The 110,189-nt window shown below is 75.1% G+C and carries 106 protein-coding genes, 3 pseudogenes and 1 riboswitch (1 of these 110 running past the window's edge); of the genes and pseudogenes, 56 read left to right on the forward strand and 53 right to left on the reverse strand.

What is annotated here, in order from left to right; translation table 11 throughout:
- The first annotated feature begins 267 nt into the window (after positions 1-267).
- The 4 genes from AB0442_RS07375 (at position 268) to AB0442_RS07390 (ending at position 3,918) form a co-directional block, all read left to right on the forward strand.
- Positions 268-942: a transcriptional regulator gene (locus AB0442_RS07375; RefSeq protein WP_366161311.1), complete on the forward strand. Its 675-nt coding sequence runs from the start codon at positions 268-270 to the stop codon at positions 940-942.
- Positions 943-987: 45 nt separating this feature from the next.
- On the forward strand, positions 988-1,668 hold the full coding sequence (locus tag AB0442_RS07380; protein WP_366161313.1) for a DUF6629 family protein: 681 nt from the start codon (positions 988-990) through the stop codon (positions 1,666-1,668).
- Between the two features lie 17 nt (positions 1,669-1,685).
- Complete coding sequence (gene hemC, locus AB0442_RS07385; protein WP_366161315.1) at positions 1,686-2,615, forward strand: hydroxymethylbilane synthase; 930 nt, start codon at positions 1,686-1,688, stop codon at positions 2,613-2,615.
- Between the two features lie 88 nt (positions 2,616-2,703).
- Positions 2,704-3,918 (forward strand): saccharopine dehydrogenase NADP-binding domain-containing protein, encoded by a 1,215-nt coding sequence (locus AB0442_RS07390; protein ID WP_366161317.1) that lies wholly within the window; start codon positions 2,704-2,706, stop codon positions 3,916-3,918.
- Positions 3,919-3,982: 64 nt separating this feature from the next.
- Here AB0442_RS07390 and AB0442_RS07395 read toward each other — a convergent pair whose 3' ends face one another.
- On the reverse strand, positions 3,983-5,350 hold the full coding sequence (locus AB0442_RS07395; RefSeq protein WP_366161319.1) for a histidine-type phosphatase: 1,368 nt from the start codon (positions 5,348-5,350) through the stop codon (positions 3,983-3,985).
- Between the two features lie 195 nt (positions 5,351-5,545).
- Positions 5,546-6,037 (reverse strand): DUF1877 family protein, encoded by a 492-nt coding sequence (locus AB0442_RS07400; RefSeq protein ID WP_366161321.1) that lies wholly within the window; start codon positions 6,035-6,037, stop codon positions 5,546-5,548.
- A 290-nt stretch (positions 6,038-6,327) separates the two neighbouring features.
- On the opposite strand from AB0442_RS07400, the gene AB0442_RS07405 reads away from it, so the two are divergent.
- Complete coding sequence (locus AB0442_RS07405) at positions 6,328-7,254, forward strand: ABC transporter substrate-binding protein (RefSeq protein ID WP_366161323.1); 927 nt, start codon at positions 6,328-6,330, stop codon at positions 7,252-7,254.
- An 80-nt stretch (positions 7,255-7,334) separates the two neighbouring features.
- Here the strand turns inward: AB0442_RS07405 and AB0442_RS07410 are convergent, their stop codons facing one another.
- From AB0442_RS07410 to AB0442_RS07420, 3 genes are read right to left on the reverse strand one after another with little or no spacing between them, the layout of a single operon-like run.
- Complete coding sequence (locus AB0442_RS07410; RefSeq protein ID WP_366161325.1) at positions 7,335-8,366, reverse strand: hypothetical protein; 1,032 nt, start codon at positions 8,364-8,366, stop codon at positions 7,335-7,337.
- A 7-nt stretch (positions 8,367-8,373) separates the two neighbouring features.
- Positions 8,374-9,327, reverse strand: coding sequence for a PfkB family carbohydrate kinase (locus AB0442_RS07415; RefSeq protein WP_366161327.1), 954 nt, complete (start codon positions 9,325-9,327; stop codon positions 8,374-8,376).
- On the reverse strand, positions 9,324-10,271 hold the full coding sequence (locus tag AB0442_RS07420; RefSeq protein ID WP_366161329.1) for a pseudouridine-5'-phosphate glycosidase: 948 nt from the start codon (positions 10,269-10,271) through the stop codon (positions 9,324-9,326). Before AB0442_RS07420 ends, AB0442_RS07415 begins: the two co-directional genes overlap by 4 nt.
- A gap of 112 nt (positions 10,272-10,383) precedes the next feature.
- Between AB0442_RS07420 and AB0442_RS07425 the strand changes: the two genes are divergently transcribed.
- The 4 genes from AB0442_RS07425 (at position 10,384) to AB0442_RS07440 (ending at position 13,560) form a co-directional block, all read left to right on the forward strand.
- Positions 10,384-11,025 (forward strand): alpha-ketoglutarate-dependent dioxygenase AlkB, encoded by a 642-nt coding sequence (locus AB0442_RS07425; protein ID WP_366161331.1) that lies wholly within the window; start codon positions 10,384-10,386, stop codon positions 11,023-11,025.
- Between the two features lie 58 nt (positions 11,026-11,083).
- Positions 11,084-11,494: a gamma-glutamylcyclotransferase family protein gene (locus AB0442_RS07430; protein WP_366161333.1), complete on the forward strand. Its 411-nt coding sequence runs from the start codon at positions 11,084-11,086 to the stop codon at positions 11,492-11,494.
- Between the two features lie 466 nt (positions 11,495-11,960).
- Positions 11,961-12,578, forward strand: a complete 618-nt coding sequence (locus tag AB0442_RS07435) for a GNAT family N-acetyltransferase (RefSeq protein ID WP_366161335.1) — start codon at positions 11,961-11,963, stop codon at positions 12,576-12,578.
- Between the two features lie 199 nt (positions 12,579-12,777).
- Positions 12,778-13,560 (forward strand): helix-turn-helix transcriptional regulator, encoded by a 783-nt coding sequence (locus tag AB0442_RS07440; protein ID WP_344626666.1) that lies wholly within the window; start codon positions 12,778-12,780, stop codon positions 13,558-13,560.
- A gap of 23 nt (positions 13,561-13,583) precedes the next feature.
- Here the strand turns inward: AB0442_RS07440 and AB0442_RS07445 are convergent, their stop codons facing one another.
- The gene (locus AB0442_RS07445; protein WP_366161337.1) at positions 13,584-13,886 is read right to left on the reverse strand and encodes a hypothetical protein; all 303 of its coding nucleotides are present in this window, start codon (positions 13,884-13,886) and stop codon (positions 13,584-13,586) included.
- On the opposite strand from AB0442_RS07445, the gene AB0442_RS07450 reads away from it, so the two are divergent.
- The 7 genes from AB0442_RS07450 to AB0442_RS07480 all read left to right on the forward strand — a co-directional run bounded on the left by AB0442_RS07450 (position 13,873) and on the right by AB0442_RS07480 (position 23,205).
- Complete coding sequence (locus AB0442_RS07450; RefSeq protein WP_366161339.1) at positions 13,873-14,688, forward strand: 3-hydroxybutyryl-CoA dehydrogenase; 816 nt, start codon at positions 13,873-13,875, stop codon at positions 14,686-14,688. The two genes, AB0442_RS07445 and AB0442_RS07450, sit on opposite strands and share 14 nt — an antisense overlap.
- Before the next feature lie 84 nt (positions 14,689-14,772).
- Positions 14,773-15,984: an aminotransferase class I/II-fold pyridoxal phosphate-dependent enzyme gene (locus AB0442_RS07455; protein ID WP_366161340.1), complete on the forward strand. Its 1,212-nt coding sequence runs from the start codon at positions 14,773-14,775 to the stop codon at positions 15,982-15,984.
- Positions 15,977-17,218 carry an MFS transporter gene (locus tag AB0442_RS07460; RefSeq protein WP_366161342.1) on the forward strand — a complete coding sequence of 414 codons (1,242 nt, stop codon included), beginning with the start codon at positions 15,977-15,979 and terminating at the stop codon, positions 17,216-17,218. The genes AB0442_RS07455 and AB0442_RS07460 overlap by 8 nt, the downstream gene beginning before the upstream one ends.
- A gap of 55 nt (positions 17,219-17,273) precedes the next feature.
- Positions 17,274-18,878, forward strand: coding sequence for a carboxyl transferase domain-containing protein (locus tag AB0442_RS07465; protein WP_366161344.1), 1,605 nt, complete (start codon positions 17,274-17,276; stop codon positions 18,876-18,878).
- Between the two features lie 5 nt (positions 18,879-18,883).
- Positions 18,884-20,848 (forward strand): biotin carboxylase N-terminal domain-containing protein, encoded by a 1,965-nt coding sequence (locus AB0442_RS07470; protein WP_366161346.1) that lies wholly within the window; start codon positions 18,884-18,886, stop codon positions 20,846-20,848.
- A gap of 282 nt (positions 20,849-21,130) precedes the next feature.
- Positions 21,131-22,537, forward strand: a complete 1,407-nt coding sequence (locus tag AB0442_RS07475; protein ID WP_366161348.1) for an ABC transporter substrate-binding protein — start codon at positions 21,131-21,133, stop codon at positions 22,535-22,537.
- Positions 22,538-22,707: 170 nt separating this feature from the next.
- Positions 22,708-23,205 (forward strand): hypothetical protein, encoded by a 498-nt coding sequence (locus AB0442_RS07480; protein ID WP_366161350.1) that lies wholly within the window; start codon positions 22,708-22,710, stop codon positions 23,203-23,205.
- 69 nt (positions 23,206-23,274) lie between these two features.
- Here the strand turns inward: AB0442_RS07480 and AB0442_RS07485 are convergent, their stop codons facing one another.
- The gene (locus tag AB0442_RS07485; RefSeq protein ID WP_366161352.1) at positions 23,275-23,784 is read right to left on the reverse strand and encodes a MarR family transcriptional regulator; all 510 of its coding nucleotides are present in this window, start codon (positions 23,782-23,784) and stop codon (positions 23,275-23,277) included.
- A gap of 179 nt (positions 23,785-23,963) precedes the next feature.
- Between AB0442_RS07485 and AB0442_RS07490 the strand changes: the two genes are divergently transcribed.
- Entirely contained in the window at positions 23,964-25,226 is a 1,263-nt protein-coding gene (locus tag AB0442_RS07490) for a multidrug effflux MFS transporter (protein ID WP_366161354.1), read from the forward strand.
- Between the two features lie 135 nt (positions 25,227-25,361).
- The gene (locus tag AB0442_RS07495; RefSeq protein WP_344626674.1) at positions 25,362-25,799 is read left to right on the forward strand and encodes an SRPBCC family protein; all 438 of its coding nucleotides are present in this window, start codon (positions 25,362-25,364) and stop codon (positions 25,797-25,799) included.
- 21 nt (positions 25,800-25,820) lie between these two features.
- On the opposite strand, the gene AB0442_RS07500 is transcribed toward AB0442_RS07495, so the two are convergent.
- Together AB0442_RS07500 and AB0442_RS07505 are read right to left on the reverse strand one after the other, a co-directional pair.
- On the reverse strand, positions 25,821-28,430 hold the full coding sequence (locus AB0442_RS07500; RefSeq protein WP_366161356.1) for a SpoIIE family protein phosphatase: 2,610 nt from the start codon (positions 28,428-28,430) through the stop codon (positions 25,821-25,823).
- A gap of 305 nt (positions 28,431-28,735) precedes the next feature.
- On the reverse strand, positions 28,736-28,999 hold the full coding sequence (locus AB0442_RS07505; RefSeq protein ID WP_263102292.1) for a DUF1876 domain-containing protein: 264 nt from the start codon (positions 28,997-28,999) through the stop codon (positions 28,736-28,738).
- A gap of 178 nt (positions 29,000-29,177) precedes the next feature.
- Here AB0442_RS07505 and AB0442_RS07510 point away from each other — a divergent pair, with 178 nt between their 5' ends.
- Together AB0442_RS07510 and AB0442_RS07515 are read left to right on the forward strand one after the other, a co-directional pair.
- Positions 29,178-29,540, forward strand: a complete 363-nt coding sequence (locus tag AB0442_RS07510) for a tetratricopeptide repeat protein (RefSeq protein WP_363538554.1) — start codon at positions 29,178-29,180, stop codon at positions 29,538-29,540.
- 248 nt (positions 29,541-29,788) lie between these two features.
- On the forward strand, positions 29,789-31,276 hold the full coding sequence (locus AB0442_RS07515) for a M1 family metallopeptidase (protein WP_366161359.1): 1,488 nt from the start codon (positions 29,789-29,791) through the stop codon (positions 31,274-31,276).
- Positions 31,277-31,368: 92 nt separating this feature from the next.
- Here AB0442_RS07515 and AB0442_RS07520 read toward each other — a convergent pair whose 3' ends face one another.
- Positions 31,369-32,958, reverse strand: coding sequence for a phospholipase (locus AB0442_RS07520; protein WP_366161361.1), 1,590 nt, complete (start codon positions 32,956-32,958; stop codon positions 31,369-31,371).
- Between the two features lie 148 nt (positions 32,959-33,106).
- Positions 33,107-36,166: an EAL domain-containing protein gene (locus tag AB0442_RS07525; protein ID WP_366161363.1), complete on the reverse strand. Its 3,060-nt coding sequence runs from the start codon at positions 36,164-36,166 to the stop codon at positions 33,107-33,109.
- A 252-nt stretch (positions 36,167-36,418) separates the two neighbouring features.
- Between AB0442_RS07525 and AB0442_RS07530 the strand changes: the two are divergent.
- The 3 genes and pseudogenes from AB0442_RS07530 to AB0442_RS07540 all read left to right on the forward strand — a co-directional run.
- Positions 36,419-36,562: pseudogene (locus AB0442_RS07530) on the forward strand (MbtH family NRPS accessory protein); the annotation flags it as partial.
- A gap of 72 nt (positions 36,563-36,634) precedes the next feature.
- Entirely contained in the window at positions 36,635-39,640 is a 3,006-nt protein-coding gene (locus tag AB0442_RS07535) for an amino acid adenylation domain-containing protein (RefSeq protein ID WP_366161472.1), read from the forward strand.
- On the forward strand, positions 39,637-40,407 hold the full coding sequence (locus AB0442_RS07540) for a GNAT family N-acetyltransferase (protein ID WP_366161364.1): 771 nt from the start codon (positions 39,637-39,639) through the stop codon (positions 40,405-40,407). The genes AB0442_RS07535 and AB0442_RS07540 overlap by 4 nt, the downstream gene beginning before the upstream one ends.
- Before the next feature lie 27 nt (positions 40,408-40,434).
- Here AB0442_RS07540 and AB0442_RS07545 read toward each other — a convergent pair.
- The 3 genes and pseudogenes from AB0442_RS07545 to AB0442_RS07555 form a co-directional block, all read right to left on the reverse strand.
- Positions 40,435-41,152, reverse strand: a pseudogene (locus AB0442_RS07545) (helix-turn-helix domain-containing protein).
- A gap of 84 nt (positions 41,153-41,236) precedes the next feature.
- A complete protein-coding gene (locus tag AB0442_RS07550; protein ID WP_366161366.1) occupies positions 41,237-42,466 on the reverse strand; it encodes an MFS transporter in 1,230 nt (409 codons plus the stop codon).
- A 134-nt stretch (positions 42,467-42,600) separates the two neighbouring features.
- Positions 42,601-43,866, reverse strand: a complete 1,266-nt coding sequence (locus tag AB0442_RS07555; RefSeq protein WP_366161368.1) for a metallophosphoesterase — start codon at positions 43,864-43,866, stop codon at positions 42,601-42,603.
- A 660-nt stretch (positions 43,867-44,526) separates the two neighbouring features.
- Here AB0442_RS07555 and AB0442_RS07560 point away from each other — a divergent pair.
- Both AB0442_RS07560 and AB0442_RS07565 read left to right on the forward strand, forming a co-directional pair.
- Entirely contained in the window at positions 44,527-45,234 is a 708-nt protein-coding gene (locus tag AB0442_RS07560; protein ID WP_366161370.1) for a lytic transglycosylase domain-containing protein, read from the forward strand.
- Between the two features lie 253 nt (positions 45,235-45,487).
- Positions 45,488-46,477 (forward strand): glycosyltransferase family A protein, encoded by a 990-nt coding sequence (locus tag AB0442_RS07565; RefSeq protein WP_366161372.1) that lies wholly within the window; start codon positions 45,488-45,490, stop codon positions 46,475-46,477.
- Between the two features lie 198 nt (positions 46,478-46,675).
- On the opposite strand, the gene AB0442_RS07570 is transcribed toward AB0442_RS07565, so the two are convergent.
- Positions 46,676-47,281: a hypothetical protein gene (locus AB0442_RS07570; RefSeq protein WP_366161374.1), complete on the reverse strand. Its 606-nt coding sequence runs from the start codon at positions 47,279-47,281 to the stop codon at positions 46,676-46,678.
- Positions 47,282-47,363: 82 nt separating this feature from the next.
- On the opposite strand from AB0442_RS07570, the gene AB0442_RS07575 reads away from it, so the two are divergent.
- The 3 genes from AB0442_RS07575 (at position 47,364) to AB0442_RS07585 (ending at position 51,661) form a co-directional block, all read left to right on the forward strand.
- Positions 47,364-50,207, forward strand: coding sequence for an FAD-binding and (Fe-S)-binding domain-containing protein (locus AB0442_RS07575; protein WP_366161376.1), 2,844 nt, complete (start codon positions 47,364-47,366; stop codon positions 50,205-50,207).
- A 63-nt stretch (positions 50,208-50,270) separates the two neighbouring features.
- Complete coding sequence (locus AB0442_RS07580) at positions 50,271-50,684, forward strand: PaaI family thioesterase (protein ID WP_363538531.1); 414 nt, start codon at positions 50,271-50,273, stop codon at positions 50,682-50,684.
- Positions 50,685-50,773: 89 nt separating this feature from the next.
- The gene (locus tag AB0442_RS07585; protein ID WP_366161378.1) at positions 50,774-51,661 is read left to right on the forward strand and encodes an SGNH/GDSL hydrolase family protein; all 888 of its coding nucleotides are present in this window, start codon (positions 50,774-50,776) and stop codon (positions 51,659-51,661) included.
- Positions 51,662-51,799: 138 nt separating this feature from the next.
- Here the strand turns inward: AB0442_RS07585 and AB0442_RS07590 are convergent, their stop codons facing one another.
- On the reverse strand, positions 51,800-52,234 hold the full coding sequence (locus tag AB0442_RS07590; protein ID WP_344628190.1) for a CBS domain-containing protein: 435 nt from the start codon (positions 52,232-52,234) through the stop codon (positions 51,800-51,802).
- A 21-nt stretch (positions 52,235-52,255) separates the two neighbouring features.
- Positions 52,256-53,209: an SPFH domain-containing protein gene (locus tag AB0442_RS07595; protein WP_366161381.1), complete on the reverse strand. Its 954-nt coding sequence runs from the start codon at positions 53,207-53,209 to the stop codon at positions 52,256-52,258.
- A 109-nt stretch (positions 53,210-53,318) separates the two neighbouring features.
- Here AB0442_RS07595 and AB0442_RS07600 point away from each other — a divergent pair, with 109 nt between their 5' ends.
- Complete coding sequence (locus tag AB0442_RS07600; RefSeq protein WP_366161383.1) at positions 53,319-54,137, forward strand: uracil-DNA glycosylase; 819 nt, start codon at positions 53,319-53,321, stop codon at positions 54,135-54,137.
- 39 nt (positions 54,138-54,176) lie between these two features.
- Here the strand turns inward: AB0442_RS07600 and AB0442_RS07605 are convergent, their stop codons facing one another.
- Positions 54,177-55,040 (reverse strand): CHAD domain-containing protein, encoded by an 864-nt coding sequence (locus AB0442_RS07605; protein ID WP_366161385.1) that lies wholly within the window; start codon positions 55,038-55,040, stop codon positions 54,177-54,179.
- A gap of 127 nt (positions 55,041-55,167) precedes the next feature.
- On the opposite strand from AB0442_RS07605, the gene AB0442_RS07610 reads away from it, so the two are divergent.
- From AB0442_RS07610 to AB0442_RS07625, 4 genes and pseudogenes are all read left to right on the forward strand, one after another.
- Positions 55,168-55,821, forward strand: coding sequence for a hypothetical protein (locus AB0442_RS07610; protein WP_366161387.1), 654 nt, complete (start codon positions 55,168-55,170; stop codon positions 55,819-55,821).
- Positions 55,822-55,936: 115 nt separating this feature from the next.
- Complete coding sequence (locus tag AB0442_RS07615; protein ID WP_366161389.1) at positions 55,937-56,734, forward strand: thioredoxin domain-containing protein; 798 nt, start codon at positions 55,937-55,939, stop codon at positions 56,732-56,734.
- A 1-nt stretch (position 56,735) separates the two neighbouring features.
- Positions 56,736-57,329 (forward strand): vitamin K epoxide reductase family protein, encoded by a 594-nt coding sequence (locus AB0442_RS07620; RefSeq protein WP_363538519.1) that lies wholly within the window; start codon positions 56,736-56,738, stop codon positions 57,327-57,329.
- A gap of 77 nt (positions 57,330-57,406) precedes the next feature.
- A pseudogene (locus tag AB0442_RS07625) lies at positions 57,407-57,625 on the forward strand (ABC transporter ATP-binding protein); the annotation flags it as partial.
- 187 nt (positions 57,626-57,812) lie between these two features.
- On the opposite strand, the gene AB0442_RS07630 reads toward AB0442_RS07625, so the two are convergent.
- From AB0442_RS07630 to AB0442_RS07640, 3 genes are all read right to left on the reverse strand, one after another.
- Positions 57,813-58,595, reverse strand: coding sequence for a nucleotidyltransferase domain-containing protein (locus AB0442_RS07630; RefSeq protein WP_366161474.1), 783 nt, complete (start codon positions 58,593-58,595; stop codon positions 57,813-57,815).
- Positions 58,596-58,680: 85 nt separating this feature from the next.
- On the reverse strand, positions 58,681-59,184 hold the full coding sequence (locus AB0442_RS07635) for a GNAT family N-acetyltransferase (protein ID WP_363541637.1): 504 nt from the start codon (positions 59,182-59,184) through the stop codon (positions 58,681-58,683).
- A 24-nt stretch (positions 59,185-59,208) separates the two neighbouring features.
- On the reverse strand, positions 59,209-59,613 hold the full coding sequence (locus AB0442_RS07640) for an ankyrin repeat domain-containing protein (protein WP_344626538.1): 405 nt from the start codon (positions 59,611-59,613) through the stop codon (positions 59,209-59,211).
- Between the two features lie 308 nt (positions 59,614-59,921).
- Between AB0442_RS07640 and AB0442_RS07645 the strand changes: the two genes are divergently transcribed.
- From AB0442_RS07645 to AB0442_RS07655, 3 genes are all read left to right on the forward strand, one after another.
- The gene (locus tag AB0442_RS07645) at positions 59,922-60,116 is read left to right on the forward strand and encodes a hypothetical protein (protein ID WP_095871811.1); all 195 of its coding nucleotides are present in this window, start codon (positions 59,922-59,924) and stop codon (positions 60,114-60,116) included.
- A 136-nt stretch (positions 60,117-60,252) separates the two neighbouring features.
- Positions 60,253-61,866: an FtsK/SpoIIIE domain-containing protein gene (locus AB0442_RS07650; protein ID WP_366161393.1), complete on the forward strand. Its 1,614-nt coding sequence runs from the start codon at positions 60,253-60,255 to the stop codon at positions 61,864-61,866.
- Positions 61,867-62,151: 285 nt separating this feature from the next.
- Entirely contained in the window at positions 62,152-62,526 is a 375-nt protein-coding gene (locus AB0442_RS07655; protein ID WP_030276069.1) for an RNA polymerase-binding protein RbpA, read from the forward strand.
- A gap of 162 nt (positions 62,527-62,688) precedes the next feature.
- On the opposite strand, the gene fxsA is transcribed toward AB0442_RS07655, so the two are convergent.
- From fxsA to AB0442_RS07685, 6 genes are all read right to left on the reverse strand, one after another.
- Positions 62,689-63,255, reverse strand: coding sequence for an FxsA family membrane protein (fxsA, locus tag AB0442_RS07660; RefSeq protein ID WP_366161395.1), 567 nt, complete (start codon positions 63,253-63,255; stop codon positions 62,689-62,691).
- A gap of 54 nt (positions 63,256-63,309) precedes the next feature.
- A complete protein-coding gene (gene lnt / locus AB0442_RS07665) occupies positions 63,310-64,965 on the reverse strand; it encodes an apolipoprotein N-acyltransferase (RefSeq protein ID WP_366161396.1) in 1,656 nt (551 codons plus the stop codon).
- A 137-nt stretch (positions 64,966-65,102) separates the two neighbouring features.
- Positions 65,103-65,927: a phosphatase PAP2 family protein gene (locus AB0442_RS07670; protein ID WP_366161398.1), complete on the reverse strand. Its 825-nt coding sequence runs from the start codon at positions 65,925-65,927 to the stop codon at positions 65,103-65,105.
- A 23-nt stretch (positions 65,928-65,950) separates the two neighbouring features.
- Positions 65,951-66,544 carry a TetR/AcrR family transcriptional regulator gene (locus tag AB0442_RS07675; RefSeq protein ID WP_366161400.1) on the reverse strand — a complete coding sequence of 198 codons (594 nt, stop codon included), beginning with the start codon at positions 66,542-66,544 and terminating at the stop codon, positions 65,951-65,953.
- A gap of 151 nt (positions 66,545-66,695) precedes the next feature.
- On the reverse strand, positions 66,696-68,309 hold the full coding sequence (locus AB0442_RS07680) for an amidohydrolase (protein WP_366161402.1): 1,614 nt from the start codon (positions 68,307-68,309) through the stop codon (positions 66,696-66,698).
- A gap of 63 nt (positions 68,310-68,372) precedes the next feature.
- The gene (locus AB0442_RS07685) at positions 68,373-68,813 is read right to left on the reverse strand and encodes an Lrp/AsnC family transcriptional regulator (RefSeq protein WP_344626544.1); all 441 of its coding nucleotides are present in this window, start codon (positions 68,811-68,813) and stop codon (positions 68,373-68,375) included.
- A 250-nt stretch (positions 68,814-69,063) separates the two neighbouring features.
- Between AB0442_RS07685 and AB0442_RS07690 the strand changes: the two genes are divergently transcribed.
- The 4 genes from AB0442_RS07690 to AB0442_RS07705 all read left to right on the forward strand — a co-directional run bounded on the left by AB0442_RS07690 (position 69,064) and on the right by AB0442_RS07705 (position 73,603).
- Positions 69,064-69,471 carry a hypothetical protein gene (locus AB0442_RS07690; RefSeq protein ID WP_344626545.1) on the forward strand — a complete coding sequence of 136 codons (408 nt, stop codon included), beginning with the start codon at positions 69,064-69,066 and terminating at the stop codon, positions 69,469-69,471.
- Between the two features lie 466 nt (positions 69,472-69,937).
- Complete coding sequence (locus tag AB0442_RS07695) at positions 69,938-70,525, forward strand: hypothetical protein (protein ID WP_366161404.1); 588 nt, start codon at positions 69,938-69,940, stop codon at positions 70,523-70,525.
- 390 nt (positions 70,526-70,915) lie between these two features.
- Entirely contained in the window at positions 70,916-72,820 is a 1,905-nt protein-coding gene (locus tag AB0442_RS07700) for an AAA family ATPase (protein WP_366161406.1), read from the forward strand.
- A 93-nt stretch (positions 72,821-72,913) separates the two neighbouring features.
- On the forward strand, positions 72,914-73,603 hold the full coding sequence (locus tag AB0442_RS07705) for a YoaK family protein (protein WP_366161408.1): 690 nt from the start codon (positions 72,914-72,916) through the stop codon (positions 73,601-73,603).
- Between the two features lie 30 nt (positions 73,604-73,633).
- Here AB0442_RS07705 and AB0442_RS07710 read toward each other — a convergent pair whose 3' ends face one another.
- The 9 genes from AB0442_RS07710 to AB0442_RS07750 all read right to left on the reverse strand — a co-directional run bounded on the left by AB0442_RS07710 (position 73,634) and on the right by AB0442_RS07750 (position 81,078).
- The gene (locus AB0442_RS07710; RefSeq protein WP_366161410.1) at positions 73,634-74,674 is read right to left on the reverse strand and encodes a hemolysin family protein; all 1,041 of its coding nucleotides are present in this window, start codon (positions 74,672-74,674) and stop codon (positions 73,634-73,636) included.
- A complete protein-coding gene (locus tag AB0442_RS07715) occupies positions 74,671-76,020 on the reverse strand; it encodes a hemolysin family protein (protein ID WP_366161412.1) in 1,350 nt (449 codons plus the stop codon). The genes AB0442_RS07710 and AB0442_RS07715 overlap by 4 nt, the downstream gene beginning before the upstream one ends.
- A gap of 187 nt (positions 76,021-76,207) precedes the next feature.
- Positions 76,208-76,654 (reverse strand): PH domain-containing protein, encoded by a 447-nt coding sequence (locus AB0442_RS07720; RefSeq protein ID WP_363541651.1) that lies wholly within the window; start codon positions 76,652-76,654, stop codon positions 76,208-76,210.
- A 60-nt stretch (positions 76,655-76,714) separates the two neighbouring features.
- Positions 76,715-77,563 carry an ATP phosphoribosyltransferase gene (gene hisG, locus AB0442_RS07725; protein WP_366161414.1) on the reverse strand — a complete coding sequence of 283 codons (849 nt, stop codon included), beginning with the start codon at positions 77,561-77,563 and terminating at the stop codon, positions 76,715-76,717.
- Positions 77,564-77,609: 46 nt separating this feature from the next.
- A complete protein-coding gene (locus AB0442_RS07730; RefSeq protein ID WP_100887339.1) occupies positions 77,610-77,882 on the reverse strand; it encodes a phosphoribosyl-ATP diphosphatase in 273 nt (90 codons plus the stop codon).
- An 83-nt stretch (positions 77,883-77,965) separates the two neighbouring features.
- On the reverse strand, positions 77,966-78,451 hold the full coding sequence (gene ribH, locus AB0442_RS07735; RefSeq protein ID WP_344626553.1) for a 6,7-dimethyl-8-ribityllumazine synthase: 486 nt from the start codon (positions 78,449-78,451) through the stop codon (positions 77,966-77,968).
- A gap of 64 nt (positions 78,452-78,515) precedes the next feature.
- Positions 78,516-79,775 carry a bifunctional 3,4-dihydroxy-2-butanone-4-phosphate synthase/GTP cyclohydrolase II gene (locus AB0442_RS07740; RefSeq protein ID WP_366161416.1) on the reverse strand — a complete coding sequence of 420 codons (1,260 nt, stop codon included), beginning with the start codon at positions 79,773-79,775 and terminating at the stop codon, positions 78,516-78,518.
- The gene (locus tag AB0442_RS07745) at positions 79,772-80,419 is read right to left on the reverse strand and encodes a nicotinamide mononucleotide transporter family protein (RefSeq protein ID WP_366161418.1); all 648 of its coding nucleotides are present in this window, start codon (positions 80,417-80,419) and stop codon (positions 79,772-79,774) included. Before AB0442_RS07745 ends, AB0442_RS07740 begins: the two co-directional genes overlap by 4 nt.
- The gene (locus tag AB0442_RS07750) at positions 80,416-81,078 is read right to left on the reverse strand and encodes a riboflavin synthase (protein WP_366161419.1); all 663 of its coding nucleotides are present in this window, start codon (positions 81,076-81,078) and stop codon (positions 80,416-80,418) included. The genes AB0442_RS07745 and AB0442_RS07750 overlap by 4 nt, the downstream gene beginning before the upstream one ends.
- Positions 81,079-81,239: 161 nt before the next feature.
- A riboswitch (FMN riboswitch) is annotated at positions 81,240-81,367 on the reverse strand.
- Between the two features lie 444 nt (positions 81,368-81,811).
- Here AB0442_RS07750 and AB0442_RS07755 point away from each other — a divergent pair.
- The 3 genes from AB0442_RS07755 to AB0442_RS07765 all read left to right on the forward strand — a co-directional run bounded on the left by AB0442_RS07755 (position 81,812) and on the right by AB0442_RS07765 (position 83,936).
- A complete protein-coding gene (locus AB0442_RS07755; protein ID WP_366161421.1) occupies positions 81,812-82,849 on the forward strand; it encodes a M4 family metallopeptidase in 1,038 nt (345 codons plus the stop codon).
- Positions 82,850-82,928: 79 nt separating this feature from the next.
- Positions 82,929-83,255, forward strand: a complete 327-nt coding sequence (gene cutA / locus AB0442_RS07760) for a divalent-cation tolerance protein CutA (protein WP_366161423.1) — start codon at positions 82,929-82,931, stop codon at positions 83,253-83,255.
- A 111-nt stretch (positions 83,256-83,366) separates the two neighbouring features.
- Positions 83,367-83,936 (forward strand): dihydrofolate reductase family protein, encoded by a 570-nt coding sequence (locus tag AB0442_RS07765; RefSeq protein WP_366161425.1) that lies wholly within the window; start codon positions 83,367-83,369, stop codon positions 83,934-83,936.
- On the opposite strand, the gene AB0442_RS07770 is transcribed toward AB0442_RS07765, so the two are convergent.
- Genes AB0442_RS07770 through AB0442_RS07780 form a run of 3 tightly spaced genes read right to left on the reverse strand, consistent with a single transcriptional unit; the run spans position 83,912 to position 85,595 of the window.
- Complete coding sequence (locus AB0442_RS07770) at positions 83,912-84,565, reverse strand: HAD-IA family hydrolase (protein ID WP_366161426.1); 654 nt, start codon at positions 84,563-84,565, stop codon at positions 83,912-83,914. The genes AB0442_RS07765 and AB0442_RS07770 overlap by 25 nt on opposite strands.
- Positions 84,562-84,768 carry a DUF397 domain-containing protein gene (locus AB0442_RS07775; protein ID WP_344628146.1) on the reverse strand — a complete coding sequence of 69 codons (207 nt, stop codon included), beginning with the start codon at positions 84,766-84,768 and terminating at the stop codon, positions 84,562-84,564. The genes AB0442_RS07770 and AB0442_RS07775 overlap by 4 nt, the downstream gene beginning before the upstream one ends.
- Positions 84,765-85,595, reverse strand: coding sequence for a helix-turn-helix transcriptional regulator (locus AB0442_RS07780; RefSeq protein ID WP_363541659.1), 831 nt, complete (start codon positions 85,593-85,595; stop codon positions 84,765-84,767). The genes AB0442_RS07775 and AB0442_RS07780 overlap by 4 nt, the downstream gene beginning before the upstream one ends.
- Before the next feature lie 125 nt (positions 85,596-85,720).
- Between AB0442_RS07780 and AB0442_RS07785 the strand changes: the two genes are divergently transcribed.
- Both AB0442_RS07785 and AB0442_RS07790 read left to right on the forward strand, forming a co-directional pair.
- The gene (locus AB0442_RS07785) at positions 85,721-86,236 is read left to right on the forward strand and encodes an ATP-binding protein (RefSeq protein ID WP_366161427.1); all 516 of its coding nucleotides are present in this window, start codon (positions 85,721-85,723) and stop codon (positions 86,234-86,236) included.
- Positions 86,237-86,304: 68 nt separating this feature from the next.
- On the forward strand, positions 86,305-86,970 hold the full coding sequence (locus AB0442_RS07790; RefSeq protein WP_366161429.1) for an MSMEG_1061 family FMN-dependent PPOX-type flavoprotein: 666 nt from the start codon (positions 86,305-86,307) through the stop codon (positions 86,968-86,970).
- A 25-nt stretch (positions 86,971-86,995) separates the two neighbouring features.
- Here AB0442_RS07790 and AB0442_RS07795 read toward each other — a convergent pair whose 3' ends face one another.
- Together AB0442_RS07795 and AB0442_RS07800 are read right to left on the reverse strand one after the other, a co-directional pair.
- Positions 86,996-87,706, reverse strand: a complete 711-nt coding sequence (locus tag AB0442_RS07795) for a hypothetical protein (RefSeq protein WP_366161431.1) — start codon at positions 87,704-87,706, stop codon at positions 86,996-86,998.
- Between the two features lie 116 nt (positions 87,707-87,822).
- Positions 87,823-88,245: a MarR family transcriptional regulator gene (locus tag AB0442_RS07800; RefSeq protein ID WP_359981335.1), complete on the reverse strand. Its 423-nt coding sequence runs from the start codon at positions 88,243-88,245 to the stop codon at positions 87,823-87,825.
- Positions 88,246-88,398: 153 nt separating this feature from the next.
- Between AB0442_RS07800 and AB0442_RS07805 the strand changes: the two genes are divergently transcribed.
- Entirely contained in the window at positions 88,399-89,223 is an 825-nt protein-coding gene (locus AB0442_RS07805; RefSeq protein WP_366161433.1) for an alpha/beta hydrolase, read from the forward strand.
- 5 nt (positions 89,224-89,228) lie between these two features.
- Here AB0442_RS07805 and AB0442_RS07810 read toward each other — a convergent pair whose 3' ends face one another.
- Entirely contained in the window at positions 89,229-89,432 is a 204-nt protein-coding gene (locus tag AB0442_RS07810) for a hypothetical protein (RefSeq protein ID WP_366161434.1), read from the reverse strand.
- 247 nt (positions 89,433-89,679) lie between these two features.
- On the opposite strand from AB0442_RS07810, the gene AB0442_RS07815 reads away from it, so the two are divergent.
- Positions 89,680-90,549, forward strand: coding sequence for a universal stress protein (locus tag AB0442_RS07815; RefSeq protein WP_366161435.1), 870 nt, complete (start codon positions 89,680-89,682; stop codon positions 90,547-90,549).
- Between the two features lie 30 nt (positions 90,550-90,579).
- On the opposite strand, the gene AB0442_RS07820 is transcribed toward AB0442_RS07815, so the two are convergent.
- The 4 genes from AB0442_RS07820 to AB0442_RS07835 all read right to left on the reverse strand — a co-directional run bounded on the left by AB0442_RS07820 (position 90,580) and on the right by AB0442_RS07835 (position 94,670).
- Complete coding sequence (locus tag AB0442_RS07820; RefSeq protein ID WP_366161436.1) at positions 90,580-91,782, reverse strand: hypothetical protein; 1,203 nt, start codon at positions 91,780-91,782, stop codon at positions 90,580-90,582.
- 83 nt (positions 91,783-91,865) lie between these two features.
- Positions 91,866-92,930, reverse strand: a complete 1,065-nt coding sequence (locus AB0442_RS07825; protein WP_366161437.1) for an S-adenosylmethionine:tRNA ribosyltransferase-isomerase — start codon at positions 92,928-92,930, stop codon at positions 91,866-91,868.
- A 1-nt stretch (position 92,931) separates the two neighbouring features.
- On the reverse strand, positions 92,932-93,753 hold the full coding sequence (locus AB0442_RS07830) for an SDR family oxidoreductase (RefSeq protein ID WP_366161439.1): 822 nt from the start codon (positions 93,751-93,753) through the stop codon (positions 92,932-92,934).
- A 326-nt stretch (positions 93,754-94,079) separates the two neighbouring features.
- Positions 94,080-94,670: a dihydrofolate reductase family protein gene (locus tag AB0442_RS07835; protein ID WP_366161440.1), complete on the reverse strand. Its 591-nt coding sequence runs from the start codon at positions 94,668-94,670 to the stop codon at positions 94,080-94,082.
- Positions 94,671-94,907: 237 nt separating this feature from the next.
- On the opposite strand from AB0442_RS07835, the gene AB0442_RS07840 reads away from it, so the two are divergent.
- Positions 94,908-95,585 carry a DUF5995 family protein gene (locus tag AB0442_RS07840; RefSeq protein WP_366161441.1) on the forward strand — a complete coding sequence of 226 codons (678 nt, stop codon included), beginning with the start codon at positions 94,908-94,910 and terminating at the stop codon, positions 95,583-95,585.
- Between the two features lie 46 nt (positions 95,586-95,631).
- Here the strand turns inward: AB0442_RS07840 and AB0442_RS07845 are convergent, their stop codons facing one another.
- Complete coding sequence (locus tag AB0442_RS07845) at positions 95,632-97,071, reverse strand: GuaB1 family IMP dehydrogenase-related protein (RefSeq protein ID WP_366161443.1); 1,440 nt, start codon at positions 97,069-97,071, stop codon at positions 95,632-95,634.
- A gap of 327 nt (positions 97,072-97,398) precedes the next feature.
- Between AB0442_RS07845 and AB0442_RS07850 the strand changes: the two genes are divergently transcribed.
- From AB0442_RS07850 to AB0442_RS07870, 5 genes are read left to right on the forward strand one after another with little or no spacing between them, the layout of a single operon-like run.
- The gene (locus tag AB0442_RS07850) at positions 97,399-97,806 is read left to right on the forward strand and encodes a DoxX-like family protein (RefSeq protein ID WP_363541671.1); all 408 of its coding nucleotides are present in this window, start codon (positions 97,399-97,401) and stop codon (positions 97,804-97,806) included.
- On the forward strand, positions 97,803-98,759 hold the full coding sequence (locus AB0442_RS07855; protein ID WP_366161445.1) for a DUF3419 family protein: 957 nt from the start codon (positions 97,803-97,805) through the stop codon (positions 98,757-98,759). The genes AB0442_RS07850 and AB0442_RS07855 overlap by 4 nt, the downstream gene beginning before the upstream one ends.
- Positions 98,756-99,538 carry a DUF2071 domain-containing protein gene (locus AB0442_RS07860; protein WP_366161447.1) on the forward strand — a complete coding sequence of 261 codons (783 nt, stop codon included), beginning with the start codon at positions 98,756-98,758 and terminating at the stop codon, positions 99,536-99,538. Before AB0442_RS07855 ends, AB0442_RS07860 begins: the two co-directional genes overlap by 4 nt.
- On the forward strand, positions 99,535-100,338 hold the full coding sequence (locus AB0442_RS07865) for a methyltransferase domain-containing protein (protein WP_366161449.1): 804 nt from the start codon (positions 99,535-99,537) through the stop codon (positions 100,336-100,338). The genes AB0442_RS07860 and AB0442_RS07865 overlap by 4 nt, the downstream gene beginning before the upstream one ends.
- The gene (locus tag AB0442_RS07870; protein WP_359985573.1) at positions 100,335-100,763 is read left to right on the forward strand and encodes a hypothetical protein; all 429 of its coding nucleotides are present in this window, start codon (positions 100,335-100,337) and stop codon (positions 100,761-100,763) included. Before AB0442_RS07865 ends, AB0442_RS07870 begins: the two co-directional genes overlap by 4 nt.
- A gap of 56 nt (positions 100,764-100,819) precedes the next feature.
- Here the strand turns inward: AB0442_RS07870 and AB0442_RS07875 are convergent, their stop codons facing one another.
- Positions 100,820-101,530 (reverse strand): CBS domain-containing protein, encoded by a 711-nt coding sequence (locus tag AB0442_RS07875; protein WP_366161450.1) that lies wholly within the window; start codon positions 101,528-101,530, stop codon positions 100,820-100,822.
- Between the two features lie 165 nt (positions 101,531-101,695).
- Positions 101,696-102,730: a zinc-dependent alcohol dehydrogenase family protein gene (locus tag AB0442_RS07880; RefSeq protein ID WP_363541676.1), complete on the reverse strand. Its 1,035-nt coding sequence runs from the start codon at positions 102,728-102,730 to the stop codon at positions 101,696-101,698.
- Between the two features lie 317 nt (positions 102,731-103,047).
- Between AB0442_RS07880 and AB0442_RS07885 the strand changes: the two genes are divergently transcribed.
- Complete coding sequence (locus AB0442_RS07885; protein ID WP_366161451.1) at positions 103,048-103,701, forward strand: hypothetical protein; 654 nt, start codon at positions 103,048-103,050, stop codon at positions 103,699-103,701.
- An 83-nt stretch (positions 103,702-103,784) separates the two neighbouring features.
- Here the strand turns inward: AB0442_RS07885 and AB0442_RS07890 are convergent, their stop codons facing one another.
- Complete coding sequence (locus tag AB0442_RS07890) at positions 103,785-104,480, reverse strand: Tat pathway signal sequence domain protein (protein ID WP_366161452.1); 696 nt, start codon at positions 104,478-104,480, stop codon at positions 103,785-103,787.
- Positions 104,481-104,775: 295 nt separating this feature from the next.
- On the opposite strand from AB0442_RS07890, the gene AB0442_RS07895 reads away from it, so the two are divergent.
- Both AB0442_RS07895 and AB0442_RS07900 read left to right on the forward strand, forming a co-directional pair.
- The gene (locus AB0442_RS07895; RefSeq protein WP_366161454.1) at positions 104,776-106,278 is read left to right on the forward strand and encodes a hypothetical protein; all 1,503 of its coding nucleotides are present in this window, start codon (positions 104,776-104,778) and stop codon (positions 106,276-106,278) included.
- Entirely contained in the window at positions 106,275-107,456 is a 1,182-nt protein-coding gene (locus AB0442_RS07900) for a hypothetical protein (RefSeq protein ID WP_366161455.1), read from the forward strand. Before AB0442_RS07895 ends, AB0442_RS07900 begins: the two co-directional genes overlap by 4 nt.
- Here the strand turns inward: AB0442_RS07900 and AB0442_RS07905 are convergent.
- From AB0442_RS07905 to AB0442_RS07915, 3 genes are all read right to left on the reverse strand, one after another.
- A complete protein-coding gene (locus tag AB0442_RS07905; protein WP_363541682.1) occupies positions 107,420-108,043 on the reverse strand; it encodes a hypothetical protein in 624 nt (207 codons plus the stop codon). The genes AB0442_RS07900 and AB0442_RS07905 overlap by 37 nt on opposite strands.
- A gap of 163 nt (positions 108,044-108,206) precedes the next feature.
- On the reverse strand, positions 108,207-108,776 hold the full coding sequence (locus tag AB0442_RS07910) for a hypothetical protein (RefSeq protein ID WP_366161456.1): 570 nt from the start codon (positions 108,774-108,776) through the stop codon (positions 108,207-108,209).
- A gap of 106 nt (positions 108,777-108,882) precedes the next feature.
- Positions 108,883-110,189 carry the 3' portion of an RICIN domain-containing protein gene (locus AB0442_RS07915; protein ID WP_366161457.1) on the reverse strand. It continues 757 nt past the right edge of the window, so only the last 1,307 of its 2,064 coding nucleotides appear in the window; the start codon falls outside the window, past its right edge; it ends in the stop codon at positions 108,883-108,885.

The raw sequence follows: 110,189 nt of genomic DNA on the forward strand, positions 1-110,189 counted from the left end.
CCTTCGGCTGGAAACGGTGGCCTGACCTGTACGACTAATGAAGGATCGCAGGATGATCGACTGCCCATCCTGGGAGCGCTCCCAGGATTCGCGGGCTACGCCGACCGGTGCCCCGGTGCCGCCACGCCGGGCCGGGAACCCGCCCGATCGGGCCCGGGCTGCCTACGCTGGCCGGGGCGACCGGTCCGCGGACGTCCGTGTGGGGCGCGGCGGCCCGGGCAGACGGGAGCGCGTCGGGCAGGCCGACGACAGTGGAGGAGGCCGAGCATGAGCCGCAAACCGCGCCAGGTGCTGGAGGACGTCCGCAGGGAGCTCGCCCCGGGGGAACGGGAGAACCGCCTCGTCCCCGAGATCGCGGCGGGCACCGCCCCGCTGACCGTCCTGGCGGAGCTCGCCGCCCAGCAGTACCGGATCATCGGGAGCGACCGGCGGAGCCTGCTGGTGCTGGCCGCCCGCTGCGCGGACGACCCCGGCGGCGCGTACTTCGCCGGCCTGGCCGACGGCGAGGGCGAGGCGCTGCGGATGCTCGAGGCCTTCGCCGCCCGCTGCGGGCTGTCGCCGCGCGAGGCCGCGGCCCGCAAGCCGTTGCCGGGCTGCCAGGCGTACCCCGCCTACCTGGCCTGGCTCGCGCTGAACGGCGACCCGGCCGGGGTGGTGCTCGCCCTCACCGCCAACTTCGCCGCCTGGGGCGGCTACTGCGCGGCCGTGGCGACGGGCCTGCGCCGCCACTACGGCTTCGACGACACCGACTGCGCCTTCTTCGACTTCTTCGCCCGCCCGGCACCGGCCGCGGAGGACGCGGCGGTGGCGGTGCTGGAGGCCCTGTCCCCGGACGGGGGACGGATCGGCGCGGGCCGCGAGTACGGGCAGGTGCTGCAGGCGTACGAGCTGATGTTCTGGAACACCCTCGCGGACGCCCCGGCCCGTCGGCACGGACGCTGAGCCCCGCCCTCGGCGACCCTCGGCGGCCCTTCCCGAGGAGGCCGGATGTGCTGGAGTGCGGAGGCGGACGCGGCCGCCGGGGCGGTGGTCGCCGGGCTCGGCACGGTCTGCCTGCTGCGGGTGCGCGATCCGCGGCGGGTGCCGCTGGCCGCACTGCCGCTGCTGCTCGGGGTGCACCAGCTGGTGGAGGCGGCGGTCTGGCTCGGCGAGGACGGCCGGATCGGGCCCGGACCGGCCCTGGCCGCCCGCACGGTGTGGGCCCTGATCGCGCTGCCGCTGCTGCCGCTGCTGGTGCCCTTCGGGGTGTGGTGCGCGGCGGGGCCGGGCCACCCGCGGCGGCGGACGCCGGGCGCGCTCGCCGTGCTGGGCGCGGTGGTCGCCGTCCCGCTCGCGGTGGCGGTGCTGCGCCGCCAGGTGTCGGCCGAAGTCCGCCACCACACGCTGGCGTACGCGGTCGGCGTGCCCGCGGCTCCGCTGCTGACCGCCGGATACCTGCTGGCCACCGTCGGTGCGCTGCTGCTGAGCGGGGACGCCGCGCTGCGGCGGCTCGGCCTCGCCCTGGGCGCGGGCGCGGTGGTGTGCGCCCTGGTGTGGCGCCTCGCCTTCGCCTCGACCTGGTGCGCGCTGGCCGCCGTCGCGGCCGTCCTGCTGCTGGGCTGGGCGGGCGGAACGGGCCCGCCGGTGCCGGCCGGTGCGGCGGGCCGCGGTCCGGGCGGGGATGAGTGACGGCCTATCATCTCCCCATGGCCGAACCGCTGCGCATCGTCACCCGTTCGTCACCGATGGCCCTCGCCCAGGTCGAGCGCGTCCGCGCCGAACTCGCCGTGCTGCACCCGGGGGTCCGGACGGAGGTCGTGCCGGTCACCACCTCCGGCGACCGCTGGACGGGCGACCTGGCCGCGCTCGGCGGCAAGGGCGCCTTCACCAAGGAGGTCGACGCCGCGCTGCTGGCCGGCGAGGCGGACCTGGCGGTGCACTGCCTGAAGGACGTCCCGGCCGACCGGCCGCTGCCGGCGGGCACGGTGTTCGCCGCGCACCTGGCGCGCGACGACATCCGCGACGCCCTGGTGCACCCGGGCGGACTGACGCTGGACGAGCTCCCGGCCGGCACCCGGATCGGCACCTCCTCGGTGCGCCGGGTCGCCCAGCTGGCCGCCTCGCACCCGCACCTGGTGTGCGTGCCGATGCGCGGCAACGCCAACAGCCGGCTGGCGAAGCTGGACGCCGGTGAGGCGGACGCGCTGCTGCTGGCCGTCTCTGGCCTGGAGCGGATCGGCCTCGCCGACCGGATCAGCGAGGTGCTGGACGTGGCGGCGATGTGCCCGCCGATCGGCGCCGGCATCCTCGTCCTGCAGTGCCGCGAGGACGACACCGCCACGGTCGACACCGTGACCGGTCTCAACGACCCGCGGACGTGGCGCGAGGCGGCCGCGGAGCGGATGTTCCTGCACGTGCTGCAGGGCCACTGCAACGCGCCGATCGCCGGCTACGCGCGGGCCGAGGACGACGGGCGGCTCTCCATGCGCGGCCGGGTGTTCTCGCCGGACGGCAAGCGGGTGCTGGACGCCCACGAGTGGGCCGGCGCACTCGGCCCGGAGGACCTCGGCACCTCGACCGCCCTCGCCCTGAAGCGGCAGGGCGCCCAGGAGCTCATCGACGGCATCGCGCACTGAGCGCGCGGCCGCCGCGTCCCGATCGTTGACAGTGCCACGACGGACTCCTAGCGTGGCGCAGTCGATTACCCGCGAGTAGGGACTGTTGATGGCCGCGCCGCGCCCGTACGACCTCGTCCTGTTCGGTGCCACCGGGTTCACCGGCGGGCTCACCGCCGAGTACCTGGCCCGGGCCGCGCCCCGGGACTGCCGCTGGGCGCTCGCCGGGCGGGACGAGCGCAGGCTCGCCGCCGTCCGGACGCGACTGGCGGAGGTCGATCCGCGCTGCGCGGACCTCCCGCTGCTGGTCGCGGATGCCGCGGACCGCGCGGCGCTGCGCGAGGTGGCCGCCTCCGCCCGGGTGGTGGTCTCCACGGTCGGCCCGTACCTGCGGTACGGCGAGCCGCTGGTGGCGGCCTGCGCCGAGCACGGCACGGACTACGTGGACCTCACCGGCGAGCCGGAGTTCGTCGACCGGATGTACCTGCGGCACCACGAGCGGGCGGTGGCCAGCGGGGCGCGGCTGGTGCACGCCTGCGGCTTCGACTCGGTGCCGCACGACCTCGGTGTGCTGTTCACCGTCGAGGAGCTGCTGCGCCGCGGCGGCCCGGCGGCCCGGCTCTCGGTGGAGGGCTTCGTCCGCGCCGGCGGCACCATCTCCGGCGGCACCTTCGCCTCGGCGATGACGGCCTTCTCCCGGCCGCGGGCGATGGCGCGGGCCGCCCGGGCGCGCCGCGCGGTCGAGCCGCGGCCGAAGGGACGGCTGGTGCGCACGCCGGTCGGCCGGCCGCACCGGTCGCGGGCCGCGCGGGCCTGGGCGGTGCCGATGCCCGCGATCGACCCGCAGGTGGTGGCCCGCTCGGCCGCCGCGCTGGACGAGTACGGCCCGGACTTCGGCTACGCGCACTACGCGGCGGTGCGGCGGCTGCCGATCGCCCTCGGCGGGGTCGCCGCGGTGGCGGCGGTCGCCGTGGCCGCCCAGCTGCCGGTGCTGCGCCGGGCGCTGGGTCGGCTGCGCGGCCCGGGCGAGGGGCCGAGCGCGGAGCAGCGGGCGCGGTCCTGGTTCGCCGTCCGGTTCGTGGCGCGCGCGGAGGGCGGCCGGACGGTCTTCACCGAGGTGTCGGGCGGCGACCCGGGCTACCAGGAGACGGCGAAGATGCTCGCCGAGTCGGCGCTCTGCCTGGCGTACGACGACCTGCCGCCGGTGGCGGGGCAGCTGACCACGGCGGTGGCGATGGGCCGGCCGCTGATCGACCGGCTGGTCGCCGCGGGCATCTCCTTCCGGGTGCTGGACGGGCCGCCGACGAGCGCCCCGGGCCGCTGAGCGACCGCACGGCCCGCCCCCGCTCCGTGCTGCCGGAGCGGGGGCGGGTCGGCGGATCCGTCCGTCAGGCGCGGCCGAAACAGCGCTCCAGCTCGCCGAGCTCGTAGAAGTGGCTGCCCTTGGCGACGGGCTTGCAGAACGCCGGGAAGGCGGTCTCCTTCTCGTTGTAGAACATCCGGACGAGGTGGCTCGGGGCGCCCCCGGCCGTGGTGCCCGCGTACAGGTCCCACTGGATGTTGGCGGCCATCGGCGAGACCTCGGCGCCCCGCCAGGGGTTGTTCCGGTAGCTGTAGGGCTCGTCGGCCTCGGCGGGCTCGGTGCTGCCGGGCAGGCCGAGCAGGACGGCGAGCGGCTCGATCTCCTCGGCGTGGGTGAAGCGCAGCACGGCGCCGTTGCGGCCGGTGCCGGCGGCCCTGGCCTCGGCCTGCGCGAACAGGTCGGCGAGCAGGACGCCGGCCATCCGATAGGTGACGGTGCGGCCGCTGAAGGCGGGGCCCTTCTGGTAGAACTCCTCGGCGTCGTCGAGGTAGCCGAACCACCGGGCGTCGCGGTCGGCCAGGAACGGGTCGAGGTCGACGTCCGGCGCCTCCACGGCGAGGTCCGGCGCGGCGCTGTACAGGGCGTACAGCGAGCGGGCGAAGGCGATCTGCCGGTCGGCGGTCAACGTGGCGGCGAAGTCGGCGCGGAAGAGGCGGCCGACGGTGTGCCGGGCGGCCTCGGCGGTGCGCGGCATGCCGTCGACGGCCGCGAGCACGGCGGCGAGGTCCTGGTCCTTCGCCAGGTACGCCTGGTAGTCGGCGTTCTGCGGCTGCTTGTGGAAGTAGAGCAGGTCCTTGTCGGTGACGGGTGCTCCGATCAGGCCGGCCAGTTCGGGCCGGCCGGCCGTCAGGCCCGCGGTGAAGGCGTTGGCGCTGGCGGTCGCGCGGGCCACTCCGGAGGTCTCCACCACGATCGGCTCGCCCGTGGCGGCGATGGTGTCGAACAGCCCGGGCAGCCGCTGCTCCAGCCGCAGGGCGGTCTGCCGGTGCTCCTGCACGCCCAGGCCGGACAGGTTGCCGTAGCCGATCCCGGCGGCGGCGGCCAGCAGCGACCGGACCTGCGGGGTGAGCCTGCGGCCGAGGTCGGTCAGGCCGCCGCGGTCCTGGGCCTCGGCCAGCACCGCGAGCACCGCGTCGCCGTCCTTCCCGTCGGTCATGGCCCGGGAGCCGTGCCGGGCGACGTTCTCGGTGAACACCGCGGTGTAGCCCTCGGGCACCGGCTGGTAGCGGCCCGGCCGCCCCTGCGGGAGGTACGGCGCCTTGGTCCCGTAGGAGTCCCGTTCGGCGCGTGGGCCGCCCGACCGGTCGTGCGCGGAGGCCGTGCCCCCGGTCAGCACCATGGCGGCGGCCAGCGAGGTGGCGGTGACGGCCGTGAACCGGGCGGTGCGCTTCACAACAGACCTTTCGGCAGGGGTACCGGTCCGTCGACCGAGAACCTCCGTACTCTCGCGCCCGGGCCGGAACTGCGCCCCACCACGTGGCATGGCCCGGATGATCACCGGGTGAACGCCGGCCGACCGCCCTCCCTCACCATGACCCGCCACCCGTCGGCGCGCCAACGAGCGGCGCGCGGTGGTCCCGCGGGCCGGTCACTGGCTGACGGTGAACACCGCGCCCCGCCCGTCGGCGGCGGCGCGTGCGAAGAAGGCGCGCAGTTCGCCGAACCAGTGGCGGGTGTAGCCGAAGTCCTCCTCGTCGCGGGCACCGTCGTAGTCCTCCGGGTCGAGCGCGAAGAAGCGCTCGCGCAGCCGGGACTCGTCGATCCCGGCGAGGGCCGCGGCGATGTCGGCGACCTCCTGCGGGGTGGTGAGGACGACGACGTAGTCGTCGCCGCCGTACAGCGGCAGGCCGCCGAGGACGGCGTGCGAGAGCGGGTAGTCGCCGCCGTCGTACGACAGCGTGCCGTCGGCGAGGCAGCGGTGGATGGCGTCCCACGCCTTGTCGGTCTCGGCGAGGTGGTCGGTGTCCCAGGCCTCCTCGATCCCGGCGACCTCGGCGAGCACCGCCTCGTCGTCCGCGGCGGCGAGCAGCCGTGCGGCCTGCTCCTCGGTCAGCGCGAAGTGCACTCCTCGGCAGCCCATCGATGCTCCCCTCTCCGGCTTCGGCGTCGGTGCGGGACGCTATCGCGGGCCGCCGACAGCAGAGCACGGCCTACCACCGGGTAGGGACCCCGGGGGCCGCGGCGGTGTCCGGGGTGGAAGGATGGGCGGTCCGCCCCCGGTGGCGTACCTCGGTCGACCAGGCCGCCTGCCCATCCTGCGGCGGCCTCCGGTGACGGGACCAGGTCCGCGCCGCGTAACCCTGCGGCCTCGGCGGCGTGAGTGCCATCAGTCTTCCTCCGCTCTTCCCTCCCTCAGGAAGCTCCCTCACCATGCACCAGTCACCCCTGCCCCGGCGCGCCCGCGTGCCCGGGCGCACCCTCGCGGCCGCCGGTGCGGCCGGCCTGCTGCTGTCCGGCTGTGCGAGTGCGGCCTCGCCGGCCGCGGACGGCTCGTCCGACCTGCGCGACCGGGTGCCGAAGGCCGTCCGCAAGGCCGGTGTGCTGCGGATCGGCTCGTACCTCAACTACGCCCCGGTGGACTACAAGGAGGCCGACGGGCGGCCGGCCGGCCTCGACCCGGACCTGGCCGCGGCGATCGGCAAGCTGCTCGGGCTGCGGATCGAGTTCGTCGACATGCCCTTCGACCGGCTGATCCCGGCCGTGCAGTCCGAGGACGTCGACCTGGCGATGTCCGCGGTGATCGACACCACCGACCGGCAGAACGGCATCGACGACGCGGGCCGCACCTCCGGGCCGGGCGTCGACTTCGTGGACTACTTCTTCACCAGCACCTCGATCCTGGTGAAGGCCGGCAATCCGGAGCGGATCAACGGCCTGGACAGCCTGTGCGGGCACGCCGTCGCGGTGCAGAAGGGCACCGTGCAGGCGGAGATCGCGATCCGCCAGGCGGGCGCCTGCAGCCGGTACGACAAGAAGCTGGACGTGCACCAGCTGGCCGACGACGAGCTGGCGCTGGCGGAGGTGGCGGCCGGGACGGCGGTGGCGGACCTCAACGACTACCCGGTGGCCCGGTTCAACACCTCGGCGGTGCGCGGCGGCCGGTTCGAGCTGACGGGCGACCACATCCAGTCCAGCCCGTACGCGATCACGGTGAACAAGGCGGAGCCCGAGCTGCGCACGGCCGTCGCGAAGGCGCTGGACCGGCTGATCCGCAACGGCGAGTACGACCGGATCCTGGAGCGGTGGAACCTGCACACGGGAGCGGTCTCCAGTGCGGTGGTGAACGGCGGCCGCTGAGCACCCGCCGCGGTGCGGGGGCGCCGGGCGGCCCGGCCCGAACCGGCCCGCCCGGCGCCCTCCGGCTGTCCGACGGATCGTCAGTTCCCCTTCTTCCGGCCGGACCGGAGCTTGGCGAGGCCGATCGCCGCGGCCACCGCGATCAGGGCGGCGAGCGCGTGGTCGGTGCCGCCGCCCGAGCCGGATCCGGAGCCGGCGGCCCGGCCGGAGGACGTCTGTGCGCCGCCCGAGGGGGCGGCGGCCGGGCTGCCGGACGGTGCGGGTGCGGCGTCCTGGGTGAGGCGCAGCCGCCAGACGTCGCTGTCGCCGCCCTCGCTGCCGTAGAGGACGGCGGTGCCGTCCGCGGAGAAGGTCACCGACTCGCCCTGGCGCTGGAAGGGCACGTCCAGCGGGCGGAGCTTCTTCGGGGTGCCGTCCCAGGCGTACAGGTCCGAGCCGAAGTAGCCGCGCAGCACCAGTCGGCGGCCGTCCGGCGAGAAGGCGCCGTCGGTCACCCAGGGCACGTCGGCGATCCGCTTGAAGGTGTTGACGCCGGTCGGCGAGAGCGCCTCCGGGCCCTGGTAGAGGCCGCCGCCGGACTGCTTCTTGCTGGCGATGTAGGCGCGGCCGGTGACCGGGTGCACCATCAGCGCCTCGGCGTCGCGCGGGCCGTCCTCGTAGCGGACCTTGTACCGGACGGCGGTGACCGTCTGGTCGTGGAGTTCGGCGGGCTCGGGGAAGGCGTAGATCCACACCTCGGGCCAGGTGCCGTCGAGGTTGTCGCCGATGTCGCCGACGTACAGCCGGCCGTCGGGGCCGAGCGAGATCGCCTCCACGTCGCGCGGCTCGATGCCGCGCAGGGTGACGGTCGCGACGGTGCGGCCCTCGCCGTCGACGGCGTAGACGTACGGGCCGTCGTCGCTGTCGTTGTGCGTCCAGTACACGCCGGGGTGGGCCCGGCTCGCGGCGAGGCCGCTGGACTCGGTGATCCGCTTGTCGTGGACGGTGAAGAGGCGCTCCGGCCGCTCGTCGGCGGCGGCCGGCAGCGCGGCCGGGCCCAGCAGGATCAGCAGTGCCCCGGCGGCGGCCGCACCGCTGCGCGTCCGTCGCCGGCCCCTCGTCGCTCGCTCCACCGGGCGATCATCGCACGGCGGCCCGACCGGTCGGCGCGGAACGGTCGGGTACGTCCCGACGCGGGCGGGCGGCCGGCGGACGGGCGCCGACCAGGGCGACCGCGGCCGCCCCGGACCGGCAGCCGGCGCGGGCCGCCTCCACCGGGTCCGCGCCGGCCAGCCGGGCGGCCAGCAGCCCGCCGGTGAAGGCGTCGCCGGCGCCGGTGGAGTCGATCGCGGCGACGCCGGGCACCCCGGGCACCCGGGCCAGCACCCGGCCGCCCGCGGCCACCAGCGCCCCCTGGGCGCCGAGCTTGACCACGGCCTCGCCGTGCAGCGCGCTGAGCCGTTCGGCGGCGGTGACCGGGTCACCGGTGCCGGCCAGCAGGTGGGCCTCGGCCCGGTTGGGCAGCAGCAGGCCGATGCCGCCGAAGGCCTCGCGGACGGCGGCCGGGCCGCTGCGCTGCAGGAAGCCGGTGGAGGCCGGGTCGGCGCTGACCGGCAGTCCGGCGGCGCGGGCGGCGGGCACCGCGAGGGCGGCCAGGGCGCGGCCGGGTCCGGAGAGCAGTTGGTAGCCGGAGAGGTGCAGCCGGGCGGCGCCGTCCAGGAGGTCGTCCGACCAGTCCTCGGGGCCGAGGCGGACGGCGGCGCCGCCGTCGGTGACGAGGGTCCGTTCGGCGCGCCCGTCGACCAGGCTGATCACCACGGCGGTGGGCGCCTGCGGGTCGACGGCGAGGTGGGCGGTGACGCCGGCGGCGGCGAGTTCGGCCCGGTGCCAGTCGGCGGAGTCGGCGCCGGCCCGGGCGAGCAGCCGCACCCGCGCTCCGCCGGCGGCGGCCCAGGCGGCCGCGTTCGCCCCGGCGCCGCCCGGCCGGACGGCGATCCGGGCGGCCGTGTCGGTGTGCGGGGCGAGCGGGCCCTCGTGCAGGGCGACCACGTCGGTGACGACCTCGCCGACGACGAGCAGCGCGCCCGCGGTCATCCCCGCCGCCCCGCCTGCTCGGCGGCCCGGGCGACGGCGATGCCGGCGGCCAGCCGGACGTTGCCGCGCACCGCCGCGAGGTTGGCCTCCAGCGAGGCGCCGCCGGTGTGCTCGGTGAGGTGGGCGAGCAGGAACGGGGTGATGGCCTGTCCGGTGACCCCGGCGGCCCGGGCGGCGGCCAGGGCCTCGCCGAGCACCCGGTCGTGCAGCTCCGGGTCGAGCTGCTCGGCGGCCGGGACGGGGTTGGCGACCACCAGGGCGGACTCCGCGCCGCCGAGCTCGTCCTGGGCCCGCATCACCGCGGCCACCTGGGCCGGGTCGTCGAGCGTCCAGTCCAGCGGCAGGCCGGAGCCGGTGAGGTAGAAGCCGGGGAACTCGGCGGTGCGGTAGCCGAGGACGGCGACGCCGAGGGTCTCCAGCCGCTCCAGGGTGGCCGGTACGTCGAGGATCGACTTCACACCGGCGCAGACCACGGTGATCCGGGTGCGGGCGAGCAGCCCGAGGTCGGCGGACTCGTCCTGGTTGGTGGTCCAGTCGCGGTGGACGCCGCCGAGGCCGCCGGTGGCGAACACCCGGATGCCGGCCCGGGCGGCGAGGAAGGCCGTGCCGGAGACGGTGGTCGCGCCGCTGGCGCCGGTGGCGACGGCGGGAGCGAGCTCGCGGAAGCCCAGCTTGCGCAGCGACCCGTCGGTGGCGATCCGTTCCAGCGCGTCCTTGTCGAGGCCGATGTGCGGGACGCCGTCGAGGACGGCGATCGTCGCGGGGACGGCGCCGCCGGCCCGGACGAGGTCCTCGAGTTCGACGGCGACCGCGAGGTTGCGGGGGCGCGGCAGGCCGTGGGCGATGATCGTCGACTCCAGGGCGACCACGGGGGTGCCGGCGGCGAGGGCGGTGGCCACCTCGTCGGAGAGTCGCAGCGGGGCGGAGGGCGAGGGTCGGTCCATCCCCGTTTCCTGGCGCCGGTGCGCCGGGTTCAAACCTCGTCCGCTCGGTGGACCGGTCGACACACCTCCGCATTATTCGTACAGATGTTCCCATAGGGCGTAGGCCGGCCGCATGCCCCACCTCCAGGGTTCGCCGTTCGACGACGTCGAGGAGATCGGCACCGGCCCGCTGGACGGTGTCCGCCGGACGGTACTGGGCGACGGCGCCCGGATCGACGAACAGCCGGGCCGGTTGCGCGGCGCCGGCGTGCTGTTCGAACGGCTCGCCGCCGAGGTCTCCTGGCAGGCCGAACGCCGGACCATGGACGAACGGGTGGTCGACGTCCCCCGACTGCTCGCCTTCTACGGCGAGGACGACTTCGCCGCCGGGCCGGACGCCCTGCCGCACCCGGTGCCGGCCGCCGCCCGCACCGCGCTCGGCGCCCACTACGCCGACGAACTCGGCGAGCCCTTCGCCACCGCCGGCCTGTGCCACTACCGCGACGGCCGGGACGGCGTCGCCCGGCACGGCGACCGGCTCGGCCGCGGCGACCGCCGGGACACCACGATCGCCATCGTCCCGGTCGGCGAGCCGCGCCCGCCGCTGCTGCGCCCGTGCGGCGGCGGCCCGACCGTCCGGCGGCTGCCCGGCCACGGCGACCTGCTGGTCATGGGCGGCAGCTGCCGGCGCACCCGGGAGCACGCCGCGCCCAGGACCACCCACCCGGTGGGGCCGCGGATCAGCATCCAGTACCGGCCGCACGGGGTCCGCTGACACCGGGCGCACCCCGACGGGTACGGTGCTGCGACCCCCGACTCCCCAGGAGGGCCGTGTGCCGCCCCAGCTGCCGTTCTTCGTCTACGGGACGCTCCGTCCCGGCCACCGCAACCACCAGCGCCACCTGGCCGGGCGCTGCACCGAGGTGCGCGGCGCCGTCCTCGACGGCGCCGCCCTGCACCACGGCCCGGGCTACCCGTACGTGGTGCCCTGCCCGGGGCAGCGGGTCCGCGGCGAGCTGGTGAGCGTGCCGCCGACGCTGTACCCGCGGGTGCTCGCCGACCTGGACCGGCTGGAGGACTGCACGCCCGACGGCCTCGGCGAGTACGTGCGCGAGCGCCTCGCCGTCCGGCTCGCCGACGGCACCGAGACCGACGCCTGGGTCTACCTCGCCGGCCCCCGGGTCGCCGCCGCGCTGCTCTCCGCCCCCGCCCCCGTCGCCTCCGGCGACTGGACGGACGCCTGATGCCCCCAGGGGCGCGTGGGGGCACCTCCCGGCCCCGGACATGACGATCCCCGGCGGTCGGTGCGTCGTTCGCGTGCGTGGACCGTCGTCTCCTGCACGTGTCGCCCACCGACCCGCCGGGGGTCTCGCCAGAGCCTGGATCAGGGTCACTCGGACGGCCGTCGGACGTCTCCGTCGGCGGTGCGGCTCTGTCCGGTATTCCGGTGTATTCACCAGTTTCCTCCGTATTCACCCCAGGTCAAGGGCGTCCAGCGAACTCCCAGGAATCCCCCCGGTCGAAAGGTCAAGGGGCGGCAAAGTCCGATTCCGTTGACGCCGCATCAGCTGCGCCCGGACGACCGCGGGCCGGGCTGCCCGCAACGGTGCGGAGCGGCGGCCGAAGGGGGGCGGCGTGCCGGACGAACACGCCGCCGGGGCGGCGCCTGGTCGCCGCCGACCCGCACGGATCGTGGTTCGCCACGCCCGAATGGGTGCTCTCCTGGTGGGAGACGCTCGGGGCGGACGGCCCGGCGGCGGACCGGGCCGAGGTCGCCGTCCGGCGCGGCCCGGAGGGCGGCGTCGAGGCCGTCCTCCCGCTGCTGCGCACCCGGCTCCGCCTCCACCCGCGGCTGCCGTTCACCGCCCGCTGCCTCACCCTGCTCGGCTCCGGCCCGGGCGCGGCCGACCACTGCGGGCCGGCGGCGACGGCCCCGCCTTCTGCCTCGCCGAGCACGACGGCCGCACCGTCGGCGCGCTGTACGGCTTCCGTTGGAACGGATCCTTCGTCTATTACCAGATCGGCAGGGACGTGGGCTGGGCGCCGCTGCGGCTGGGCACCGTGCTGATCTCCGAGGCCGTCCGCGCCTGCGCCGAGCAGGGCCTGCACACCTTCGACTTCCTGCGCGGCACCGAGCCCTACAAGTACCGGTTCGGCGCGGTGGACCGCCACGACACCACCCTGCTGCTGCCGCACGGCCCCACCGGCCCCCTGCTCGCCCTCAAGCACCGCCTCAAGGGTTGCGGCGGGCGGCCCGCGGGGCCGGCGGGAAACGCGGAATCGGTGCCGCGTTCGCGGGCAGCCGGTAGCCCGGATCGACCGGGGTAGAATCCCGGAAAGGCGTGACGTGCACATCCGTCCCGGGGGGATTTTCGGGATCCGCGACGACCGCTCCCGGGCCCGGGAGTCGGCCGGGTCTCCGGCGTTCTCGAATTCAACCGTCCGAATGTGGCGCAAGCCACAGCTGCGGGCGCGGGCGAGGGGCCGGTGCGCCGGAACATCGGACCGAGACCGGAGAAATACCCAGATGCCGCCCGAGGAATCCGCCGCCCGCCGTGCCGAGGCCCTGCCCGGACTGAACGTGCTGCTGCGCAGCTGGCGCAGCAGGGCCGGCACCAGACTCGGGCTCGGCAAGCCCCTGCCGCAGGTCGACGTGGCGGGGCGGGTCGGCATGAGCGAGCGCTGGTACCGGGATCTGGAGCGCGGCACCCTGCCGCGCCTGGACCCCCGGGTGCTGGCCGGCCTGGCGGACGTGCTCGTCCTGGACGCCGACGAGCGCGCCACGCTCTACCTGTACGCCCTCGGCGGCACCCCGTACGTCGCCCCGCCCGTCCCGGGCCGGGCTCCCGACCTGCACGCGCTGCAGGAGCTGCTGGACCGTCAGATGCCCAGGCCCGCCTACCTGACCGACAGCTCGTGGAACGTCATCGGCCACAACCGGGCGATGGCCGAGTGGTTCCCCTGGGTCCTCGCCCCGGACGCCAACCTGATCCGCTGGGGGCTGACGTCCGACGAAGCGCGCGAGCAGATGCTCGACTGGCCGCAGCACGCCCGGATGTACCTGGCCATGGTCCGCTTCGCGATGGCGCAGCACCCGGACGACCCCGGGCTGGCCGCCCTGCTCACGGACGTCCTGCGGGACCCGACGTGCCGCCGGTTCTGGCAGGAGCGGACGTGCGTGGTCGCCAACCGGGACGGCCACCTCTTCCGGCTGCGGCTGCCGCACGTGTCCCCCGATGTGATCGATGCGGTGACCCAGGTCCTGATTCCGGCGGGGCACCAGGGCCTGCGTTTCGTCGTCGTCAACTGAATACAGGGGGATCCGGGCAGGATTCAACGGGCGGCGACCGGCAAATATTTTCCGGTTCGCCGCCCTGTGTGCTTTTGTCCGGATCGGCGAATCGGCAAATAATTGCCGGTTGACAGTGCGAGCAACGCGTTGGAAGTCTTTTCGACCGCCGGGTCGGACACGATCCGACCCGGCGAGTTCCATTCGAAGAACCCGGAGAACGTGGTGCACGCATTCAGCTCGGCCAGGCGGAAGAATTCGGCGGCGGAGGGCATTTCGCAGGACGACGGCGTCCACCGCGTCGAGCGGGTCGGCGTGGTCGGCTCGGGCGCGATGGGCTCCGGCATCGCCGAGGTGTGCGCCGTCGCCGGGGTGGACGTCAGGGTGGCGGTCTCCCGTGAGTCCTCGCTGCGATCCGCACCGGCGCGGATCGCCGCCGCGCTGGACCGGCGGGTCGCCAAGGAGAGGCTGACCGCCGAGGAGCGGGACGCGGCGACGGCCCGGATCTCCTTCACCACGGACCTCGGCGACCTCGCCGACCGGCAGCTGGTGGTCGAGGCGGTTCCCGAGGACGAGGCGCTCAAGACCGAGCTGTTCCGCACCCTCGACAAGGTGGTGGAGGACGACGCCGTGCTCGCCTCCACCACCTCGGCGATCACCATCACCCGGCTGGCCCGGGCCACCACCCGCCCGCAGCGCGTCATCGGTGTCCACTTCTTCAACCCCGTCGCGGCGATGCCGCTGGTCGAGGTGGTACCCACGCTGCTCACCGACGACGCGGTCCGGCGGCGGGTCGAGGCCTTCCTGACCGACCGGTTGGGCAAGGTGTCGATCCCGTCCGGCGACCGCAGCGGGTTCGTGGTGAACGCCCTGCTCGTTCCGTACCTGGTCGCGGCCGTCCGGATGGTCGAGTCCGGATTCGCCTCCGCCGAGGACGTCGACCAGGGCATGCAGCTGGGCTGCGGCCACCCGATGGGTCCGCTCCGCCTGTGCGACATGGTCGGCCTCGACGTGGTCGCGGCCGCCGCCGACGCCCTCTACCGCGAGTTCCGCGAGCCGTTGTACGCCCCGTCCCCGCTGCTGTCGCGCATGGTCGAGTCCGGCCTGCTCGGGCGCAAGGCGGGCCGGGGCTTCTACGAGTACGCCTGAGCCCGCCGCCGGAGGCCTCCGGGCCTCCTACCGGTCCTGCCCCGGCCGCCCCTTCCCCCCGTCACCTCCCCACGGAGCACCACCATGCACGCGTTCATGAACATCAAGAAGTCGGCGAGGATCAGCCACGACTTCTGGGAGACCACCACCGAGGCCGGCATGTTCGACATCGTCGCCGCCGGTCTGGGTGACGGCCGGCACCGGTCGCTCGCCGACGGCCACGAGTTCGTCAACATGTCCTCGTACTCCTACCTGGGCCTCGACACCCACCCGAAGCTCGTCCGCGCCGCGGCCGACGCGGTGCTCGCCGAGGGCTCGCTCAACACCTCGACCTCCCGGATGCGCATCCGCTTCGCCGCCCTCAGGGACGCCGAGGACGCGCTGTCCGAGCTGTTCGACGTGGAGGCCGTCACGGTGGCCTCCTGCGCGGCCGCCGCCTGGGCCGCCCTGCCGCTGCTCGCCTCCGGGCTGCTCACCGGCGGGACGCCGCCGCTGATGGTGTTCGACAAGAACGCCCACTTCTGCCTCAACGCGATGAAGGCCAACGTCGCCGACGAGACGCAGGTCGTCACCGTCGCCCACGACGACCTGGACGCGCTGGAGGACCTCTGCCGCAAGCACCCCCGGGTCGCGTACGTCGCCGACGGCGTCTACAGCACGGGCGGCAGGGCGCCGGTCGCGGACCTGTTGCGGCTGCAGGAGAAGTACGGCCTGTTCCTGTTCTTCGACGAGGCCCACGGCATCTCCACGGTCGGGGCCAACGGCCGCGGCGTCGTGCTGGAGACGATGGGCGCGATCAACGACCGGACGCTGATCATCACCTCGCTGAACAAGGGCTTCGGCGCCTCCGGCGGCGCGATCTTCCTGGGCCCCCGGGGCTCGCGGGAGCGCCGCGACGTCGCGCTGCGCAACGGCGGGCCGCTGATGTGGTCCCAGCGGATCAACACGGCCGGCCTGGGCGCCGTGATGGCCTCGGCCGAGCTGCACCGCTCCGACGAACTCGGCCTGCTGCAGAAGCGGTTGCAGCAGAACGTCGACCTGTTCGACAGCCTGCTGCCGACGGCGCGGGCCGGTGACGGGCTGCCCATCCGGTTCGTCGACATCGGCTCCGAGGACGCCACCGTGGCCCTCGGCCGGGCCCTCCTGGAGCAGGGCTACTACGCCTCGCCGATCTTCTTCCCGGTGATCGCCCGCGGCAAGGCCGGCCTGCGGCTGATGCTGCGCGCCAACATGAGTACGGCGGAGATCGAGGACTTCTGCCACCGGCTCCGGCAGCTGCGGGCGAGCCATGTCTGACGGGTCGCCGCGGGCGGTGCTCCGGGCGCAGCCGCCCGCGGCGGCGGCGCCCCGGCCTGAGCGGCGCACCCTGCTGGTGGCGTGCGTGCTGGTGTTCACGGCCCAGATGGCCACCACCGTCTACCTGCCGTCGCTGCCGGCCGTCGAGCGGGCCCTGGGCGTCTCGCGCAGCCTCGCCGCGCTGTCCGTGTCGCTGTTCGTGGTCGGCGCGGCAGCCCCCGTGGTGCTCTGGGGGCGGGCCGCCGACCGGTACGGCCGGCGGGCGGCGGTGCTCGCCTCGCTGGCCCTCTTCACCGGCTCCAGTGCGCTGCTCGCGGCCGCCGGCTCGGTCACCGCGCTGCTGGTGCTGCGCGCAGTGCAGGGCGTCGGTGCGGGTGGCGCCGCCATCATCGCCCGGATCTTCGTCCGGGACCTCGGCGGCGGCGACGCGCTCGCCCGCCGGCTGTCGGTGCTGTCCGTCGCGTTCGTCTCGGCGCTCGGCGGCGGCCAGTTCCTGGGCGGCCTGATCGGCCGGTACGCGGACTGGCGGGCCGGTTTCGCCGTCCTGGCCGCCGTCGGTGCGGCGGGTGCGGTCGGTGTGCTCACGCTCCCGCTGGAGCCGGGCCGCGGCCGGCAGGAGCAGGCCGGCATGGTCCGGATCTACCTGGGCATCCTGGGTGTCCGGCAGTTCCTGCTGCCCACCGTCGCGGGCGGTCTCGGGTTCGCCACCATCGTCCTGCTCCAGGAGGTGGCGCCCTTCGTGACCCAGCAGCACTTCGGCCTGACCGCCGGCGAGTACGGCGACCTGGGGCTGCTGTTCGGCCTGGCGTACCTGGCCGGGGCGCTGCTGGTGAACCGGCTGGTCGCCACGGTGGGATCGTCCTGGCTGATGCGCCTGGGCGCCCTGGTGATGACCGGCTCGGGGCTGCTGACGGTCGCGCTCTGGCTGGTGCCGGGGCTCGGGACGACGGCGGCGCTGGTGGTGTTCGTGGCGCTCTACTGCGCCACCACCTTCGGCCAGGCGGCGCTGTTCCCCAGCAGCATGGCGGTCGCGGTGAGCGCCGTGACCGAGCACGGCGCCTACGCGGTGGCCCTGTGCGGCTTCCTCGCGCAGTCCATCGCCGGGGTCGCCGCCACCGCCGCCGTCCTGCTGCACGCGGACCTCGCCTGGTCGGCCGTCGCGACCGGCCTCAGCGCCGCGGCCCTGCTGCTGGTCGGCCGGCGCGGCCCGCGCCCCGCACACCCACGTACCTGATCCCCGCCCACCCCGGCCGCAAGCCCCCGTACTCCACAGCGATCAGCAAGGTCCCATGACGACACTCCGTTCCCACATCGACACCACGTCGGAGACGTTCCGCCGCAACGCCGCGGCCTTCGACGACAAGCGCCGCATCATCGCGCAGGCCCGGGCCGCCGCGCTGGCCGGCGGCGACGCGAAGGCCCACCGCCGGCACGCCGAACGCGGCAAGCTCACCGCCCGCGAGCGCGTGATGCGCCTGCTGGACCCCGGGACCCCGTTCCTGGAGGTCGGGCAGCTGGTCGCGCACGACGTGTACGACGAACCCGTCCCGTCCGCCGCCCTGGTCACCGGGGTCGGCACGGTCGGCGGCCGGCCGACGATGGTCTTCGCCAACGACGCGACCGTCAAGGGCGGGACGTACTTCCCGCTGACCGTGCAGAAGCACCTGCGGGCCCAGAAGGTGGCCCGGCAGAACGGCCTGCCCTGCATCTACCTGGTCGACTCCGGCGGCATCTACCTGCCGCTCCAGGAGGACCTCTTCCCCGACGAGTACCACCTGGGCCGGATGTTCCGGAACATCGCCGAGATGTCCGCCCTCGGACTGCCGCAGATCGCCGCGGTGATGGGGTCGTGCACGGCGGGCGGGGCCTACATCCCGGCCATGTGCGACGAGGCGGTGATCGTCCGGGGCAACGGCACGATCTTCCTCGGCGGGCCGCAGCTGGTGCGCGCGGCGACCGGCGAGGTCGTCGATGCGGAGACGCTCGGCGGCGCCGACCTGCACACCCGGGTGACCGGGGTCGCGGACCACATCGCCGAGAACGACGAGCACGCGCTGGAACTCGTCCGGGAGATCGCCGTCCGCAACAGCCGCAGGGCCGTGTCGGGGCCGCCGCGCGAGCCGCGCCCGCCGCTGTACGACCCGGCCGAACTGCCCGGCATCGTCAGCGCCGGCCTGCGCGAGCACATCCCGGCCCGCGAGGTGCTGGCCCGGCTGCTCGACGGCAGCGAGTTCACCGAGTACCGCAGCCGCTACGGGCCGACGATCGTCTGCGGCACCGGACACGTCGGCGGCTACCCCGTCGGTGTGGTCGTCAACGACGGCGTGCTGTTCCCCGAGAGCGCCCAGAAGGCCGCCAACTTCATCGAGTTGTGCGTCCAGCGGGACCTCCCGCTGCTGTTCCTGCACAACATCAACGGCTTCATGGTGGGCGCCGAGTACGAGGCGGCCGGCATCGCCAAGCACGGCGCCAAGCTGGTCAACGCGGTCTCCTGCGCGAGGGTGCCGAAGTTCAGCCTGGTGATCGGCGGCAGCTTCGGCGCCGGCAACTTCGCCATGTGCGGCCGCTCGATGGGCCCGCGGATGATGGCGATGTGGCCGAGCGCCAAGTCGACGGCGGTGGGCGGGGAGCAGACCGCGACCGTGATGGCGCTGATCCGCGGCGACCAGCTCGCCAAGGAGGGCCGGACCCTCTCCGCCGAGGAGGAGGAGTCCATCAAGCGGCCGATCATCGACACCTACGAGCGCCAGTCGCACCCGCTGTACTACGCGGCCCGGATGTGGGTGGACGCCGTGGTGGACCCGACCGACACCCGCGAGTGGCTGACGCTGTGCCTGGCGATGGCCGCCGACGGTCCCCAGCAGGAGACGCGCTTCGGCGTGTTCAGGATGTGATGACGATGCTGAAACGAGTTCTGATCGCCAACCGCGGCGAGATCGCCCGCCGGATCGCCCGGACCTGCCGCCGCCTCGACGTGGAGTACGTCGCCGTCCACTCCGACGCCGACCGCTCGGCCGCCCACCTGGAGGGCGCGGTCGACACCGTCCGGCTCGGCCCCGGCCCCGCCGCCGACAGCTACCTGCGGATCGAGGCGCTGGTCGACGCGGCGCTGCGCACCGGCTGCGACTCCGTGCACCCCGGCTACGGGTTCCTCTCCGAGAGCCCGGCGTTCGCGGCGGCCGTCGCCGGGGCGGGCCTGGTCCTGATCGGTCCGGACGCCCGGATGATCGCCGCCATGGGCGACAAGGCCACCGCCCGCGAGCTGATGGCCGCCGCCGGGGTGCCCGTGCTGCCGGGCTCCGAGCACGCCACCGAGTCGCCGGAGCAACTGGCCGCCGACGCCGGGCGGATCGGTTACCCGGTGATCCTCAAGCCGGTCGCCGGCGGCGGGGGCAAGGGCATGCAGGTGGTCGACCACCCCGACCGGCTGGCCGAGGCGGTGGCCGCGGCCGTCCGGCTCGGCCGCAGCAGCTTCGGCGACGGCCGGCTGCTCGCCGAGCGCTACGTGCCGCGTCCGCGCCACATCGAGGTGCAGGTCTTCGGGGACGCCCACGGTTCGGTGGTGCACCTCTTCGAGCGGGAGTGCTCCCTGCAGCGCCGCCACCAGAAGATCGTCGAGGAGGCGCCGGCGGCGGGCCTGCCGGCCGGGGTCCGCGCGGCGATGCTGGACGCGGCGGTGCGCGGCGCCGGGGCGCTCGGCTACGTGAACGCCGGGACGTTCGAGTTCATCCTCGACGCCGACGACCGGTTCTACTTCCTGGAGGCCAACACCCGGCTCCAGGTCGAACACCCCGTCACCGAGGAGATCACCGGCGTCGACCTGGTGGAGTGGCAGCTGCGGGTCGCCGCCGGGGAGCGCCTGCCGCTCGCCCAGCACGAGATCACCGCCACCGGCCACGCGATCGAGTGCCGCGTCTACGCCGAGGACCCGGACGAGGCCTTCCGGCCCGCGCCCGGCCGGGCGGAGCGCGTCGAGTGGCCGACCGGCGTCCGGGTCGAGGCCGCCTTCGACCGGGCCGGCGAGGTCTCCGCCTTCTACGATCCGATGATCGCCAAGCTGGTGGCGCACGGACCGGACCGGGTGGCGGCGCTGCGCACCCTCACGGACGCGCTGCGGGCCACCGCCGTCGTCGGCCTGACGACCAATCTGGGCTTCCTCGGTGACCTGCTGCGCGACCGGCGGGTGGTCGCCGGGCGCCTCGACACCCACCTGGTCGACGGGTTCGTCGCGGAGGCCGGCCGGGTCGAGCGCGCCTGGCGGGCCGCCGCGTGCGCCGCGGCCATGGAGGTGCCGGCCCTGCCCGGCGGTCCGGCCTCCCCGTGGCACGGCACCGCCGGCGCGCTCGACCGGGGCGCGCTGGACCCGGCCGCGCCGCTCGGCCGGGTGGTGACCCGCGACGCCGGGCGGGAGTGGGAGGCCAGGCTCACCGAGGTCGGGCCCGGACGGGTCCGCGGCACGGTGGACGGACGGTCCTTCGAGCTGACCGTCGCTCACCGGGACGGGCTGTACCGGGGCACGCTCGGCGACCGCGCGTGGTCGGGCGTCCGCACGCCCACCGGCTTCGAGATCACCGTCGACGGGTACCGCACCGCCCTCGACGTCCCGACCTTCGCCCGGGGCGACGCGGACGCCGTCGGCAACGAGGTGCGGTCGACCATGCCGGGGGTGGTCGTCGGCCTGCCGTGCGCGGTCGGGGACCGGGTCGAGGAAGGAGCCGTCCTGGTCGTCGTCGAGGCGATGAAGATGGAGAACCGCATCCTCGCGCCCTTCTCCGGCGTGGTGGCCGAGGTCAGGTGCACCCTGAACGGCCTGGTGGCGGCCGACCGGACGCTGGTGGTGCTGGCCGAGGACGCGCAGGACTGACGGGCGGCCGGGCGCGGGCCGCCCGGACCCGCGGGTGGCGGGCCGTACCGGCACGGCCCGCCACCGACGGTCCGTCAGCCGCCCGCCCGCGTCCGGCCCCCTTCGCAAAGGGTCCGTGTCGATCCGGCATGCGGAACGGCCGCGTTCCGCCGCAAGCCGACCCCGCCGAACCCTTGACAGGCACCGGACGGTGCCAGCAAGGTCCTGGGAGCGCTCCCACTAGGTGTTCCGCCGGGCCCGTGGGGCGCCTCCCACCCGATCCGTCAGTGAACGAGGCACCACATGCCAGGTACCAGGCGCCGCACGACCGGCTCCCCCGCCGTGGCCGGATCCGGACGCCGGACGGCCCCCTCCCCCGGGGGCGCCGCCGAGCCCCGCCGCCGCCGACGACTGCTCAGGGCGGCCGCCGCGCTGGGCTGTGCGGCGCTCGCCCTGACCGCGTGCAGCAGCGGCCCGGTCGCCGCACCGCAGTCCGAGTCCCCGTTCGGCGAGACCATCACCCTCGAGGTGGGCACCTTCGGCTCCTTCGGCTACCGCGAGGCCGGGCTGTACGCGGACTACATGGCCAAGCACCCGGAGGTCGTCATCACCGAGGCGGCGACCCAGGACAGCGAGGAGTACTGGGCGGACCTCACCGCGGGGCTCACCGGCCGGGGCGGCAAGCCGCTGGCCGACATCCAGGCCGTGGAGGTCGGCTACATCTCCGAGGCCACCGGCCCGCTCGCCGACAAGCTCGCCGACCTGCAGGCGGCCCCCGGGGTCCACGCCTCGTCCTGGCTGCCGTGGAAGTCGGCCCAGGCGACCACCGCCTCCGGCGCGCTGGTCGGGCTCGGCACCGACACCGGGCCGATGGCCGTCTGCTACCGCAAGGACCTCTTCCAGAAGGCCGGCCTCCCGTCCGACCGCGAGGCGGTGGGCCGGCTGTGGGCCGGCGACTGGTCGAAGTTCGTGGACGTCGGCCGCCGCTACAAGGCGCACGCACCGGCGAGGACCACGTTCACCGACTCGGCCGGCGGCCTGTTCAACGCCGTGCTGTCGAGCCAGCCCGAGCAGTTCTCGAACGCCCGCGGTGAGCTGGTCTACGAGGACAGCCCCGGGGTGAGGAAGGCCTGGGACCTCTCGGTGTCCGCCGCCCGTTCCGGACTCACCAGCGGCCTCAAGCAGTTCGGTCCGGAGTGGAACGAGGCGCTGTACCTCTCCGGCTTCGCGACGATCGTCTGCCCGTCCTGGATGACCGGCGTGATCAGCAAGTACGCGGGCGACCGCGGCGAAGGCCTGTGGGACATCGCGCCCGCGCCGGCCGCCGGCAACTGGGGCGGCGCCTTCCTCACCGTTCCGAAGGCCGGCAAGCACCAGAGGGAGGCCGCCGCACTGGCCGCCTGGCTGACCGCCCCCGAGCAGCAGGCCAAGGTGTTCGCCGCGACCGGCAACCTGCCCTCGGCCACCGCCGCGCTGGAGTCGAAGGCCGTCCAGGACGCCACCAACCCGTACTTCAACAACGCCCCCACCGGCCGGATCTACGCCGACGCGGCCCGCACGGTCCTGCCCGCCCCGATCGGGCGGATGGACGGCGCGGTCAAGGCCGCCATCAGCGACGTCGCCCTGGTGGACGTCGCCCGCAACGGCACCGACCCGAAGAAGGCCTGGAACGCCGTGATGAAGCAGATCACCGAGAAGACCGGCGGCTGACCCGGCCCGGGACGCCCGGAGCCCCCGTGCCGGCGGATGGGAGCGCTCCCGTATGCTGGACACAGCCCGGTTCCGCGCCACCCCCCGCGGCGCGGGACCGGGCTCCCGTGGCTGTTCCGGCCCTCCCCCGCCGGAACGGCGCAGGTTCCCGGCCCGCGGCCACCAGGTGCATGTGGGGCACCTGGTGGCCGCGGGCCGACCCGCTCGGCCCCCGCCGGCCGCCCGGCGTGCCCGCCGCCGCCCGGGCCGCCCGCCGTCCTGCCCGCGCCGGGATCGGGCAGCACCCGTACCGCGGCGGCGTCGTTGGTACCGGTATGAACACGTGCCACCCGTCCGCGCCCGATGCCCCTCCGGCCGCCGTCCCGCCGCAGGCCCTCGCCCTCCCCTTCGCGTACCAGGAGTTCGGATCCGCCGGCGGCCCCGCCGTGCGGCGGTCCGCCGCCGTCCGGGCGCCGCAGCAGACCCAGAGCTGGACGACCAGTGCGGCGGAACAGGCCAGCGACGTGCTGAGCGGCCTGCGGACCGTCGAGGTGCCGATGGCGGCCCTGGAGGCGGCCCTGCTGATCCTCACCGAGCTGGTCGCCCGGCCGCACGAGAGCACCGGGATGCGGGAGGCCGCCCGGGAGATCTGCGGCGTCTTCGCCGGGCTGACCGACCCGGCGCTCTGAGACCCGCGGCCGCCCGAACGTCCCGCCGCCGTCCCGCCGGGCGTCCGGGACGTCCGGGCGGGCCCGGTCTCAGCGCTCGGGGTTCTCCACGACGGCGCGGAGGGCGGCGAGCAGGTGCGGCCGGTCGTCGGGGGCGACCGGGGCGAGCAGCAGCCGGTCGACGATCCGGGCGTGCACCTCCGAGGCGCGGCCGAACGCCACGGCGCCTTCGGGGGTGGCCCCGACCAGGGTGATCCGGCGGTCCGCGGGCGAGGGGGCGCGCCGGACGAGGCCGGCCTGCTCCATGCGGTCGACCAGCCGGGTGGTGCCGCCGCTGGTCAGGGTGAGGCCCTCGGCGAGCTCCCGCTGCGGGACCCCTTCGCCGCGGGCGCGGGCGAGCATCAGCAGCACCTCGAACATGGTGTGGCTGAGCCCGCACTCGGCCCGCATCGCGGCGTCCACGGCCCGGTCGAGGCGGGCCGCGGCGCGCAGCAGCAGGCCGAGCTCGTGGACGGCCGGGCGGTCGGCCGCCGCCGCGAGCTCCGCCGCCGTCCGGTGCTCCCCGGACGGCCGGCCGGCCGCCGCCGGTGCGATCTCCATGGCCGGTGAGTCTACTGATCGTTTCCGGCGCCGTGCCCCGGCGAATCGACTGAGCAGTCAATTGCTGAGCAGTCAGCTATCCGGCTACCCTGGTCCGGCACACCCCGGTCCCGCACCCCGCGCCGCCCGGGCCGACCGCCGGAGAAGGCCGACCGCCGGAGAAGACGGAGAGACCGCCGATGAACCCCGCCTCCGCCCGGCCGGCCCGCACGGTCGCCGCGTCCGCGGCTTCCCCCGCCGGGTCCGCGGCGCCCGGCCCCGGCCGGCGCCTGCGGCTGATCGTGGTGCTCGGCGCGCTCTCCGCCTTCGGGCCGCTCTCGCTCGACATGTACCTCCCGGCCCTCCCCGCCCTCGCCGGGGACCTCGGCGTGCGGGACGCCGACGTGCAGCTCACCCTGACCGCCTGCCTGCTCGGCCTCGCCCTCGGCCAGCTGGTGGCCGGGCCGCTCAGCGACCGCCGGGGCCGGCGCGGCCCGCTGCTGGTCGGCCTGGCCGGCTACGTCGCCGCGTCCGCACTCTGTGCGGTGGCGCCCGACGCCGAGGTCCTGACCGCCGCGCGGCTGCTGCAGGGCCTGGCCGGCGCCGCGGGCATCGTGATCAGCCGGGCGGTCGTCCGCGACCTCTACGACGGCGTCGAGGCGGCCCGCTTCTTCTCGCTGCTGATGCTGGTGAACGGCCTCGCGCCGATCCTCGCCCCCGTGGTGGGCAGTCAGTTGCTGCGCTTCGCCGACTGGCGGGCGGTGTTCGCGGTGCTCGCCGCCGTCGGCGCCGCACTGCTCGCGGCCGCGGCGCTCGCGCTGCCCGAGTCGCTGCCCGCCGAGCGGCGCAGCGGCGGCGGCCTGCCCCGGACGGTGCGCAGCTTCGGCGGGCTGCTCGCCGACCGCCGGTTCATGGGGTACGCGGTGGGCGCCGGGTGCGCCTTCGCCGCGATGTTCGCGTACATCTCCGGTTCCTCGTTCGTGCTGCAGCAGGTGTACGGGCTGGACGCCCAGCAGTTCAGCCTGGTGTTCGGCGGCAATGCGCTGGGCCTGGTGCTGCTGGGCCAGCTGAACGCGCGGCTGCTGCGCAGCCGGTCCCCGGAGGTGATGCTGCGGGCGGGTCTGGCGGTATCGGCGTCGGGCGGGGCCGGGCTGCTGCTGGCGGTCGTCGCGGGGCTGGGGCTGTGGGCGGTGTGCGGCTCGCTGCTGCTGGTGGTGGCGGCGGTGGGGCTGGTGATGCCGAACTCGACGGCGTTGGCGCTGTCCGGGCGGGACGACGCGGGCACGGCCTCGGCCCTGCTGGGGCTGCTGCAGTTCGCCCTGGGCGGGCTGGCCGCGCCGCTGGTGGGTCTGGGCGGTTCGGGGTCGGCCCTGGCGATGGCGGTGGTGATCGCCGGTTTCGCGGCGGCCGCGGTGCTGGTGCACGCGCTCTGGCTGCCGCGGCCGGCGGCGGCGTCGCTCTGACACCCGGCCCGGGCCGGGGCGGCGGCGGGCACGGAATCCGCACAGGTTTCCGCGTCCGGTACCGGCCGCGTCTTTTGCGGGGCCGCCGGGCGCGGGGGCAGGCTGGATGCGGGAGCCGAGAAGGCGAGGAGAGCGATGAGCACCCTTGAGGAGCAGATCGAGATCGGTGCCCCGGCCGACGCCGCCTGGGACCAGCTGCACCGGATCGCCGACTACCCCCGCTTCGTCGAGGGCGTCCTGCACGCCTCCGCCCGTGGCAGCCACCGCGCCCGTCTGGACGTGGCGGTGGACGGCGGCCACCGGGAGTTCGACGCGTTCTTCACCGACCGCGGCCACAACCGGGTGATGACCTGGGAGACGGTGGACGAGCCGCACCTGCGCGGCACGTTCGCGCTGCGCCCGCTGGACGAGCACCGCACCCAGGTGCAGGTGCGGATCGAGTACGAGCCGGCGGCGGTGGAGGAGCTGTTCGGCGGTGCGCCGCACGGTTTCGCGCTGGCGAGCGCGATCGAGCGGACCGTCCGGACGGACCTGGAGCAGTTGCGCGACCTGGTGGAGCACCGCACGCGGTGAGCGGCCGGGCCGGGCCCGCGCTCAGGGCAGCAGCTGCTCGGCCCAGATGACCTTGCCGGTGTCGGTGTAGCGGGTGCCCCAGCGCTCCGCGAACTGGGCGACCAGGAAGAGGCCGCGGCCGCCCTCGTCGGTGCTGGCGGCGTACTTGAGGTGCGGGGAGGTGCTGCTGCTGTCGGAGACCTCGCAGATCAGGGTGCGGTCGCGGAGCAGCCGGACGCGGATCGGCCCGCCGCCGTAGCGGATGGCGTTGGTGACGAGCTCGCTGAGGATGAGTTCGGTGGTGAAGGCGAGGTCGTCCAGGCCCCACTCCGCCAGGCGGCGGCTGACCTCGCCGCGGACGCCGGAGACGGCGCTGGGGTCGGCGGGGACCTCCCAGGCGTCGACGTTCTCGGCGGGCAGCGCGCGGGTGCGGGCGACGAGCAGGGCGATGTCGTCGGTGGGGCTGGCCGGGAGCATGGCCTCCAGCACGGAGTCGCAGGTCTTCTCGGGGGTGAGGCCGGGTCGGGCGGCGAGCGAGGCGCGCAGGAGTTCCAGGCCCTCGTCGATGTCGCGGTGGCGGTCCTCGACCAGGCCGTCGGTGTAGAGGACGAGGTGGCTGCCCTCGGGCAGGTCGATGTCGACGGCTTCGAAGGGCATGCCGACCAGGCCGAGCGGGGCGCCGGCCGGGAGTTCGGGGAACTCGACGCTGCCGTCGGGGTGGGCGACGGCGGGCAGCAGGTGGCCGGCGCGGGCCATGGTGCAGCGCAGCGCGACGGGGTCGTAGATCGCGTAGAGGCAGGTGGCGCCGGTGATGGGGGCGTCGCCGTCCAGGGAGGCGTCCTGGTCGATGCGGTTGACGAGGTCGTCGAGGTGGCCGAGGAGTTCGTCGGGGGGCAGGTCGAGGGCGGAGAAGGTGTGGACGGCGGTGCGCAGCCGTCCCATGGTGGCGGCGGCGTGCAGGCCGTGGCCGACGACGTCGCCGACGACCAGGGCGACCCGGGCGCCGGAGAGCGGGATGACGTCGAACCAGTCGCCGCCGACGCCGGACTGGGCGGGCAGGTAGCGGTAGGCGAGGTCGAGGGCGCTCTGGTCGGGCAGGCCGCCGGGCAGCAGGCTGTGCTGCAGGGTGACGGCCATGGCGTGTTCGCGGGTGTAGCGGCGGGCGTTGTCGATGCACAGGGCGGCCCGGGCGACGAGTTCCTCGGCGACGGAGCGGTCGTCCTCGTCGAAGGGTTCGGGGCGGTCGGAGCGCCAGAAGCTGGCCATGCCGAGCACCACGCCGCGGGCCTGCAGGGGCACCGTGAGCAGGGCGTGCACGCCGTACTCCTGCACGCCGGTGGCCCGGTCGGGGTGATAGTGCTGCCAGGCCGCGAAGGCGGCGGTGAGGTCGGGTTCGAGGACGGCGTCGCCGGAGGCCATGGCGCGGGCCCGCGGGGTGTCGGGGACGAGCGGGACGGGCTCGCCGACGGGGATGAACGGGGAGTCGGGGCGGACCCCGCTGTGGCCGGCGCGGAACATCATGCTGGGCGTGCCGCCGGGTTCGTCGCCGCGCAGCACGGGTTCGGCGAGGTCGACGGTGACGAAGTCGGCGAAGACGGGGACGGCGGAGTCGGCGAGCTCCTGGGCGGTGCGGGCGACGTCGAGGCTGGTGCCGATCCGGCCGCTGGCGTCGTAGAGCAGTTTGAGGCGGCGTCCGGCGAGTTCGGCGCGGCCGGAGAGGGCCTGGAGTTCGGTGGAGTCGCGGAGGGTGACGACCCGGCCGGGCGGTCCGCCGTGGATGTCGGTGGCGCGGACGTTGACGGCGAGCAGCCGTTCGCCGGCGCTGACCACCCGGTCGGTGACGGTCTCGCCGGAGATCAGCAGGTCGGCGAGCGGGCGGTCGAGGCCGAGGGCGGCGACCTTGCGGCCCTCGGTGTCGGCGGGCAGCGGCAGCAGGCGGCGGGCCTCGTCGTTGGCGAGCAGGATCGTCCCGGAGCCGTCGAGGATGAGGACGCCCTCGCGGACGGCGTGCAGCACGGCGTCGTGGTGCTCGTACATGCGCGTCATCTCGGCGGGGCCGAGGCCGCGGGTCTGCCGGCGCAGGCGGCGGCCGACCAGGGCGGTGCCGGCGGTGGCGAGGGCGAGGGCACCGGCCGCGGTGGCGAGCAGCAGCGGCAGCTGCTGGTCGGCGGTGTCGGCGATCTTGGCCTTGCGGACGCCGGCCGAGACGATGCCGACGACGCTGCCGTCGGTCTCCTTGACGGGGACGGTGGCCTGGACGAGCGGGCCGATGGTGCCGTTGACGCTCTCGATGACGGTGTTCCCGGCGAGGGCGGGGGCGATGGTGCCGACGAACTTCTTGCCGATCCGGTCGGGCATGGGGTGGGTGTAGCGGATGCCCTCGGTGTTCATCACGACGATGAAGTCCACGCCGGAGGTGACCCGCGCGGCCTCGGCCCGCGGCTGCAGGACGACGGTGGGTTCGGGCGTGCTGAGCGCCTCGATGATGCCGGGCGAGTTGGCGAAGGCCTGGGCGACGGCGAGCGAGCGGTTGGCCGCCTCGCGGGTGATGTCGCGGCGCGACTGCAGCACCAGTTCGATGCCTGCGGCGACCACCAGGAGCAGCACGATGACGACCTGGAGGACGAACACCTGGCCTGCGACGGAGCGCATTCGCAACGCCGACCACGGACGTCGACCGGTGGAGTCGGGGACCGACGGGGCCCGGGATCGGTCCCTGAATCGGACCATACGCCCATGTGTACCCCGGTCTGCCCCGCCGGGCCAAGAGGTGAGCGCGGTCACATCGCTGGACGGACGGGCCGGTCACGCAGGGTGCGGGTGTGCGGGCGCGTCGTCGGCGCACCCGGCGGGCGGCCGGTGTGCGTCGGCGGCGGCCGTCCGGTCGCGGTGCGTGACGGGCCGGGCGGGGCCGGGCGGGGCCGGTCCTCCGTCGTGGAGGCCGTCGGTGGATGCCGTCAGTAGATGAGGTAGTTCGGCCGGTGGCCCTCGTCGGCGATCTCGCCGTCGGCCACCGAGCGCAGTTTGCGGGAGAGTTCGTCGAGTGCGCGGGAGGCGGCCACCTCCTCGCCGATCCGGGCCAGCGGGCGGTCGTCGCGGCTCTTCACCGCTTCGCCGTGGCCGCTGAGGCCGGGTGCGTGCGAGCCGCGCAGCCGGGCGTCGCAGGCGGTGTTGACACCGTCCTCCTCGAAGACCAGCTCGATGTCCCACTGGTTGTGCATCGCGCACCTCCTCGTGGCGGGTCCCGCTTCCAGCGTGCGCCCGCGGGCGCAGGCGGGACAACCCGGGGCCCGGCCCTCCGCGGGGCCGCGGGAATGCCGTCATGTCGGTGAACGTTCAACCGATCGGTCCCGAGGCGGACCGGACGGGGGACGGACACGCACCGAGAGGAGTCGCACGGTGTTCCACGAGTACCTGGCGGGCGAGACCGCCGAGCAGTGGCGCTGGGCCGGACTGTACTTCGACACGAAGGAGTACGCCGAGGCGGCGAAGCTGCTCGCACCGGTGGTGGAGCAGCACCCGGAGCAGGTCGGCCCGCGGCTGCTGCTGGCCCGCGCCTACTACCACTCCGCCCAGCTGGGGCGGGCCGAGGAGCAGCTGCGCGAGGTGGTGGCTCGCGACCCGGTCGAGCAGTACGCGCACCTGATGCTGGGGCGGACCCTGGAGCGCCAGGGCCGGGCGGCGGAGGCGGCCCGCTGGCTGCGGCTGGCGGCGGCGCTGGAGGGCCCGTCCGGGCAGGACCCGGCACCGGCCGGCGGGTGACGCCCGCCGGGTGACGGACCGGAGGGGTCCTCGGCGGCGGGTCGGCGGCCCGGGGCCGTTCGGGACAGGGGTCCGGGGCCGTCCGAGGCGGCGGCCCGGGGCGATCGGGGTGCGGCGGATGTCGGCCGGTCGGCCGAAAGGCATCCTTGCATGCACACGTCATCAAGGTGACACTGAGGCGCGCCTGACGGAGGGTCGAACCGACCCTCCGTCATCCGACTGCACCCCGACCGCGCTGGAGGACCCCTGTGCGCACGAGGACGATCGTCTCCCTGGCTGCCGCCGCCGTCCTGCTGTTCGCCGACCCGGCGTCGGCGGCCGCGGCGGCCGCCGGCTCCCCGGGCATCGGCGACGCCTACTACCCCACCTACGGCAACGGCGGCTACGACGTCTCGCACTACGACGTCCGGCTGAAGTACCAGCCCGCCACCGACCGGCTGGAAGGCACCACCACGATCCTGGCCACCGCCACCCAGGACCTCTCCCGCTTCGACCTCGACTTCGCGCTGGACGTCTCCGAGGTGCTGGTGGACGGCCGCCCGGCGAAGTTCGCCGCGACCGGCGAACAGGAGCTGGAGATCACCCCGGCCGCCCCGCTCGCCAAGGGGCAGCGCACCACCCTCGTCGTCCGCTACGCGGGCACCCCCTCGGCCGTCTCCCGCTACGGCTTCACCGCCTGGCTGCGCACCCCGGACGGCGGGGTGGCGGCCGGCGAGCCGGAGGCCGCCTGGTGGTGGTTCCCGAGCAACGACCACCCGTCGGACAAGGCCACCTTCGACGTCTCGGTGCTCGTCCCGGACGGCACCCAGGTGATCTCCAACGGCGACCTGGTCTCGCAGAGCTCGAAGATCGGCTGGACCCGCTGGAACTGGCGGCAGAACAAGCCGCAGGCCACCTACCTGGCCACCCTGGCGGTCGGCCGGTTCGACATCACCCGCTCCACCAGCCCCGGCGGCATCCCGGTGCTCAACGCCTACAGCAGGGACCTCGGCGACAACGACGGCGCGGCCCGCGCCAGCGTCGAGCGCACCGGCGAACTCGCCGACTGGCTCTCCGGCCTGTTCGGCCCGTACGCCTTCGGCTCGGTCGGCGGCTACGTGCCCAACGTCAAAACGGGCTACGCGCTGGAGAACCAGACCCGGGTGTTCTACAGCCCGCGGCAGTTCTCGCGCGGCTCCAACACCTCGGTGGTGGTGCACGAGCTGGCCCACCAGTGGTTCGGCGACACCGTCTCGGTGCGGCGCTGGAGCGAGATCTGGCTGAACGAGGGCTTCGCCACCTACGCGCAGTGGCTCTGGTCCGAGCACGAGGGCGAGGGCACCGCGCAGGAGCTCGCCGACTGGGTGTACTCCTCGCACCCGGCGGACGACCCGTTCTGGTCGGTGAAGCCCGGCGACCCCGGCGCGGACCACCAGTTCGACGGCGCGGTGTACGACCGCGGCGCGCTCGCCCTGCAGGCGCTGCGCACCGAGGTCGGCGACGACGCCTTCTTCCGGATCCTCAAGGGCTGGCCGGCCGAGTACCGGTACGGCAGTGCGACGATCGCCGACTTCCGGCGGTTCGCCGAGCAGGTCTCCGGCCGGCCGCTGGGCGACCTGCTGCAGACCTGGCTCTACACCCCGGCCAGGCCGGCCCGCGGTGCGGTGCCGTCCACGGCCGCCCCCGGTGCCCGCCCGACGGCGGGGCCGGCCGAGCCGCGCTCCTGGGCGAAGATCCACGCCGCACAGGAGCACTGACGGTGGTTCGGCTCCCGCCCCGCCGTCCACGGGCGGGGCGGGAGCCGGATCGGGGGCCCGAGGGTCAGGGGCCCTCGGGGCCCGGTGGCCCGTCAGGCGGTGCAGATGCCGCGCGCCCAGTCGACGGTCGCCGCGCTCTGCGAGTACTGCCACTGCGGCGCCAGCACCTCGGCGTCCAGCCGGCCGGCGGCCGCGCGGTCCTCGACGATGTAGCCGAAGTCCTGCAGCCAGGCCGGGTAGAGGTTCTTCGAGCCGGTGTAGAACGCCTGCCCGTCCACCGAGACCACCTTGTGGTGCAGCGCGTACGGGTGCCCGTCGGCCCAGGTGGCGGTCGGCGCGGCGCGGAAGGACGCGAGCTGCAGGTTGCCGCAGAGCGCGGCCCGGCCCTCGGCCTGGCCGCCCGTCAGCTTCACCAGACGGTCCTTCAGCACGTCGCTGATCTCGGCGAGCGACTTGATCTGCGAGTAGCCGCCGCTGCCGACCGCGCCGCGGTTGGCCGGGTCGCTGACCACGATCCGCACCTTGACGCCGGCGGCCAGCTTGGCGGCCAGCACGTCGTAGAGCCGCTGGTCGTAGCGGGGCAGCGGCGGGCAGGTGGCGTTGAGGTCCTGCTGGGAGATCTCGACGTGGTCGGTGGCGCTGGCGACCAGGGCGCGCAGCGCGTTCTCCTCGGGGTTGACCGTCTCGTAGTCCCGGTCGTCGTTGGTGTGGTCGGGCAGGCCGACGCCGCAGCGGGTGGCGGCTGCGCCGGGCAGCTGCGGACGGTAGCCGGACGCCGGGTCGGCGGGGTGCACGCCGACGCCGAGGCCGCCGACGGCGATCACCGGGACGCCGCCCGGCTGCGGGGCGGCGGGCGTCTCCAGGGTGCGCACGCAGCCGGCACCGGAGGAGGCCGCGAACCAGACGTTCTGGCTCAGGCCGCCGGTGTTGTCGCAGGTCCAGGACCACAGGGTGTCCAGGTAGCGGGCGGCGGAGCCGGCCGCGGGCCCGGTCAGCTCGACGTCGGCGTCGGTGACCGGGTGGGCGGTGTCGAGGTAGTCGTCCTTCCAGCCGTTGATGCCGCCGACGATCGCGGTGGCGCCGTCCACGACCAGGATCTTGGAGTGGTTCCAGGACAGGCCGGTGCGGGAGGTGGTGGCGGAGGCGACGGTGAGGGTGACCTTCGCCGCGGCCGGGCCGAGCCGGGTGGCCAGCTCGTCGCGGTAGGCGGCGGGCCGCACGTTGAGGTGGTAGACGGGGGCCGCGCCGACCAGGATGCGCACGGTGAGGTGCCGGCCGTCGGCGGTGGCCTGCTTCAGGCCGGCCACCAGGGCGTCCTCGAAGCCGCCGTTCGGGAAGGGCGCGAGCGAGGAGACGTCCACGGTGCGGGTCGCGGCGGCGACCGCCGCGGTGGTGCGGGCGAGCAACCGGTCGCTGCCGGTGCGGGTGCGGCAGGCCGGGTCGCCCCAGCAGCCGGGGGTCTGCAGCACGCCGTCGAAGCGGTTGCCGTCGGTGCGCTGCCAGACCGGGCCCTCCAGGCCCGGCGAGACCTCGCGGAGGGTCTGCTCGACGGCGTCGAGGTGCGGGGTGGCGGGCCCGGCGGCGTAGGCCGGGGCGGCGGCGGGCAGCACGCCGAGGACGGCGGCGAGGACGAGCAGGGGGCGGGTGACGCGGCCGGTGCGGCGCGGTCGGCGGTCGGGCACGGAGAGGGTCCTTTGGCAGATCACCAACAATCTACCTGATGGTAACTTGACGGCCTGCCAGATGATCAAATCGGGGCCGCCGCGGCCGCACCGCTCCCCCGCCGCACCGCAACCGCTCCCCCGCCGGGTCGACCCCGCCCCCGACGGGTCAGCCGCGGCCGCCGATGTGCAGCCCGGCCGGCCGTGCGTCCTCCTGCACCAGCAGGCCCGCCTGGTCCGTGGTGAGCGGCCGCGCGAACAGGTAGCCCTGGCCGAGCGGGCAGCCCATCGCGGCCAGCAGGTCGCGCTGGACGGTGTTCTCGATCCCCTCCGCGATGACCTGCACGCCCAGCGTGTCCGCGATCCGCGCGATGCCCTCGACCAGCGCGTACTGCTGCTGGGAGTGGCCGAGCCCGTCGATGAAGGACTTGTCGATCTTCAGGATGGAGATCGGGAACTCCCGCAGGTAGCTCAGCGAGGAGTAGCCGGTGCCGAAGTCGTCGATCGCGATCTGCACCCCGAGGTCGCCCAGCATGTGCATGTCGGTGCGGACCCGCTCGTCGCGGCGCATCAGCACCGTCTCGGTGAGCTCCAGCACCAGTGTGGACGGCTCGATGCCGCTCTGGTCGAGGGCCCGGCGGACGGTGTCCACGAAGCCCGCGTCGCGGAACTGCCGGCCGGAGACGTTCACGCTCACCCGCAGCGGGCCGCGGCCGCCGGCCGCCCGCTCCTCCCGGGTCTGCCGCTGCCAGCGGGCCGCCTCGGCGACCGCCCGCTCCAGCACCCAGGCGCCGAGCGGCACGATCTGGCCGCTCTCCTCGGCGAGCGAGATGAACTCCTCCGGCAGCACCATGCCGCGCCGCTCGTGCGGCCAGCGCACCAGCGCCTCGAAGCCCACCAGGCCGCCCGAGGTCAGGTCGACGATCGGCTGGTAGTACAGCGCGAAGGCCGCCTCGGCGATCGCCTCGTCCAGGCTCTCGTTGAGCTCGTGCCGCTCGACCAGGCCGGCCTGCAGCGCGGGCCGGTAGTGGCACCACTGCCGCTTGCCGGCCGCCTTCGCCGAGTACAGCGCGAGGTCGGCGTGGGTGAGCAGCTCGGCGCCGTCGTCGCTGTCCTCCGTGGTGGCCACGCCGACGCTGGCGGCCACCCGGACCGCACCGGAGCTGAGCTTGAACGGCTCCTCGAAGACGGCGAGCACCGCGGAGGCGGTCGCCCCGACGTCGGCGGGCGACAGGGCGTCCTCGACCAGCACGGCGAACTCGTCGCCGCCGAGCCGGGCCGCCGTGTCGGAGGTGCGCAGCGCGGTGGAGATCCGCAGCGAGACGGCGACCAGCAGCTCGTCGCCGACCGCGTGGCCCTGGGTGTCGTTGACCACCTTGAAGTCGTCGAGGTCGATGAAGAGCACGCCGGTGACGGTGCCGCGCCGGCCGCTGCGGGAGAGCGCGTGGCCGACCCGGTCCTGGAAGAGGACGCGGTTGGCCAGGCCCGTGAGCGAGTCGTGGAACGCCCGGTGGGTGAGTTCGCGCTCCATCTGCCGCTGGTCGGTGACGTCGCGCAGGGTGAGCACCAGGCCGCCGACCGTGGGGTCGTCGCGCAGGTCGTTCCAGCGGACCTCGGCCTCGATCACCGTGCGGTCGGCCCGCAGCAGCCGCCAGTGCTCGCGCTGCTCGGCCTGCTCGCGGGTGCGCATCCGCAGCAGCGCCTGGTTGACGGCGCGGCTGTCCTCCGGCGGCACCAGGTCGGTGAGGGCCTGGCCGTCGAGCGAGGGGTAGCCGAGGACGCGGTCCGCCGAGGAGCTGGTGTACCGGATGGTGTCGTCCGCGCGCAGGATGAGGATCACGTCGGAGGCGCTCTGCACCAGCGTCCGGAAGTACAGCTCGCTGTTGCGGCGGTTGATCTCGTCGTTCAGCACCACCCGCTCGACCGCCAGGGCGGCCTGCGCGGCGAGGATGTCGAGGGTGCCCCATAAAGCCGTGAGCCGGTGCTCCGTGCCGCCGACGACGAGGGCGCCGATCAGCGGGTCGCCCGAGGGGCGCTTCTCCAGGACGAGCGGGCAGATCAGGGCGCTGGGGGCGCCCTCCAGCCGGGCGGCGAGGCCCGCGTCGAGGGTGGCGACGGGCACCAGGCGGCTCTCGCGGACGGGTTCGACCTCGATCGGGCCGTCGCCGTCGGCGCGCAGCGCGCCCTCGTCGCCGACCGCGAGCAGCGCGACGTGCGCGGGCTCGGCGGGCACCAGGGCGGAGGCTGCGGTGCGCACCGCGTCGGCGACCTGCTCGACGGTGACGGCGCCGGCCAGCGAGGCGCCGGCCATCCGCAGCACCCGTTCGCGCTCCACGGCGTGGCGGTGGTTGAGGACGACCCCGGCGAGCCGGGAGAGCACCAGCAGGAACAGCACGGCGGAGAACCCGCCGATCACGGCCGCGTTCGCGGCGTCGCCCTGGGTGACCTCCAGCACGAGCATGGTCGGGGCGATCAGCGAGGCGACGGCGAGCAGCGCGATCCGGCCCCGGCTGATGTCCGGCGGCTGGGTGGGGATGGGTCTGGTGAGCTCGACCATCGAGGGGTGCAGCGCCGCCGCGCCCCAGGCCGTGTAGAGGACCGCCCAGCCGAGTTCGACGGGGGTGCCGATCCGCCAGACGCCGTGCAGCTGGATCAGCCCGTAGAGGACGTCGGATACCAGCAGGCCGACCGTGCCGACGGTGAGCAGGACCACGGCCGGGCTCTTGCCGCCGCGCGGCACCAGCAGCCGCATCAGCATGGCGAGGACGAGGACGTCGCCGAGCGGGTAGGCGATCGACACGGCCTTCTGGAACCAGGTGAGTTCCGGGTTCCTGGCGTACGGGACGACCAGGTACATCCAGCTGAGCAGGGCGAGGCCGACGGTCAGCGTGAGGGCGTCGATCAGCGAGCCGCGGTCCTGGTGCGCGGTGCGCCAGCGGATGAACCCCCAGACGCCGAGCGCGTACAGCACGAACTCGGCGAGGTAGAAGGCGTCCGCGAGGGAGGGGAAGGCGGTCTGGTGCAGGTAGTTGGTCTGGACGACCTGCACGACCTCGCCGATGGTGAAGCTGAGATTGGCGACCGCGAGCAGGTACCAGGACTCCGCGTGGGCCGGCCGGTTGAGGCGGACGCCCACCACGATGGCGGCGAAGCTGCTCAGCCCGATGCCCGTCCACCAGATGATGCGGTCGGAGGGAAAACGGTAGTAGACAACCGTCAGCAGGACCATCAAGCCGATATAACAGACCGTCAGCCGCTGTCGTCGACGTGTCAACCCAGCTACCTCCTCGGAGGTGATGAGCTGAACCGCTCAAGAATTGGGGCGATCCCAATCATACATAGCAAGGCACGGGTGCCTATAGTCGAGATTATCGGGGGCGGTCCGTGGCGGGCGGCGGAGGCCGCGGCCGTGCAGGGCGCAGGCCGTGCGCTCCCCGATATTTCCGGTTAATCCATCCGCCGTCTGTCGAGGTCGTCGCCGGTGGAGCTGTCGAATCACGCGCAATCCCCCCATTTCGGGCCCCATCTCGTCCTGGTGAATGGAGATGGACAGTATGCGATTTGGACGAACGAACTCCCGGTGCCCGAAGGGTGGCGGAGCGTATTCGGACCGGGCGATCGCGCGGAATGCCGCCGCGAGGTCCGGGCGCGCTGGCAGGACCTGAGACCGACCGGGCCCGGCGCCCCCGGACGCACGGTGCACGCGCTCTTCCGCGAACAGGCCGCGACCCGCCCCGGCGCGCTCGCCGTGCTCTGCGACGACGGACCGCTCACCTACGCCGAACTCGACGGCCGCAGCGACCGGCTGGCCGAGGAACTGCGCGTGCTCGGCGTCGGACCCGACTCGGTGGTGCCGGTGTGCCTGGAGCGCAGCGGCGACATGGTGGTGGCGCTGCTGGCCGCGCTGAAGGCCGGCGGCGCCTTCCTGCCGCTCGACCCGTCCCACCCGGACCTGCGGCTGGCCCGGTTGGCCGCTGACTCCGGCGGCGGCCCGGTGGTGACGTCGCGTGACCACGCCGGGCTCTTCCCCGCGGCCGTGCTGGTCGAGGCGTACCGGTCGGCCGGTCCGCCGACCGCCGTGCCGCCGCCCGACCTCACCGACCCGGACGACCTCGCCTACCTGATCTACACCTCCGGCACCACCGGCGAACCCAAGGGCGTACCGGTCAGTCACCGCACCATGGTGTTCACCCTGTCGCGGATCGCCGAGGCCTACGCTCTGTCACCGTCCGACCGGGTGCTCCAGTTGGGCGCGCTGGGCTTCGACACGTCACTGGAACAGATATTCACCCCGCTGCTCAACGGTGCGACGCTGGTGCTCGGCGGGCGGCACCCGTGGGCACCGATCGAACTCGCCCACCGGCTGCCCGAACTCGGCATCACCGTGGCCGACCTGACGCCCACGTACTGGCACCGGCTGCTGGCGGTGCTGCCCGAACACGGCCCCGCCGCGCACGCGCTGCGACTGCTGGTCGTCGGCGGCGACACCGTCCCCGCCGGGGACTGCCGCGAGACGCTGCGCCGGCTGCCCGGCACCCGGTTGCTCAACGCGTACGGGCTCACCGAGACCGGCATCACCTCGACGCTGTGCGAGATACACCCCGAGCTGCTGGCCTCCCCCGCGAACGCCCCCGTCCCGGTCGGACGGCCGCTGCTCGGCACCTTCGTGCACGTGCTGGACGCCCGGCTGCGCCCGGTGCCGCCCGGGGAGCGCGGCGAGGTGTACATCGGCGGGCCCGGGCTGGCCCGCGGTTACTGGAAGCAACCGGAGCTGACGGCCGAGCGGTTCCTCCCCGAGCCGTACGCGGGCACCCCCGGCGGCCGGATGTACCGCACCGGCGACACCGGCCGCTGGCGGCCGGACGGCACCCTGGAGCTGATCGGCCGGGCCGACGACCAGGTGAAGATCCGCGGCTACCGGGTCGACCCGGGCGAGGTCGAGGCCGTCCTCGGCGAGCACCCGGAGGTCGGCGAGGTCCGGGTGGTGGCCGACGAGGCCAACGGCGGCGGGCGGGTGCTCACCGCCTACTACACGGCCCGCGACGGGCGGCCCGAGGACCTGCGGCAGTACCTCGCCGCCCGGCTGCCCGACCACCTGGTGCCCAGCGCCTTCGTCGCGGTCGAGCAGATGCCCGTCACCCCCAGCGGCAAGATCGACCGGATCGGGCTGGCCCGCGGCTCCAGGCCCCCCGCAGCCGCGACCGCCACCGTCGGCGTCGGCGCGGGCCCCGGCGCCACCGTGCAGGCCGGTCTGGCCTACCTGTGGGCGCAGATCCTCGACGTCGAGCACGTCGGCCCCGCCGACGACTTCTTCGAACTCGGCGGCAACTCGCTGCTCGCGATGGAGATGCTGGCCCGGGCCCGGATCATGTTCGGCATCGGGGTGGACCGGATCCGCACCCTCACCCGCGCCCTGCTGAAGAACCCCACCCTCGGCGGCTTCGCCGCCGTCGCCCGGGACGCCCGCGGCGCCCTGCCCGCGGAGCCCGGCCAGCGGATCGACTTCGCCGCCGAGGCCGAACTCGGCGTTCCGGTGCACCGCGCCCCCGAGCACAGCGCCCCGCGCTGGCACCAGCCCACCGACATCCTGCTGACCGGGGCCACCGGCTTCTGCGGCACCCACCTGCTGCGCGCCCTGCTGGAGACCACCGACGCCCGGGTGCACTGCCTGGTCCGCGCCCCCGACCCGGACCACGGCCTGGAGCGGCTGCGCGCCGCCCACCAGCGCTACCTGCTGCGCGACCTGCACTCCGACCGGGTCGTGCCGGTCGTCGGCGACCTCGCCGAACCGCTGCTCGGGCTCGGCCGGCGGCGCTTCGAGCAGCTCGCCGGCACCGTCGACCTGATCCACCACCTCGGCGGCCAGGTGAACTTCCTCTACCCGTACCACCAACTGCGGGCCGCGAACGTGGCCGGCACCCGCGAGATCATCCGGCTCGCCGGGCACTCCCGGGCGATCCCCGTGCACTACCTGTCCAGCATGGCCGTCCTCGCCGGGTACGGGCCGGCCGGCATCCGGCAGGTCACCGAGGAGAGCCCGCTCGCCCACGCAGACCGGCTGTCGGTCGGCTACGTGGAGAGCAAGTGGGTCGCCGAGGCGCTGCTGCACCACGCGGCCGCGGCCGGCCTGCCGGTCACCGTCCACCGGGTCAACGACGTCACCGGCGACCTGCGGCACGGCGTCATCAACCCCGGCACCGAACTCTCCGCGATCATCCGCTACCTGTGGGACAGCGGCACCAGCCCCGACGTCGACCTGCCGCTCGACTTCGTGCCCGCCGACGTCTTCACCCGCGCCCTCGCGGTCGTCTCCACCCGCGAACCCGCCGAGGGCCGGGTGCTGCACCTGACCAACCCCGCCCCGGCCGGCCTCGGCGACCTCGCCGAACGGATCCGCTCCCGCGGCCGCCCCGTCGAGCACCTGCCGTACCGGGAGTGGGTGCGGCGCCTGATCGGCTTCGCCACCGCCAACCCGAGGCACCCGATCACCCCGTTCGTCCCGCTCTTCGTCGACCGCGCCGAAGGCACCGACATGACCATCAGCGAGATGTACTTCCGGCCCACCTTCCCGGACTTCACCCGGACCGCCGCGACCCGGGCGCTCACCCGAGCCGGCATCGAACTGCCGCCCGTCGACGCCGAACTGCTCGACTTCTACCTCGACCGGCTCGAGGCCAGCGGACAGCTGGAGCACGTCGCGTGACCGGGACCGCACGGTGGTGGGCCTCGGTCGACCTCGGCCGCGCCCCCGCCGACACCCCGGTGGCCTTCTGCGCCGACCTCGGCCCCGACTCCCTGCTCGCCGGCTACCGGGCCGGGGCCTTCCCGATGCCCGCCCAGGACGAGTACGGCCTCTGGATGAACGAGGCCCGCTACGAGGAGGAGGTCGCCGAGGGCGCCATCGCCTTACCCGCGGGCGCCGGCGAGGAGGCGTACGGCGTCGCCTGGTGGTCGCCCGACCCCAGGCCGGTCGTCCCGGTCGGCGGCGCGCGCCTCGGCAGCAGGCTCTCCCGCCGGCTCCGCAACCGGGACGACTGGACGACCACCGCCGACAAGGCCTTCGGCGAGGTCGTCGACCGCTGCGCCGAAGGCCGCAGCCCCGCCTGGCTCACCCCCGAGCTGCGCACCGCGCTGCGGACCCTGCACGCCCGGGGACGGGCGCACAGCATCGAGGTCTGGGACGGCGGGGAACTGGTCGGCGGCGCCTTCGGCGTCCGGGTCGGGCCGGTGCTCAGCCTGGACTCCATGGTGGGCCTGCGGCCCGACGCCGCCCGGGTGGCGGTCGTCGACCTCGCCCAGCGCTTCGGCGAGAGCGGCGGCGTGCTGCTGGACGTCCAGTGGGACAGCCCGCACGTGCGGAGCCTCGGCGCGGTGCCGATGCCGCGCGGCGAGTACCGGGCCCTGCTGGACGAGGGCCCCCCGGCCAGCCCGCCCCCGGGCGAGGAACGCCCGGTCTCCCGCCTGGGGTGAGACCGGACCCCGTCAGGGGTGCGTGGGTCACCGTGGTCCGAGGACCTCGTCGGGCAGGCCCAGGGCCGCGTGGAGGGCGTGGCGGCCGGCCGGGGTGACGGCCACCGCCCGGGTGGTGCCGATCCGGGTGACCCGGCCCTGGGCGAGGGCGTGCCGGCACGGGGCCGCGCCGACCGCCCCCGCCAGGTGGGGACGGCGTTCGGTCCGGTCCAGGCAGGGCCGCACGGCCGGTCGGCGACCGCCCGGCGGGACGGCGACCCCGGCCGCGCCGAGCCGGTCCTCGCCCTCGGCGGTGAGCCGCAGGCCGTGCGTCCGGTCGAGCAGGCCCCGGGCGGTCATCGCGTCGGTGATCGCGACGCCGACCGCCCCCGGCGAGGTGGTCGTAGCAGGTCCGGGCGTGGGCGAGGGCGCGCCGGCGGCCGTCCGCCGCGAGGGTGGCGGGGCGTTCGGGGCGGCCCGGGGCCGGCGCGGCGAGCTGTTCGACCGGTTCGGCCACCTGCGGGTCGGCCGGCCGGACGTAGCGGTGGCGGCCCTGCCGCTCCTCGGCGAGCAGGCCGCCGCCGACCAGCCGGTTGAGGTGCTCGGTCGTGGTCGGCGCGGCGACACCGGCGTGCCGGGCCAGCTCGCCGGCCTGAGCCCGCCCGTCGAGCAGTGCCGGGCAGAACGCCGCCCGGGTGCCGTCCGCGAGCAGTCCGGCCGCCGCCGCGAGCTCCCGGCCGGCCGGCTGCGTTCGTTCGCTCTCCATCCGCCCGTTGTCGACCGGCGACCGTTCGGCCGACGCCGAACCGACGGGCCGGGCCCTGCCGCGCACGGGGGCGCCGGCGTCCCGTCAGGCCGGTGCGCGGGGTGCGGCCGACGCCGCGTCGGGGGACGGCGCGGCCGTCTCCCCGGCAGGGGCTGCCGGCTCGCCGGGGAGCAGCGCCGCGGCGGCCACCGGGAAGGCGGCGGCCAGGGCGTAGGCGGGGGCGAAGCCGTGGGCGGTGACGAGGGCGCCGGTCAGTGGCGGGACCAGGACGATCGCGGCGTGCTGGCCGAGGCCGTGGACGCCGAGGGCCCGGCCCGCCCAGGCCGGGCCGGCGTGTTCGGCGACGGCGGTGTTGTGCAGGCCGTTGGTGGAGACGGTCAGTGCGGTGGCGAGCAGCAGGGCGGCGGTGCCGATCGGCGGTGCGGCGGCCGCGCCGAGGGCGAGCAGCAGGACGTCGGCGGCGGTGGCCAGGGCGAGCAGCCGCATCGGGCGCAGCCGGCTGCCGACTCGGTCGGACCACCAGCCGGCGAGCAGCCGCACCCCGGCCCCGGCGAGGTTGGCGACCGCGAGGACCGTGCCGGCGGTCGCGGCCGGCCAGCCGCGGGCGGCGGTGAGGAAGACCAGGGCGAAGCCGGCCACCACGAACTGCGGGACGCAGAGCAGTGCGGCCGCTCCGTGCAGCCGCCACAGCCGGCCGCCGCGGTAGGGGCCGGGCCCGCGGACGGTGCTGGTCTGCGGGGGCCGCGGCGGGTCGACGGCCAGCAGCAGGACTGCGCCGCCGGCGACCGCGCACAGCAGGGCGCAGCAGCCGAGCGCGGCGGGGAGTCCGGCGTGTTCGGCGAGCGGCGGGAGGACGGCGGCGGCGAGGCCGACGCCGAGCGGTTGGGAGGCCTGCCGGACGCCCATGGCGATGCCGCGCCGGTGCGGCGGGAACCAGCCGATGACCAGGCGGCCGGAGGCGGAGTTGACGGAGGCCCCGCAGGCGCCCGCGAGGACGAGCAGCACGGCGAGCGCGGTGGCGCCGCGGACGGCGGCGGCGACCGCGAGGACGGCGGCCGCCGGGAGCAGGCCCGCGGCGAGCGCGAACCGCTCGCCGCGGCGGTCGGCGACCAGACCCCAGCCGACCATGGTGAGCAGGATGCCGAGGATCGGGCCCGAGACGAGCGCGCCGGCCCCGGCGAGCGAGAGGCCGAACTCCCGCTGGAAGGCGGGCAGCAGCGACGGCAGGCCGTAGAGGACGGTGGTCATCGCGGTCTGGCCGCCCGTCCCGATCGCGAGCATCAGCCAGCGGCGGTGCGCGGGGTTCCCGGTCATGCCGGGAACCCTACGGAGGTGTCACCAGGTGGGACGGGGATTTCCGACCTGTGAGACGGCTCGGTGCGGGACGGGAGGGCGGGACGGGGCAGGGCGGGACGGCGGGTCGGGCCCGGCGAACGGCGGACGGCGGGTCAGGCCTGCCGGGAGGAGAGCGTGACGACGGTGATGTCCGAGGGCGCGCCGACCCGGACGGGCGGGCCCCAGGCGCCGGCACCGCGGGTGACGTAGAGCTGGGTGTCGCCGTACCGCTCCAGCCCGGCGACGGTCGGGTTGGCCAGGGCGGCCAGGTGGTTGCCCGGCCAGAGCTGGCCGCCGTGGGTGTGTCCGGAGAGCTGCAGGTCGACGCCGCGGCGGACGGCCTCGTGCACGGCGACCGGCTGGTGGGCCATCAGGACGGCGGCGCGACGGGTGTCGCGGTCGCCGAGCGCCCGGTCGTAGTCGGGGCCCTGGCCCTCGGCGGTGCCGGCGATGTCGTTGACGCCGGCCAGGTCGAAGTGGGCGAGTTCGGTGCGGGCGTTCTCCAGCGGGTGCACGCCGAGCTCGCGGACGAACTCCACCCAGGGGGCCGCGCCGGAGAAGTACTCGTGGTTGCCGGTGACGAAGTACGCGCCGTCCCGGGCGCGCAGCCGGGCGAGCGGCTCGGCGGCGGGGCCGAGGTCGGCCACGGTGCCGTCGACCAGGTCGCCGACGATGGTGATGAGGTCGGGCTGGACGCCGTTGATGGTGTCGACGATGCGCTGGGTGTGGGCGCGGCCGAGGATCGGGCCGAGGTGGATGTCGCTGACGACGGCGATCCGGTAGCCGTGGGCCTGCCGGGGCAGCTTGGCGAGCGGGACGGTCACGTGCTTGAGGCGCGGCCCGCGGAGGACTCCGTACGCGCCGTTGCCGACCACGGCCGCGGCGGTGGCGCCGGCGGCGACGGCCACGCCGCGGGCGACGAGGAGCCGGCGCGAGGGGTCGGCCGGTCCGTCGGCGGGCCGGTCCACGCCGGCGGACGGCACGGCCGACGGGTCCGCCGCGGGCTCGGCGGCGGCGGCACCGGCCGGGGCTCCGGCGGCGACCGCCACGGCCTCCGGCTGCGGGGCGGGGCGGCGGCCGGCGCGCAGCAGCAGCGGCCGGAGGACCTCGCCGGCCAGCAGGGCCAGCACCAGGTACAGCAGGACGGCGAGCCAGAGGTAGCCGGGCCAGGCGAGCCAGCGTTCGACGGCCAGCGGCAGGGCCCGGCCGCCGATCAGGGCGCCGAGCGAGAGCAGCGGCAGGACGACCAGCAGGCCCGTGCCGATGCGGCGCCAGGCGCTGCCGGGGGCGGCGACGTCGCGCACCGTCCGTCGCCAGACGTACCAGTGGACGAGGGTGAGCAGGGCGACGGCCACCAGCAGGACGAGCGCGATCATCATGCGGACAGTATCCGGGCCGCCGCGGACGCCCCGGGCGCGGGGGCCGCGCCGTCCGGACGCGGCGGGCCGCCCGCCGGCGGACGGGTTCCTGTCCGCACGCCGCGGTGTCGGTGGCCGCCGGACGGCTGTGACCCCCGTCTCCGCCGCGGCCGGCCACCCCTGGGTGACCGGCCGGTGACGGGGCGCCGATCCCGGCGGCCGGCGCCTGTGAAGCCCGGCACACGGCCGCGGCCGGCTACTGCCCCCGATAGTCGTCACGGCGGCCCGGCCCCGGCGCCGACCGGGGGCACCCGCCCGGCGCCGGCCGTACGGAACTGCGAAACCGCTGGTCAGTCGAGGTGCACGGCCCGGTCGGGCGGTGGGCGGTGAGGACCGTCCAAGCGCTCGGGGAGCGCCCGGAGGAGGGCCGGGCGCTCCGCGTCGTCTACGACTCCGCGTAGTTTCCGAGCTCGTTGCCGCGTTTCTGCGGGTCTGTCAAGAATGTCCCGGTCGCAAGGCAGCGCGGCCCGATTCCGCCGCGCACCCCGCCCGCTCCGGCCCACCGGCCGGGGCGCCCAGGCCGTCCGCACGGCTCCGCGGGCCTGTTCCTCCCGAACACGCTTCGCGATGTCCGCGTGCCCGGAATCGGCCCCCGACCGATGGAAGAGGTTGTCCCCCTCCATGCAGCTCCCGCTCCCCAAGAACCTGTCGCTGACGCACCGCCCGCACGCCTTCTTCGCGAGCGTGGGTACGCTGACCGTGGCCGGCACGGCGATCCTGGCGCTGGCCCTGCCGCAGGACACCTCCACCGCCGTCGCGGCCGCCCCGGTCGCCGCGGCCCCGGCCGCCACCCAGGCCGCTGCAGCCCCGGCGCAGCCCCAGGCCGACGCGCAAGCCCAGGCCGACGCGCAGGCCAAGGCGGACGCCGACGCCAAGGCCGCCGCGGACGCGAAGGCCGCCGCCGACGCCAAGGCCGCGGCGGATGCCAAGGCCGCCGCCGACGCCAAGGCCGCGGCGGATGCCAAGGCCGCCGCGGACGCGAAGGCCAAGGCACAGGCCGCGTCCCGCTCGCAGCAGCGCAGCGCCCTGAAGGCCGCGCCGACCGGCAGCCCCAAGCAGATCGCCGCACAGCTCGTGCCGGCCAACCAGCTGGCCTGCTTCAGCAACATCGTGTTCCACGAGAGCAGCTGGAACATCCACGCCGTGAACAAGTCCTCCGGCGCGTACGGCCTGGTGCAGGCGCTCCCGGCCTCCAAGATGGCCTCGGCCGGTGCCGACTGGCGCGACAACGCCGCCACCCAGATCAAGTGGGGCCTCAACTACATGAACAGCCGGTACGGCAGCCCGTGCGGCGCCTGGGCCTTCTGGCAGGCGCACCACTGGTACTGATCCGGCCCGGAGCCGACCGACGCCGCGGGGCCCGTGGAACCGACCACGTGCCCCGCGGCGTCCGCGTCCGACCGGAATTCCGCCTCGTCACCGGACGCGGCACTCCCCGCGACCCCCGGTGACCGATTGTCGGTATTCCGTGGCTGCGGCGTGAAGATGTCGGATGCGATCGATCGACTCTGACCGCATTTGGAGCGATTGGGTCCGCTTGGGGACATTGCGGGGGCCTGTAGACCTCTTTAGCCTCCCCGCCATGGCTACCCTCATCTCCGTCGTGCTCCCCGCCCACGATCGGAACGGCCAGCTGAAGGAGTGCCTCGACGCACTGCTCGCCCAGTCGTTCCGCGACTTCGAGATCGTCCTCGTCGTCGACACCTCACCGGACTGCCCGGAACGCGTCGCCGAGGCCTACGGCATGCGCGACCCCCGGGTCAGCGTGCTGCGGCTGAACGCGGCGGTCGGGATCGGCCGCGCCCGCAACGCCGGCGCCGCCCGCGCCACCGGCGACTACCTGCTCTTCCTCGACAGCGACCACCTGCTCGACGAGGACGCCTTCGCCGCGCTCGCCGAACGGCTGGAGGAGACCGGCGAGGTGGACGTCCTCCAGTTCGGCCACAACCGGTTCTACCGCGACAAGGTGTGGCCCGGCGGCGCCGAACGAGTGCTCGCCGAGGCCGGACCCGAGGTCACCACGGCCGCCGAGCGGCCCGCCCTGCTCGGCACCCCGCCACTGGTCTGGGACCGCCTGCTGCGCCGCGGCACCGTGCCCGCCTTCCCGGACGGCCACTACGACGAGATCCCGGTGGTGCACGCCGCGATGCTGGCCGCCCGCCGGGTGGCCGTGCTGCCGCGCGAGTGCGTCACCATCCGCCGCCGCCACACCCTGAACCCGGTCGGCTCGCCCGGCGCCAGCCAGTTCGACCTGTTCGAGCAGTACGCCCGCAGCTTCGAGCTGCTCGCCGGCTCGCCGGACGCCACCGCCCTGTGGCCGCAGCTGTTCACCAGGATGGTCCGGCACTACCTCTTCGTCTTCGACCTCGGCGGCTGCGTGGACCGCTCCGAGCGCCCCCAGTTCTTCCAGCGGGCCTCCGAGCACTACCGCGGCTACCAGCCCGAGGGCTACCGCCGGCCGGACGGCCGCGAGGGCGTCAAGTTCTCGCTGCTCTCCAGCGGCGCCTACGCCGCCTTCGAGGTCGCCAAGCTCTCGCACATAGCCCGCGGCGCGGTCACCGGCCGCCGGTAGGCGTACGGCTGCCGCACAGGGGCCGCACAGGGGCGCGGGGAACTGCGCGGATCCGGGGGCGGGCGTCACGACAGCACGGGCCGAGCCGTAATGCGCGTGGTGGCCCGCATCCGAATTGCGCGGTTCTCCCCAGCCTTCGGTTTGGAGGTGCCCCCACGCGCCCCTTGTGATGAACCACGCGCCCTTGTCGTGCCCGCCTCAGACGTGTGCGGTGCCGCCGTCGGCGGCCATCGCCGCGGCGATCCGGCGGCCGGTCTCCCGCCACTCCTCGGCGGGCACCTTCGGCAGCAGGTCGTCCCAGACCGGGAGCAGGCTGCCGCGCAGCTGCATCATCCCGGCGGGCCGGCCGATCAGCCAGACGTGCAGATGGGCGGCGCCGTCGCCCCACTTGTTCTGGTGCACCCGGGCGATCCCGCCGAGCGACATCACGGCCCGCTCGACCCGCTGCAGCATCGGGCCGAGCTCCGCGGCCCGCTCCGGCGGCAGGTCGGCGAGGTCGTGGTGGGCCCGGGGCTGGAGCAGCACGATCGCCGGGACGGCCGCGGGCTCGCCGGGGCCGGAGAGCCGCCAGTGCTCGTCCGTCCACAGGAAGTCCGCGTCGGGCCGGGCGCACTGGCTGCAGTCCGCGGGCCCGTTTTCGCCGTCCCGGGGCGGCTCGGGCAGTTCGGGCGCCTTCAGAGGCTTGACCTTGATGTCGCCCTCGAACGGGAAGATGTCCCAACCGGGCATGCCGTCCGCGGGGAAGGGCACGGACTCGCCGATCGGCAGGCGGGCGAGGTACGGGTTCGCATGATCGTCGCTCATGGGCCGAGTCTGCCGGATGACACCCCGTCACCCCGTGGCCGGGGTCGGCACCGCGGGCCCGCCGGTTTGCGATGATCGGCCCATGGCCACCGGACTGGAACGCGCCCTGACCGCCGCCCTGCGGGGCGAGGTGCGCTTCGACACCGCCGAACGCGCCGTCTACGGCCACGACGCCTCCAACTACCGGCACGTCCCGCGCGGCGTGGTCAAGCCCGCCGACCTCGACGACGTCCGGGCCGCCGTCGCGCTCTGCCGCGAGTTCGGCGTGCCGGTGGTGCCGCGCGGCTCCGGGACCAGCATCGGCGGTCAGGCGATCGGCCCCGGGGCGGTCGTGCTGGACTTCCGCCGCCGGCTGGGGCGGGTGCTCTCGGTGGACCCGGACGCCCGCACCGCCCGGGTCGAGCCCGGCACCGTCCTGGACGACCTGCAGCGTGCGGCCCGCCCGCACGGGCTGCGCTTCGGGCCGGACCCGTCCACGCACAGCCGCTGCACCCTCGGCGGGATGATCGGCAACAACGCCTGCGGCTCGCACTCGGTGGCCTGGGGCCGCACCTCGGACAACGTGCACGCGCTCGACGTGCTGCTCGCCGACGGCACCGAGTTCACCGCCGGCGGGCCGCTGGACGCCGCCGCCCGCGCCGCGCTGCGCAAGCTGCCCGGCCGCGAGGGCGCCCTGCACCGCGCCCTGCAGGACCTCGCCGGCGCCCACCTGGCCGTGCTGCGGCAGGCCATGCCCGCACTGCCCCGCCGCGGCTCCGGCTACCCGCTCGACGCGCTGCTGCCCGAGCAGGGCTACGACCTGGCGCGTGCCCTGACCGGCACCCTCGGCAGCTGCGCCGTGCTGCTCGGCGCCACCGTCCGGCTGGTGCCCGACCCGCCGGCCCGCGCCCTGGTGGTCGCCGGCCACCCCGACGAGGGCGCCGCCGCCGACGCCGTGCCCGCGCTGCTCCCGCTGGGCCCGCTCACCGTGGAGGGGATGTCCGCCGACCTGGTCGCCGCACTGCTCGCGGCCGGCCGCCGCCCGGCCGCCCTCGACCGGCTGCCCGAGGGCGCGTGCTGGCTCTTCCTGGAGGTCGGCGGCGCCACCCCGGCGGCCGCCGGCGAGGCCGCGCAGGCCCTCGCCGAGGCCGTCCGGCGGGCCGGCCGCGCCACCGCCGCGGTGGTCACCGACCCCGCCGAGCAGCGCGCACTGTGGCGGATCCGGGAGACCGGCGCGGGCATCGTCACCCGGCTCCCCGGCGGCGGCGAGGCGTGGCCCGGCTGGGAGGACTCCGCCGTCCCCGTCGAGCACCTCGGCGACTACCTGCGCGCGCTGCGCGGTCTGCTCGCCCGGCACCGGCTGCGCGGCGTCCCGTACGGGCACTTCGGCGAGGGCTGCGTCCACCTGCGGCTGGACTTCCCGCTCACCGATCCCGCCCGGCTGCCCGCCTTCCGCGCTTTCCTGGAGGAGGCAGCGGACCTGTGCGTCTCGTACGGCGGCTCGCTCTCCGGTGAGCACGGCGACGGCCAGGCCCGGGCCGAGCTGCTGCCCCGGATGTACCCGCCGGAGGTCCTGGAGCTGTTCCGCCGCTTCAAGGGCGTCTGGGACCCGGACGGCCTGCTCAACCCGGGGGTGCTGGTCGACCCCCGGCCGCTCGACGCCGACCTGCGCTTCCCCGGCCGGGACCTGCCGGTCACGCTGCCCCTCGCGGAGGACGGCGGCAGCCTGCTGAAGGCGGTGCACCGCTGCGTCGGCGTCGCCGCCTGCGTGGACACCTCCTCCGGTGTGATGTGCCCGAGTTACATGGCCACCGGCGAGGAGCGGCACTCCACCCGCGGCCGGGCCCGGCTGCTCGCCGAGATGCTGCGCGGCGAACTCGTCACCGACGGCTGGCGCTCGGAGGAGGTCCGCGAGGCGCTCGACCTCTGCCTCGGCTGCAAGGGCTGCGCGAGCGACTGCCCGGTCCATGTCGACATGGCGACTTACAAGGCCGAGTTCCTGCACCGCCACTACCGGTGGCGGCCGCGCCCGGCCTCCCACCTCGCGCTCGGCTGGCTGCCGCTGTGGCTGCGTGGCGCCGCCCTCGCCCCGCGGCTCGCCGACCGCCTGCTGCGGTCCGGGCCGGGCGGCGCCGCACTCAAGCGGCTCGGCGGGATCGACCCCCGGCGCAGCCTGCCCGCGCTGCCGGAGCAGACCTTCACCGCCTGGTTCCGCCGGTGGCGGGCCGCGCACCCCGTCCGACCCGGTGCGCAGCCGGTGCTGCTCTGGCCGGACAGCATGGCGGAGCTGCTCGACCCGGAGCCGGCCCGGGCCGCCGTCGAGGTGCTGGAGCGCCTGGGCTTCGAGGTGCGGCTGCCCTCCGGCCCGGTCTGCTGCGGGCTCACCCTGCTCTCCACCGGCCAACTCGGTCTCGCCCGGCGGGTGATGCGGCGCAGCCTGCGAGCCGTCCCGGCGGGGCTGCCGGTGGTCGGCCTGGAGCCGAGCTGCACCGCGGCGCTGCGCGAGGAACTGCCCCGGCTGCTCGGCCGAGAGGCCGGCGAACTGCCGTCCCGGGTAAGGACGTTCGCCGAGTTCCTGGACGGCACCGGGGTCGCGCTGCCCCGGCTGGAGGCGGACGCGGTCACCCAGGTGCACTGCCACCAGCACGCCGTCCTCGGCACCGCGGCCGACCGGAGCGTGGAGCGGCGGATGGGTGTGCGCAACGAGGTGCTGGACTCCGGCTGCTGCGGCCTGGCCGGCAACTTCGGCATGGAGCGCGGGCACTGGGAGGTGTCGGTGGCGGCGGCGGAGCGGGTGCTGCTGCCGGCGGTGCGCGCGGCCGCCCCGGACACCGTGGTGCTCGCGGACGGCCTGAGCTGCCGCACCCAGATCGCCCAACTCGCGGACGGGCGGCGGGCCGTCCACCTGGCGGAGCTGGTCCGGCGGGCGCTGCGCGAGGCGCAGTAGCCGGGGCGGGAACACCGGTGCACGGTCGTGGCGCGGCCGGCGGGGCGCCGCCACAATGGCACGGTGACGATCACCACCGCCGAGGCGGACACCATCCTCGCCGACCACTTCGCGCCCTGGGTGCAGGCGCTCAAGCTCTCCGTCACCGAGACCGGTGACCGGCACGCCGTGCTCCGGCTGCCCTGGTCGGACGAACTCGCCCGCGAGGGCGGCGGCCTGAGCGGCCAGGCCCTGATGGCGGCCGCCGACACGGCGACCGTGGTCGCCGTGTCCGCGGCCCGCGGCGGATTCGGCCCGATGACCACGATCCAGCAGTCGACCACCTTCCAGCGGGCGGTGGTCGGCGCGGACGTCCTGGTGACCGCCCGGATCACCAAGCTGGGCCGCCGACTCGCCTTCGTGGACGTGGTGATGACGGCCGAGGGCCAGGAGGAACCGGCCGCGCACGCCAGCACCGTGTACGCCTTCCCCGGCTGATCACGTCCGACCCCTACTCACCGGGCCTACCGCGCAGTAGCCTCACCGGGCCGCACCCCACTGCGGCCCCCACCACCCCTGGAGGCCCGATGCGCACACCCCTGCCCGGAGGCGTCAGACTCGCCGTCGCCGCAGCCCTGTTCACCGCCTCGGCACTCGGCCTGACGGCGGCTCCGGCCGCCGCGGCCGAGCACCGTCCCGTCCCCGCCGACGTGCCGCGCTGGTACCTGGCCCTCGGCGACTCGCTCGCCGCCGGCTACCAGACCACCCCGGACGGCGGCCGGGTGGTCGGCCGTGGCTACGCCCAGGACATCGCCCGCGTGCTGGGCGAGCGGGCCGCCGCCCGCCACCGCCCGTTCGACTTCACCGACCTCGGCTGCCCGGGCGAGACCACCGGCACCATGGCGAACGGCGGCTGCCCCTGGCCGCACCCCTGGACGGACTCCCAACTCGCCGCCGCCGAGCGCTTCCTGCGCGAGCACCGCAAGGACCGGGTGCTGGTGACGATCGACATCGGCGCCAACGACGTGAACCGCTGCGCGAGCGGCGGCACCATCGACCTGCCGTGCGCCCTGCAGGGCATCGCCACCGCGGGCCGCGGCCTGTCCGACATCCTCGGCCGGCTGCGGGCGGCGGCCGGACCGCACGCCCGGATCGTCGGCATGAACCTCTACGACCCCTTCCTGGCCGCCTGGTTGACCGGCGAGCAGGGCAGGGCGACGGCCGCGGCGTCGCTGCCGCTCTCGCACGCGCTGAACGCCGCGATCGGCATCGCCGACGCGGCGCACGGGGTGCCGACCGCGGACGTCGCCCGGGCCTTCGACACCGACGAGTTGCGCCCGGTGCCGTTCAACGGCGCCCGGGTGCCGCTGAACGTGGCCCGCATCATGCAGTGGACCAACATGGCGCGCGGCGACATCCACGCCAACGACGCCGGCTACCAGGTGATCGCCGACACCTTCCTGGCGAAGCTCTAGCGGTTCCGGTTCCTGCTCCGGGCCGCGGGCAGCGCGACCGGCCGGGCGGCACACCCCACCGTCCGGCCGGCCCCCGTGCCCCCGCGTGATCCCCTGGTTCCGTTGGTTCCGCTGGTTCCCCTGGCTCCGTTGGTTCCGCTACTGCGGCGATTCCTCGGCGCAGATGGTGGTGACGAACTCGGCGACCCGCTCCTGCGGCATGTGCCGGGCGATGTCCGCCTCGCTGATCATGCCGACCAGCTTGTGGTCGGGGTGGTTGATCACCGGCAGGCGGCGGACGAGGTGCTGTTCCATGACCCGCAGGACCTGTTCGGCGTCCTCGTCCTCCTCGATCACCATCGGCCGGCCGACGGCGAGGTCGACCGCCTTGATCTTCGTCGGGTCGAGTCCCTCGGCGACGCACTTCAGCACGATGTCCCGGTCGGTGAGGATGCCCAGCAGCTTCTGGTTCTCGCCGCAGATCGGCAGCGCCCCGACACCCCGGTCCTTCATGATCCTGGCCGCGTCGGCCAGCGTCTCGAACTCCCCGACGCACTCGGCGCCCGGGTGCATGATCTCTCTGGCTGTGGTCATGGTCAGGCCTCCCGCCGTGCCTCAGACCTCCGTCCCTCCATCGTGGTCCCGGCCCCGCGGGCCCGCCACCTCGGGCCGCGAGCCGTTCACCGCGCCGCCGGGCGCCTCCAGCGGGTCACGGGCCAACACCTCGTCCAGCGCCGGGAGATCGGGCAGCTCCAGCTGCTCGGGGCCGGGCTCGGGGGCTGGTGCGGGGGCCGACCGGGGGGCCGGCGCGGGCTTCTCGGTGACGCTGTCGAGGAAGCGGAGCAGCTCCACCGGGAAGGGCAGCACCAGCGTGGAGTTCTTCTCCGCCGCGACCTCCACCACGGTCTGCAGCAGCCGCAGTTGGAGCGCGGCCGGGGTGCTGCTCATGATCGCGGCCGCCTCGGACAGCCGGGCCGAGGCCTGGTACTCGCCGTCCGCGGTGATGATCCGCGCGCGGCGCTCCCGTTCCGCCTCCGCCTGTCGCGACATCGAGCGCTTCATCGATTCCGGCAGGGCGACGTCCTTGATCTCCACCCGGTCGATCTCGATGCCCCAGTCCAGCGCCGGGCTGTCCAGCATCAGCTCCAGGCCCTGGTTCAGCGGCTCGCGGTTGGCCAGCAGGTCGTCGAGCTCGCTCTTGCCGATGATCGACCGGAGCGAGGTCTGGGCGACCTGGGAGATCGCGAAGTTGTAGTCCTGCACGTTGACGGTGGCCTTCACCGGGTCCATGACCCGGAAGTAGACGACGGCGTCGACCCGCACCGTCACGTTGTCGCGGGTGATGCCCTCCTGCGCGGGGATCGGCATCGTGATGATCTGCACGTTCACCCGCTTCAGCCGGTCCGCGATCGGCAGCAGCCAGGCCAGGCCCGGGTCCCGGACGTCGTCCCGCACCCTGCCGAACCGGAACACCACACCGCGCTGGTACTGCTGCACCACCCGGATGCTCACCCCGGCCCACACGGCCAGGACGATCAGTGCGCCCAGAATCGCGTCGAGAACGATCATTGCGTCACCTCTGGCACACGCAGGGACCCCGCTCTCCACGCTACTCCGATGTCCACGGGCCGCCCGGATCCCGCGGCCCGGCCGGCCCGCAGCACCTACGATCTGCGACATGGAGCCGCCCTCACCACCGCCTTCCCGCGGCCCGGACCGCGACCGGCCCCGCCCGCTCCCCGCGGCCGAGGACCCGCGGGCCCCGGGCCACCCGGCCGCCGCGGCCGCCGCCACCCGCAGCCTCGCCGAGCTGGACGGGATCGTCACCCACTGCCGGGCCTGCCCGCGGCTGGTCGCCTGGCGCGAGGAGGCGGCCCGCACCAAGCGGCGCGCCTACCTGGCGGACGAGTACTGGGCCCGGCCGATCCCCGGCTTCGGGCCGGCCGACGCGGCCCTGGTCATCGTCGGGCTCGCCCCGGCCGCACACGGTGCCAACCGCACCGGCCGGATCTTCACCGGCGACCCGTCCGGCGACCTGCTGTACGCCGCGCTGCACGAACTCGGCCTCGCCTCGCAGCCGCACGCCACCTGGCGGGACGACGGGATGGAGCTGTTCGGGGTGCGGATCACCGACCCGGTGCGGTGCTGCCCGCCGGAGAACCGGCCGACCCGGGACGAGCGGGACACCTGCCGGCCGTGGATCGCCCGCGAGTTCGCGTACCTGCGGCCGACCGTCCGCGCGGTGGTCGCCCTCGGCGGGTTCGCCTGGGAGGCCGTCCTGCCCGCCCTCGCCGCCTCCGGCCGGACGGTCCCCCGCCCGCGGCCCGCCTTCGGGCACGGTGCCCGCGCCACCCTCCCGGCCGTGGACGGCGGGTCGCCGCTGGAGCTCTTCGGCTGCTACCACGTGAGCCCGCGCAACACCTACACCGGCCGCCTCACCCCGGCCATGCTCCGCGACCTGCTGGCGGCGGCCGCAGGCACGGCGGGCCTGCTCTGACCCCTCCGGGACGCCCGCACCGCCCCGGTGCGGCGCCGCTCAGAAGGCCGCCGGTTCGCCCGCCCTGCGCCAGACCTCCGGGAGGCGGGCCCGGTCGGCGGCCGCCGCGGTGAGCTGGCGGTCGTAGAGGACGCCGTAGGCGAAGGCGTGCTCCGGGTCGGCGGCGGCGAGGTCGTGCAGGGTGCGGCCCGCGAGGACGGCGTCCTGGTGGGTGCCGAGGAGGTCCTGGAGGTCCTTCATCCACCGGGTGAAGCGGTCGGCGGCGGGCCCGGCCGGCTCACCGGCGTAGCGGGCGCGTTTGGCCGCCTTCCGGGCCTCGTGCAGGGCGGTGGCGGCGGCCTCGCCGGGTTCGGCGCCGCGGGCCGCCTCGATCCGGCGGGCGGTGCGGCGCTGCTGGCGGCGGGCGACCCGGGCGAGCTCGCGCGGGGCCGGGCGGTCGGCGCGGACGGTGAAGCGCGGCTCGGCGACGAGGCCGCGCAGCGCGGCGAGCAGGGCGGGGAAGCCGGGGCCGTCGAGGGCGGCGAGCGCCTCGGGGCGCGCGTTCGCGGTGCGTTCGGCGGCCCACGCGGCGAGCGCGGCGGCGACCTCGTCCGGCCGGCAGTCCTCGGGCAGGGCGCGGGCCTCGGCGGTGAGCCGTTCGGCGAGGACCTCGGTGTCGCGGGCGGCGCCGAGGGCCGAGGCGAGGTCCTTGAGCGCGGTGACGAGGGCGGTGGTGTCGGCGCCGATCAGCGGCCGGTAGGCCTGCAGGGTGCTGCGCAGCCGGCGGCAGGTGACCCGCATCCGGTGGACGGCGTCCGGCTCGTCGGCGCGGACGGCCGCCGCCAGGTCGGCGAGGGTCTCGGTCTGCCGGGAGATCCAGGCGCCGAGGACCGTGCCGGCGGTGGGCTCGGCTCCGTGCGGCACGCTGACCACCCTCTTCCCGGGTCTCCAGGGTATGCCCGCGGGGGCGCGGAGCGGGCGCTCCTGACGCCGGGTCACCCGCGCGGACGCTTACACCGTCCTGATCCACGACCTGGCATACTCGCTGTCCATGACCGAGAGCCGGGCGACGAGGGTTCTGCGGGCCGCGGTGTTCACCGCCCTCGCGGTGCCGCTCGCTGCCCTGGGCCAGGTCGTGCTGACGGGTCGGCCGCTGCCCGTGACGCTGGTCCTGGCGTGCACCGCGGCCGTGTTCCTGGTGGCCCTGGTGCTGGACGGCGCCCGGCACGGCCTGGGGCGGCTGGCGGCGGTGATGGTCCCGGTCGAGCTGCTGCTGAACACCGCGTTCAACCTCGGGCAGGACGGCTGCACGACGGTCGCCGCCCGGTCGCACGGGGTGGATCTGCTGGTCTGCGGCGGCGGTTCGGTGGACGGCAGCCCGATGCTGTCGGGCCTCGCCGGGCAGTCCGCCGGTTCGCTGCGGCTGCTGGTGCTACTGGCGCACCTGGCGCTGGCGCTCGCCGCCGCGCTGTGGCTGCGCCTCGGTGCGGCCGCGCTCGGCGGGGCGGCGCAGGTGCTGCGCGCGCTGCGGGCGGTGGCCGGGGCGGTCGTCCGTCACCTGCTGTCGTTCCTCGCGCCGCTGCCGGCCTGCCCGGCCGAGCTGGCGCCCTCGCCGGACGCGCGGGAGCCACTGCCCCGCCCGGAGTCCGTCGTTCCCTCGCCGGCGCCGCGCCGCGGCCCGCCGGTGTTCGCGCTCGCCTGCTGACGGCACTGCCGTCGGGCGGGCGGGCCCCGCGTGCCTTCCCCCTTCTCTTCGGTGCACCGCTGCGCGGCCGCGCGGCCCGGTGGTGCGCCCGTACGCGAGGATTCGACGGATCATCATGAGCACCCAGCCCCAGCAGTCCCGCACCTCCGCCCGGGAGCGCCTCCAGGAGGCCCACCGCCGGGAGAAGAAGGCCGCCGCGCTGCGGCGGCGCACCGTCGTCGCGGTGAGCGTCGTGGCGGCGCTGGCCGTGGTCGGCGGCACGGTGGCGGCGATCGCCACCGCCACCTCCTCGGACGCGGACCCGGCGGCCTCGGCGCCGCTGACGGTGCCGGCCAACACCACGGGCCAGGACGGCACCGTGGTGGTGTACGGCAAGGCCGACGCGCCGCACACGCTGCAGGTGTACGAGGACTTCCGCTGCCCGGTCTGCAAGCAGTTCGAGGCCTCCGCCGGCCGGGCGGTGCAGCAGCTCGCGGACAGCGGCCAGTACAAGATCGAGTACCACCTGGCGGCGTTCCTGGACAAGAACCTCGGCGGCAAGGGCTCGCGGACGGCGCTGGCCGCCGCGGGGGCCGCGCTGAACGAGGGCGTGGACAAGTTCAAGCAGTTCCACGACGTGCTGTACGCCAACCAGCCGGACGAGCGCGAGGACGGCTTCGGGGACGTCAACCGGATCCTGGAGCTGGCGGAGAAGGTCCCCGGCCTGAAGACCGGGGCGTTCACCAAGGCGGTCACCGAGGGCACCTACCGGCCGTGGGCGGCCAAGGTCGACGCGGCGTTCTCCGCCAGCGGCGCCCAGGGCACCCCGACGGTGGTGCTCGACGGCAAGGTGCTGAACGTCTTCGGCCAGGACGGCAAGCCGGTGACCGGCGAGCAGTGGACGGCGCTGGTCCGCAAGACGACCGGAGCCTGACATGGCCTCCGGTGCGACGATCGGTGCGGGGCGGGGCCTCGCCCGGCTGCTGGTGGTGGGCGGGCTGCTCGGCCTGGCGGCCTCGGCGGTCCTGACCTTCGACAAACTGCGGATGCTGGAGAACCCGGCCTACCGGCCCGGCTGCAGCATCAATCCGGTGATCAGCTGCGGTTCGGTGATGCGCACCGGCCAGGCGTCGGTCTTCGGCTTCCCGAACCCGCTGCTCGGCCTGGCGGCGTTCGCGGTGCTGGTCGCGGCCGGCGCGGGCCTGCTGGCCGGTGCCCGCTACCGCCGCTGGTACTGGCTGGGCCTGCAGGCCGGCGCCCTGGCCGGCCTGGCCTTCACCGTCTGGCTGATCACCCAGGCGCTGTACGAGATAGGCGCGCTCTGCCCGTACTGCATGGTGGTGTGGGCCGTGGTCGGGCCGCTGGCCTGGTACCTCACCCTGCACAACCTGCGGACGGGCGTCCTGCCGGCCCCCCGCTGGTGGCCGTCGGTGGCCCGCTACCACTGGGTCGTGCCGGCACTCTGGTACCTCGGCATCGCCCTGCTGGTGCTCAACAGGTTCTGGTACTACTGGCGCACCCTGATCTGACGGCACACCGTCGATGCCTCCCACCTGGGGTTTTCCAGATGGGAGGCATCGGCCTTCCCCCTCTGGGCCGTCTACGGGCCGTCCGGGCGAACGGCCGCACCTCCACCGAGGGGCTGCGCCACCAGGAGGGCCGCCCCGGCGTGGAGTACGTCGTGCTCGACCGGGCCGGGCGGCTGCAGCTGCCCGCTGAGTTCACGGCGGCGCTCCGGCTCTCCCGCCGGGTGCGCCTGGAGCTGGGGCAGGACCACATCGGTGTGTGGCCGGTGGTGGACGGGCCGCAGGAGGAGCCGCGATGACGGATGTGATGGTCTCGGCCGAGGACGTGCGGCGCAGCTTCGGCAGCGGGCCGCGGGCCGTGGCACTTTCCGTCAACGGCCGAAGCCTGCTGCCCGCGGCCGGCCCGCTCGCCCGGGCCGCGGCGCCCGCACCGGCCCGCAGCACGGCGGCGTCCACCACCGGTTCACGTAGCCCCGGGCGGGCCCGTCACCCGTCGGCGAGCGCCTCGTCGGTCAGTGCCGCCGCCTCCGCCAGGGCGGCGGCGGCCTCGGTGCGGAACAGGCCGTGCGCCCGCCGGGCGAAGTCCGCGGGCGCACCCGGCAGCCGTCCGGCGGCGTCCACGGCGCCCTTCTCGTTGACCAGCCACCGCCCGGCCCGGCCGTGCAGGGCGTGCGCCAACAGCCCGACCACCCGGAACAGGCAGCCGTGCACGTAGGCGGTGTCGTGCGGAGCCTTGGCCGCGTTGGCGAGGGTGAACGGCGCCTCCCAGCGGGCGGTCGCGACCAGTGCGGCACCGAGCGCGGCCGGGTAGTGCACCACCTCGGCCCGCAGCCGGGCGAGTTCTCCGGTGGGATCGGCGAGCACCCGGCCGAGGGCCAGCTCGCCCGGGTAGGCGTGGGCGTGGAAGCCGAGCGGATGCCCGGCCTGGACGCCCGTCGCGTACCGGCCGGCCCGGGCCTCGTCCCAGTGGTGGCGCACCCGGTCGAGATCGCGGTAGATGAAGTCGATCCGGGCGCCGCCGACGGTGAGCCAGGCGCCGCCGTCCACCCACGGCCCCCAGCCGCCGGGCTCGGTGACCTCCACCGGCCGGCCGGCCGCCCGGGCGGCAGACTCCCGCAGGGCGCCGGTGTCCAGCGGGCCTCGGTAGTAGAGGCCGAGGTCGGTGTCGGAGTCGGGGCGGTGGGTGCCACGGGCCCGGCTGCCGCCGAGGCAGACGCCCACGACGCCGTCCACGGCGGCGAGTTCGGCCGCGAGCCGGCGGACCGGCACCCCGGCCGGCAGGTTTCCGGTCACCAGGTTTCCGGTCGGAAGGTCGTCGGTTGCGTCCACCCGCCGATGGTCCATCGCCGGGGCGTCAGCCGTCGAGCGGCTTTCCCATGCAGACGCTCTGCTCGGAGTGCTTGTAGAAGCCGAACTTGGTGATCGGCAGGTAGCCCTCCGAGGCGTAGAGCGCGATCGCCTCGGGCTGCTCGGTGCCGGTCTCCAGGACGAGCCTGGTCCGCCCGGCCCCGCGCGCGGTGGACTCCAGGTGGCGCAGCAGGGCGCGGGCGAGGCCCCGCCCGCGCGCCCGCTCCACCACGTACATCCGCTTGAGCTCGGCGTCGCCGGCGCGCAGCCCGTCGGCGTCGGCCTCCTTGGCGCGCCAGCCGCCGCAGGCGACCGGCTCGCCGTCGAGGTAGCCGACCACGAACAGGCCGCCCGGCGGGTCGAAGTGGTCCTCGTGCATCGACGTCTGGTCGACGTCCCCGTACCGGCGGACGTACTCCTGCTGCACCTCCGCGGCGAGCTTGGCCGCGTCGGGGTGGCCGTAGCCGGTGGTCCGCAGCTCCAGGTCCGAGGTCTTCGGGGTGTTCGACATGGTCACCAAGCCTAAAGGGGCCGATCAGCGGCCCTCGAACCGGGCGACCAGCTCGTCCTTGCCGAACATCCGGGCGGTGTCCAGGGCGGAGGGGGTGCCGGCGGTCGGGTCGGCGCCGCCGTCGAGCAGGGCGGTGACCACCTCGTCGTGGCCCTTGAAGACGGCACCGGCGAGCGGGGTCTGGCCGCGGTCGTTGGCCCGGTCGGCGTCGGCGCCGTGCTTCAGCAGGGCGGCCACCGCGGCGGCGTGCCCGTGGTAGGCGGCGAGCATCAGCAGGCTGTCGCCGCGCTCGTTGGAGAGGTCGGCGGGGGCGCCGGCCGCCAGGTAGGCGGCGAGCAGTTCGGCGTCGCCGGACCGGGCGGCGTCGAACAGCCGGCCGGCCAGTTCGACGACCTCGGGGTCGGGCGTCTGCGGGGTCTCGTCGGTCATGGGCGGGCCTTCCTGGGGGTGCTGCCGGGCGCAACCTCGGTGCGCGGATTCCGGTACGCACCGTAGCGGAAGGGCCCCGGCCGCGGGGTCACGCATCCGTTCGAGCGAACTTCCCGGTTCAGCCGAGGGCGATCACTCCGCAGGGGGACGCCTTGGAGCGCACGGCCGGGGCTCGGTGCGCATACCCCCGATGCATCGGACGCGAGCAGATCCACCCGTTTGCCACGTTCCATCGTCTATTACTTTTTGTCACGATTAGAACACTTTCAGTAACACTTGTCCCCGCCCCCTCACGAGGAGCTGACCACGTGATCCTCTCCATTTCCGGCATCGTCCTCTTCGGCACCATCGCCTTCCTCTTCTTCCGCCGGGACGGACTCAAGGTCTCGCACGCCCTGGTGTGCGCACTGTTCGGCTTCTACGTCGCGGGCTCCTCGATCGCCCCCAGCATCACCGCGGGCGGCGCGACACTGGCCAGCCTCATCGGCGGCATCAAGTTCTGAATCCCCCGGCACGACCGCGGCCCGGGAGCGGACCCACCGCCCCGGGCCATCACCCATCCCACCCCCGTCCCATCGCCGTCCCACCGCCGTCCCACCGCCCCGCCCCATCCCTGTCCCACCGCTCGGGGAGCCCGCCATGTCCCTCACCCGCCATCTCCACCGCGGTCGCGACCTCGCCCGCACCGCAGGCGACCACGCCGCCGACATGTTCGCGCCGCTCACGCTCATCGGCCGCGGGCTGCGCCACCACCTCGACTGGACGAAGGGCCGCTGGGCCGCGACCCCCAAGGAGCGGCGCGGTCCCACGCTGTTCCTGACCGCCGCACTCGCGCTCGGCGTCTTCCTGCTGCCGCACGGACTGCTGTTCGCCCTGGTCGCCCTGATGGCCAGCGCCGCCTGGGCCGGTCGCCGCCCCAAGGCCGCGCCCGCCCCGGAGCCCGACGCCGCCGACCTGAAGCTCGCCGCGCTGTACGCCGCCCTCACCCCGTACCTCGCCGGGCCGGACGACATGAGCCCGCTCTACACCCTCGACGGCCACTACAAGAACGCGTTCGGCGGGTGGGAGTTCGACGGCGACGGCCGGCTCTGCGCGCTGGAGATCGCCTACCCCGCGTACTTCACCGACACCGAGCCGGCCGCCCGCGCCCGGATCGAGCAGGTGGTCCAGGGCAAGGCGGGCCGGGCCCGGGAGTACCGCTTCGACTGGGACGAGGAGTCCAACCGGCTGCGGGTCACCGCGCTCGCCCCGCTGGCCACCGACATCGCCGCGCAGCGCTTCGTCACCGCGCCGGGCGAGATCGTGCTCGGCTTCACCGACGCCCTCGGCACCAGCCGCACCATCCCGGTCACCCAGGGGGGCACCGTCACCCAGCAGCCGCCCGTGGTGTGGCGGGTCGGCCCGCGCAGCGCCGAGCCGCACCTGCTGGCCCTCGGCTCCAGCGGCTCCGGCACCTCCACCCTGCTGCGCTCGATCGCGCTGCAGGCGCTGCCGCACGGCGACCTGGTGGTCATCGACGGCGCCGGCACCGGCGAGCACGCCTGCCTGGTCAACCGGCCCGGCGTGCACACCGTGGAGACCAGCCTGCACGGCGCGGTCGCCGCCCTGGAGTGGGCCGCCAAGGAGACCGAGCGGCGGCTCGGCCTGCTGAACGCGGCCCGGCACCACGGGGTGGCCGCCCCCGAGGAGGCCACCCGGCCGCTGTGGCTGCTGCTCGACCATCCGACGGAGCTCAGCGAGCTGGCCCAGGCCGAGGAGCGCCCGGACCCGCAGGACCTGCTGGAGGTCCCGCTGCGGCACGGCCGGGCCGCCCGGGTCACCGTGGTGATCGCCGAGGACGTCGAGGCGGCGGCGCGGCTGCGGCCCACCGTCCGCGCCGCCACCCGCACCAAGGTGGTGCTCGGCCCGGTCTCCCCGGACCTCGGCCGACTCGCGCTCGGCGCCGCACTGGACATCACCCCCGCCGCGCACACCCCGGCCGGCCGCGGCTACGCCCGGGTCGGCGCCGCCGCCCCCGTCCGGCTGCAGGTGCCGGCCACGGTGGACCCGCTGGACGAGGACGCGCCCGCCCAGCTGCGGGACGCGGTGATCGCCCTGCTGCCGCACCGGGACACCCGTACCGAGGCGGCCGCACCGGCCGCGCCGGCCGCACCGCCGAGCTCGCCGACCGACCGGGCCGAGGACCTGGTCGCCGAGCTCGGGGTGGAGCTCGGCAAGGACGCCGGGGCGGGCCGCCCGCGGCCGGTCTGGTGAGGCGCGGGCGGCCCGCCCGGCCCCGGTCGGCGGGCCGGCCGGCGGATCGGCCGATCGGGGGGCCGGTGCGGCGTCCGGGTGATCGCTCTGTGCGCCAGTCGCGGCACGCAGGGTGACATCCCCGTCCAGATGTGACAAATCGGGCGCCGATGGGTACAAACGTGGGCGGCACGACAGGCGACGCATGTCCCCGGACGGGAATCTTCGTCGACGGCCGAGCGTTGACCGAACGACGAAGACAGCGACCACTAGTCCTGTGGGCCATAAGCCCGGGAGGCACGATTCATGAGCGAGCGAGCTCTCCGCGGCACGCGACTCGGGGCCACTAGCTACGAGACCGACCGTGGTATCGATCTGGCTCCCCGCCAGACCGTCGAGTACGCATGTCAGAACGGACACCGCTTCGAGGTCCCCTTCTCCGTGGAGGCGGAGATTCCCTCGGTGTGGGAGTGCCGTTTCTGCGGCCAGGAGGCCGTACTCCTCGACGGTGAGGAGCCGGAGGAGAAGAAGACCAAGCCGACGCGTACCCATTGGGACATGCTGATGGAGCGTCGGACGCGCGAGGAGCTGGAGGAGGTGCTGGCCGAGCGGCTGGCCGTTCTCCGCTCCGGTGGCATGAACCTCGCGGTCCACCCGCGCGACAGCCGCAAGAGCGCGTGAGGTCCTCCCCCGGCCGTGCCGGGGGAGGTACCGACAACCGTGAAGGGCCCGGACGAAGGCGTCCGGGCCCTTCGGCATGCCCGGAGCCGTCCCCGGAGAGGACGGGGCGGCACGCGCCCACGCCCCCGGGCGGGCGGCCCGGGGGCGTCGAGAGGGGTCTGCTCAGCCGGTGATCGGCGGGCGGTACGCGGTGTCCGGACCGGGGCCGCTGCCCGGCTCCACCACCTCGCCCTGGATCACCGTGCCGCCGGGACGGTGGATGCGCAGCTGCTCCTGCAGCCGCATCGCGTCGGCGAAGCGGTCCTCACCGACCGGGGCCGTCGAACGCAGCACGTCGCGCGCAGCCCGGCGGGCACCGGCCCGCCACAGCGCCCGCGTCGGTGGGAAGAGCAGCGTCAGCGCCAGCACGTCCGACAGGAAGCCCGGCACGATCAGCAGCACGCCCGCGAGGACCGTCATGGTCGTCGCGGTCTGCGCCTGCTTCGGCCGGGGATCGCGGCTCTGCTCGACGGCGGCGGAGAAGGCCCGCAGCCCCGCGCGCTTGATCAGCCAGCCGCCGGTGAACACCCCGGCCAGCAGCAGCACCAGCACGGTGAACCAGCCGGCCGCCGAGGCCACCACCGTGACCAGCCAGATCTCCAGCACCAGCCAAGCGGCGACGAGCAGGGGAAGCACCCGGCGCAGCGTGCTGCGGCGCGCCGGCCGGGCCGTGGTTGCTTGCTGGGACACGGGACGGATCCACTCCGGAGGTGCTCTCCCACCGGCCGGACGCTCCGGCCGCGACTACGGCACCACCTGGTCCAACGGCTCCGCCGCCTCGGGTGTTCCGCCCGAACGGCGCCGGCGGACGGCGCCGACGGCCACCGCACCGCAGGCCAGCAGGCCCGCCGCGGCCAGTGCCCACTCCGGCGCGGCACCGACCCGGTCGGCCACCGTGCGGGAGTCGCGCAGCGGCACCGTGGCGTTGAGCACCGCCGGGGTGAGCTCCTTCGTCCGGGAGACCACCGAGCCGTCCGGGGCGATCACGGCGCTGATGCCGCTGGTCGCGGCGATCAGGACGGCGCGGCCGTGCTCGACGGCGCGCAGCCGGCTCATGGCGAGCTGCTGCTCGGTCTGGCCGGTGCGGTTGTAGGTGGCGTTGTTGGTCTGCACGACGAGGATCCGGCCGCCGTCGTTGACGGTGTCGCGGACGATCTCGTCGTAGGCCACCTCGAAGCAGATGACGTCGCCGATCCGGGCCGGGCCGAGCTGCATCACGCCGTTGTGGTCGCCGGGGTAGAAGTCGCGGGCGACCCGCTGCAGGCGCGAGATCACCTTGGACAGCTCGGCGCGGAACGGCACGTACTCGCCGAACGGCACCGGGTGCTGCTTGGTGTAGGAGGCGCCGGGGCCGGTCGCCGGGCTCCAGACGATGCCCTCGTTCTGGACGTGCTGCGCGTCCGGGCCGTCGACCAGGGCGCCGACCAGGGTCGGCACGCCGACCGCGCGGACGGCCTGGTCGATCCGCTGGTAGGCGGCCGGCTCGGAGAACGGGTCCAGGTCGGAGGCGTTCTCCGGCCAGATGACGACGTCCGGCTTGGGGGCGCGGCCGGCGGCGACGTCCGCGGCGAGCTTCTCCGTCTCGCTCGCGTGGTTGTCGAGGACCTGCATCGGGCGGCCCAGGAAGTCCATGCCGGGGTGCGGCACGTTGCCCTGCACCAGGGCCACCTTCACCGTGTCGTCGCCCTCGGTCGGGACGGGGACGACCAGGCCGGCGAGCAGCGCGGCCACCGCGCCGAGGCCCGCCAGTGCGGCGGCCTTCGGCGAGCGGCGCGGGCCGCGGCGCAGCCGCAGCACGGCCCGGGCCAGCAGGGTGCCGCAGAGCGCGACGGCGAAGGTCACCAGCGGCGCGCCGCCGAGCGAGGCCAGCGCGGTGAAGGGGCTCGCGGTGTTGGCGAAGGCCAGCCGGCCCCACGGGAAGCCGCCGAGCGGCAGCCGGTCGCGGGCCCACTCCTGGGCCACCCAGAGGCAGGCCGCCCAGAGCGGCCAGGCGCGCAGCCGGGAGGTCGCGGCGAGGCCCGCGCCCATGGCGGCGACGAACAGCGCCTCGATCACCGACAGACCGACGGTGGCGTCCCAGCCGACCACCCGCAGCCAGGCCAGCAGGCCGAGGAAGAACGGGAAGCCGAAGGCGAAGCCCGTCCAGGCGCCCTGGCGCAGCGTGCGGCCGCGGGTCAGCAGCGACAGCGCGGCGACGCCGACGATCGACAGCGGCCACAGGTCGTACGGAGGGAAGGCGGCGACCGTCAGCAGACCGGCGAGCACGGCCAGGCCCGTCCGGGGCAGGCCCGCGCGGATCCGGGCCGGCCGTCCCGGGCGTCCGGGCCGCTCGGGCCGCGGGCGCGCGGCGGTGTCCGCCTCGTCCGCCACCGGCCGCTCCTGTTCCACCGGCAGTGCCACCTGTCCACCGTCCCTCTGGCCGTACCGCCTGTCGGTCCGCCCTGGTGGGAGGCCGTCCGAAGACGGTACCCCGGATCAGTGTGCCTCCGGGGGGCCGGGGTGCGGCGGGGGCGCTCCCCGCGGGGTCGCCGCAGGGGTCAGGGCGCGGTGCCGGCGGTGGCGGGGCGTGCCGGGGCGGCCGGGCGGCGCTGTCCGGGCAGCCGCAGCGGCGGCGGGGGTCCGGCGGAGACGGGCGGGCGGAGCAGCAGCAGGGCGGCACCGGTCAGCGCGATCGCCACGATGCCGTCCAGCCAGTAGTGGTTGGCCGTGCCCACCACGACCAGGTAGGTCACCGCGGGGTGCAGCAGCCAGAGCCGGCGCCAGCGGGAGCGGGTCGCCGCGATCAGGCCGACCGCGACCGTCAGCGCCCAGCCGACGTGCAGCGACGGCATCGCCGCGAACTGGTTGGACAGGCTGTCGGTGGCCGGGTCGCCGTACACCGCCGGGCCGTACACCCGGGCCGTGTCGACCAGCCCGGTCACCTCCAGCATCCTCGGCGGGGCCAGCGGCAGCAGCAGGTGCAGCGCCAGGCCGGCGCCGGTGAGGACGGTCAGCACCCGCCGTATCCACACGTAGTGCCCGGGGCGGCGCCAGTACGTCCAGAGCAGGAAGAGCACGGTCGCCGGGAAGTGCACCGTCGCGTAGAAGGCGTTCGCGGTGTGCACCAGCAGGTCGCTGTGGAGCAGCAGGTCCTGGACGTCCGCCTCGCCGGGGAGGTGCAGGGTGCGCTCCAGGTTCCACACGTCGGTGGCGTTGCGGAACGCCCGCGGGACGTGGCCCTCGGCGGCGATCCGGCCCAGCCGGTAGACGGTGTACAGGACGGCGATGAGGAGCAGCTCGCGGACGGGGTGCGGGCGGGAGGGCTGCTCCGGGCCCGCGGGCTGCTCGGGCGGGGCGGTGGGCTGCGGGTCGGCGGGGGGCATGTCCGTCCTGGGAGGGGTGGGAGTCAGAGGCCGAGGGCGGGGAGGACCACTGCGTCGACGTAGCGGGCGAGGTACTCCGCGTCGGCCTCGGCGCCCTCCAGCAGCGGACGGGCGGCCAGGGCCCCCAGCACCATGTGCGGGACGAACGGCGCCGCCGGGCAGTCCGCGGCCAGCTCGCCCCGGCGGACCCCGCGGTCGAGCATCGCGGCGAGGGCCGCCGTCTCCGGCTCGACGACGAGGGTGCGGAAGGCGCGGAGCAGGTCCGGGTCCTTGTGCATCGCCTGGCCGAGGGCACGCATCAGCGAGGCGTCCCGGAGGGAGGTCGCGCAGCGCAGGCGGAGCAGTTCGCGGAGGTCCCCGCGGAGGGTGCCGGTGTCGACGTCGGCGGCGGTGATGGGGCGGCAGCTGCGGAGGGCTGCCGCGACCAGCTCCGGCTTGCCGTTCCACTGCCGGTAGAGGGTGGCCTTGCTGGAGCGGGTCCGGGCGGCGATCGCGTCCATGGTCAGCGCGTCGTACCCCGCCTCACGGAGCAGCTCGATCACGGCCTCGTACAGCTCGCGCTCGCGCTCCTCGGTCAGGCGGCCGCGGCGCGCCTTCGGCTCGGCATCCGGCGCCATGGCGACCTCCCGGCGAACGGCAAGGAACGAAACGGTTTCGTACTCACCCTACGCCTGCGAATCGGGCCGAGCGGCCAGGGGCGCTGGGGTCGCCTCCCGGCCGAAGGTTGGGAGGCGCCCCCAGCGCCCCTGGGGTCGCTGCCCCTGTGTCTCAGGCCCGGTGGACGGTGCGGCCGCGGACGACGGTGCGGAGGCAGGTGGGGAGGGGGTGGCCGGGGGTGAGGTCGGGGAGGCCGGGGGTGCCGGAGCGGGGGTCGGTGGACCAGCCGGCGACGCGGGAGTCGGGGGCCTGGACGACCAGGTCGTCGACCTCCCAGACGGCGTAGCTGGCGACCGCGCCGGGCACCAGCACCCCGTCGGCGTCCCGGCCGAGGGCCCGCCAGCCGCCGCGGGTGTGGGCGGTGAAGGCGGCGCGGACGGAGATCCGGTGCTCCGGGGTCCGGTGGAAGGCGGCGGCGCGGACGGTACCCCACGGGTCGAGCGGGGTGACGGGGGCGTCGGAGCCGAAGGCGAGCGGCACGCCGGCCCGCAGCATCGCGGCGAAGGGGTTGAGGGCGGCGGCCCGCTCCGCGCCCAGCCGCTGGACGTACATGCCGTCGGGTCCGCCCCAGGCGGCGTCGAAGGCGGGCTGGACGGAGGCGGTGAGGCCGAGTTCGGCGAAGGCGGCGACGGACTTGTCGTCGAGGTGCTCGGCGTGTTCGACGCGGTGCCGCCGGGCGCGGACCCGGTCGAGGCCGACCCGGTCGGCGGCGGCGCGGACGCCGGTCACGACGGCGTCGACCGCGGCGTCGCCGATGGCGTGGAAGCCGGCCTGCAGTCCGGCCTCGGTGCAGGCGGCGACGTGGTCGGCGATCTGTTCGGCCGTCAGGTAGGCGGTGCCGTGGACGGGGGCGTCGGCGGTGCCGGCGTCGCGGTAGGGGGCGTGCAGGCAGGCGGTGCGGGAGCCGAGCGCGCCGTCGACGAAGAGGTCGCCGCCGGCGCCGACGGCGCCGAGGCGGCGGGCGGTGTCGATGCCGCCGAGTTCGCCCCAGTAGCCGAAGACCTCGGGCCCGTCACCCTCGGCGGCGAGGGCGAGGAGTTCGGCGAGGTCGTCCTCGGAGGAGATGTCGGGTCCTGCGCACTCGTGGAGGGCGCCGATGCCGAGGGCGGCGGCGCGGGCGAGGGCGGCCTGCTGGGCGGTGCGGCGCTGAGCGGGGGTCAGGTGGGCGAGGGCGGTGCGGCGGACGGCGTGGTGGGCGTCGCGGCTGAGCGGGCCCTCGGGGTCGTGGCCGGGGAGGTCGGCGAGGCCGGGGGCGAGGGCGCGCAGGGCGGTGGAGGCGAGTGCCGAGTGCACGTCGGTGCGCGACAGGTAGGCGGGGGCGCCGGCGGTGGCGGCGTCGAGTTCGGCGAGCGTCGGCGGGCGGCCCTCGGGCCAGCCGCTCTCGTCCCAGCCGTGGCCGATGAGGACGCCGTCGGTGGTGGGGGCGGCGGCCGCGATCCGGTCGAGGGCCTCGGCGAGGGTGGGGCAGCCGGTGAGGTCGAGGCCGGTCAGGGCGAGGCCGGTGGAGGTGGCGTGCACGTGGGCGTCGACGAAGGCCGGGGTGACCAGGGCACCGTGGAGGTCCACCACCTCGTCGGCGGTGTCGGCGTACGCCTCGGCCGCTCCGTCGCTGCCGACCCAGGCGATGTGTTCGCCCTCGACCAGCATGGCGGTCGCGAAGGGGTCGGCGGGGCTGTAGACGTTGCCGCCGCGCAGCAGCACGGTGCGGTTGGTGCGTTCGGTCATGGGCCCAGTCTGCACCCCGGGGCCGCCGGGCCGGGGCTCCGGGGTTCCCGGTCGGCGGCCGGGTCAGAGCTTCGGGGGGCGCGCCTCGTACGGGGTGGAGAGGACGACGGTGGTGCGGGTGGAGACGCCGGCGGCGGAGCGGATCCGGGCGAGCAGGTCCTCCAGGTCGCCGGGAGCGCCGACGCGCACCTTGAGGATGTAGTTCTCGTCGCCGGCGACGCTGTGGCACGCCTCGATCTCGGGCAGGCCGACGAGCCGCTCCGGGGTGTCGTCGGGGGCGCTCGGGTCGAAGGGCTTGACCGAGATGAAGGCGGTCAGCGCCAGGTCGACGGCCTCCGGGTCGACGATCGCGGTGTACCCGCGGATCACGCCGCGCTGTTCGAGGCGGCGCACCCGCTGGTGCACCGCCGAGGTGGACAGGCCAGTGGCCTTGCCCAGGTCCGTGTAGCTCATCCTGCCGTCCTGCAGGAGCAGCTGGACGATGCGCTGGTCGAGATCCTCCACAACGCGCAAACCTACTCGATGGTGCACGGCCGCGTCGCCACCGCGTCGGCGCACCGCCCCGGCGGGTGCGCCGCGGCGGCCGGGGGGCGCACGGGGCGCGGGTGCGGCGGCACATGCCGCGGGAATGTGGCGAAGGCCACAGCCCGTGCATCACCGTGCGCCGCTCCGCAGGGTTATGACCCCCCGTCCGCGGGAAATGCTGCTGGTGGCCGGGGCCGACGAAGGCCCGGCCCGATCCGAGGGGGATCACATGCCTGCTACTGACCAGCGTCCGCGCAGCGAGGACGAGGAACGCACCGAGTTCGAGTACGCCCTGGGGGTGGACCCGGGCGAGGCCGACACGTGGGAGATCGTCCGCGTGCACTGCCCGGCCTGCGACCGCCCGATCGCCCTGATCGGCGACGAGGAGCGGCTCCCGCAGCACGCCGTGCTGCCGACCGCGTGGCACCCCTTCTCCGCGGCGCTCTGCCCGGGCACCGGCGCGCCGACCGACGAGCTCGCCGAGTGCGAGGAGCCGGCCGAGGACGGCGGTGGCGGTCTGGCCGCGCTGCTCACGCTCCCCGCCGAACTGGACTGGCGCACCCAGCCGTTCTCGCACGCCGGCGCGCCCTCCGACGGCCCCGCGCGGATCCCCGCGCAGCGTTCCCGCCGGCGCTGACCGCCCGGCGGACGTACCCCCCGCCGGGCCGCCCGGCCCGGCCCGCTTCCCCGGCGGAGCCCGCCTCCCCGGCGCAGTGCCGCGCGACCGCCGGCCGCCCCCGCGGCCGTCGGCGCCCCCACCTCCGTGGGTGGCTCCGCGGCGACGCATCCCGTTCCCTCCGCCCGGCCGGACCGTCGCGGGTCTCCCCCGCGCCCGCCGGGTGCTCCCCCGACACGCCCGATCGCCGACGGCCCGGCCTCACCGGTTCGGGCGAGGCCGCGGTGCGTGCGGCCCGTGCCGGCGGGTGATCCGCTCCCCCGCCCGGTTGACGGAACGCCCACGGACCGCGCGGTGCGGGGCACCCGTGCAGGTCGGGCCGTACGGCGCCGCCACGGGCGCGCCGGTGGGCCGCGTCCGGGCCGCGGCACGCGTGCCCGCCCCGGGGTACTCCGGTCCCGGCGGTGCGCCGCCGTACGCTGGCCGCATGACGGAACTCGGTGATCTCGCGATCCGGCTGGTGGCGCTGCCGCCGTCCCTGGGCCCGGTCCGGCTGGTCGCGGTCGACGGACACGCGGGCTCGGGCAAGACCAGCTTCGCCGACAAGCTCGCCGCCGAACTGGGCGGCGCCCCGGTGGTGCACCTGGACGACCTGGCCACGCACGAGGAGCCCTTCGGCTGGACGGGGCGGCTGCACGACCAGGTGCTGGCCCCGTTCGCGCGCGGTGAGGACGCCACCTACCCGGTGTACGACTGGGAGCGGCACCGCTTCGGCGAGCCGTGCACGGTGCCGGCCGCCCCGGTGGTGCTGGTGGAGGGGGTGGGCGCGGGCCGGCGCGCGGTGCGCCCGGTGCTCGCCCACCTGGTGTGGATGGAGCTTGACGCCGCGTCCGCGAACGCCCGCGGGCTGCTGCGGGACGGCCCGGAACTGGCGGCGTTCTGGCAGAGCTGGATCCGCGCGGAGCGGGCGCACTTCACCGCCGACCCGAGCCGTCCGCACGCCGACGTGACGGTCGACGGGATCACCGGGAGGATCGTCGGGTGTACCCACGGTGAGCCCGCATCACCCTCTTGACCTGGGCTGTCGCCAGGATTTAAGTTCATGGCGTCGCGAGATTGGTTGATCTCGCAACCTCTCGACACGGCATCTCCGGCTTGTTCCCCCGTGAGCCGGAGATGCCGTTCTGCGTTCGCGGCCCCGCCGCCCGCCGCTCAACGACCGCGCTGCCACGGATATTTGACCCGGCGCGGCACCCTTCCGGATCAGCGCGGCCCCGGTACGATTCCAGGCAGGCGCGCATGCGCCCCGGGGGCTGCGCGAACTGACGGATGGTCCGTCCGGCGATCCGTCGGCCGACCGGGCCTCGATGCACACTGCGGGGGGCGTGGGGTGACGGTGGACAGCGGCAACGGTTCCGGCGGCACAGGACCGCACAGGCAGGCCGACCGGGCCTGGCTCAGGGCGATGGACGCGTACGCGGCGGGCTCCTACGCCCGCGCCGAGGAGGAGTTCCGTACGGCCGTCCGGCTGGACCCGGGCATGGCCGACGCCTGGCTCGGACTGCACGCACTGCGCTGCGACACCTCCGGCGCACTGCTCGCGATGCACCGCCACCGGGCCCGCTTCGGCGAGCAGCGGTTGCGCCACCGGCGCCCGCTCAGCTCCTGGTACTGGCTCGGCTGGTGGGTGCAGCCGGTGCTGGAGGACGGCCGCGACCTCGCGCTCGCGCACGCCTCGCACTGGCTCGACGGCCGGCACCTGGCCGAGCTCGACCGCGCCCTGGCGGACTGCCCGCCGCCCGACGAGGACCCGTCGGTGCGCTTCCTGCACGCCTGCCGCTCCTACCTGGTGAAGGACTGGGAGCAGCTGATCCGGGACACCGACCGGCTGCTGGACGACCCGCTGCTGGGCATCGAGGCCGGCCTGTTCGGCGGCATGGCGAGAGTCAGGCTCGACATGTGCGCGCAGGCGCAGGCCCCGCTGGCCGCCTCGCTGGCCCGCTGCCGCTCGGAGCAGCCGCAGCGCAAGGAGCTGCGCTACTGGCTGGCCCGCGCCTACGAGGGGGCGGGCCGCAGCGCCGCCGCGCTGCCGCTGTACCGGGCGGTGCACCGGGCCGACCCGGCGTTCATGGACACCGCCGCCCGGCTCGCCGCGATCACCTCCGAGGACGCGGCGCTGGACGGTCTGGTCGACCCGCTGGACCTGCAGGAGTCCTTCGACGGCCCGGACGTGCTGGACGCCGTGGAGACGGTGCCGGAGGCGGTCTCCCCGATCGCCCTGCCGCCCGGTTTCGGGGAGCCGGCCGACCTGACGGACACCCCGGGATTCGGCGGCCTGGGCGGGGCGCTGGGGCGCGCCGAGCCGGGCGGGGCGGCCGCGCCGGCCGCGGCCGAGCCGGTGGCGGAGCGCTCGGGCGCCGCGGAGGCCGCGCCGGCCGCTCCCCCGCGCACGCCCGGCGAGGCCGAGTCCGCGGGCGGGCCGGCCGCGGCGGGCCCCGCGGCGGCGGGCCTGCAGCAGGAGCTGGAGGCGGCCCTCGCCGAGCTGGAGCGGATGGTCGGTCTGGACCCGGTGAAGCGGCAGGTGCGGGCGCTCTCGGCGCAGCTGCGGATGGCCCGGCTGCGGGCCGAGCGGGGGCTGCCGGTGCAGCCGCCGAAGCGGCACTTCGTCTTCTCGGGGCCGTCCGGCACCGGCAAGACGACGGTGGCGCGGATCCTCGGCCAGGTCTTCCACGCGCTCGGCCTGCTCTCCGGCGACCACCTGGTGGAGGCCCAACGGGCCGACCTGGTCGGCGAGTTCCTGGGGCAGACGGCGGTGAAGGCGAACGACCTGATCGACTCGGCGCTGGACGGCGTGCTGTTCATCGACGAGGCGTACAGCCTGTCCAACTCCGGCTACAGCAAGGGCGACGCCTACGGCGACGAGGCGCTGCAGGTGCTGCTGAAGCGGGCCGAGGACAACCGGGACCGGCTGGTCGTGATCCTCGCCGGCTACCCGGAGGGGATGAACCGGCTGCTGGCGGCCAATCCCGGCCTCAACTCGCGGTTCACCACCCGGGTGGACTTCCCGAGCTACCGCCCCGGCGAGCTGACCGAGATCGGCCGCAGCCTGGCGCTGGAGGGCGGCGACGGCTGGGACGAGGACGCCGCGGAGGAGCTCTCCTCGATCTGCGCCCACGTGGTCGGCGAGGGCTGGATAGACGAGCTCGGCAACGGCCGGTTCGTCCGCACCCTGTACGAGAAGTCCTGCGCGTACCGTGATCTGCGGCTCAGCGCCCACCGCGGCCTCCCCAGCCGGGAGGACCTCGCCACCCTCCGCCTGCCGGACCTGCTCCAGGCGTACGGCGAACTGATCGACGGCCGCACCGGCTGAGCCCTGCCGCCGGGCGTGCGCCGTTCCGGTGAGCGGCCCGGTGCCTGCGGCCGGTCTCCGCCGCCCCGCCCGGCCGGGCTGGTACCAACAAGGGTGCTCGCGACGACCAGGCGCCCCGCCCCGCAGACCGTGGCGCTGCTCCTGCTGACGGCAGTCACCGGCATCGTCGAGGCCGCGAGCTTCCTCGGCCTCGGCCACGTGTACACCGCGGTGATGACCGGCAACATCCTCTTCCTGGGCTTCGGACTGGGCGGCGCGCACGTGTCGGTCGCCGGTGCCGGGCTGGGCCTCGCCGCGTTCTCGCTGGGCGCGCTGCTCGGCCACCGGGTGAACGAGTCGCTGGTGCGGCGGCACGGGGTGCGCTGGCCGCCGCCCGCGGTGGCCGGGGTCGGGCTGCTGCTGGCGGTCGGCGCGGTGGCCGCGGCCGGCCTGCCGGAGCAGCAGGACCTGCCCTCGGGCCGGGCGCTGGTGGTGCTCGCCGTGCTGGCGCTGGCGATGGGCTGGCGGAACGCGATCGCGCTGCGGATCGCCGCCCCGGACCTGCCGACCACCGTGCTCACCCGCGGTCTGACCGGGCTGCTGCGGGTGCACGCCGAGATGGACTCGCGCGAGCGGGCCGCCTCGGCGGTGGTCGTGATGTGCGGCGGCGCGGCCCTCGGCGCCCTGCTGCTGCGGGCCGGGCCGGCGGCGCCGCTGGCGGCCGGCGCGGCCGTGGAGCTGGCCTCCGCCGCGCTGTTCGCCGTCTACGGCGGGCGGCAGGACGCCGGCGGCCCCGTGCGGTGAGCACGGGGCCGGGGGACCGGGCTGCGGCCGCTACAGGGCGGCGCTGCGGTGGTCCGGGTCGTGGACCTCGCCGACCAGCTCCTCCAGGACGTCCTCCAGGGCGACCAGGCCGAGCTGACGGCCGTCGGCGTCGACGACGGCGGCCAGGTGGGCGGCGGCCCGGCGCATGGCGCCGAGGGCGTCGTCCAGCGGCAGTCCGGCGCGCAGCTCGGGGATCGGGCGGCGCAGCCGCCCCGGCATCGCCGCGTCCGGGTCGTCCAGGTCGAGGACGTCCTTGACGTGCAGGTAGCCGAGCACGGCGCCGGCCGCGTCGGCCACCGGGAAACGGGAGAAGCCGGTGCGGACGGCGAGCCGTTCGACCTCCCGGGCACTCACCCCGACCGGGACGGTCACCAGCTGGTCGGGCTTCAGCAGCACCTCGGTGACCGGCCGCTCGCCGAGCTCCAGGGCGTCCTCCAGCCGCTCCTGGCGCTGCTCGTCGAGCAGTCCGGCGTCGGCGGAGTCGGCCAGCAGGTGCAGCAGCTGCTCGCTGTTGAAGACCGACTCGACCTCGCCCTTGGCGTCGACCCCGAACAGCCGCAGGACCGCGTTGGCGAAGGCGTTCAGGAAGGCGATGAACGGGCGGAGGATCCGGGCGAGGCGGTCGAGCGGCGGGCCGAGCCAGAGCGCGGCCTTCTCCGGGCCGGCGAGGGCGATGTTCTTGGGCACCATCTCGCCGACCACCATGTGCAGGAAGACCACGACGGCGAGCGAGACCGCGTAGCTGAGCGGGTGCATCAGCGACTCGGGCACGCCGACCGCGTGGAAGGGGTCGTGCAGCAGGTGGGCGATGGTCGGCTCGGCGAGGGCACCGAGGCCCAGCGAGCAGACGGTGATGCCGAGCTGGGCGGCGGCGAGCATCGCGGAGACGTTCGACAGTGCGTGCAGCACGGTGCGGGCGCGCCGGTTGCCGGACTCGGCGAGCGGCTCGATCTGGCTGCGGCGCACCGAGATGACGGCGAACTCGGCGCCGACGAAGAACGCGTTGCCGAGCAGCAGCAGGATCGCTGCGGCCAGTTGGAGGAAGGTCATCGGTCCTTCCCCCCGTCCGTGCCGTCCTCGCCCGCGAGGTCGGGGTCGGTCCGCTGGATCCGGACCCGGCCGGTGCGGTGCCGGTCGACGGCGAGCACGGTGAAGCGCCAGCCGGGCAGTTCGGCGGTGTCGCCGACGGCGGGCAGTTTGCCGAGCAGGTCGGCGAGCAGGCCGCCGAGGGTCTCGTAGGGGCCCTCCGGGGTCTGCAGGCCGATGATCTCCAGCTGGCCGGTGCGGGTGAGGCCGTCGGCCTCCCAGACGGGCAGGCCGTTCTCGGCCGGCATCGGCCGCAGGTCGGGTTCGTCGGCGGGGTCGTGCTCGTCCTGCACCTCGCCGACGATCTCCTCGACGATGTCCTCGACGGTGACGACGCCGGCGGTGCCGCCGTACTCGTCGACCACGACGGCCATCGGCTGCTGGCGGCGCAGCCGGTCGAGCAGTTGCTCGGCGGGCAGGGTCTCGGGGACGAGCAGCGGCGGGGAGGCGAGGTGGGCGACGCGGGTGTGGCCGCGGCGGTCCTCGGGGACGGCGAGCGCGTCCTTGAGCGTGACCGTGCCGGTGATCTCGTCCAGGTTGTGCACGTACACCGGGAACCGGGACAGGCCGGTGGCGCGGACGAGGTTGACGACGTCGGCGGCGGTGGCGTCGTGGTGCAGCGCGACCACGTCGATCCGCGGGGTCATCACGGACTCTGCGGTGAGCCGGCCGAGGCCGAAGGTGCGCACGAACAGCGTCGCGGACTGCTGGTCTATGGCGCCCGCGCGGGCGGAGTGCCGGGCCAGGGCGACGAGTTCGGCGGGGGTGCGGGCGTGGCCCAGCTCCTCCTGCGGTTCGATGCCGAGCGCGCGGACCATCTTGTCCGCGGAGCCGTTCAGGAAGCCGATCAGCGGGCGGCAGGCGGCGGAGAAGGCGCGCTGCGGGCCGACGACGGCGTACGCGACCTGCAGCGGCCGGGAGATCGCCCAGTTCTTCGGGACGAGCTCGCCGATGACCATCTGCAGCACGGTGGCGCCGATCATGCCGATCACGACGGCGGCGCCGCGGGCGGCGCCCTCGGACAGGCCGATCGCGGTGAACACCGGCGAGAGGATCACGGAGAGGGCGGGCTCGGCGAGCATGCCGACCACCAGGGAGGTGATGGTGATGCCGAGCTGGGCGCCGGAGAGCTGGAAGGAGAGGTGTCGCAGGGCCTTGGAGAGGCTGCGGGCCCGGACGTCGCCGGCCTTGGCGGCGCGTTCGACGGTGCCGCGCTCCACGGTCACGAAGGCGAACTCGGCGGCCACGAAGAGGCCGTTCGCGAGGATGAGCAGGAAGGCCGCGAGCAACAGCAGCCAGGCGGTGGTCATCGTGCCGCCTGCCTGCCGAGGGTCGGACGCAGGGCGGCGCTGGTACTACCGGACGGATCGTCCATGGACGGGGAGTGTCACTCCTCAGGTCGGTTCGGGGGCGGCGGGCACTTTTGCCCTGGCTTTACCAGCCGTCACCAGCCTAGACGATACCGAACGAGTGTAGGGATCCGGCCTGTGCGGGCCGTCAGCGACGCGCCGTCCCACGCTCGTCGACGAGGTCGCGCAGCGTCCGGGCGGCGGTGATCGCCTGATCCCGGCCGGCGGCGGGCTGGATGCCGACCGCGGCGAGCGAGGTGCCGTCGGCGAGGTCGAGGATCACCCAGGGGTCGCCGGCCCGCAGGTTCACCCGGACGATCTCGGCCCAGGCGAGGCGGCGGCTGCGGACGAAGTTGACCACCGTGACGCCGTCCTCGTCGGCGCTCACCCGGGGCCGGGCGAGCATCAGGCCGACGGCGGCGAAGAGGAGTCCGCTGATCACCATCATGGCGCGGTCGTTGGTGTGCCAGTTCGCCGGGAGGATCACGGCGAGCACGGTGAACACGATCACCAGCACGGCGCAGAGCGGCAGCAGCACGAAGCGGTTGCGGCGCGGCGACCAGGTCACCGGCAGGACGGCGGCGGGGGTGGACAACGGGGTGGCTCCAGGAAGGCGCGGGGCGGGGGCCGGCCGGCCCCCGCCCCGGAGGATCGGTCAGAGGCGGCAGGCGTGGATGTTGGTGACCAGGATGGCGCGGGCGCCGATCGCCCACAGGTCGTCCATGATCCGCTGGGCCTCCTTGCGGAGCACCATGGACCGGACGGCCACCCAGCCCTCGGTGTGCAGCGGCGAGACGGTCGGCGACTCCAGGCCCGGGGTCAGCGCGACGGCCTCGCTCACCTTCTCGGCGCGGATGTCGTAGTCCATCAGCACGTACCGGCGGGCCACCAGGACGCCCTGGAGGCGGCGCAGGAACTGCTCGACGCCCGCGTCGTCGCCGGCGCCCTTGGGACGGATCACCACGGAGTCGGAGACCAGGATCGGGTCGCCGAACACCTCCAGGCCGGCGTTGCGCAGGCTGGTGCCCGTCTCGACGACGTCCGCGATGACGTCGGCGACCCCGAGCTGGACGGCCGTCTCGACCGCGCCGTCCAGCTTGGTGACGGTGGCCTTCACCCCGCGCTCGGCGAGGTGCTGCTCGACCAGGCCGGTGTAGGAGGTGGCGATCCGCATGCCCTCCAGGCCCTGCACGTCCTCGACCTGCACGCCGACCGGGCGGGCGAAGCGGAAGGTGGAGCCGCCGAAGCCGAGGGCCAGCACCTCCTCGGCGTCCGCGCCGGAGTCCAGCAGCAGGTCGCGGCCGGTGATGCCGACGTCGAGCCGGCCGGAGCCGACGTACACGGCGATGTCCCGCGGCCGCAGGAAGAAGAACTCGACCTGGTTCTCCGGGTCGACCAGCACGAGTTCCTTCGGGTCCTTGCGCTGGCGGTAGCCGGCCTCATGCAGCATCTCCGCCGCGGGACCCGAGAGAGAACCCTTGTTGGGAACGGCGATGCGGAGCATGGGAGATGGGTCCTTCGCTGTGGGAGGGATGGCTGACACGGTGCGGTCAGAGGTGGGCGTACACGTCGTCGAGCGTCAGCCCGCGGGCGATCATCATCACCTGAAGGTGGTAGAGGAGCTGGGAGATCTCCTCGGCCGTCTGCTCGTCCGACTGGAACTCGGCGGCCATCCAGACCTCGGCGGCCTCCTCGACGACCTTCTTGCCGATCGCATGGACGCCCTGCTGGACGAGCTGCGCGGTGCGGGAGGACGAGGGGTCGCCGGAGGCGGCCTTCTGCTGGAGCTCGGCGAAGAGCTCCTCGAATGTCTTCGAAGCCATGATGACCTCACCATACGGGGTGCGGGCTGACCGACGGTAAACGGTTCCGGACCGTGGACAGTCCGGTGGGACGATCCCCCGTTCTACCGCCAGGGCTCGCTGACGCCGCGCAGCGCGACCGCGGTGGCGACGGCCGCGGTGACCGCCTCGTGGCCCTTGTCCTCGGCCGAGTCGGGCAGGCCTGCGCGGTCCAGCGCCTGCTGCTCGTCGTCACAGGTCAGCACGCCGAAGCCGACCGGCACGCCGGTGTCCACCGCGACCTGGGTCAGGCCCATGGTGGCGGCCTCGCAGACGTAGTCGAAGTGGGGGGTGCCGCCGCGGATGACCACGCCGAGGGCGACCACGGCGTCGTAGCCGCGGCCGGCGAGGTGCTTGGCGGCGACCGGCAGCTCGAAGGTGCCGGGCACCCGCAGCACGGTCGGCTCCTCGATGCCGAGCTCCTTGAGGGCGCGGTGGGCGCCGTCCAGCAGGCCGTTCATCACCTGGTCGTGCCACTGCGCGGCGATCACCGCGACCCGCAGGTCGGCGCAGTTCTTGATGGTCAGCTCGGGGGCTCCGTGGCCGCTCACGTCGTACTTCTCTCTGTCTCGAAGGCTGTGCCGGTGTGCGAAGGCTGTGGTGGTGCGGGGTGGCTCAGGAGTCGGCGTCGAGCCACGGCAGGTCGTGGCCCATCCGGTCCCGCTTGGTGCGCAGGTAGCGCTCGTTGTGCTCGCCGACCCGGACTTCGACGGGCAGCCGGCCCTTCACCTTCAGGCCGTGCTCGGTGAGCGCGTTCTGCTTGTGCGGGTTGTTGGTCAGCAGGGTGAGCGAGCGGACGCCGAGGTCGGCGAGCATCTGCGCGCCGATCGAGTAGTCCCGGGCGTCCGCGGGCAGGCCGAGGTCCAGGTTGGCGTCGACGGTGTCGCGGCCGCGCTCCTGCAGCTCGTAGGCGCGCAGCTTGTGGCTGAGGCCGATGCCGCGGCCCTCGTGCCCGCGCAGGTAGAGGACGACGCCGCGGCCGGCCTCGGCGACCTGGCGCAGCGAGGCCTGCAGCTGCGGGCCGCAGTCGCAGCGCAGCGAGCCGAGCACGTCGCCGGTGAGGCACTCGGAGTGCAGCCGGACGAGGACGTCCTCGCCCTCGGGCAGGCGGCCGTCGGCGTCGAGGCCGCCGGCGACCAGCGCGAGGTGCTCGACGCCGTCGATGGTGCCCTTGTAGCCGACGGCGGTGAAGTCGCCGTACTCGGTGGGCAGCGCGGTGACGGCGGCCCGGTCGACGTGCAGCTCGGTGCGGCGGCGGTAGGCGATCAGGTCCTCGATGGAGATGATCGCGAGGCCGTGCTCGCGGGCGAAGGCGACGAGTTCGGGCAGCCGGGCCATGGTGCCGTCGTCGTTGACGACCTCGGCGATGGCGCCGGCCGGGGCGAGGCCGGCCAGCCGGGCGAGGTCGACGGAGGCCTCGGTGTGGCCGGGGCGGACGAGGACGCCGCCGTCCACAGCGCGCAGCGGGAAGACGTGGCCGGGGCGGGTGAGGTCGGCGGCCTCGGTACCGGGCGAGGAGAGCAGCCGGATCGTGCGGGCGCGGTCGGCGGCGGAGATGCCGGTGTCCACGCCGTCCCGGGCGTCGACGGAGATGCTGTAGGCGGTGCCCTTGCGGTCCTCGTTGACGGCGGTCATCGGCGGCAGCTTGAGCCGGTCGAGCTCCTCGCCGGTCATCGGGGCGCAGATCACGCCGGAGCTGTAGCGGATGGTGAAGGCGAGGAGTTCGGGGGTCGCGGCGGAGGCGGCGAAGACGATGTCGCCCTCGTTCTCGCGGTCCTCGTCGTCGACCACGATCACCGCGCGGCCGAGGGCGATGTCGGCGATGGCGCGCTCGACCGGGTCGAGGGCGAGCTCGTCGGGGTGCTGGATGGTCATGCCGTGACTCCCTGCGGGACGTTGGCGGTCGAGGGACGGGCCGTACGGGTGCTCAGCCACCAGGTCCGCAGGCCGAGCAGCACCAGCACGAAGTAGATGGCGAAGGTGAGGGCGGAGAAGACGTAGCCGTGGGTGTAGGAGTACGGGACGCCGATCAGGTCGACGGCGATCCAGGCGAACCAGAACTCCACCCATCCGCGGGCCTGGGCGACCATCGCCGTCAGGGTGCCGACGAAGATGTAGGCGTCCAGCCAGGGGGCCCAGGACAGCTTCGGGAAGGCCGTGAACAGGCCCGCCACGGCGGCGGTGCCGAGTGCGGCGCCGGCCACCAGCAGGGCGCGCTCGCGCCAGGAGGCGAACCGGACGGCGAGCGCGCCGCCGTCGCGCCGGCCGCGCTGCCACTGCGCCCAGCCCCAGGCCGCGGTCGCGATGACGACCAGCTGCTTGCCGACCATGCCGGGGGCCTGCCCGCCGAGGAAGGCGGCGACGAGGACGGCGCCGGCCAGCAGCTGGACGGGCCAGCTGAGCACCGAGCGGCGCCAGCCGAGGGCGAGCGCGGCCAGGCCGAGCAGGTTGCCGATCATGTCGGCCCACTTCACCTGCTCGCCGAAGGCGGTGAAGGCCACCGAGGTCAGCGCGCTCACGAGGCGTCCTTCGCGAGGTGGTCGGGCAGGGTGCGGGTGTCGAGCAGCCGCTCGACGTACTTGGCGAGGACGTCCACCTCGAGGTTGACCGGGTCGCCGACGGCCTTGGTGCCGAGGGTGGTCAGTTCGAGGGTGGCGGGGATCAGCGAGACGCTGAAGGAGTCGAGGGCGGCGTCGACGACGGTCAGGCTGACGCCGTCGACGGTGATCGAGCCCTTCTCGACCAGGTACCGGGTGATGGACTGCGGCAGCGAGAAGCGCAGCACCTCCCAGCGGGGGTTGCCGTCGGCGTCGAGGTCGCCGGGGGCGCGGGAGAGCAGCTCGCCGGTGGCGTCGACGTGGCCCTGGACGAGGTGCCCGCCGAGCCGGGCGCCGAGCGCCATGGCCCGCTCCAGGTTGACCCGCGAGCCGGGCCGCAGGGCGCCGAGGCTGGAGCGGTGCAGCGTCTCGGCCATCACGTCGGCGCTGAACTCACCGGTCTCGGCGGCCAGTTCCTCGGGGCTGTCGACGACGGTCAGGCAGACGCCGTTGACCGCGATGGAGTCGCCGTGCTTCGCACCGGAACGGACCACCGGGCCGCGCAGGCGGATACGCGAGGATTCGCCGATCTCCTCGATGGAGACGACCTCGCCGAGCTCTTCGATGATGCCGGTGAACACCCGGGTTCTCCTCGCGCTTAGGGGCGCGGACTCCGGGGCGGCACGGGAGATGACGCGGACAGCACGGCCGGGAGGGAACCCGCCTCCGGCGCCGTCGCCGAAGAGAGCTCTCCTGTCCGATCTCCACGACCCGTCGCCGGGCCGTGGACCTGCTCGTCCGCCGCGCACGCCTCCCATCCGGACTTTAACCGTCGGTCCAGGAATTTCACCTGGTCAACCGGCCGCTGGCTGCGGACGGGTCGCGGACTGTAACCGCCGGTTCGGATTTTCACCGACCCCGGAGTGCGCTGAACGTCACTACTACTGCCGTCATTCTGCCATGATCGGCGCCGCAGCAGCAGGGGGTGGGCCTGTGGTCTGTTTCACTCGGCGACCGTCCGGTCACGGGAATAGCCCGCCCGGCCGCGGCGGGGGCGCCGGGCGCGTCCGCTGCCGGCCCTGAGGGCGCGTCAACGGCGGCACCCTCGGGGGCGGATCGGCCACACCCCCTCGGCGTGCCTCCCCGGCGGGGCGCCCGGCTCCGGGTTCACCGGCCGGTGTGCCCGCGCGCGGCGGACCCGCGACCGCAGGGTTTGGTGCGGATCCGGCCCGCGGGCGCGGATTCTCCGTCCGGTCCGGCGGGAACCGGGGAAATTCGTCGGTTCCTACCCCTGGTCACCGGGTTCGGTCGTACGGAATGATCCCGCAGCAACCCTCGCCCCGCTCTGGAGGACCCGTGTCCCGTCCTGCCCGCGTGCCCCGTCTCGCCGTCGCCACCGCCGCCGTGCTCGCCACTGCGGCCGGTCTCGCCGCCACTCCCGCGGCCGCCAAGCCGGCCCCGGCCACGGCCGGTGCGGTCGGCCGGGTCTTCATGGTCAATCCGGTGCAGTCCTCGGGCGACGAGTCGCTGACGGACGCCAAGGACGCGGCCTCGGCCGTGCCCGCGTCCGCCTACGCGCAGGTCGCGCTGCGGAACCTGGACGGCAGCGGCTACCTGTCGGGCCGGTGGGCGGTGGTCCGCTCGGAGACCGGGGCGCCCGCGTACTCGCCGTCCGGCAGCTTCACGTTCACCCGGGACGACGACCGGTTCGAGCAGGTGATGGCGTACTTCTGGGTCAACGAGGCGCAGGAGTACCTGCAGGGCCTGGGCTTCGGCAGTGAGCTGCCGGGTGCGAACGACCGGGCGCAGCCGGTGCGGATCAACCAGTGGGGGGCGGACAACTCCTTCTTCACCGACAAGAAGGACGAGATCCGCTTCGGCAAGGGCGGGGTGGACGACGCGGAGGACGCCGAGGTGATCGTCCACGAGTACGGACACGCGGTGCACGAGGCGCAGGTGCCCGGCTTCGGGGCGTCGGCGGAGGCCGGGGCGATCGGCGAGGCGTTCGGCGACTACCTGGCGGTGGCGGTCGGCGCGGCCGCCGACGCGAAGTACGGCTGGACGGCGCGCACCCCGGAGGCCTGCGTGGCGGACTGGGACTCGACCGGTTACACCGCCGGCCCGGTGCACTGCCTGCGCCGCCTGGACACCGGCAAGGTGTACGGCGACAAGGTCGGCGAGGTGCACGCCGACGGCGAGATCTGGTCGCAGGCGCTGTACGACGTCCGCAAGGCGCTGGGGGCCCGCACGGCCGACCGGATCATCGTGAACGCGCAGTTCTCCTTCGCGCCCGACACGTCCTTCTCGGCGGCCGCCCTGGCGACCGTGGACACCGCCCGCCGGATGTACGGCGCGAGCGCCGCGGACACCGTCCGGAAGGCCTTCGCCGCGCGGCAGATCCCGGGCCTCTGAGCCGCTCGCACCGCCTCCGGCCCCGCCGTCCTCCGACGCGGGCCGGGGGCGGCGCGCCGGCGCGCGTAGGCTCGGCGGCATGACGACCCGTGACGTCCTCGTGGTGACCACGACCCACGACGCGCAGGAGAAGGCCCGCGCGCTGGCCGAGCTGGTGGTGCGGGAGCGGCTGGCCGCCTGCGCGCAGGTGTACCCGATCGATTCGGTGTACCGGTGGGAGGGCGAGGTGCGGTCGGAGCCCGAGTGGCGGATCGACTTCAAGACCACGGCCGGCGTCGTGGACCGGCTCACCGCCTTCCTCCGGGAGCACCACGGCTACGAGACCCCGGAGGTGGTGGCCGTGCCGGTGGTGGCCGGCTCGGAGGCGTACCTGGCGTGGGTGGCGGCGGAGACCGCCGGGCCGTGACCTCCTGCCGGCCCCTCCCGCCGCCGGACTGACACGCCGTCACCGAGGGTGCCGGGCGGCCGGTGGCCGCCGTGCCAGCATGGAGCGGGCGTCGGAGCCGAGGGGTGGGCGATGCGGAAGATCGTGATGCTGTTCTCGGTGTCCCTGGACGGGTACGTCGAGCGGCCGGACCGGCGGATCGACTGGCACCTGGTCGACGAAGAGCTGCACCGGCACATGAACGACGTGCTGCGGCCGATGGGCGGCTTCATCAGCGGCCGGGTCACCTGGGAGCTGATGGCCGGGTACTGGCCGACCGCGGACGCCGACCCGGACGCCCCCGGACCGGTCGTCGAGTTCGCGGAGATCTGGCGCTCCATGCCGAAGACCGTCTACTCCCGCACCCTGACCCGTGCCGACTGGAACACCGAGATCCGGCGGGAGGTCGTCCCGGCCGAGGTCGAGCGGCTCAAGGCGGAGCCCGGCGGGGACCTCGTGCTCGGCGGCGCGGACCTCGCCGCCGCCTTCCTGCAGCACGACCTGGTGGACGAGTACCGGATCTACGTCCACCCGGTGCTGATCGGCGCGGGCAAGCCGCTCTTCCCGCCCGCGGCAGCGGACCGGCCGCTGCAGCTGATGGAGACCCGGACCTTCGGCAACGGCGTGGTGCTGCTGCACTACGGGCGGCCCGCGGCCTCCTGAGCGGCCCGGCCGTCCCGCGCGGCGGGCAGCCGGCCGGCCAGCGCGGCGCGCAGGTCGGCCGGGGTGCGGTAGTGCAGGCCCGCCATGCCCAGGGCGGCGGCCGCGGCGACGTTCTCGGCGCGGTCGTCGACGAACAGGCACCGCTCGGGGGCGACCCCGGCCCGTTCGGCGGCGATCTCGTAGATCCGGGTGTCCGGCTTGGCCGAGCCGACCTCGGCGCTGTTCACCACACCGTCCGCGAGGCCGGTGAGGCCGAGTGCGGCGAGGTCCTCGTCCAGCCAGACGGTGGCGTTGGTGACGAGCAGCACCGGGCAGCTCGCGCGGGCCCGGCGGAGCAGGTCGACGACCTCGGGGTCGGCCGACTGGGGTGTGGTGGTGAAGGCCCCCGCGAGGGCCCGGGCCTCGTCCGCGGAGACGCTCGCGGTGAGCGCGGCGCCGATCGCCTCCCGCCACTGCGCCCGGGTGAGCCCGCCGAGGACGAGCGGCTCCGCGGTCCCGGGCCCGAACGCCGCCCGGGCGGTGCTGCCCGGCGGCAGTCCGGCCGCCCGCTCCAGCCGGTTCACCTCGGTGTGGTCGAAGAACCTGATCACACCGTCCAGGTCGCACAGGACGGCGCCGGGCACCGTCATGCGAGTTCGCCGGATCTGACCGCGTCGACGAAGGCCTGCCACGCGGCGGCTCCGAAGACCAGCGCGGGCCCGGCCGGGTCCTTGCTGTCCCGCACCGGGACCATCCCGTCGAAGCCGTCCGCGACCTCGACGCACTCGCCGCCCGAGCCTCCGCTGAAGCTCGACTTCCGCCATACCGCGGCCGACAGATCGAGTCCGTTCATGGGGTGTAGACCTCCTCCATCGCCGTCTCGACGGCGGTCAACGAAGCGTCCGGCGACAGGGCGTCAGCGCGCAGGTGATGGTACGCCAGTGTGTAGCGCGCCACATCCTCCGGACGGTCGATGAGTTGGCCCGAGTAGGGCCCCTCCAGGTGGGCCACGTCCGGCCCCTCCGTGAACGACAGAAGGGTCATCGAGCCGTCCAGGGCGGTGTGCGCGCCGGCCGCGAAGGGCAGCACCTGCATCACGACCCGCGGGCTGCGGGCCACGTCCAACAGCCGTTCCAGTTGGTGCCGCATCACGGCCGGACCGCCCACCGGGCGCCGCAGCACCGCCTCGTCCAGCACGACCCACAGCAGCGGCGGGGTGGGCCCGTCCAGGATGGTCTGGCGGCTCATCCGGGCGGCGACCAACTCGGCCACGACCTCGTCCGGTTCGCCGGTGCGGCCCTTGCGGATCACGGCCCAGGCGTACTCCTCGGTCTGCAGCAGCCCCGGCACGACCTGGGCCTGGTAGGTGGCGACGGAGGTCGCGGTGGACTCCAGTTCCACGAAGCCGCGGAACCACGACGGGAAGGCCGGCCGGCCGAGCAGTGGCCAGATGCGGGCCAGCGCGCCGTCGGTGCCCAGCGCCGCGTCGCAGCGTTCGGTGAACTCCCGGGAGGGTTTGCGCCGGGCCGTCTCGACCAGCCCGACGAGCGAGCCGGTGTAGTTGACGACCTCGCCGAGCCGGTCCTGGGTGAGTCCGGAGGCCTCGCGGAAGCGGCGCAGCTCCGACCCGAAGAAGCCGAGCACGGACGACGAAGGGTCCAGGTCTCGCGTCGGTGCCATCGGCGTCCTCCCCCGGTCTACAGCGCCCGTTGTTGAGCGCCGAGCACTACCGAGCGTATCGCCGCGGGACGAGTCTTGTGACGGGCCGGCGCAGATCGCCCCGGACCGTGACCGTTGGAGCCGTGATGCACGACGTCCCCGCCCGTCCCGCCGCCGAGCGGCCGCCCTTCGCGACGACGGGCGGGGCGGACGGCTTCGGCGGACGGCTGGAGTTCTGGCTGCCGAGACGCCGGGACTCGGTGCGCGAGGCGCGGCGGCGGCTGCGCGACCTGATGGCGGTCTGCGAGCCGTGGGACGCGCGCACCGCCGGGCACTTCACCGGGGACGGCGCTCTGGTGCTGTCCGAACTCGCCACCAACGCGGTGGTGCACGCCCGCTGCCGCGGCGGCCGGGTGCAGTTCCGTCTCCGCTACGGCAGGCCGGGCCTGCTGCTGGAGGTGTCCGACCCGGACGGCGGGTGCGGGCCGGGAGAGGTGCCGCGGATCGCGGAGGAGTTCCCGGAGGGCGGGCGCGGGTTGGAGATCGTCGGCGCGCTCGCCGCGGCCTGGGGCTGGCTGCCGCAGGCGGCGGGCGGGGGTGCCGGCAAGACGGTGTGGGCGCTGATCGCGCCGCCGGGCGCCACGGGGCCGGCGGAGGGCTGAGGAACTGCCGGGCGCAGTGGCGGAAATGCCGTTCCGCGGCGGACGGCGCTCGGCTAGATTTCCGGTATGTGATCACAGAACCCGCGGTGCCCGGCCGCCTCTTCGACGCCCTGCAGTCCTCCGCCGTCCGGGAGGTGTCCGAGCTGCGCGAGGTGTACGAGCAGCCCGGCGACCACGCCCGCCGCAAGCAGGTCGACCGGATCCACGACGTGGCCCGGCAGTTGATCGGCTGCTCGTCGCTGGTGATGGTGGCGAGCGCGGACGGGGAGGGCCGCTGCGACGTGTCGCCGCGCGGCGGCCCGGCCGGGTTCGTGGCCGTGCTGGACGACCGGACGCTGGCGATCCCCGACGCCACCGGCAACAAGCGCCTGGACAGCCTGCAGAACGTCGTGACCACCGGACGGGTCGGCCTGCTCTTCGTGGTGCCCGGCCGGGACACCACGCTGCGGGTCAACGGCCGGGCCTGCGTCACCACCGACGAGCGCCTGCTGGCGCAGCTGACCGCGGTCGGCAAGCCGCCGCGGAGCGCGATCGTGGTGGAGGTCGAGGAGGTGTACGGGCACTGCCCGAAGGCGTTCCTGCGCGGCTCCGCGTGGAAGCCGGAGCAGTGGCTCGGCAAGGACGCCCAGCCGACCTCGGCCCAGGTCACCCTCTCCCACCTGCGGGACCCGGAGCTGACCCTGGACCAGATCGAGCAGGCGGAGCGGGAGTCCCTCCAGTACCGCTACGAGTGACCCGCGCCGCCGCGGAGCGGAGCGGTCAGAGCGGCAGCTCCTCGCCCGCGCGGTAGGAACGGACGGCGGCGGCCCCGCCGCCGTCCGGGCGGACGAGGTGCACCCGGCCCGCGCCGCGCACCCGGGCGCCCGCGCCCCGCACGGTGACGGCGGTGTTCTCGTCGATCGCCAGGCCGTAGGGCACGGCGCCGCGGGCGACCGCCTCGACCAGCCGGCCGAGGGTGCCCCACTGGGCGGCGTGCACGTCGACGGCCGGGGCGACCAGGCCGAGGCCGTCGCGGACCTCGATCTCGTCCAGGTCCTCGGCGGTCTCCTCGGGGCAGACGGGCACGCCCCCGGACAGCCAGCCGCCGACCACCGCGCGCCCGGCCGCGATCGCCGCGCCGGCCGAGAACCCGGCGTACGGCAGCGGGCGTTCGGCCAGCCGGCGGCCGAGCGGCCCGGCCAGCGCCGAGGCGTACTCGGGGGTGAGCCCGCCGCCGACGAAGACGGCGTCCGCGCCGTCGAGCACGGCCGGGTCGAATGCCGCGCCCGGCACCACGGGCACCGCGCGGGGCCGGCAGGGCGCCGCCGCGGTGAGCGCGCCGGACCAGCGCTCGAACTGCTCGGGCACGTCGCCCTCGTCGAGCAGCAGGCAGGCCACCTCGGGCTGCGCCCCGGCCTCGGCCAGGAACGGCCCGTACAGCTCCGCGTACCACGTCTCGTCGCGGCCACCGCCGACCAGATGGATCGTCATCGCTCCCCCTTCACGGTGTGCATCCTGCACGGTGTGCATCCGGCGCACGCTAGGCGGTCGGGCACCGACCGGGCGAACGGTTTTCCGTCCGGACCGCGGGCGCCGGGCCGCCGGCCTCAGTCGACGTCGACGTCGTCGAAGAGCGCGAGCATCCGGGCGAGCACCCGGACGCAGGTCGCGACGTCCGCCTCGGTCAGGTCGCCGCCGGCCTGCCGGAGCAGCGCGTGCTCGCGGTCGGTCACGGCGGTGATGGCGGCGAGGCCGTCGTCCGTCAGCCGGATCAGCGAGGACCGCTGGTGGGCCGGGTTGGGGGCGGTCGCGACGAGGTTCCGGGCGGCGGCGTCGTTGACCATGCGCTGGACGAACTGCCGGCTCAGCGACTGGGCGCGGCCCATCTGCGGGACGGTCATCGGCCCGTGCTCGCGGAGCAGGTCGAGGACGGCGCGGACGCCGACCGACAGGCCCTGCTGCGGGGCGTCCTGCTCGATCTTGCGCTGGACCCGCCGGTAGAGCGGGCCCACCAGGGCGAACACCTCCATGAGGTGCGGGGCGATGTCGTCGGGCTCGCCGGGCGGCGGCTGCGGGGGCTCGGTCTCGGTCACGCGGCCATCATGACACCTCGGGTGCCGTATCGGTCGAAGAAAATGACAACTCAGTTGTCATCCTTCATAGAATATGGCACCTTGGTTGTCATGACTGATGCCTCGGACCTCGCCACCTTCCCCTCCCACGACGGCCCCCTCGCCTACCGCGACACCGGCAGCGGTCTGCCCGTCGTCCTGCTCCACGCGGGCTTCCTGGACCACACCATGTTCGACGAGCTGGTGCCCGCCCTCGCCCGCCGCCACCGGGTGATCGCACCGGACGCCCGCGGCCACGGCCGGTCCGCCAACGCCACCCTGCCGTTCCGCCAGACCGACGACCTCGCCGCCCTGCTGCGCGGGCTCGACACCGGCCCGGCCGTCCTGGTCGGCACCTCGATGGGCGCGATCATCGCCGTCGACACCGCCCTGGAGCACCCGGACCTGGTGCGCGCCCTGGTGATCAGCGGCGGCGGCACCGCCCTGCGCGAACCCCGCGACCCGTGGCTGCTGGAGCTGGAGGCCGAGAAGGCCGCCGCCATGGCCGCCGGCGACATCGCCGGCTGGGTCGACGCCTTCGCCCGGATCGCCGCCGGCCCGCACCGCGGCCCCGACCGGGTCGACCCGGAGGTCGTCCGCCGGGTGAAGGAGATGGCCTGGCGCACCCTCGCCAAGCACACCGCCGACGAGCAGGACCACAGCGCGCCCGTCGCCGACACCGCCGCCCGCGCCAAGGAGATCGCCGTGCCCGTCCTGGCGCTCAACGGGGCGCTCGACTCCCCCGACCTGATCGCGCTCGCCGAGGACCTCGCCGCCGCCGTCCCCGACGGCCGCACCACCACCCTCGACGACGCCGCCCACCTGCCGAGCATGGACCGCCCGGAGGCCTACCTCCACGCGGTCGAGGCCTTCCTGCAGGAGATCACGGCGGCCTGACGCCGCTACGTGCCGGGCGCGGTGCCTTCCGCGGGTTCGGCGCGTCGGCGCAGGTCCGCGCCGCAGCGCCAGCAGCGGACGCTGCCGGCCGGCTCCGGCACCGCGCCGCAGGACGGGCAGAGCAGCGCCAGCAGGCAGGCCGGCTCACCGCCCTGCTCCTCCGGGCCCGGCCGCTGCTCCCCGTGCCCGCCGAACGGCTCCTCGTCCATGCCCGCCAGGCTACGCCGGTGCACCTACGGCGGTCACAGGGCGTGGCGGCTCGCGCAAACCCGGAGGTGGTGGTGGACTGAGGGGGACGGGAAGGGCCCCAGGAAGACGCGGGGTAGCGGCCAGAACCGTGCACCGCGCAATCAGGATCCGCGAGAAGCGGGTAGCCCCTTCCCGTCGCCGCACGTCGGACGCCGTGCAGCACGGCCGGCCGCCGCCGTTCCTGCTCCGGACACCGCTGGAGGAGCCATGACGTCAGCCGTGGGAAGCCGCCCGGTCGTGGTCGGCGTCGACGCCGGGGACCCGGCCTCCGCGGCCCTCGCCTGGGCCGCCGACGAGGCCGTCAGCCGGGGGCTGCCGTTGCGGCTCGTCCACGCCGTACCGCCGAGCAGCCGGGACTACCGCGGCTTCGACGAGGGCCACTACCGCACCGCGATGCACGAGGCCGGCGAGGCGGCGCTCGGCGAGGCCCGGCTCGCCGTCGAGGAACGGTACTCGGGGCTCGACATCAGCATCGTCCTCGCCGACGGGCAACCCGGCCAGGTGATCTGCCGGCGGGCCGCCAGCGCCGAGATGGTCGTCCTCGGCACCCGCGGGCTCTCCCGGATCGAGGCGGTGCTCAGCACCTACTCGGTCATCCTGCCGGTCACCGCCCAGTCGCCGTGCCCGGTGGTGATCGTCCGCGGTGAGGAGCAGATCGCCGAGGAGCCGCCGTACGTCGTCGTCGGCGTGGACGGCAGTGCCGGCTCCGGCGCGGCCATCGACTTCGCCTTCGACGCGGCGGCCCGGCGCGGGGCGGAGCTGCGCGCGGTCTGGGTGTGGCAGGCGCCGACCATCCTGCCGATCGACAAGGCCACCGCGATCCAGGAGATCAGCCGGCAGCTCCACGAGGTCACCGCCGGCCGCACCGCCCTGCACCCCGACGTCCGGCTCACCCACGAGGTGCTCACCGGCCACCCCGTCGAGCAGCTCGCCGCGGCCTCCGAGAACGCGCTCGCCCTGGTCGTCGGCCGCCGCGGCCGCGGCGGCTTCACCGGCCTGCGCCTCGGCTCCGTCCCGCACGGCCTGCTGCACCGCGCCCGCTGCCCGCTCGTGACCGTGCCCGCCGACCTCGACTGAGCGCCCGGCGGCCGGTCGGAGGGCCCGCGGTCAGCGCAGGACGACGGTGATTCCCGTCTCCTCCAGGAAGCGCACCACGTGCTCGACGTAGGGGAGTTCGCCCGCCGGGTCGACGCTGACGTCCGCGAGGGCGGTGCGGGCCGTGTCCGCGTCGTGCCAGACCAGGGTGAACGGCCCCCGGACCTCCTCGCCGCCGCAGGGGCAGCCCAGCAGCACCCCCCAGCACTGGTGGAGGTGCCGGCCCGGACCGCCGACCGCTTCGCCCAGCGCGCACCGGAAGCCCGCGACGTCGGTGACGAACCTGCCGTCCAGGTGACAGGTGCCGCCGACGGGCACCTCGCCCGGGGTGCCGGTGGTGAACCGCAGCCACTCCTCCCTGCCGGCGGTCGGCAGGCCCGCCCAGGCGTTCCGCTCGCGCGGGACGCCCTCGTACCAGGCGTCCCAGACCGGTCGGGCGGCGCCGGCCGGCAGGTGGCCGAGCCCTGCGCGCACGGTGACGTCGACGTCGATCAGGGTGCCCCCGAGCCGGGACGGCCGTGCACCGGCGATCTGCAGGTGGAGGTTCTCCTCGGTGCGGATCGGCCGGCCCGTACGGTCCAGGACGAGGAGGTCGAGCCGGTCGCCGTCCGCCCGCGGGTGGACGAGCCGGGCGAGCAGCCGATCGGTGGGCTCGCAGCCCACCAGCCGGAGCGGTTCCGGCTCCGGCTCCGGCCGCTCGGTGTAGAGGCCCTCGATCCGGCGGCACTCGCCGATCCGGCTGCCGGTGCCGTTGTGGATCCCGATCTCCGCCGACTCCGGCTCACCGACGGCACCGGTCCGGCCGGTCGGGGTCGTCGGGCCGACGACCCCGGCCTCCAGCACCAGGTCGAACAGGCCGGGGCCCAGCGCGGACGGACGGCTGCCCACCACGACGGCCTCGTCCAGATCCCAGTAGTGCACCCACCAGCCGTCCCACGCGTCCGGGTGGTCGTCCGGGAATTCCACCGGGACGAACAGGTGGCCCAGCTCGACCGGTTCGCGCCGCGCGCGGTCGGCCGCCTTCAGCAGCCGGCCGGTCGGACGGCATCCGACCAGGGTCAGGGTCTCGCGCCGGGGCACCCGGTCCACGAACAGCCCGTCCATGTCGGCGCACGGCGTCCAGAGCGTCCGCTCGCCGTCCCACTCCTCGCTGACCAGCGCATACCTGAGCGGGATGTCCCGCTGCCGCGCCCATACGACTTCTTCGAACCGCACGTCGTCCTTCCGTCGGCCCGCATCGTCGCAGCGCGGACCGGGCCCGCACCACCGGATTACGCGGCGCCCGGGACGGACCCCTATCAGTCGGGGAGCAGCAGGTTGACGTCGCCGAACTCGTGCCAGAGGTAGCGCTGGTCGAGGGCCTCGGCGTAGCAGCGGGTGAGCAGGGGGCGGCCGGCCACGGCCTCGAGCATGAGGAGGTGGGAGGCGCGCGGCTCGTGGAGGCCGGTCAGCAGGCCGTCGACGGCGCGGACACCGCGTCCGGGGGTGATGACGAGGTCGGTCCAGCCGTCGGCGGCGTGGACCTGCCCGTCCCCGTCCGCGGCGGACTCGAGGGCGCGGACGGCGGTGGTGCCGACCGCGATCACCCGGCCGCCCCCGGCACGGACGTGGTCGACCAGCCGGGCCGTGGACTCCGGAACGGAGTACCGCTCGGCGTACGGGGCCTCGTGCGCCTCCGGGGAGGCCACGCCGGTGTGCAGGGTGATCGGCGCGACGAGGATCCCGCGGGAGACCAGCCGGGCCACCGTCTCTGTGGTGAACGGCCGTGCGGCGCTGGGCATTTCGCTACTGCCGGGCACAGCCGCGAAGACCGTCCGGTACGCCTCGATCGGCCAGTCGCGGTCCACGTATCCGTACCGGACGGCGCGGCCGTGCCGGGCGAGGTAGCCGGTGAGTTCGCCGGGCAGGGTGAGCCGGGCGTGCCAGAGCCGCGGGGTGAACGGCGCGGTGAGTTCGGCGACCGCACCGCCCGGCAGGGTGATCCGCAGGCCGGGCCGAGCGGGCGAAGTGCCCGGCTCCCAGGGGGCGGTGGCGTGCGAGGTGGGTCGGCGCAGCTCGACGAGGTGGTGGCCGCGCGGGTCCGGCTGGGCCGAGGAGAGGTGCACGGCGACCTCGGTGCCGTCCGGGAGTGCGCCGGTGAGTGCGGCGGGGAGGGTGGCCGAGTTGTTCACCACCAGCAGGTCGCCGGGGCGCAGCAGGTCGGGCAGCTCGGTGAAGCGGTGGTGGGAGGTGGCGGCGCCCTGTCGGCGGCCGACCAGGAGGCGGACGCCGTCCCGGGTCAGGCCGCGGGCCTCGGCGGGTGCCCGGGCGGAGAGTTCGGGCGGGACGGTGAAGTCGTAGCCGGTGTCCACGGCGGTCGCCATCTCACTCACCGGCCGGGGTCGGGGCGTCGGCGGCGGTCCGGGCGGCGACGGCGGGCGTGTCGGCGGCGGCGGTCCGGGCGGCGGGCAGGTCGGCCGCACGGTAGCGGCCGGCGGCGGGGCGGTCCCGGAGCAGGCCGAGCAGCGCGGGGACGACGGTGGCGGGCAGCGGCCGGTCGGAGATGTCCTCGCCGGGGAAGGCCTCCTGGTGCATCCGGGTGCGCATGTCCCCCGGGTCGACGGCCCAGACGGCGACGGCCGGCTCCTCGGTGGCGAGCACCGCGGAGGCGTGGTCGAGGGCCGCCTTGGAGGCGCCGTACCCGCCCCAGCCGGGGTAGGCCTCGACGGCCGCGTCCGAGCTGATGTTGAGGACGGCGCCGCGGTGGTCGCGCAGCTGGGGCAGCAGCAGCTGGGTGAGGGCGATCGGGCCGAGCACGTTGACCTCGAAGGTCTCCAGCAGGCCGGGCAGCGGGAAGTCGGCGAGGGCGGGCAGCGGTGCGCCGTCGAGGTCGTAGCCGGTCAGGGTGGAGGCGTTGTTGACGAGCAGGGAGGCTCCGCCGAGGGCCTCCGCGGCCTCGGCGAGGCGTTCGCGGTGGTCGTCGTCGACGACGGAGCCGGCCGGGGCGGTGACCTTGGTGACGGCGGCGAGTTCGGCCTCGGCGGCGGCGAGTTCGGCGGTGTTCCGGGCGGTGATCACCAGCTGCCAGCCGTCCCGGGCGAGGGCGCGGGCGAGTTCCAGGCCGAGCCCCCGGGAGGCTCCGGTGACGACGGCGACGGGCGGGGTCTGCGGGCTGTCGGTGGCTGCCGGTGCAGCGGCGGTGTCCATGCCCCCACTCTCGTTCCGCACCGGGCCCGCCCGGATCGGCCGCCGGCCCGGTGCCCCCGGGCCCTTGGCCCTACGACCGGGGCCTTAGGGCGGTTCTTCAAGGGCGCACGGATGCCGCACGGGGGCGCGTGGGACTGCGCGATTCGGATGCGGCCCACCGTCCGGATCAGGGTGCGCCGGATTCGTCAGGAGCACCACTCCCGGACTGCGCGGTTCTCCCCCGGCCTTCGGCCGGGAGGTGCCCCCACGCGCCCCTGCGGCATCCGTACGCCTTGGAGGACACGTCCCAGGGCTTCGCGCCGACGGCGAGCGGGCCCGGGGTGCCGTTACCGGGTCCAGCGGGTCTCGGCGATGCCGCAGGCGTGCGCGGTCGACCCGGTGGCGCGGTAGCGGCGGCCGGCGAGCCAGGGGCCGAAGATGCGGACGCCGGTGCCGGCGAAGCCCGGGTTGGTGAACAGCCGGAGTTCGTCGGCGAGGTCGTCCCGGAGCAGGGACGAGACCAGGCCGGCGCCGCCGAAGCAGACCAGGTCGCCGCCGGCCTCCTTCTTTGCGCGGGCCACGGTGTCGGCGAGCGGGCCGTTGAGCACGGTGGTCCGGGGCCAGTCCTGCAACGGGCGGCCGGAGCGGCTGACGACGAACTTCGGCAGGGTGCCGGTGGCCCGGCTGAACTCCCAGTCGGGGTCGGCGGGGTGCTGCTCCGCGGTGTGCGCCCAGTGCGCGAGGTATCCCTCGTCGGCCATCGGCCGGCTGAGCAGGATGCCGGAGGCGCCCGCGAGCAGGCCGTTGAAGGAGGCGCGGAGGTCGGCGCTCCAGGGCCAGTCGGGGCCCCAGTTCCACAGCTGCCAGTCGGTGTCCGGCAGGCTGCTGTCGACGCAGCCGTCGATGGAGATCTGCATCGCCACAATCAGGCGGCTCATGGTCTCGTCCGTCCCCTCGTCACGGTCCAGGGCTGCGGACGGCCCGGGGCGCGGACCCGTCCTCCCGGATGTCTACCAGCCGGACGCCGTTCCCGCCGGGCTTCCGGCCCGACGCCCCTCCGCGGGGCTCCGGGGACTCGCCGAGCGCGGCTTCTGGGCATGAGTCGCACACTGACCTACCATCAGACGATCCGCCAGTATGACCGGCCCGGCCCGATGCGGAAGGCTGCGCACACCATGACGATCAGCGAGGCCCTGACGGTCGACCAGGTGATCGACCGGATGGAGCGGTTGCAGGCGACGTTCCCGGCCGGGGACGGCGTCGGGGTGTTCAACCACGTGTACCTGCGGGTGACCCGGCTGGTGGCCGAACGGCTCTCGGACGGCTACTTCGCCGACCCGGCCGGGATGTCCGAGCTGGACGCGGTGTTCGCGGCCCGCTACCTGGAGGCGGTGGAGGCCGCGGCGGGCGGGCGGCGCCCGGCGCACTGCTGGCGTCCGCTGTTCGAGCTGCGCGGCCGGGCCGACGTCCACCCGCTGCAGTTCGCGCTGGCGGGGATGAACGCGCACATCGAGCACGACCTCCCGCTGTCCGTGCTCGACACCTGCCGGCTGCTCGGCCAGGAGCCGGAGGACGTCCGCGCGGACTACCACCGGATCAACGACGTGCTGGCGCAGGTGGAGGCCGAGGTGCGGGAGGAGCTGCTGCCCTGCCCGGACGAACTGCACGCCGCCGACCGGCTGCTGCACGTGGTCGGGGTGTGGAGCATCGACCGGGCCCGGGACGCGGCGTGGGCGAGCGTGCTCGCGCTGTGGGAGCTGCGGCACTCCCCGCTGGTGGAGGACACGGTGGCCGCGGCGCTGTCCCGCTCGGTCGGCATGGTCAGCCGGGCCCTGCTCACCCCCGTCGAGTGACGCACCACGGGTGCGCCCCCAGGGGCGCACCCGGACGCGGGAGCGGTCAGGCCCAGCTGGAGTGCAGCGGCTTGCCCTCGGCGTAGCCGGCCGCGCTCTGGATGCCGACGATCGCCTTCTCGTGGAACTCCTCCAGGCTGGAGGCGCCGGCGTAGGTGCAGGAGCTGCGGACGCCCGCGACGATCGAGTCGATGAGGTCCTCGACGCCCGGGCGGGCCGGGTCGAGGAACATCCGCGAGGTGGAGATGCCCTCCTCGAACAGCGCCTTGCGGGCGCGGTCGTAGGCGGACTCCTCGGCGGTGCGGTTGCGCACGGCACGGGCGGAGGCCATGCCGAAGCTCTCCTTGTACTGGCGGCCGTCGGCGGTGGTCTGCAGGTCGCCGGGCGACTCGTAGGTGCCGGCGAACCAGGAGCCGATCATCACGTTGGACGCGCCGGCGGCGAGCGCCATGGCGACGTCGCGCGGGTGGCGGACGCCGCCGTCCGCCCAGACGTGCTTGCCGAGGCGGCGCGCCTCCTCGGCGCACTCGAGGACGGCGGAGAACTGCGGCCGGCCGACGCCGGTCATCATCCGGGTGGTGCACATGGCGCCGGGGCCGACGCCGACCTTGAGGATGTCGGCGCCCGCCGCGACGAGGTCGCGGACGCCGGCGGCGGAGACCACGTTGCCGGCCACGATCGGCACCTGCGGGTCGAGGCCGCGGACGGCCTGCAGGGCGCTGATCATCGACTCCTGGTGGCCGTGCGCGGTGTCGACGACCAGCACGTCCGCGCCGGCCTCGAGCAGCGCCTTGGCGCGGCCCGCGACGTCGCCGTTGATGCCGACGGTGGCGGCGATCCGCAGCTTGCCGTCGGCGTCGACGGCCGGGGTGTAGAGGGTGGCGCGCAGCGCGTTGCGGCGGGTGAGCAGGCCGACGAGGCTGCCGTCGGCGGCGACCACCGGGGCGAGCTTGCGGTGCGCCTCGTTGAGGCGGTCGAAGGCGGCGCGCGGCTCGATGCCCTCGTCCAGCAGCAGCAGGTCGCGGGACATCACCTCGGCGAGGCTGGTGAAGCGGTCGACGCCCTGGCAGTCGCCCTCGGTGACGACGCCGACGGGCTTGCCGTCCTCGACCACGACGAGGGCGCCGTGGGCGCGCTTGGGCAGCAGGGAGAGCGCGTCGGCGACGGTGTCGCCGGGGCTGAGGGTGATCGCGGTGTCGTGCACCAGGTGGCGGCCCTTGACCCAGCCGATCACCTCGGTGACGACCTCGATCGGGATGTCCTGCGGGATCGCGACCAGGCCGCCGCGGCGGGCCACCGTCTCGGCCATCCGGCGGCCGGCGATGGCGGTCATGTTCGCCACCACCAGCGGGACGGTGGTGCCGGTGCCGTCGTGGGAGGAGAGGTCGACACCCTGCCGGGAGCCCACGGCGGAGCGGCTGGGGACCATGAAGACATCGTCGTACGTGAGGTCGTACGCGGGCTTGAGGTCGTTCAGGAAACGCATGAAAGGGCTCTCTGGCTGGGCGGTAGGTACACCACGGGTGCGGTTGCGGCAGGGCCGGCGGGCGCACTCGGGCGCCCCGCACCCAACCGTCAATGTTCATCGATACCCCGGGGTGAAGGCCAATCCACACGCAAACCTTGAAGATCCACACAAGCCGTCGCGGCGGCCTGCCGCCGTGGCCTGGAGGAAGGTACGAACCGGCCGCCCGCACACCTAGTTGAACGCGTTCAAATTCTGCGGCATGATCCTCGCATCGAGGTCCGGGATCCGCCCGGGCCGGCGCCGCCGTGCCCTGCGCACCGGCGGCGGGGGGAGGAGAGGGGGATCGTGGCCGACATCGGAAGAACCCGCCTCCCGGCCGCCGCGGTCGCACTGATGTGGTGGTACGAGGGCTTCTGGTGCAAGGTCTTCCCCGGCCGGGCGGACCAGCGCGCCATCGTCGAGGGGCTGCCGCTGCTGCCGGCCGGCGCGGTCACGCCGCTGCTGCTCGCCATCGGACTGGCCGAGGTCGCGCTCGGCGTCTGGGTGCTGCTCGGACACCGCCCGTACGCCGCCGCGGTCGTGCAGACCGTCCTGGTGGCCGGCTTCAACACCGGCGGGCTGCTCGTCGGCGCGGACCACATCCCCGAGCCCGGCCGGCTGGTCGTCCAGGACATCGCCTTCCTCGCGCTGATCTGGCTGGTCGCCGCCCGGCGCCCCGCGGACCGCGCACCGCAGTGGGCGGTGGCCCGGTGAACCGCTCCCCCGCCGCCCGCCCCGCCCCCGCCGACGGCACGCCGTGGCAGGACGGCCGTCTGATCGCCGGCCCCGCCGGCCGCCCCCGGGTGCTCTTCGGCCGGATGTACGAGGACCCGGCCGTCGAACTCTCCGTCCTCCCGCCGCCCGGCGCCCGGGTGCTCTGCATCGCCTCCGCCGGCGACACCGCCGCCGCCCTCGCCGCGGCCGGGTACGAGGTCACCGCGATCGACCTGAACCCCGTCCAGCTCGCCTACGCCCGCGCCCGCCTGGAGGGCGGCGCACCCGCGCTCACCGGCGCCGCCGAACGGCTGACCGGCCTCGGCCGCGCCACGGCCGCAGCCCTGCTGCCGGCCTGGCGGTCCGCCGCCGTCGCCGGCTTCCTGCGCCTCGACGACCCCGCCGAGCAGCTCCGCCGCTGGTCGGCCGAGTTCGACGGCCCGGGGCTGCGGCTGCTCGCCGCGGGCGCCCTGCGGCCCGCCGGGGCGCTCGCCGCCGCCCTGCGGCCGGGCTTCCGCTGCGCCCTGCCGTCCGGCTTCGACACCGTGCTGCTCCGCCGGATCGCCCGGACGGTCGCCCGGCACCCCAACGCGGCCAACGACTGGGCCTGGCGGCTGCTGCTCGGCCGCGAACGCCCCGGCGCCACCGCCCTTCCGGCCGGCGGCGGGGTGCGGCTGGTGCTCGGCGAGGTCGTCGAACACCTGGAGCGCTCCACGGCCGGCCGCTACGACGCGGTGACGCTCTCCAACGTGGTCGACGGTCCGGGGCCGGACTTCGCCCGCCGGCTGCGCTCCGCCGTCGAGCACGCGGTGCGGCCCGGCGGGGTCGCGGTGGTCCGCAGCCTCCGCGAACCCGGCCCGGCCGGGCCCGGGCTCGCCGCCGAGGACCGTTCGGTGATCTGGGGCGTGGTGCGGGCCGTCCGCACCGGGACGGACGGAGCCGATCCGCGATGAAGCACCTGCTGCAACGCCACCCCGTCCCCATGCGGACCCGCTTCGCGCACTCGCTGGTCCTCACCTACGCCCTGCCGCCTGACGTCCTGCAACCCCTGCTGCCGCCCGGCCTCGCCCTCGACACCTACACCGATCCGGGCGGCACCGAGCACGGCTTCGTCGCCGCCGCCCTGGTCGACACCCGGGACCTGCGGCCCGCCTTCCTGCCGGCCGGCCTCGGCGCCGACCGGATCCTCACCGGGTACCGCGTCTTCACCCGCTTCCCGACCCCCACCGGGCGGACCATGCGCGGCCTGAAGATCCTCCGCAGCGACACCGACAGCCGGGTCATGGTGCTCGGCGGCAACCTGCTCTCCCGCTACCGCTACCGGCTCGCCCGGATCGGCAGCAGGGTCGTCGACGACAGCCTGGAGTTCCGGATCGTCAGCCGCGACGGCCGGGCCGACCTGCACGTGCGGGCCCACCTCGGCGGCGCCCCCGCGGACCTGCCGGCCGGCAGCCCGTTCGCCTCCGCCAAGGACGCCCGCCGGTTCGCCGGGCCACTGCCCTACACCTTCGAGCACGAGCCGGAGACCGGCTCGATGATCGTGGTCAAGGCCACCCGGACCCGCTGGGAGCCGACCCCGGTCGCCGTCGAACTGCCGACCCCGCCGACCTTCTTCCGGCACGGCCCCTTCGCCGGGACGACCCCCGTCCTCGCCAACGCCTTCCACGTCGCCGACCTCGAGTACGGCTGGGAGGCCGGCCGGCGCCGCGCCGAGAACGGGGCCGAGCGGTGAACCGGACCACGGCACGCGAGCAGCAGGAACAGCACGGGTTCTCCGGGCTGCGGGAGGTGGTCTACTACAACTGGCCGATGTACGTGGCGGGTTGCCTCGCCGCGGGGGCCGGCCTCGCGGCCTCCCACCGCCTGCCCGGGCCGGCCGCGCGGATCGCCCGGCTCGGTGCGGCGGCCGCCGCCGGACTGCTGGCGACCAGCACCGCCGCCACCTGGTGGGTCTACGACCGCTCGGAGCTGCAGACCTTCGACTGGCTGGACGATCTGCTGCCGGCCGGCCCGGGCGAGCACCTGGTGGTCTCCGCCGGCCTCGACGAGACCAGCCGGCCCCTGGCCGCCCGCCGGCCGGACCACCCCCAGCGGGTGGTGGACCTCTACGACCGGGCGACGATGACCGAGGGCTCGATCCGGCGGGCCCGCCGCCGGGTGCCGCCCGTGCCGGGCACCCTCGCCGGACGGCCCGACCGGCTGCCCGCCGCGACGGACTCGGCGGACACCGTCCTCGTCGTCTTCGCCGCCCACGAGCTGCGCCGCGCCGAGGACCGGCGGGCGCTGTTCGCCGAGTTCGCCCGGGTACTGCGCCCCGGCGGCCGCCTCGTCCTGGTCGAGCACCTGCGGGACGCTGCCAACACCGCCGTCTACGGCCCCGGCGCCCGGCACTTCTTCTCGCGGCGGACCTGGCTCGGCGCCGCCGCGGACGCGGGCCTGCACCCGGTCGCCGAACGGCGGATCGCCGCACTGGTGACCGCCTTCGCCTTCACGCAGACCGACGCCCCGGACCGGAAGGACGGCACACCGTGACCCACCTGCTCACCCTGGAGGGCCAACTACGGCTGGTGGGTGCCGCCCTGATCGCCATGGGCGCGCTGCACGCCGTCCTGCCGCGGTTCATCGGCTGGCCCTCCGACCTGGCCGGCACCACGCTGCTGACCCGTCAGGTCTCCTACGTGCACCTGTTCTTCATCGCCCTGACCTGCGTCCTGCTCGGCCTGCTGCCCCTGCTGCTCGCCCCCGACCTGCTCGCGGGCGGTCGGCTCGGCACCGCGCTGCTCACCGCGCAGACCCTCTTCTGGGGCATCCGCTGGCTCTTCGAGTTCGCGGTGTTCTCCCCGGCGCTCTGGCGCGGGGACCGGCTGCGCACCGCCGCGCACGTGGCGCTGTCGGTGCTGTGGACCTGGGTGACGGCGGTGTTCGCCTGCGCGCTGGTGGCGGTGCTCCGCGGTTGAGGCGCCGGTGCGGTGCGCGCGGCCGGGGGTGCGGTCGGGGTGCGGTCCGGGTGTGGTCAGAAGACGTGACCGGTCGCGTAGGCGTGCACCGGGTCCGGTCCGCCCTCCGTCCCGGTGCCCGTGCGGTCGGTGACCGAGACGACCCCGTCGACGGAGCGGCACAGCCGCACCACGAGCGGCGCGAGCCCCGGGGTCTCGATGGTGCCGCTGAGCACCACCCGGCCCTGCACCACCTCCACGCCCACCAGGGCCGGGCTCACTCCGTCGACCTTGCCCAGCACCTCCTCGACGATCTCCCGGTGGATCAGCCGGTCCTCGCGGAGGAACACCCGCAGCAGATCGCCCCGGCTGACCAGGCCGGCCAGCCGGCCGTCGGCGTCGACCACCGGCAGCCGCTTCACCCCGTGCGCGGTCATCAGCCGGGCGGCCGCCACCACGCTCGCGCCGGGCGTGGTGCACAGCACCGAGCCGGTCATCAGCTCCGCCGCGGTCACCGCTGCCCTGCCGCCGTCGGGGCCGCCGTCCGCGGTGCCCGCCGGGGCCCTGTCCGCCGCGGACTCGGTCGCCGGGTCGTCCTCCTGGGCGGCCAGCGTGCGCAGCAGGTCCGCCTCCGAGACGATGCCGATCGGCCGGTCCTCGGCGTCCACCACCGGCACCGCCGTGATGTCGAACTCCGCCAGGAGCGCCACGATCTCCCGGAATCCGGTCTCCGGTGCCACCCGGACGACGTCCCGGGTCATCACCGACTCCACCGTGCGGTGCCCCATGACCAGCCTCCCTGCTGCCGTGCCCCGATCCTCACCCACCCCTGCCCCCAACGGTAGGGCCCTAGGACCCGTTCACGAACCGTCGCGCCCCGGAACCGCCGCTCGGGGGCTCAGCCCGTCCACGCGGCAGCGACGGCCCCGAGCCGCTCCCGGGAGGGCCGGCGGTCAGTCGGGGACGAGGACGGCGACGCCGGTGACGCGGTCGGCGGCGAGGTCGGCGAGGGCTTCGGGGGCGCGGCTCATCGGGTAGCGGCGGACGTGCACGGCGGGCGGGTGGGCGGCGGTCTCGGCGAGGTAGGCGCGGCCGTCGGCTCGGGTGTTGGCGGTGACGCTGCGCAGCGTGCGCTCCTGGAAGAGGTACTGGCGGTAGTCGAGGCGCGGGATGTCGGAGAGGTGGATCCCGGCCACCGCGAGGGTGCCGCCGCGGTCGAGGGCGGCGAGGGCGACGGGGACGAGGTCGCCGACCGGGGCGAAGAGGATCGCCGAGTCGAGGGGTTCGGGCGGGCTGTCGTCGGCGCCGCGGGCCGAGCTGGCGCCGAGGTCCTGGGCGAGCCTGCGGGCTTCGGCGGAGCGGGTCAGCACGTGGACGCGGGCGCCCCGGGCGAGGGCGAGCTGTGCGGTCAGGTGTGCGGACGCCCCGAAGCCGTACAGGCCGAGGCGGCCGCCGGGCGGGAGGTCGGCGCGCTGGAGCGCGCGGTAGCCGATGATGCCGGCGCAGAGCAGCGGGGCGAGGTCCTCGTCGGGCGGGCCCTCCGGCAGCCGGTAGACGTAGTCGGCGTCGACCACGGCGTGGCCGGCGTAGCCGCCGGGGACGTCCCAGCCGGTGTAGCGGGAGTCCGGGCAGAGGTTCTCGCGGCCGGCGAGGCAGTACCGGCAGCTGCCGCAGGTGCCGGCCAGCCAGGCGGCGCCGACCCGGTCGCCCTCGGCGAAGTCGGTTGCCCGCGGCCCGGCCCGCAGCACCCGTCCGACGATCTCGTGGCCGGGCGGGCAGCCGGGCAGGTGCGGTGCGAGGTCGCCCTCGGCGAGGTGCAGGTCCGTCCGGCAGACGCCGCAGGCCCGGACCTCCAGCAGCAGGCTCCTCGGTCCGAGCGGTTCCAGCGGCCGTTCGACCCGGCGCAGCGGGCGGTCGGCGGCGGGTGCGGGGTGGTCGACGACCCAGGCGGTGGTGGTTCCGGTGGTCGTCCCGGTCTCGGCAGCCATCGGCTGTGGCCTCCCGTCGGCGCGGCCTCCCGGCGGTGCGGCCGGGCGGTGGACGCGGTGCGGCTTCCGCCTCCAGCATGCACCGCCACGGCAGCCCGGGCGCGGTCGTGCACGGGCGACGACGCGGCCCGGGCAGCACGGTTCGTGAACGTCCGGCCCACTGCGGCGACCGTGCGTGACCGTCGGCACCGGTCGGGGATCGCCGCAGGTGGGAGTGGGCCGGTGGGGGGAGGTGGCCGGGTGGTGCGCGTGGCGGGGTGCCGGTGGGGCCGGTTGGAGAGACGCTTGAGTCCGAAGCCGGCGGTAGGAGGCGTACTATGCGCACCCACTTCCCCGGCCGTCGCGGGAATTCCCGGTGGCGGCGCCTGGTGGTGCATCTGCGGCTGGCGGTCGGCGCGGACGCCGGGCCGCTGTGGCGGCCGGTGGACCGGTCGCGGAGCCGGGCCCTGCTGGCCGCGTGGCTGGCCGTGGTGGTGGCGGCGGCCGGCGCGGGGGCGGCGGCGCTGTTCATGTACTGGTCGGCGCAGGCGGACGCGGCGCGGGCGGCGGCCCGGCTGCACCGGGTGCCGGCGGTGGTCCGCAGCGAGCCGCAGCAGGCGGACCTGAGCGCCTCCGGGGCGCCGGCGGGCGGCTACCGGGCGCTGGCGAGGTGGACGTACCCGGCCGGGCACACGGTGACGGAGGAGGCTGCGGTGCCGAGTTCGGCCGGGCCGGGTTCGCAGGTCAGGGTGTGGGTGGACGATGCGGGCCGGGCCGCCGAGGGGCCGCGGTCGACCTCGGACATCGTGGCGACCACCGGCTTCGTCGTGCTGGGCGGCTGGGCGGCCGCGGCGCTCACCTGCGCGGTCGGGTACAGCGTGCGGCGCAGCCGGTTGCAGCGCCGGGCGGAGGAGGAGTGGCAGAGCGACTGGGCGGTGGTCGAGCCGACCTGGACGGGCCGCGCGGGAGGCCGCAACGGCTCGGACGCCTGATCCCGTGACCGCGTGAAGCGCCGACCGCGAGGCGGAGGGGCACAGCAGGTGCCCCTCCACCTCCGCGTGCCGCGTGTGCGCGATCAGTTGACGTGGACGACGGGGCTGCCGGGCCGGCCGGTGTCGGTGACGGGGCCGTAGGTGGCGGAGAAGTATCCGTCCGCGGGGCACAGGCCCGATCCGCCGCTCTTGGCGAAGTGCTCGTTGTGGAAGGCCAGGCCGTGGGCGGTGTTGTCGGCGGCGCCGGTGAAGGCGCCGCTGAGCTGGTAGCTGCAGGTGATGGTGCCGAACCAGGTGGCGAGCACGGCGGTGGCCTGGATCGGCCCGGCCGGGCCTGCGGTGAGGGTGACGGGGTACCCGGCGGTGTCGTCGACCGCGACGGTGTAGGGAAGGTTGCCGACGGTCAGGCTCTTCACCGCGGTGACGCCGGTGACGTTGCTGGTGCACGAGCCGAAGGCCATGCCGGTGAGGGACTCGGTGGCGGTGCCGGGTGCGGCGGGGTTGGTGAGCACGGTGGCGGTGAACTGCGAGGTGCCGCAGGTGACTCCGGTGGCGCTGGTGGCGGTGGAGTAGAAGGTGGCCCGGGTGGTCGCGGCGAGCGGTGCCGAGAGCACGTCGCCCACGGCGACGGCGTCGCCGGTGGCGTCCCCGGTGGTGAGGACGGCCGCGGCGGCCGGCCGCGGCGCGGCGGCGGCCGGGGCGGAGAGGGCGGGGAGACCGGCGGCGGCGGTCGCGAGCAGGGCGGCGGCGAGCAGGGCGGGGCGGCTGGATGAGCGCATGGGTGGGCCTCTTCCTCGGTGAGGGGGTTCGAGAAGACGCACGTTCGCCGCTCCGGACGGGTGAGGGGCGCCGGAGCTCCTTACCCTTGTAGGTCCATGTCGGTACACCGTCAATACAATCGGCGGAACTTGCTGACGAATAGTCAGCAGCGCCCGCGCCGGCCGGTCTGCTACGGTCGTCCGGCGGCCGGCCGCGGGACTCCGGTGCGACTTCCGGAAGGCGCCTTTACCGCGACGATTCGCAGCTCGTGCCCCCATTCCCCGGCCGGCCCGCCACACCAACGGGGGCTGAACCATGGAGACGCCGGGCGATCTGGTCGCCGCCGAGGACGTGCTGCTGTTCGTGAACGCGGCGGTCACGGCCACCGGCCAGCGCGAGTTCCACACCGACGCGGCCGAGCAGCGGCTGTCGCTGGACTTCCTGCACGCGTACATCCTCGGCAACTACCGCGACCTGTACGCGGCGGTGCTCGCCCTGGACGTCAACGACCACAACGCGGCGATGATCGTACGCCGGCTGCTGGAGACCTCGCGGGAGGCCACCGACGCGCAGCGCCGCGCCGAGGGCCGGCTGATCGCGCGCCGCCTGGCGCTGATGCCGCCGCAGCGGGTGTACCGGCTCTTCGCCGGGCTGCGCCGGGCCGGGGTGAACAACCGGCGCACCCGCGCGGTCGTCCGGGACTGGATCGCGGCCCGGCCCGACGCCGCCCTGGACGCGGTGAAGTACCGCGGCGGCTTCCGCACGGCCCTGCGGCACGCGCACCTGGCGCCGCCCGGACCGGAGTTGGGCGACTTCACGTTCGGCGGGGAGAAGTCGCGACAGGGCCGGTCCTTCGACTCGCCGCTGCTGGACGCCTGGCGGCGGGCGCACTACCAGAAGTCGGCGGTGTACGAGCTGCCGTACACCGTGGCCGAGGGCTTCGCGGCGAAGCACGGGATCCCGCGGGCGGCCTTCCTGGAGCGGATCGCGCCGCGGATGACCCGGCTGGAGCGGCTGCGGCTTCAGGAGTCGGCCCGTGCCGCGGGGGCGGACGCCGTCGCGGTGGACCTCGCGCGGATGCCGCTGACCCGGCTGGCCGGGTACGTCCTCGGGCTGCCCGTCGAGCAGCGGCGCGCCCGGCGGACCGAGCTGACGGCGGCGCTGGAGGCCGCGGCCCGGCGCACGGCGGGCGCCCGGCAGGGCACCTGGGGCCGGGTGGCCGCGGTGCTGGACGACAGCTTCTCCTCGTACGGCTCGGGGCAGAAGCGGCGGCGTCCGCTGGCGGTGGCGCTGGCCTGCCACCACCTGCTGGCGGTGCTGGCCGCGGAGTACGTCCCGCTGTGGACCTCGGGCCGCCGTGATGCGCTGCTGGCCCGGCCGTCCGGCGCGACGCCGCTGGGCCGGCGCGTCCTGGACGCCCTGGAGACCGCCCCTGAGCAGCTGGTGATCGTCTCGGACGGCTGGGACAACGCACCGCCGGGCCTGGCCGCCGAGGTGCTGCGGGTGTGGCGCACCCGGCTGGATCCCGCCGGGGCGACCCGGATCGTGCACCTCAACCCGGTCTGGGACGCGGACGGCTTCGACGTGCGCCGACTCGCCCCCGGCGTGCCGACCGCCGGCATCCGGGACGCCGAGGACCTGGTGCCGCTGGTCGGGATCGCCCGGTTCGCCGAAGGCCGCACCGGACTGCCCGAGCTGACCGCGCACCTGGCCGAGCGGACGGCGGCGTTCCTGGCCGCCGGGGAGCACACCGGCGGCGGACCGGACACCGGCAGGACGGACACCGACGGGGAGCACGACGGGGAGGCGGACGAGTGAGCGGGCTCGACCTGACGGGCCTGGCCACCGGGCCGGCCCAGGTGTGGGGCGGGGTGCGCCTGGTGCCGCTGCTGCGCGCGGCGCCGATCACCGACCTGCGGTTGCACCGGCGGGTGTTCGGGGACGCGTACGCCCCGGTCGCGCTCGACCGCCGCACCACCTACCTGTCGTACGTGCCGCACGGCTTCGTCGCGGACTGGACGGACGACGGCTCCGCCGCCGCCTACGGCACCTCGCTCGGCGAGCGGGTGCCGGAGCGCGTACCGGTGCGCCCGCACCACCGACCGGCCCGCCGGGAGGGCTCTAACCGGCTGCGTTTCCTGCCGCTGCACCTGGCGCTGGAGGGCTACCTCGCGCTGCACTTCGGCGGGCCGACGGTGCTCTGGGCGGAGTGGTCGCAGCGGGCGGTGCGCGCGGGGCTGTCGCCGCGCGCCGAGGAGGCGTACCGGGGTGCCGAGGTGCGCGGGCTGGCCGACGCGCTGCGGGTGTTCGAGATCCACCACGGACAGTGCGGGGTGCTGGTGTACGTCGCGGACGCCCTGGCGGCGGCGTTCGCGGTGCCGCATCCGGAGGACTACCGGGCGCTGCACGCGACGCTGGTGCACGACCTGTTCGGCGAGCTGATCCACCACTACGCACTGCTGTCGGCACCGGTGCCGGAGTTCCGGGCGAACATCCCGGGCCCGGGCATCCGCTCGCTGGCCGACCTGCGGGCGGCCGCGGACGGGCAGGAGCGGGCCTGGGCGGAGTTCCACGACGGCACGATGGCGGCGGGCCTGCTGACGGCCCCCGTCCGGTTCCGACCGGTGTACCGGGCGGGCCGGTTCACCCTCGGCCGGTTCCTGCCGCAGTTCCGGCCGGGCGCGGAGAACCACATCGGCGAGACGATCACCGACGGGGACGGCCGGATCGCCTACCTGAAGACCTTCCGACTGTCGGAGGCGCAGGTGCGCCGGGGGTTCCTGCTGGACACGCTCGCCGCGCACGACTGGCACCTGGGCTCGGCGGCGGCCGCGCTGAACGCCACCGAGGCCCAGTTGGGCCTGCGGCTGGAGGCGGCGGGCTTCGGGGCGCTGCTGCGGCAGGACGTGCTGGACGGGTACCGCAAGCGGGCCCGGGCGGGTGGGGACGGCGCCGCGGCTCAGCCGGCGGCGAGCCGGCGGCCCTCGTCGAAGTAGCGGGTGAGGGCGTCGGCGCCGCCGAGTTCGCGGACGGTGCGGGCGGCGCCGAACGGGGCGTTCCAGAACCCGCCGGTGCGCGGGGTGTGCGGGCCGACGTAGGCGTACGGCTCGGGCTGGTAGGAGTCGCCGGCGGAGACGCCGTAGTTGACCGCGTCGAGGGTGATGCCGAGGTCGAAGTGCTCGGGCCAGAGCACCGGTTCCGCGTCCGGGGCGAGGCGGCGCAGGGCGGTGTCGGCGGCGCCGAAGCAGTGGGCGATCCACTGGGCGGCCTGCGGGTCGGCGTCGACCGGGTCGTCGGAGGCGGCGCCGGAGCCGTCGTGGTACAGGCCCTCGGGCGGGCCGGGTTCGAGGCCGAGGGCCGTCGCGAGCGCGGCGCAGCTGGTGCGCCGCAGGGTGAGGCGGTGTCCCGGGGCCATCAGCTCGTCGCCGATGACCTGCAGGAAGGGTTCGGCCGTGGTGGCGAAGCCGCCCGGGTAGGCCCGCAGCCGGATGGTGCCGCTCGCCCGGTACTGCGGCCCGGCGAGCACCGTCTCGGCGACGGCGTGCAGGGCCCGGCGGGTGCGGACGACCGTGTCGATGTCCATGTCTTCATGGTGGCCTGCACCGGCGGGGACGGCACAACCCGTCGTCCGTGGCCAGGAGTCGACAGGTCGATGAGGCGACTTGTCGCCTCTGCCCCGCTTTCGCACGCCGGTGACCTGCGGAAGCGGACGGCTGCGGCCCCCGCCGGAGCCCGCCGTGCGCCGCTCAGTGCCCGGCGCGGCGGCGGCGCAGCAGCACGGCACCGGCGGCCGCCGCGGCCAGCACGGCGACGACCACCGCCATCCAGGTCCAGGCGCTGTCGGCCTCGGCGGCGGCCGAGGTGCTGCGGATCGGCTCGGCGGAGGCGCTCGGCGCGGGGGCGGTGCCCACCGGGGCCACCGGTCCGCTGCTGGGTGCGGTGCCGGGGACGGCGGTGACGTCGACCTCGGCCTCGCCCCGGCCGAGCGCGGGGAAGCCCGATTCGACGACCACCTTCCAGTGGCCGGGCGGCAGTTGGCGGGCGGTGGTGTAGGTGCCGGGCTTGCCGGCGACCGCGACCAGCTGCCAGGGGCCGACCGCGCGGCCGTCCCGGTCGGTGGCGCTCAGGGTTCCGGCGATCTTCTCGTCGACCGGGTCGTGGTCGTTCTCCCAGGTGGCGACGGCGGTGAGGTGCCCGTCGACCAGGCTGGAGACGGTGAAGGCGATGGTGTCGCCGTGGGCACCGGCGGGCTGGGCCGTGCCGAGCACGGTCAGGCCGGTGAGGGCGGCGGCGGTGGCGAGGGTGCGCAGGCGCATGGGGTGGCTCCTGGTCTGGCCGGCGGGCGCGGGCGCCCGGTGGGACGGGACGGCCCGGTGGGGCGGGAGGGCCGACTCCCGCCCCACCGGGCTCGGGGGCGCCTCGTCAGGAGGCGGCCTGGATGGTCCAGTTCTGGTAGGACTGGCCGCTGGGCTGCTGCAGTTCCAGCAGCCAGCCGCCGTAGTACCAGCGCTTGCTGGTGCCGAGGACGAGCGAGGAGCCCTTGGCGGTCAGCGCGTAGCCGCTGCCGGCGGAGGCGATCTTCCACTGCTGGCTGTCGGCGGACGAGCAGGGCTGCTGCATCACGTACTGGCCGGCGACGGCCTGGCCGCCGATCTGCAGGCACTTGTCGGAGCGGGCGGAGCGGATCTTCAGGTAGCCGTCGCCGGCGTCCTCGAACAGCCACTGCTGGTTGGAGTAGCCGTGCCGCTGGTAGCCGATGAGCACGGCGCCGTCGCGGGTGGAGCCGCCCCACATGTCGGCGGCCTGGCCGGTCAGGCTGTTGATCATCAGGTAGCGGGTGCCGGGCTTGGTCGGCGCGGGGCCGGCCGCCTTGGTGGTGCGGAAGGCGGTGGTGCGGCCGGGCTTGGCGGTCTTGCCGGACTTGTCCTTGACCGCGACGGCGACCTTGTACTCGGTGTCGGACTTGAGGTTGACCAGGCGGACGACGCTGGAGGTGACGGTCGCGACGGAGCGGCCGTTGACCTGGAGGTCGTATCCGGAGGCGCCGCTGACCGCCGTCCAGCTGAGCACCGCCGAGTTGGTGGTGATCTGGCCGACCGTCACCTTGGGACCGGTGGTCGAGGTCGGGCTGGGGCTCGGGGTGGGCGTCGAGTCGGTCGGGCTCGGGCTCGGCGTCGGCGACTTGGTCGGGTCGGGCGTGGTCGGGCTCGGCGTCGGCGACTTGGTCGGCGTCGGGTTCGGGTTGGTGCCGCCGTTCGCGAACAGGAACTGGTTGTTGGCGATGTTCCAGTGCGTGGTCAGGTAGCTGCCCGGCTGCGGGTCGGTGTTGAAGTAGTCGTCGTGGTTGCAGTCGAGGCGGTCGTCCTCGGCCCGGTTCGGGCAGAGGGTCTGCATCTTCGGGTAGTACGGCGAGTCGGAGTAGCACATGATGTCCCACTCGTCGACGCAGTGCGCGCCCTTGCTGGTGTGCGGGGCGCTGTTGTTGACGGCGCCGAGGTTGTGACCGAGCTCGTGGGCGGCGGTGGAGCCGCCCCAGCAGCCGTTGTCGGTGCGGCCGTAGGACGGGCCGAAGTTGGACAGGTTGTCCTGGCCGGGACGCTCGTCACCGTTGAAGGTGCCGATGCCGCAGTACACGTTGGCGTCCGCGAAGACCATGTACTTGCGGTCCTTGCGGTTGAAGCCCTGGGCGGCGAGCGCCTTGTTGCTGGCGCCGAACTCCTGCAGGGAGG

Origin of the sequence: Kitasatospora sp. NPDC085895 (assembly GCF_040702125.1) — a bacterium.
GTDB lineage: Bacteria > Actinomycetota > Actinomycetes > Streptomycetales > Streptomycetaceae > Kitasatospora > Kitasatospora arboriphila.

Excerpts from the sequence above, each read along its gene's own strand:
- AB0442_RS07835 (WP_366161440.1), bottom strand. The coding sequence starts at position 94,670 with ATGAGCCGCCTGATTGTGGCGATGCAGATCTCCATCGACGGCTGCGTC.
- AB0442_RS07905 (WP_363541682.1), bottom strand. The coding sequence starts at position 108,043 with ATGGACATCGACACGGTCGTCCGCACCCGCCGGGCCCTGCACGCCGTC.
- AB0442_RS07550 (WP_366161366.1), bottom strand. The coding sequence starts at position 42,466 with ATGACCGGGAACCCCGCGCACCGCCGCTGGCTGATGCTCGCGATCGGG.
- AB0442_RS07415 (WP_366161327.1), bottom strand. The coding sequence starts at position 9,327 with ATGACCGCGGGCGCGCTGCTCGTCGTCGGCGAGGTCGTCACCGACGTG.
- AB0442_RS07575 (WP_366161376.1), top strand. The coding sequence starts at position 47,364 with ATGGCCACCGGACTGGAACGCGCCCTGACCGCCGCCCTGCGGGGCGAG.
- AB0442_RS07840 (WP_366161441.1), top strand. The coding sequence starts at position 94,908 with ATGACGATCAGCGAGGCCCTGACGGTCGACCAGGTGATCGACCGGATG.
- AB0442_RS07425 (WP_366161331.1), top strand. The coding sequence starts at position 10,384 with ATGCCCCACCTCCAGGGTTCGCCGTTCGACGACGTCGAGGAGATCGGC.
- AB0442_RS07765 (WP_366161425.1), top strand. The coding sequence starts at position 83,367 with ATGCGGAAGATCGTGATGCTGTTCTCGGTGTCCCTGGACGGGTACGTC.
- AB0442_RS07780 (WP_363541659.1), bottom strand. The coding sequence starts at position 85,595 with ATGGCACCGACGCGAGACCTGGACCCTTCGTCGTCCGTGCTCGGCTTC.
- hisG (WP_366161414.1), bottom strand. The coding sequence starts at position 77,563 with ATGCTCCGCATCGCCGTTCCCAACAAGGGTTCTCTCTCGGGTCCCGCG.
- AB0442_RS07655 (WP_030276069.1), top strand. The coding sequence starts at position 62,152 with ATGAGCGAGCGAGCTCTCCGCGGCACGCGACTCGGGGCCACTAGCTAC.
- AB0442_RS07845 (WP_366161443.1), bottom strand. The coding sequence starts at position 97,071 with ATGCGTTTCCTGAACGACCTCAAGCCCGCGTACGACCTCACGTACGAC.
- AB0442_RS07405 (WP_366161323.1), top strand. The coding sequence starts at position 6,328 with ATGCACCAGTCACCCCTGCCCCGGCGCGCCCGCGTGCCCGGGCGCACC.
- AB0442_RS07825 (WP_366161437.1), bottom strand. The coding sequence starts at position 92,930 with ATGGCGACCGCCGTGGACACCGGCTACGACTTCACCGTCCCGCCCGAA.
- AB0442_RS07440 (WP_344626666.1), top strand. The coding sequence starts at position 12,778 with ATGCCGCCCGAGGAATCCGCCGCCCGCCGTGCCGAGGCCCTGCCCGGA.
- AB0442_RS07615 (WP_366161389.1), top strand. The coding sequence starts at position 55,937 with ATGAGCACCCAGCCCCAGCAGTCCCGCACCTCCGCCCGGGAGCGCCTC.
- AB0442_RS07795 (WP_366161431.1), bottom strand. The coding sequence starts at position 87,706 with ATGACGATCCATCTGGTCGGCGGTGGCCGCGACGAGACGTGGTACGCG.
- AB0442_RS07500 (WP_366161356.1), bottom strand. The coding sequence starts at position 28,430 with ATGCGCTCCGTCGCAGGCCAGGTGTTCGTCCTCCAGGTCGTCATCGTG.
- AB0442_RS07730 (WP_100887339.1), bottom strand. The coding sequence starts at position 77,882 with ATGGCTTCGAAGACATTCGAGGAGCTCTTCGCCGAGCTCCAGCAGAAG.
- AB0442_RS07800 (WP_359981335.1), bottom strand. The coding sequence starts at position 88,245 with ATGGAGGTGTTCGCCCTGGTGGGCCCGCTCTACCGGCGGGTCCAGCGC.
- AB0442_RS07565 (WP_366161372.1), top strand. The coding sequence starts at position 45,488 with ATGGCTACCCTCATCTCCGTCGTGCTCCCCGCCCACGATCGGAACGGC.
- AB0442_RS07400 (WP_366161321.1), bottom strand. The coding sequence starts at position 6,037 with ATGGGCTGCCGAGGAGTGCACTTCGCGCTGACCGAGGAGCAGGCCGCA.
- AB0442_RS07420 (WP_366161329.1), bottom strand. The coding sequence starts at position 10,271 with ATGGACCGACCCTCGCCCTCCGCCCCGCTGCGACTCTCCGACGAGGTG.
- AB0442_RS07650 (WP_366161393.1), top strand. The coding sequence starts at position 60,253 with ATGTCCCTCACCCGCCATCTCCACCGCGGTCGCGACCTCGCCCGCACC.
- AB0442_RS07875 (WP_366161450.1), bottom strand. The coding sequence starts at position 101,530 with ATGGGGCACCGCACGGTGGAGTCGGTGATGACCCGGGACGTCGTCCGG.
- AB0442_RS07495 (WP_344626674.1), top strand. The coding sequence starts at position 25,362 with ATGAGCACCCTTGAGGAGCAGATCGAGATCGGTGCCCCGGCCGACGCC.
- AB0442_RS07895 (WP_366161454.1), top strand. The coding sequence starts at position 104,776 with ATGGAGACGCCGGGCGATCTGGTCGCCGCCGAGGACGTGCTGCTGTTC.
- AB0442_RS07740 (WP_366161416.1), bottom strand. The coding sequence starts at position 79,775 with ATGACCATCCAGCACCCCGACGAGCTCGCCCTCGACCCGGTCGAGCGC.
- AB0442_RS07555 (WP_366161368.1), bottom strand. The coding sequence starts at position 43,866 with ATGATGATCGCGCTCGTCCTGCTGGTGGCCGTCGCCCTGCTCACCCTC.
- AB0442_RS07890 (WP_366161452.1), bottom strand. The coding sequence starts at position 104,480 with ATGCGCTCATCCAGCCGCCCCGCCCTGCTCGCCGCCGCCCTGCTCGCG.
- AB0442_RS07485 (WP_366161352.1), bottom strand. The coding sequence starts at position 23,784 with ATGGAGATCGCACCGGCGGCGGCCGGCCGGCCGTCCGGGGAGCACCGG.
- AB0442_RS07880 (WP_363541676.1), bottom strand. The coding sequence starts at position 102,730 with ATGGCTGCCGAGACCGGGACGACCACCGGAACCACCACCGCCTGGGTC.
- AB0442_RS07375 (WP_366161311.1), top strand. The coding sequence starts at position 268 with ATGAGCCGCAAACCGCGCCAGGTGCTGGAGGACGTCCGCAGGGAGCTC.
- AB0442_RS07885 (WP_366161451.1), top strand. The coding sequence starts at position 103,048 with ATGCGCACCCACTTCCCCGGCCGTCGCGGGAATTCCCGGTGGCGGCGC.
- AB0442_RS07805 (WP_366161433.1), top strand. The coding sequence starts at position 88,399 with ATGACTGATGCCTCGGACCTCGCCACCTTCCCCTCCCACGACGGCCCC.
- AB0442_RS07785 (WP_366161427.1), top strand. The coding sequence starts at position 85,721 with ATGCACGACGTCCCCGCCCGTCCCGCCGCCGAGCGGCCGCCCTTCGCG.
- AB0442_RS07505 (WP_263102292.1), bottom strand. The coding sequence starts at position 28,999 with ATGCACAACCAGTGGGACATCGAGCTGGTCTTCGAGGAGGACGGTGTC.
- hemC (WP_366161315.1), top strand. The coding sequence starts at position 1,686 with ATGGCCGAACCGCTGCGCATCGTCACCCGTTCGTCACCGATGGCCCTC.
- AB0442_RS07525 (WP_366161363.1), bottom strand. The coding sequence starts at position 36,166 with ATGGTCCTGCTGACGGTTGTCTACTACCGTTTTCCCTCCGACCGCATC.
- AB0442_RS07600 (WP_366161383.1), top strand. The coding sequence starts at position 53,319 with ATGGAGCCGCCCTCACCACCGCCTTCCCGCGGCCCGGACCGCGACCGG.
- AB0442_RS07570 (WP_366161374.1), bottom strand. The coding sequence starts at position 47,281 with ATGAGCGACGATCATGCGAACCCGTACCTCGCCCGCCTGCCGATCGGC.
- AB0442_RS07455 (WP_366161340.1), top strand. The coding sequence starts at position 14,773 with ATGCACGCGTTCATGAACATCAAGAAGTCGGCGAGGATCAGCCACGAC.
- AB0442_RS07460 (WP_366161342.1), top strand. The coding sequence starts at position 15,977 with ATGTCTGACGGGTCGCCGCGGGCGGTGCTCCGGGCGCAGCCGCCCGCG.
- AB0442_RS07770 (WP_366161426.1), bottom strand. The coding sequence starts at position 84,565 with ATGACGGTGCCCGGCGCCGTCCTGTGCGACCTGGACGGTGTGATCAGG.
- AB0442_RS07610 (WP_366161387.1), top strand. The coding sequence starts at position 55,168 with ATGACCGAGAGCCGGGCGACGAGGGTTCTGCGGGCCGCGGTGTTCACC.
- AB0442_RS07380 (WP_366161313.1), top strand. The coding sequence starts at position 988 with ATGTGCTGGAGTGCGGAGGCGGACGCGGCCGCCGGGGCGGTGGTCGCC.
- AB0442_RS07620 (WP_363538519.1), top strand. The coding sequence starts at position 56,736 with ATGGCCTCCGGTGCGACGATCGGTGCGGGGCGGGGCCTCGCCCGGCTG.
- AB0442_RS07390 (WP_366161317.1), top strand. The coding sequence starts at position 2,704 with ATGGCCGCGCCGCGCCCGTACGACCTCGTCCTGTTCGGTGCCACCGGG.
- AB0442_RS07700 (WP_366161406.1), top strand. The coding sequence starts at position 70,916 with ATGGACGCGTACGCGGCGGGCTCCTACGCCCGCGCCGAGGAGGAGTTC.
- AB0442_RS07450 (WP_366161339.1), top strand. The coding sequence starts at position 13,873 with ATGGGCTCCGGCATCGCCGAGGTGTGCGCCGTCGCCGGGGTGGACGTC.
- AB0442_RS07480 (WP_366161350.1), top strand. The coding sequence starts at position 22,708 with ATGTGGGGCACCTGGTGGCCGCGGGCCGACCCGCTCGGCCCCCGCCGG.
- AB0442_RS07830 (WP_366161439.1), bottom strand. The coding sequence starts at position 93,753 with ATGGACACCGCCGCTGCACCGGCAGCCACCGACAGCCCGCAGACCCCG.
- AB0442_RS07435 (WP_366161335.1), top strand. The coding sequence starts at position 11,961 with ATGGGTGCTCTCCTGGTGGGAGACGCTCGGGGCGGACGGCCCGGCGGC.
- AB0442_RS07775 (WP_344628146.1), bottom strand. The coding sequence starts at position 84,768 with ATGAACGGACTCGATCTGTCGGCCGCGGTATGGCGGAAGTCGAGCTTC.
- AB0442_RS07860 (WP_366161447.1), top strand. The coding sequence starts at position 98,756 with ATGAAGCACCTGCTGCAACGCCACCCCGTCCCCATGCGGACCCGCTTC.
- AB0442_RS07595 (WP_366161381.1), bottom strand. The coding sequence starts at position 53,209 with ATGATCGTTCTCGACGCGATTCTGGGCGCACTGATCGTCCTGGCCGTG.
- AB0442_RS07675 (WP_366161400.1), bottom strand. The coding sequence starts at position 66,544 with ATGGCGCCGGATGCCGAGCCGAAGGCGCGCCGCGGCCGCCTGACCGAG.
- AB0442_RS07465 (WP_366161344.1), top strand. The coding sequence starts at position 17,274 with ATGACGACACTCCGTTCCCACATCGACACCACGTCGGAGACGTTCCGC.
- AB0442_RS07910 (WP_366161456.1), bottom strand. The coding sequence starts at position 108,776 with ATGCGCCTGCGCACCCTCGCCACCGCCGCCGCCCTCACCGGCCTGACC.
- AB0442_RS07490 (WP_366161354.1), top strand. The coding sequence starts at position 23,964 with ATGAACCCCGCCTCCGCCCGGCCGGCCCGCACGGTCGCCGCGTCCGCG.
- AB0442_RS07710 (WP_366161410.1), bottom strand. The coding sequence starts at position 74,674 with ATGACCTTCCTCCAACTGGCCGCAGCGATCCTGCTGCTGCTCGGCAAC.
- AB0442_RS07585 (WP_366161378.1), top strand. The coding sequence starts at position 50,774 with ATGCGCACACCCCTGCCCGGAGGCGTCAGACTCGCCGTCGCCGCAGCC.
- AB0442_RS07590 (WP_344628190.1), bottom strand. The coding sequence starts at position 52,234 with ATGACCACAGCCAGAGAGATCATGCACCCGGGCGCCGAGTGCGTCGGG.
- AB0442_RS07470 (WP_366161346.1), top strand. The coding sequence starts at position 18,884 with ATGCTGAAACGAGTTCTGATCGCCAACCGCGGCGAGATCGCCCGCCGG.
- AB0442_RS07560 (WP_366161370.1), top strand. The coding sequence starts at position 44,527 with ATGCAGCTCCCGCTCCCCAAGAACCTGTCGCTGACGCACCGCCCGCAC.
- AB0442_RS07810 (WP_366161434.1), bottom strand. The coding sequence starts at position 89,432 with ATGGACGAGGAGCCGTTCGGCGGGCACGGGGAGCAGCGGCCGGGCCCG.
- AB0442_RS07475 (WP_366161348.1), top strand. The coding sequence starts at position 21,131 with ATGCCAGGTACCAGGCGCCGCACGACCGGCTCCCCCGCCGTGGCCGGA.
- AB0442_RS07690 (WP_344626545.1), top strand. The coding sequence starts at position 69,064 with ATGCCTGCTACTGACCAGCGTCCGCGCAGCGAGGACGAGGAACGCACC.
- AB0442_RS07635 (WP_363541637.1), bottom strand. The coding sequence starts at position 59,184 with ATGTCGAACACCCCGAAGACCTCGGACCTGGAGCTGCGGACCACCGGC.
- AB0442_RS07445 (WP_366161337.1), bottom strand. The coding sequence starts at position 13,886 with ATGCCGGAGCCCATCGCGCCCGAGCCGACCACGCCGACCCGCTCGACG.
- cutA (WP_366161423.1), top strand. The coding sequence starts at position 82,929 with ATGACGACCCGTGACGTCCTCGTGGTGACCACGACCCACGACGCGCAG.
- AB0442_RS07680 (WP_366161402.1), bottom strand. The coding sequence starts at position 68,309 with ATGACCGAACGCACCAACCGCACCGTGCTGCTGCGCGGCGGCAACGTC.
- AB0442_RS07715 (WP_366161412.1), bottom strand. The coding sequence starts at position 76,020 with ATGACCACCGCCTGGCTGCTGTTGCTCGCGGCCTTCCTGCTCATCCTC.
- AB0442_RS07640 (WP_344626538.1), bottom strand. The coding sequence starts at position 59,613 with ATGACCGACGAGACCCCGCAGACGCCCGACCCCGAGGTCGTCGAACTG.
- AB0442_RS07670 (WP_366161398.1), bottom strand. The coding sequence starts at position 65,927 with ATGCCCCCCGCCGACCCGCAGCCCACCGCCCCGCCCGAGCAGCCCGCG.
- AB0442_RS07695 (WP_366161404.1), top strand. The coding sequence starts at position 69,938 with ATGACGGAACTCGGTGATCTCGCGATCCGGCTGGTGGCGCTGCCGCCG.
- AB0442_RS07815 (WP_366161435.1), top strand. The coding sequence starts at position 89,680 with ATGACGTCAGCCGTGGGAAGCCGCCCGGTCGTGGTCGGCGTCGACGCC.